We start from the raw sequence: 115343 nt of genomic DNA, 5'->3' as shown, positions 1-115343 counted from the left end.
CCGTCGATCAGGCGCCGGCCTTCGTCATAGGGGCGGGCGGGGGAGGGCCGCAGCCAGGCGAACAGCGCCACCAGCGCGAGCAGCACGCCCAGTGTCAGCGCGACCAGTGTCGCCTGCTTCGGATCTACGATCGCCGGTATCTCGCGGAAGAGCAGTGCACCGGCGAGCGCGGTCGCCGGAATGATCAACGCAGGCAGGAACAGCCTGTTGCCGCGCCGCTCCGCCTCGATCCGGCGTTCATCGACGCTGGTGGTGGCAGGAGCACCCCGACCCATCAGGCCGGTGCCGGCGATGGCGACCAGCGCGAGAACCAACACGCCGTTCCCGAGATTGCCGAGATGGTCGCCGGCAAGGAAGCTCAGCGCGATCAGCCCGTGGAAGGCTGCATTGCCGAAGCGCTTCGGGTTGCTGCGGTCGCGCAGGCCGAGCAGCGCATACGCAAGGAAGGTCAGCCCCGCGACCGCATAGACGAAGTTCAGCCCGATCATCGGCGGCGGCCGATCCCGCGGTCCATCAGCCACAGCCGCGCGCCATGGATCAGGAAGGCGGCGATCGCCGTCGGGATCGCCCACATCGACAGGTGCAGCGGCTCGATGAAGATCCCATAGCCTTCGAGCACGCCCTTCATCAGCAGAATCGATCCGATCGCGATGAAGATGTCTTCACCAAAGAACAGGCCGATATTGTCGGTGGCGGCCGCCATCGCCGGCACGCGCTCATCATCGCGGTCGCGATCGGGCGCCTGCGCGTCGGCGGCGGCCTCCGCCATCGGCGCGACCAGCGGCCGCACGGTCTGCGCGGGGCCTGCGATCGAATGCAAGCCGAGTGCCGCCGTGATCTGGCGGAACAGCAGATAGGCGATCAGCAGACGGCCGACGGTGGCGCCGCGCAGCCGCGCGATCAGCGTTCGTGCGCGTTCCTGGAGACCATGGCGTTCGAGCAGCCCGATCACCGGCAATACGATATAGATCGCAGTGACATAGCGGCTGTCATAGAAGGCTTTTCCGAACGCCGCGATCAGCGCCAGCGGATCGATGCCGGCTGCTAATCCGGTGACGAACGCCGCCGTCATCACGACGAGCAGGGGATTGAAGCGCAGCAGGAAGCCGGCGACGATCACGCCGATGCCAGCCAGCACCAGCATCAGTGGATCAGACCGGAAGTGCCGCCCGCAAGCGTCGGGATCGGGTGGAGCATCGCCCGATCCTTAGAGGCGGCATGGCGACAGAATCAAGCGGATGAGGCGCGATGCCCCTCAGTTTGCCGAAGGGGATTGCGACCGCGGCGTGGGCGGCTGCTGGCGGCGCGCGATCTCATCGATCAGGGCGCGGATCAACTGGTCGAGCGCGCGCATTCGCGTCTCTCCCGCCGCGAGCATCGCCTGCAACGCGCCATCGTCCTGCTGGCGGAGCAGCTCCCTGAACGTCGCGATCGTCGCATGATCCATGGGCAGTTCTCCCCCGCGTCATCATAGCAGGCGGGATCGGTCGCCGCGCCGGAAAGGTCCACGATGGAGCAATCTGTCGGATGTACGCGGATCAGCCGATTGTTACGGAACGTTCATGTTGGCACCCAATGCGGGTGACGAGATTGGCTCGGCCATGATCAAAGCCGCGGCTTCTGTGGGGCAGTCGAATGGCGGAACGCGTATACTGGATCAGTTTCCGATTGGCGGATGATGGCGAGGCGAGCGAGCGTGAACAGGCGCTGGTTGGCGTCGTGCGCAAACTGGCTGCGACCAGCGGACCATGCTGGCAGAGCAATCCGTCATTCCTGATGTTTCGTTCGGCCTATCCCCTCGGCACCGTGGCATCGCGGGTGGCCGGATCGATCAATACCGCGCGGGATACGGCGGTGGTCGGCATCGTGGACCAGCGTGGCGGTTGGGCGATCGGCGTACTGGAGGATCGCGACATCCTGGAACTCGTGCCGGGCATGAAACGCGCGTCGAGCGTCATAAACTGATCTTTACGGCGAACTGGCGGATCGACGGGAATTGCTTCCCGGTGCCGCCACTGCGTGCCACTAGCGGGGCATGCAGTATCTGACCTACTTCGCCGCAGCCTTGGCCGAGATCGGCGGCTGCTTCGCGTTCTGGGCATGGCTGCGGCTCGATCGATCGATACTGTGGGTTCTGCCCGCTATGGTTTGCCTGGCGCTGTTCGCCTGGCTGCTAACCTTGGTGGATACGCCGGCGGCAGGGCGTGCCTACGCGGCCTATGGCGGGATTTATGTGTGCACCGCCCTGCTCTGGATGTGGGGCGTCGAACGGATCATACCCGATCGCTGGGACCTGGCCGGCGGCCTGCTGTGTATCGCAGGCATGTCGATGATCCTGTTCGGCCCGCGATCTGCGGCCGCCTGAAAAAAGTCGTCCGATTTCAGTGGCGGTGATCTGCAGCACAGCGGTGTGCCATCGCCCGGCCTAACAAGGCGCTGCGACCCGACGGTGGCTTAGCCACCATCCACTGGCGGCCGGAGCTCCCCCGCTCCGGCCGCCATCTTTTTAACAATCGCAACTTGTTGGACGACGCCTGCAACATCGATGATTGTGGACGACGCCCAAGCGCCCGACTACTCGGTGCAGCATTTTTATAAACCGCGTTTTCATGGACATACCACGGAAACAATCATGGTTTCGTGCATTGGTTCTGTGCTGATTCAGGAAAGGGCGAATGTCGGCAAATCGGCGCTGGTCACAGCGGCTGCTCCAAGGCTCTGTCGCGATCGATTCTCACCCTTTGGATACGGTATATTCATCCAATGCTGACCCGAAAAAGGGCATTGTAAGATGCTTTATTGATTTCTATCAGGGCATTTGGCATTTGGATGTCAAAATGGATCTACTTATTGGAGGAATTGCGTGTCCGACACCTCGACCCTAACCCAACTCACAGCCGACATCGCGGCGGCTTTCGTTTCAAATAACCGGGTTGCGGTGGGCGAGATCGGCGGCCTCATCGGCTCGGTCCACGATGCTCTCGCCAAGCTCGGCGGCGAATCGGTACCGGCGGAACCGGAGTATGTTCCGGCCGTCACCGCCCGCAAATCACTGGCTGATCCCACCCGCATCATCAGCATGATCGACGGCAAGCCCTATAGCTCGCTCAAGCGCCATCTGAGCAGCCATGGCCTGACACCGGAGCAGTATCGCCAGCGTTATGCGCTGCCGCCGACCTATCCGATGGTTGCTCCGGCCTATTCGGAACTGCGCAAGACGCTCGCCAAGAAGCTTGGCCTCGGCCGCAAGCCCAAGGCAGTGGAAGCGGCGCCGGTCGAGGTCGCAGCGCCCGCTCCGAAGCGTGCGCGCAAGCCCCGCGCTGCTGCAGCCGAAGCGCCCGCCGCGCCGGTGGTTGAGGCCGCCGCTGCGCCGAAGCCGGCCCGCAAGCCGCGTGCGAAGAAGGCTGACTAAGTTCGACATGGCGTAAATAGCGCCTAAGGAAAGTGCCGATCCTCTTCCAGTTTTCCCAGAAAAACTGGAAGAGGATCGGCCTTTTCTATTTGTGCCCGTAGAAAGGATGTTTATCCGCTGAGCAGACCGGCCAGCGCGCGGGTCAATGTTTCCCGGCTATAAGGCTTGGCAACGATGACGAATCCGTCGGCATTGCCGCCGGCGATCTCCGCGCTATAGCCGGTCGCGAGGAGGATCGGCAGGTCTGGCCAGCGTTCGAGGGCCATGCGCGCCAGCGCGATGCCACCGCATCCGGGCATGACGATATCCGAAAACAGCACATCCGGCTGTTCTTCCTGTAGCTTCGCCCAGCCATCTTCGGCGCTGTTTGCGCTGGTGACGCGAAAGCCCATCTGTTCGAGCAGATCGCCGGCAAAGTCGCGGACATTGTCATTATCTTCGACCAGCAGGATGCTGCGGCCTGCGGGCATCAGGCATAATTCGCTGCCAGAAGCGGTGGCGATGTCGGCCGGTTCGGTGGAGCGCGGCAGGATGAGGCGGACGGTGGTGCCGACCCCGGCTTCCGATTCGATCTCAGCACGCCCGCCCGATTGCGCAGCGAAGCCGTGGATCTGCGAAAGCCCGAGGCCGGTGCCCTTGCCGATCGGCTTGGTGGTGAAGAAAGGCTCGAACACGCGGGAGAGGATCTCCGGCGGCATGCCCGATCCTGTATCGCTTACCGACAAGCTGACGCTGTCACCCGCGCCCTCCGCGGCCGGCCGGTTGGCGGTGGCGAGCGTCAATACGCCGCCGTCCGGCATCGCATCGCGCGCGTTGAACGCGGCGTTGAGCAGCGCCGTTTCAAGCTGCGCATCGTCAGCATCGACCGGCCAGAGATCGTCGGCGAGATCGAGTCGGACGGCGATCCGGGCATCGAGCGTGCGCGACAGCACCTCTCCAAGCGCGTCGAGCCGGAGGTTGAGATCGATGCGGCGCGGGTTGAGTGACTGGCGGCGGCCGAAAGCAAGCAGATGTCCGGTCAGGTCGGACGCACGATCGACCGTTTCCATGATCGCATCGAGATAACGCTGCCGTTTGGTTGAGGATAGATTCTCGGTCGAAAGCAGTTCGGCGGATCCGCGAATGACCGTCATCAGATTGTTGAAGTCATGCGCGATGCCGCCGGTCAGTTCGCCCAGAGCCTGAAGCTTCTGCGCTTGAAACAGGCTGATGCGCGCCTGCTCCAATGCTTGCTGCGCCTGCCGACGTTCCGTGATGTCACGCGTGATCTTCGCGAAGCCAGCGAAGCCACCCTCGTCATCGAGGATCGGATCGATGATCACGTGCGCGAAGAAGCGGGTGCCATCCTTTCGAACGCGCCATGCCTCGGTTTCGAATTTGCCCTCCGCGAGGGCGGTCGCCAGCGTGCGCGCGGGTTCGCCGGCGGCGCGATCCTCTTCGGTGTAGAAGCGCGAGAAGTGGCTGCCGACGACCTCCTCAGCGCGATAACCCTTGATCGCTTCGGCGCCTGCATTCCAGTTGGTGATGCGGCCTTCGGCATCGAGCATGTAGATCGCATAGTCGCGCACGCCCTGCACGAGCAGGCGGAAGCGCTGTTCGCTGTCGTATAACGCGCGCTCGGCAGCGCGGCGTTCGGTGATGTCGCGGGTGACTTTGGCGAAGCCGAGCAAGGTGCCATCCGCCGCGCGGATGGCGTCGAGCACGGCATTGGCCCAGAAGCGCGTGCCATCCTTGCGCAGCCGCCAGCCTTCGGCCTCGAACCGCCCCTCGGCGGCCGCGGTGGCGAGGGCGCGGGCGGGGGCGCCAGCGGTACGATCCTCTTCAGTGAAGAAAATCTCAAAGTGGCGGCCGAGAACCTCGTCCGCTTCATATCCCTTGAAGCGCTGCGCGCCCGGGTTCCAACTGGCGATGATGCCACCCGGATCGAGCATGTAGATCGCATAATCGGTGATCGCGTTGACGAGCAGTCCGAAACGGTGCTCGGTCAGGTTCGTCTGCGGTTGCGCGCCGTCCGGCATTCCCACCCTGTCAATATCGCGTCCCCACGCCGTGATCGCCGGTTCTAGCGCCGCTTGGGGCGGGCGCAAGGCTGGTTTGATCCCGCGCGGGTGTATCGCGGCCCGCAGGGGAGCCGATCGAGTGATCACTATCACACTGGAAGAAGAGAAAAATTTTCGTCCGTGACGTTCGACACACCTGTTGATGAGTCGTGCGGCTAATCGGGCTTCGCGACCCGAGGGTGGCTTCGGCCACCGTCCACCTGGGCGGCCGGAGCTTGCTCCGGCCGCCGCTTTTTCACAGGATCGCGGCGGTCCGGGCGAGCATCCATATACCCAGGATGAGAAAAGTCGCCGCCGCAACGACGCGGATCGCCGTCATCGGCACGCGGCGAAGCACCGCTTCGCCGAGCAGGACGGCAGGGATGTTCGCGATCATCATGCCGATCGTCGTGCCGAGCGTGACCCACAGCAGGGTGCGGAACTGCGCCGCGAGCGCTACCGTGGCGATCTGGGTCTTGTCCCCCATCTCGACGATGAAAAAGGCGATAATGGTCGTGACGAATGCGCCTGCGCTGCGGCCCGGCCGATCAAGCCCTTCGTCGCTGTCCGGCACGAGCGTCCAGACGGCCATGACGATGAAAGAGATCGCGACTGCGTAGCGGAACCAGCGCGCATCTATCAGTGCCGCAACCTCGCTGCCCACCAGCGCAGCGAGCGCATGATTGGCGAGCGTCGCGGCGAGGATGCCTGCGATGATCGGCCATGGGCGCTTGAAACGCGTGGCGAGCAGGATGGCCAGCAGTTGGGTCTTGTCGCCGATTTCGGCAAGCGCCACGACCAGCATGGATGTGAGCAGGGCTTCCAACAACAGTCTCCGGGCCAGGCGACAGCGAATCCAACGACATCGCAAATCCCGCCCGGCCCGAGCGAAGATGCGACGTCATTGGTCTCGCCCGAACGGTGCCCCGTTCCCGCCGCGCCACGGCCTCTCGGCCGAGTATGTTGACGCGGTAGCCCGGCACGATGTGCCGGTCGGCTACTCCCCAGATGACGACGCCCGGGTAGGGAAGGCGCTGCCGGATGGCAAGCGCCTTATGGCTGCGCAGCCACCTCTTCAGGGCCGCGATCAGTGACGGTCAGGAGCGCGTCGCCGCCGAGCGCGCGGTAGAGCGCGACGCGGTTGCTGGCGCTGGTCAGCCGCACGTTCGCCAATGCCTGCCGTGTCGAGTAGAGCGTCCGCTGCGCATCGAGGCTCTGCAGAAAGGAGTCGATGCCGCCGCGATAGCGGGCGTCGGCCAAAGTGTAGGTGTCCGATGCCGCCGTCACCTGGCGTTCGCTGGCGGTGACCTGCGCCTCGATCGTGCCGCGCCGCGCCAGCGCGTCCGAAACTTCGCGGAACGCGGTCTGGATGGCGCGTTCATAGGTGGCGAGCGCGGCGTCGCGCTGCGCCTCGCTGAGCGCGACGCCGGCGCGGCCGGCACCCGCGCGGAAGATCGGGTAGTTCGCATCGGCACCCGCCGACCAGGCGAAGGAGCCGCTGTCGAACAGCGAAGAGAGCGCATTGCTCGCGAAACCGAGTAAACCCGTCAACGAGATCGTCGGGAACAGTGCGGCACGCGCGGCGCCGATCTCGGCATTGGCGGCGCGCAATTCATATTCAGCCTGAACCACGTCGGGCCGGCGCAGCAGGATGTGGGAATCGAGCCCGGCCGGCAGCACGCCGATGGTCGTCGCAGCTTCCTCGATCGACTTGGGCAGCAACGCCGGATCGATCGGCGCGCCGACAAGCAATTGCAGCGCATTGGCGTCCTGCGCGAGCGCGGTGGTCTGCTGTGCGATGTCGGCGCGGGCGGTTTCGAGGATCTGCTCGGCCTGGCGCAGGTCCGATCGCGGTGCGATGCCGCCCTGCAGCCGCGCGCGGGTGAGGCCGACGCTGCGCTCAGCATTGGCGGCGGTATCCATCGCGATGGCGAGCAGGCTGGCATCGGCACCATAGGCCAGCCACGCGTCGGCGATGTCGCCGACCAGGGTCAGCCGCGTAGCGCGCGCGGCGGCTTCGGTGGCGAAATAGCGGTTTTGCTCAGCGCGGCTCAGCGAAGCGAGGCGGCCGAACAGGTCGATCTCGAACGCGTTGATGCCGGCGTTCGCCGAATAGCTGCTGCGCGGCCCGTTGTTGACGACATTGTTGTTGCCGCCATTGTCGCTGCGGGTCACGCCGCCGCCGACATCGACCTGCGGGAAACGCGCGGCGCGCTGGATGCGATATTGTGCGCGTGCCGCCGCGATGTTGGCGGCCGCGATCCGCAGGTCACGATTGTTGACCAGCGCCTGTTCGACCAGCCCCTGCAGCCGCGTATCCGTAAAGATCTGGCGATAGCTGACCGCCGGCAACGCCGCCTCGCTCTCGCGCAGATAGGCATCGCCCGCGGGCCAGGACGGCGGAACCGGTGCCTCGGGCGTCACATAACGAGGCGCCATCGAGCAGCCGGCGGAAAGCAGCGCGGTGGCAAGGACGAACGAACGGCGGATCATGCCGGTGCTCCCTCGGCAGGCTTTTTGCGCCAGCGCTTGAACGCATCGCGCGCGGTGCGGCGCACGATCACGAAGAAGAGCGGAATATAGAAGATGGCGAGGACGGTCGCGGTCAGCATGCCCCCGATCACTGCGGTCCCGATCGCGACGCGGCTGTTGGCGCCGGCACCCGTCGAAAGCGCCAGCGGCAGCACGCCGAAGATGAAGGCGAGGCTGGTCATCAGGATCGGGCGCAGTCGGATGCGCGCCGCCTCAATCGCAGCCTCGATCACGCGCTTGCCCTTGCGTTCCTCCTGCTCGGCGAACTCGATCATCAGGATCGCATTCTTGGCAGCGAGACCCATCGTCGTCAGCAGGCCGATCTGCAGATAGACGTCATTCTCCAGCCCGCGCAGCGTGACCGCGAAGATTGCGCCGACAAGCCCAAGCGGAATGATCAGCAGCACTGCGATCGGGATGCTCCAGCTTTCGTAGAGCGCGGCGAGACACAGGAAGACGACGAGGATCGACAGGCCGTAAAGCAGGGGCGCCTGCCCCGAGGACAGCCGCTCCTGATAGGAGAGCCCCGACCAGGCGACGCTGGTGCCGGGAATTTCGGCGGCAAGCTCCGCGATCCGGTTCATCGCGTCACCGGAACTGTAGCCGTCTGCCGCCTGGCCCTGGAATTCGAATGAGGGAAGCCCCTGGAAGCGCGAAAGCGTGCTCGGCGCGGTCGACCAGGAGGTGCGCGCGAAGGCGGAAAAGGGCGTCATTCCGCCGCTGTCGTTGCGCACGAACCATTGATTGATGTCCGAGGGTTCGTTGCGATAGGGCGCATCGCCCTGCACGAACACGCGCTTCACGCGGCCGCGATCGACGAAATCGTTGACGTAGCGGCCGCCCCACGCGGTCGAAAGTGTGGAGTTGACGTCGCCTTGGGCGAGGCCCAGCACCGCCAGCTTCTGATGATCGACATCGACCTTCAGGGTCGGATTGTCGGGCAATTCGCCAAGGCGGACGTTGCTGAGCAGCGGATCGCGGGAGGCGGCGGCGAGCAGCTTGTCGCGCGCGGCGATGAAGTCCTCGCTGGACATGCCGCTGGCGTTCTGGAGCTGCATCGAGAAGCCGTTGGACTGGCCGAGGCCGCGGATCGCGGGCGGAACCAGCGCGAACACCTGGGCATCGCGAAAGCCGCGGAACGCCGCCGAAGCGCGCGCCACGATCGCGTCAGCACCGTTTTCCGCGCCCTTGCGCTCGGCCCAGTCGGTGAAGTTGATGAAGCCCTGGCCAGTATTCTGGCCCGCCGCGGCACCACCGCCGCCGCCCGAAACGGTGAACAAAGTCTGGATATTGTGCGCTTCATTCTCGGCGAAATATTTTTCGACCTGGCGTGCGACATCATTGGTGCGGCCAAGGGTCGAGCCCGGCGGCAGACGGACCTGCAACGACGCGGCGCCCTGATCCTCGGTCGGCAGGAAGCCGGTGGGCAGGCGCAGGAACAGCACGACGAGCAGCGCAACGATCGCCGCGTAGACGAGCAGGAAGATCCATTTGCGCTCGACGGTGACCGCAACTGCGCGGGTGTAGTGCGCAACGCCCTGGTCAAAGCGATGGTTGAAGCCGTCGCGCAGCCGGGTGGTCAACTGGCCCACGCGCGGGAAGCGGCGCTCGATCCAGCCGTCTCCGGGCTGCCCCTCCTTGGTGCGGCGCTTGAGCATCGTCGCAGTCAGCGCCGGGCTGAGGATCAGCGCGACGAACACTGACAGCACCATTGCCGCGACGATCGTCAGCGAGAACTGCTTGTAGATGACGCCGGTCGAGCCACCGAAGAAGGCCATCGGCATGAAAACGGCGGAGAGCACCAGCGCGATCGCGACCAGCGCGACCTGGATTTCCTTCATCGACTCGATGGTCGCCTCGCGCGGCGTCATCCCCGGATTTTCGTCGAGCAGCCGCTCGACATTCTCGACGACGACGATCGCATCGTCGACGAGAAGGCCGATCGCCAGCACCAACCCGAACAGGGTCAGCGTGTTGATCGAGAAACCGACCAGATAGAACACCGCGAAGGTGCCGAGCAGCACCACCGGCACCGCGATCGCCGGGATCAAGGTCGCGCGCCAGCTCTGCAGGAACACGAACATCACGATCACGACGAGGATGATCGCCTCGACCAGCGTGTGCACCACCTCGTCGATTGAGAGGCGGATGAAAGCGGTGGTGTCGTTGGCGTAGCCATGCTTGAGGCCGGCCGGGAAATTCTTGGAGAAGCGATCGATCTCAGCCTTCACCAATTCGGACGTGGCGAGCGCGTCCGCACCGGGCGCGGTCGAGATGGCAATGCCGGCGCCGGGGTGGCGGTTGAAGCGGGTGAAGGTCGAGTAATTCTCCGCGCCCAGTTCGACATGCGCGACATCCTTGAGCTTCACGATGCCGCCATCAGTCTGCGTCTTCAGCACGATGTTGGCGAACTGCTCGGGGGTCTGAAGGCGGGACTGCGCGGTCACCGTTGCGTTGAGCATTTGTTCCAGCGGCTGCGGCTGACCGCCGACTTCGCCCGCCGCAACTTCGGTGTTCTGGTTCTGGATCGCGGTGATGACGTCCGACGGCATCAGCGCATAGCTCGTGAGCCGGTCGGGGTTCAGCCAGATGCGCATCGCATAGGGCGCGCCGAACACATTGGTGTCACCCACACCCGGAATACGCGCGAGCGAATCCTGCAGGTTGGACGAGAGATAATCGGACACGTCCCGGTTGGTCATCGTGTCGGTCTCGTCATAGACCGAGACGATCATCAGGAAGTCCGGATTGGACTTGGTGACGCGCAGGCCCTGCTGCTGCACCTGCTGCGGCAGACGGGTGAGCGACTGTTGCACCTGGTTCTGCACCTGCACCTGCGCGATATCGGGATCGGTACCCTTTTCGAAGGTGGCGCTGATCGTCACCTGGCCGCGCGAGCTGGACGTCGAGCTGAAGTAGAGCAGGCCATCGATGCCGGTCAGCGTCTGTTCGATGACCTGCGTAACGCTGTTCTGGATGGTTTCGGCGGACGCGCCCGGATAGGTCGCCCGGATGTTGACCTGCGGCGGTGCGACATCGGGATATTGCGCCTTGGGCAGCAACGTAAGCGCGCCGATCCCGGCGAGCATCACGATGATCGCAAGCACCCAGGCAAAGATCGGCCGATCGATGAAAATGCGTGACATCGATCCGTCAGCCGCCCTGGGCCTGGCCGCCGCCGCCCTTCGCGCCGCCGCCCTTCGCGCCACCGCCCTTCGGCGGGACGATGCGCTGCGGTGCCGATGCAGGCACCGGTTTGATCTGCGCGTTCGGCCGCAGCTTGTTGATCCCCTGCGTGATCACCTTGTCGCCGGGGTTGAGGCCGCTGGTCACCACCCAGTCGGTGCCCTGCGTCTGCACCGCGGTCACCGAGCGTTGCGTCGCGACATTGTTGGGGCCGACCACATAGACGGTCGCCTGCCCCTTGGCATCACGCGCGAGCGCCTGCTGGGGCACGAGGAAGGCGCGTGTATTGACCGACTGCGCGAAGCGCGCGCGCACGAACATGCCGGGCAGCAGCAGGCCATCCGGATTGGGAAAGCGCGCCCGCAAGGTGACCGTACCGGTATCAGGATCGACCATCACCTCGGTGAATTCGACCGTGCCGGGGCGGGGATATAGGCTGCCATCCTCCAGCGTGATCGTTACCTGCGCGCTGCCCGGCGCGGCACCGCCCTCGGCAAGCGAACGGCGCAGCGTCACGAGTTCGGCGCTCGACTGCTGGATATCGACGAAGATCGGATCGAGCTGCTGGATCACCGCGAGCGGATCCGCCTGGTTGGCGGTAACGAGCGCGCCGACGGTGAACAGCGAGCGCCCGATGCGGCCGGTGATCGGAGCGGGGACGGTGGTGAAGCCGAGATTGACGTTGGCCGTGGCGAGCTGTGCCGAGGTCTGCGCGACCGACGCCTGCGCCTGCCGCGCGGCAGCGGCGGCATCGGTATAATCCTGCGCGGCAACGGCCTCCATCTCGGCCAGCGGCTTCAGCCGCTCGGCGCGCAGCCGCGTCGCGTCCGCATTGGCGCGCGCGCTCTGCACATTGGCGCGCGCCTCGTCCGCCGCGGCGCGATAGAGACGCTGGTCGATCTGGTAGAGCGTCTGCCCGGCGTGCACGATCGTGCCTTCGGTAAACAGGCGGCGCTGCAGCACGCCCGAGACCTGCGGGCGGACCTGCGAGACCTGGAAGGGGTTGACGCGACCGGCCAGCTCCGTGGTGATCGGCACGCTGGTAGGCTGCACGGCGACGAAGCCGACTTCGACCGGGCCGCCGGCGCCGCGCCGCTGATCCTGCTGCTCGCCACCGCCGGAGCAGGCGGAAAGGCAAAGCGCGGCGATGAGAATCCGCCAACGGACACGACGGCTGCACGGCAGACAGCGATGATTCATCAATTCCCTACGACCGGTCTAGGAGCCGGTCGAATGCGCCGGCGGTTGGATTTGATCGCTGCCATGATACGCCGTGCCCCCAGCGTCGATCCATGGTGCGCTGCAACGGCTTAGACCAGATTTTCCTGCAAGCCAATCGCAGCGTGCATCCAAGGGATATGGAAATGTCGGCGATGCAATAAGCCATCCTGCAGATGCGAAATAGCCGACTGGTTCCGATCGCATCACCGATGCGCTACGCGCGGTTTATGCTCGACGGCTATCGCGACATCATAATCTGGATCAAACATGATAATCTGGATCAAACATGGATCGGGGCTGAGCGATCCGGTGCTGCATTTTCATGCCGGGATGCTGGTTCTGGTCGCGGCGCGCCTCTTCTGGCGACGGCCGTTGGCAAGTTTCGTGCCGCTGGCGGTGACGCTCGCGGCGGCGCTGGCCAATGAAGTGCTGGATCGCATTATCCTGGGATCATGGCGCTGGCCGGACACGCGCAGCGATCTGTTTCATACCCTGGTCTGGCCGGTGCTGCTGAGCCTTGGCGCGTGGTTGCGGTCACGCTGGTCCGCGCTCGGCCGGTCGCGCCGCGGGCGACGCTGACCGGCCGGGTGCTCGTGCCGCCGCGCTCAGCGCGACGGCGGATCGCTGGCCGGAAAGGATTCGTCGGAGGCTTCGTCTGCGGCGTCCCAATTGCCGACATCGCCGTCGCGCATCGCGGCGGGGCCAGCGTTGCGCGTCTGATCGAGATTTTCGGCGTCGGTCTCGCCCTCGGCAAACGCCGCGCCATGGGCGCCCGGCTTCGGCGTGCGACGCAGCAGGTCCCTGGCCGCGCCGAAGATGCGGCCGCCATACCAGGCCAGTGCGATGCCAGCGCCGATCCCCGCCGCGATGCCGGCGGCGGTGCCGATGCCGATCTGCGTCCTGGCTTCCGCGGCGTCGGTGGTCTGCTTCTTCGCCATGTCCGATGTGCCTCCCGTTGACGGTGTCTGTTGAGATGGAGCGCCTCCTCTGCCGCACCCGCACCGAATCAGCCAGCCCCGAGGTTGCCCGCGACGTCAGCGCTGCGCTAGGGGAGGGCATGGCTTTTCCGATGTACGCCGGCCGCCGCCGGGCATGACCCTGCTTCTCATCGGAACCGCGCTGATCGCCTTCATCGTCGGCACCGTCGCGGCGCTGCTGTCCCTGTCCGATCGGCAGCGCGGGCGCACCTGGATGTGGTTCATCCCGCTCTGGGCGGCGCCGATCGTGCTGACATTGGTGATCGTGCTGCGCGCGGTGGCGGGCGACGCGCCATCGGGTGAGGATGCGCGCGTCACCTTCGCCTTTCTACTGAGCATCGTCTGGGTGCCGGCGGCGCTGGTCGGCTGGACGTTCGGTCGCGGCGTCTGGCGGCGGCGTTGACCGCCTTCAGCGCGCGAGCAGATCCGCCAGCCGGAGCATGAAGGCGGCGCCGCGCTCGATCTGGGCGATGTCGACATATTCGTTGGGCTGGTGCGCCTGCTCGATCGATCCCGGGCCGCATAGGATGGTGGGAAAGCCCGCTTGCTGGAACTGCCCGGCCTCCGCCGCGTAGGAGACCGCGCGCAGCGGACCATTGTCGCCTGCCAGCCCGCGCGCGAGGCGCTCGGCGGCGCCGTCCGGATCGGGCGCCATCGCCGGCGTTCCCGACAGCCGCTCGACCTTGATGCCGGTTCCCGGGAAGCGGGCGCGCAACGCGCCGTCGGCCGCATCCGCCTCGGCGAGGAAGGTCGCGAGCAACGCGGCCGGATCCTGACCGGGCAAGGTGCGCAGGTCGAAGGTGAAGCTGCAGCGGCGCGCGAGGATGTTGACTGCGGTGCCGCCCTCGATCAGCCCCACCGTCAGTGTTGCGTGCGGCGGCGTGAAGGGGGATGCCGGATCGCCGCCGGCCTGCAATTCGGCGGCGAGATCGGCGAGTTGCGCCATCAGTGCGATCGCAACCATGTTGGCCGACACGCCGAGATGGGTGAGGCTGGAATGCGCCTCATGCCCGGTCACCGTCACCCGCCAGGCCGAAATCCCCTTGTGCGCGCCGACCACCTGCATGCTCGTCGGTTCGCCGACGATCGCGGCGGCGGGCCGGGGCAGCGTCCGGACGATCTGATCGATCATCGCCGGCGCGCCGAGGCAGCCGACCTCCTCGTCATAGGAAAAGGCGAAGATGGCGGGGCGCTTCAGCCGTCCGGGTTCGGCGAAAATCGGCGCCGCGGCGAGCGCGAGTGCAAGGAAGCCCTTCATGTCGCAGGTGCCGCGACCGTACAGCCGCTCGCCCCGGCGGGTGAGCACGAACGGATCGCTCGACCAGTCCTGCCCGTCTACCGGCACCACGTCGGTATGGCCGGAAAGCACGACACCGCCTTCCTCGGCGGGGCCGACCAGCGCGAACAGATTGGCCTTGGCGCCGGTCGCATCGACGACGCGAGTCGAGGCGATGCCGAGAGCTGCGAGCTTTGCCTCGACATAGTCGATCAGCGCGAGGTTGGAGTGGCGCGACGTCGTGTCGAAGCCGACCAGGTCGGCGAGCAGTGCAGTGGCGTCGGCGGCGAGACGGTGGGCGTCGGGGAGGGCGGTGGTCATGGGGCCGACCCTAGGAGCGAAGCGTGACGGAACCAAGCGGCGCGCGCCGATCAACCCGCCAGCGCCCGCAATCCCTCCCGATCGACGAGCTGCACCGCGCGCCCGCCGGGAAGGCCGATCAGACCGGCGCGTTCCAGCGCGGTCATCTGCCGGCTGACGGTCTCGATCGTCAGCCCCAGCAACTCGCCGATCTCGCTGCGGCCCATCGGCAGCATCAGCATGTCGTCCCCCCCGAGGGTGGTGCGTCCGGCCATGTCGAGCAGGAAGCCGGCGACCTTTTCGCGGGCGTCGCGCCGGGCCAACATCAGCATGAAGCGGCGCGCATCGTTGAGCGTGTCCAGCGCGCGGCGCAGCAACTGGCGCACCGCGGCGGGATGATCGTCGAGCAGGGTGGCGAGCGCATCGTGCGGATAGACGCACAGCTCCGCGTCGGAGAGGACGATGATCGTGTCGCGCGCGCCCGCCTCGAACGGCTCGCCGACCAGATCGCCGGGAAACAGAAGGCCGGCGATGTGCGATCGTCCCGCCGCATCGTCCCGCACGATCTTGAGCACGCCGCTGACCACGGTGGCGCAGATCGAGGCGGGGTCACCCGCCCATGTCAGGATCTGGCCGGCGCGCGCCCAGCGCTGGCGCGCGATGGCGTGCAGCGGAGCGATCTCATCGTCCGGCAAGGCAGCACACATCCCAATGTCGCGCACCACGCACGCCGTGCAGCGTGCCGGCGCGCAGGGCGCCTGGCCCTCACACCGCGGTGCTGAATCGTCCTGCATCGGTCTGCCGATAGCGATCGAAGGAGGCGGCGATGGTGCGGGCATAGGGACGGGCGTCGTCGGCCAGGATCAGGCGCGATCCCCGCCAGCGCACCAGCCCTGCGGCCTCAAAGGCGTGCAGCCGCTTCCGCGCGACGGCGGGCGCCTCGATGTCGGCGATGTCGGCCGCGCCATGGGCGAGGATCGCTGCGATCGCGCGACCCTCGCGCTGCTCGGCGGCGGTGCGGTGCAAGCCGCGCGCGATCGGCAGGCGGCCGGCTGCGATATGCGCGCGGTAGAGGCCGCTGTTCTTTTCGTTCTGCAGCAGCCGGTCGGGGAAGGCGCTGATCGCGCTCGCTCCCATGCCAATCAGCACCTCCGCCCCATCCTCGGTGAAGCCCTGGAAATTGCGGCCCAACGTGCCGGCCGCGGCAGCGCGCGCGAGCGCATCGTCCGGTCGCGCGAAATGATCGAAGCCAACCGCGACATAGCCCGCGTCGACGAGCATCGCGTGCGCGAGTTCGGCCTGGCGGAAGCGGGCGCGGGCATCAGGCAGCGCGGCGGCGTCGATCCGGCGCTGGCGCGGCACCATGCGGGGGACATGCGCGTAGCCGAACACCGCGAGCCGTTCGGGGGCGAGCACGAGGGCGGTCTCCAGCGTTTCGCTCAGGCTGGCGTCGGTCTGGCCGGGCAGGCCGTACATCAGGTCGACATTGATCGACCCGACGCCGGCATCGCGCAGCATCCGTACCGCCTCGGTCACCAAGACGGTCGGCTGGACGCGGCCGATCGCCGCCTGGATCGCGGGATCGAAGGTCTGCACGCCAAGGCTGGCGCGGGAAACGCCGGCGGTCGCCAGCGCAGCGGCAAACGCCGCGTCGAAGCCGCGTGGGTCGATCTCGACCGACAGCACCGGCTCATCGCAGTTGAAGGACGCCCGCAGCTTGTCGACAAGCGCGATGAAGGTCACCGCGGGCACGACATCAGGACTGCCGCCGCCAAACGCGATCCGCCTCACCCGGCCGCGCTCGCCGAGCCGTTCTGCGATCAGGTCGATCTCGCCTGCGAGCGCATCAAGATAGGCGGTGAGGCGTGCAGTGCGGTTGGCGGCGCCGGTGTTGCAGCCGCAATACCAGCAGATCTCGCGGCAGTAGGGCACATGAAGGTAGAGCGAGATCGCCTCGTCGGGAGCGATCGCATCGAGTGCGCCGGCCATGTCGGCGGGGCCGATGCGATCGTGAAATTCCACCGCGGTCGGGTAGCTGGTGTAGCGCGGCACCGGGCGTGCCAGTAGATCTTCATGATAGGTCCACATGCAACGTGGCGTGCCTGCTTATGCCACGGGATACCTTGACCGGCGTCAAATCCGCGGCCGGCATCGGTCAATGCCGGGGGGCGGGCCGGCTCCTATCGCCACATCTGTTCTGACGAAGAAGGGAAGAGAACAGATGAAACATGCAGCCGCAGCCGCCATCACCGGGGCCATGCTGACGGCCATCGCCGCGTCGCCCGCCGCCGCGCAGACGGAAGAACGCACCGGCATCCAGGCTGGCGACGTGCTGCTGCGGGCGCGCGCGATCATCGTCGCCCCCAATGAGAAGTCGGGCAGCGTGCTGCCGGGCTTCCCCGGTGAGAAGGTGAGCGTCGACAACAGCGTGATGCCCGAGGTGGACATCACCTGGATGGCGACCGACTGGATTGGTTTCGAGCTGATCGCCTCCACCACCAAGCACAGCGCCAGCGGCCGCACCGGCACCACCGGCTCGATTGGCAAGCTCGCCTCCACCTGGGTGCTGCCGCCGACTTTGACCGCGCAATATCACTTCAACCCCAAGGGCCATGTGCGGCCCTATGTGGGCGCCGGCGTGAACTACACGATCTTCTGGAACGAGAAGGCGTCGAGCGGGCTCGAGGCGGCGGTGGGCGAGACGCGCGTTCGTATGAAGGACAGCTTCGGCTGGGCGGCCCAGGCGGGCATCGATATCGATCTGACGCCGCGCGTGTTCGTGAACGCCGACGTCAAATATATCGATATCGACACCAGTGCGCGGCTCGATACGACCGCGGCGGGCACGCAGCGGGTGAAGCTGCACCTCGATCCGCTGGTGTTCGGCATCGGCGTCGGCATCCGGCTTTAAGGCCGATTGGCATCGCTCTGCACAATCGCTAGGAGCCGCACCAGCCGCGTCCCAACAGGTGGGATGCGGCTGATGTGGTCATTCTGGGGAGAGGGGTGTCATGGGCTTGACCGGAGGATGCCAATGCGGCGCGATCCGCTATGAGGTCGAAGGCGATCCGCTGACCCACGCTCTGTGCCACTGCATCGACTGCCGCCGGTCGGCAGGCGCGCCGATGGTGGCATGGACGATGTTCCCGACCGAGGCGATCCGCATCACCGGCGCGCCCACTGCCTATGCGTCGTCCGCGCATGGCCGCCGCATGTTCTGCGGCATCTGCGGCACCGGCCTGTTCTACATCAACGACGAGAACCTGCCCGGCATCACCGATATCCAGAGCGCGACCTTCGACGACCCGGATGCGATCCCCGCGCAGGCGCATGTGCAGGTCGCCGACCGGATCGGCTGGATGGAAAAGGCGCACGAACTGCCCAGCTTCGAGCGTTACCCGCCTCAGGACTGAGCGGCGGGCACAGGCGCTTCGGCGGGCAACAATCCTTCGGCTATCAGCGCGGCCCAGAAGGTCTGCGGAATCGCTTCTTCCAGCATCGCTAGCGCGTCGGCGACTTGCGAGGGCCGGGCCATGCCGGGGATGACGCTGTCGACCACCGGATGCGCCAGCGGGAATTGCAGCGCGGCGGCGCGCAGCGATACGCCGAAGCGCGCGCAGAGATCCTCGATGCGGCCGACGTGCTCGACGATCTCGGCGGGCGGCGGGCCATAGTCGAAATTGGCGACGCGGCCGGAACGGACGCCGGTGGCGAGGATGCCCGAATTATAGGCGCCGCCGATAACCAGCCGCACCCCACGCGCCTCGCACAGTGGGAACAGGCTGGCGAGCGGCGACTGATCGAGCAGCGAATAGCGGCCGGCGAGCAGGATGATGTCGAGATCGCCATGCTCCAGCATTTCCTCGCACACCGCGACCTCGTTGACGCCGAGGCCGATCGCCGAGACCGCGCCGCCATCGCGCAGTTCGCGCATCGCACGATAGCCGCCGTCGAGGAAGGTGCGGAACAGGCTGGCATGCTGATCGCCATGCGCGAAGCTGCCGATGTCATGCGCATAGAGGATGTCGATCCGCGAGCGCTGGAGCCGCTTGAGGCTGCTCTCATAGGATCGCATCACCGCGTCATAGCTGTAATCGAACACGCTCTCATAGGGCTCGGGCGAGACGAACGCCTGGCGCGGTTCCGACAGGTCGGTGCCGGGCGCGACCGGATCGAGGCGACGGCCGATCTTGGTGGAGATCATCGCGCTCTGCTGCGGATCGAGCTTCGCCAGAGCCGCGCCGAGGCGCTTCTCGCTATGGCCGAAGCCATAGTGCGGCGCGGTGTCGAAATAGCGGATGCCGGCATCCCATGCCGCGGTCACCACCGCTTCGGCGTCGGCATCGGAAACGGCGCGATAGAGATTGCCGATGCCGCCGGCACCGAAGCCGAGGCGGCTGAGAGGAAGTGTCACGCGGTCTGCTCCAATCCGTAGAAATCATTGGCGGCGCCGAAGAACAGGCGCTCGGTAGCGGTGCTATCGAGGGCGGCGAGGGCATGGACGGTGGTGATCCAGTCGGCATAGCTGTCCCCGGCGTGGAGCAGCACCGGCCAGTCGCTGCCGAACATCAGCTTGCTGCCGAAGCTCTCGATCAGGTGCGCGACATAGGGGGCGAGTTCGGCGGCGGGCTGGCCGGGCGCCTGTTCGGTGCGCAGGCCGGAAAGCTTGCACCAGACATTCGGCCGCGCGGCGAGCGCGGCGATGCCCTCCGCCCAGGGTTCGAGTTGATCGTCGCGCGCGGCCGGCTTGGCGCCATGGTCGACGACGATCGGCAGGTTGGGCCAGCGATCGGCGAAGGTCGCGATCGCCGGCAGATGGCGCGGCTGGATCAGCGCATCGAAGCGTAGCCCACCCGCGATCATCGCCTCGATGGCGGGATCGAGCGCGGGATTCAGGATCCAGTCGGTATCGTCGATGCCCTGCAGCATCGGCCGGAGCCCGACCAGCTTGGGCCGCGTGGCGAGGGTGGCGACGCGCTGCGCCGCGTCCGCCGCGTCGAGCGGCGCCCAGCCGACGATGCCGAGTACCAGACCATCCTCGGCGGCGGTCGCCTGCATCCAGTCCGTATCGCGATCGTCGGGCTGCGACTGGACCAGCACCGCGCCGGCAAGCGCGGTGTCGGTGGCGGCGGCGCGCAGATCCGCGGGCAGGAAATCGCGGTAGATCGCCGGCCAGTCTGCATCCGGCCAGCTATGGCCGGGGCCGCCGATCGTCCAGAAATGGACGTGCGAGTCGATAATCCGCAATGTCATACCGCGCTGGCTCCCTTGGTGTCGGTGGTGACGAGGCTGCCGATGGTTACGTCCTTGCTCGCGCGTGAGTCGACGGTTCGGTTGCGCGGGGAGGGCGATGCGATGCCGTCGACGATCGCGCCATCGACATTCCGTAGCGCGATTGCCGGCCGCGCGTCGGGCGTGTCGGTGCGGAAGCTGCAATCGTCCAGCCGCAGCCGGCGGGCGTGGCGCGCGTAGATGCCATAGGCCGGCAACGTGCCGAGATAGCTGACCTCGAGGCTGGTCTCGCGGCGATACTCGGGCTCGCGCGCCGCGTCCGCCGCGGTGCCGCCGCCCTCGGCGACGACCTCGACGCCGGTGAAGCTGACATCCTCGATCGGCCCGTCCGTCACGCCCTCGACACCGCAGGGGAAACGCTTGTCAGCGCCGGTGACCAGCACATCGTCGAAGCGGACGCCGCGGATGCGGCCGAGCGCCGTGCCCTTGGGTGCGCGCATCCGGGCGCCGTGGTGGACGAACAAGGGATGGTTGACCGGCCGGCGCATGACGATGCCCGAGACCGACACATTCTCCAGCGTGCCGCCATCGACCACGCCCATCAATATGCCGCGCGTATGGGTGCACACGCAGTCGCTGATCCTGATGTTGCGGAAACCGCCATTGCTCTCCGTGCCCAGCTTGATCCGACCGAGCGGCCCGAGCTTGTCGGGGGCGGGATAGTCGGAGGGGCGATAGGTGCCGTCGAGCAGCGAGCCCATCAGGAAGCCGCTGGTGCGGCAACCCTGAACGATGATGTCCTGGCATGGCACGGCGCGGCCGAGCGCATAGCTGCTCTTGAGCACGATCGCGTCATCCTTGGGCGCATTGACCGTGCAGTTGACGACGCGCACGTCGCGGCAGGCGTCGATATCGATGCCGTCGCGATCGGTGTCGATCACCACGCCCTCAATCTGCATGTTGGTGCAGCCATGCGCGATGATGCCGAAATGGCCGGCCTGCAAGATGGTGAAGCCGGTCAGCCGGATGTTGCGGCAGTTCATCAGCCCGATCGTCTTGTTGGCGCGGCCGACCTGCGCCTGTTCCTTGGCGTCGCGCAGCGCCAGTTCACGCGGGGAAATGCCGGCCGCCGCCGCGGACTGCCAGCCGGCGCGGGCATGCCAGCGATCTCCCGGCCCCTCGCGGTCTAGCCCCAGCCCGTGGAACATGCCGGGGCCGGTGATGCTGGCATTCTTCACGCCATCGCCGCTGATCAGGCTGTTGCGGACGTGGGTGATGCCGAAATCCTGGAACTGCTCCTCCAGGTAATTTTCGGGCGGATCATAGTTGGCGCCATACGTGTCGGGATCGGCGGCGACGATCACTGTGCCCGCGGACAGTATCAGTTCGATATCGTCGCGCAGGCGGATCGAGAAGCAGAGGTAGCGGCCGGGCGGCACCAGCACGGTGCCGCCGCCGCGCTTCGCGGCGGCCTCGATCGCGCGGTTGATTGCCGGGCTGTCGATCGCCTTGCCGTCGCCGCGCGCGCCATGTTTGCGGACATCCTCGAAGCTGCCGGGGGGCAGGGCGGCAAGCGCTGGGCCGGCTGCCAGCAGCGACACCGCACCGGCCATTGCCGTTCGCCGTGTGCAGGCAAAACCGCCCTCATGATCAATTGTCAACGCGACCCTCTCCCTCGATACCGTTCGACAAAGCGCCTTGCACATGGGCAAGACGTAATACATAATATGTTTGACCGATGCGGCTGTCTACCGCTGGACGAACGTTGAGGGAGGGAAGATCGTGCGACTATGCCGTTATGGCGAAGCCGGGCAAGAGCGTCCGGGCCTGATCGATGCCGAAGGCAGGATTCGTGCGCTTTCCGATCATGTAAACGATATCGATGCCGCTGCGATCGGTGTCGAGGGGCTGGCGAAGCTCGCCGCCCTCGATCCCGAGACGCTGCCGCTGGTCGAAGGCCCGGTGCGCTATGGCCCGCCGGTGGCTGGCAGCCGCCATTTCGTCGCGGTCGGCCTGAACTATGCCGATCATGCCGCCGAATCGAACCTGCCGATCCCCGAGGAACCGGTGGTGTTCAACAAGTGGGTGAGCTGCATCCAGGGCCCGAACGACGATGTTGTCGTACCGACGGGCTCGCGCAAGACCGACTGGGAAGTCGAGCTCGGAGTGATCATCGGCACCCGCGCTTGGCGCGTGTCGCAGGAAAATGCGCTTGGCCATGTCGCGGGCTTCTGCGTGGTCAACGACGTCTCCGAGCGCGAATGGCAGGCCGAGCGCGGCGCGACGTGGGACAAGGGCAAGGGCTTCCCGACCTTCGGGCCGGTCGGGCCGTGGCTGGTCACCACCGATGAGGTCGGCGATCCGCAGGCATTGTCGATGTGGCTCGACGTCAATGGCCGCCGCATGCAGGACGGCAGCACCGCGACGATGATCTTCCCGGTCGCCGAACTGGTCGCCTATATCAGCAACTTCATGACCCTGCTGCCGGGTGACATCATCACCACGGGCACGCCGCCGGGCGTCGGCCTCGGCCAGAAGCCGGAGCCCTGGTATCTCAAGGTGGGCGACGAGGTTGTGCTGGGCATCGCCGGGCTTGGCGAGCAGCGCCAGAAATTCATCGCGGAAGATGCGGCCTGAGCGCCGCCGGTTCGATCAGCAAAGAGGATTGCATGGGACGTTTGGAGGGGAAGACCGCGCTGGTGACGGCGGCGGGGCAGGGCATCGGTCGCGCGACGGTGGAGGCGTTTCTGCGCGAGGGCGCGCAGGTGATCGCGACCGACATCCGCGCCGAGGCGATGGACGGGCTGGAGGGCGCGACCTGCCGCCAGCTCGACGTGACCGATCCGGCCGCGGTGGCGGCGATCGCCGCGGAATTCCCCGATCTGAACGTGCTCTACAACTGCGCCGGCTATGTCCACGCCGGCACCATCCTCGACTGCGACGAGGCGGCGTGGGACTTTTCCAACGCGCTCAACGTCACCGCGCAATATCGCATGATCCGCGCGGTGCTGCCGGGGATGATCGCGCGCGGCGGCGGATCGATCATCAACATGTCGTCGGTCTGCTCCAGCATCAAGGCGGTCACCAACCGCTTCGCCTATGGCGCGACCAAGGCGGCGGTGATCGGCCTCACCAAGTCGGTCGCGATCGACTTCGTCACCAGCGGCATCCGCTGCAACGCGATCTGCCCGGGCACGGTGGAGACGCCGTCGCTGATCCAGCGGCTGCATGACACCGGCGATTTCGAGAAGGCCTATGCCGAGTTCACCGCCCGCCAGGCGATGGGCCGCTTCGGCCGCCCGACCGAACTGGCAGCCCTCGCGGTGTATCTGGCTTCGGACGAGTCCGCCTTCACCACCGGCACGATCAATGTGATCGACGGCGGCTGGGTGAACTGAACGATGACACCTCTGCCGTTCGTCCTGAGTAGCGGCTGAGCGAAGTCGAAGACGCGTATCGAAGGATCGCTCCGAGCCAGACCCTTCGATACGCCATTTCGACTTCGTTCAATGGCTAATCAGGGCGAGCGGGTTTGAAGAACAATATTACAAACGGAGAGTATCCGATGATCGGCAAGCTTCGAACCGCCCGCTTGATGGCCGCGGCGCTGATGGCGGGCGCCAGCGTTCAGGCGCTCGCCGAACCGGTGACGATCCACGTCGCGCCCGCCGGCGATGATCGCGCACCGGGCACCGCCCAGCGCCCGGTCCGCTCGCTGGAGCGCGCGCAGGCGCTTGTCCGGGCAGCGAATGTCCGGGACGATGTCGCGGTCGAACTTGCCGATGGCACCTACACATTGGTTAAGCCGCTAGTGTTCCGCGCGGTGGACGGCGGCCAGATGGGCCACAAGGTCGAATGGCGCGCCGCCGAGGGTGCGATGCCGATGCTGTCGGGCGGGCTCGCCATTTCCGGCTTCACCCTGTTCGACGAGGAACGGCGGATCTATGTCGCGGATACGCCCAAGGGGCTCGATGCGCGCCAGCTCTGGGTGAACGACACGCTCGCCGAACGGCCGTGGATCGAAGTGAAGCGCGCGGACGTGAAATTCAGCGCCACCGGCTTCGAGATCGTTAACCCTGACCTTGGCTATATCGGCACGCTCAAGCGCCCCGATCGACTGGAGGTGGAAGCGACCGGCTTCTTCACCGATCGGTTCTCGCCGGTAAAGTCGATCAGCGGCACCACCGTGACGATGCAGCAGCCGGCCTGGGACAATAACAGCTGGGGCTATGACACGATCAGCAAGCCGATCTTCCCGGAAGACAGCCGGATGTTCCTGGTCAATGCGCTTGAGTTCGTCGGCAGGACCAATGACTGGCATTCCAAACCCTATCAGTGGGTACTCGATCCGGAAGCCGGCAAGCTCTACCTCCGCATCGCTCAAGACGATGACATCAAGGATCTGAAGGTCGTCCTGCCGACGCTGGAGACCCTGGTCTCGATCAGTGGCACGCCGTCCGCGCCGGTCGAGAAGCTTAGCTTCAAGGGGCTGCGGTTCTCCTACAGCTCGTGGCTCGGGCCGTCGAAGCCGACCGGCTATGCCAACCAGCAGAGCGGTGCCTTCCTCTATGAGACCTCGCCGATCCGCCCGAAGGACGCCTGGGAGAAATGCGGCTGGGGCTGTGTGGAGTTCGAGTCTATGCGCCAGCGCTGGCACCAGATGCCGGCTGCCGTACAGGTGTCCGCGGCGCGTGATGTGATTTTCGAGCGCAACCATTTCACCCAGCTCGGGCAGATCGGCCTTGGCATCGGCAACGATGCCAATGCGCATCTCACCGGCGTCGGCCTCGCCACGCAGGGTATCCGCGTGACGCGCAACCATTTCGCGGTTCTCTCGGGCAGCGCGATCATGGCGGGCGGCATCCGGGTGGAGGCGCATCATCCCAAGGACCAGGCACTGGTCAATCGCGACCTTGCGATCGAGGACAATGTCGTCGCGACGGTCTCGCAGGAATATCGGGACAATGCCGCGATCCTGACCACCTACATCGCCGGCACGAAGATCGCGCACAACGACATCAGCGATGCGCCTTACGACGCGATCGCGGTCGGCTGGGGCTGGGGCTATAATGATGTCGGCGGCAACCCGAACTATGACGAGAAGCAGCAGGGCTACGTCCACAATATCAAATATACGACGCCGACGGTGCTCAGGGACACGTTGATCGAAGGCAACCGCATCCATGGCGTGAAGACGTGGTTCATGGATGGCGGTGCGATCTACAACCTCTCCGCCAACCCGAATTCGGTAATCCGCGGCAATCACATCTTCGACATCGGCGGCAAGATCGCGCTCTACCTCGATGAGGGGAGCAAGCATTTCCAGGTTACCGGGAATGTGATCGACACACGCGGAAAATGGTTGAACATCAACACCGCGGGCAAGATGTTCCGCCGCCGCATCTCGACGGACAATCTCGCCACCGGCAACTGGCACAATTCGATGACCACCGGCGGGCGCTGGCTCGACGAGATCGGCAATGTCGAGAAGGATAATTTCCTGGTGCCCGACCGCGACTGGCCGGCCGCGGCACAGGCTGTGATCGCCAACGCAGGCGTGCGCAAATGAACGGCATTTCGCGCCGCGGCCTGTTGCAGGGCGCCAGCGTCGCCGGCGCGCTCGCAGCGACGCCCGGGCCGGCGCGGGCCGCGACCGGTGACTTGAAGATCGTCGATCTCCGCGCGGAGTCGCTGGTCGATCCGATCGGGCTGGAGGCGCAGGGCGTCCGCTTGTCGTGGCGGATCGAGGCGATAGCCCGTGGCGTGATGCAGGCGCGTTACGAGGTGCAGGCTGCATCCAGCCCGGCGCTGCTGGAAGCCGGCTCGGCCGATTTGTGGCGGGCGGGCGAGGTGCTGACCGACAAGACGGTTGATATCGTGTGGGGCGGCCGCGCGCTGCGATCGCGGGATATCGTTTTCTGGCGCGTTATCGTGCGAGACAGCCGCGGCGAAATCGCGACCAGCGCGATCGCCCGGTTCGAGATGGGGCTGATCGATCCTGCGGACTGGACGGCAAGATGGGTCGCGGCAGAGAGCGAGCAGGACGCGGCAGATCGGGCCGCGGGGCTCCGCTGGATGCGCGGCGATCGGACGAAGGACGGCACCCCACGCGCGTTCCGGCTGGCGTTCGACGTACCGATGGCGGGCCCGGCGACGCTGTTCAGTATCGCCAACTTCGATTCCAAGCTGTGGCTCGACGGCCAGCTGGTCGATCGCGGCCCCAGGTCGCAGCACCGCTTCGGCACCGAGCCGATCGCGGTAACGACGCATCAGCTTGACGCCGGCCGCCACGTGCTTGCCGTCGAGGTGAACGACGCGACCGGCTTCAACTCGCCCAAGATCCACGAGATCGCCTGCGCGGCGATGGTGCGGCTGGAAGGCGGCGGCAAGGTCGTCCGCATCACGTCTGAGAAGATGCGCACCGCGGTGAAGCCGGGCACTGGCTGGCAGCAACCGAATTTCAACGACGATCGCTGGGCGGCGGCGACGCTCTCCACCAATCAGCAGCAAGCGTGGCCGCGCGACGGTGCGCACCTGCTCCGCCGTGAGTTCAGCATCGACAAGCCGGTCGTGCGCGCGCGCCTCTATGCCACCGCGCTCGGTGCCTATGTCGCAGAGATCAACGGCAAGCGCGTCGGCGATGCGCTGATGTCGCCCGAGAGCAGCGATTTCCGGGAGGCGGTGCTCTACCAGACGCATGACGTGACCGCGCATCTGCGCAAGGGCGCCAATGCGATCGGCGCGATGCTGGGGGAAGGCTGGTATGGCAGCTATCATGCGCCCGCGGGCCGCTATGCCTTCGGCGATCCGCCGCTGCGGTTCCTCGCACAACTCGAGGTCGAGCATTCCGACGGCAGCCGCACCACGATCACGACCGACGGCAAGTGGCATCAGGCGCTGTCGCCGGTGCGGCAAGCCGAGATCTATTATGGCGAGGATTATGATGCGCGGTGGGAGCAGCCGGGCTGGTCCTCGCCTGGCCTCACTGCAAACGAATGGCGCCCCGCCGCCATCGGCAAGACGCCGCCTTGCCGGCTGCGCGCGCAGGTCTCGCCGCCGTTGCGCGCGGTCGAGCGGCTGAAGGCGAAAACGATCCGCAGCTTTCCCGGCGATCGCCATGTCGTCGATTTTGGCCAGAACTTCGCGGGCTGGGTCCATCTGCAAGCGAAGGCGGAGGCCGGGCGCACCGCCACCCTGCGTTTCGCCGAGATCCTGACACCCGAGGGCATGATCGACCAGGCGAATTTACGCGCCGCGCGGTCCGCCTGTACCTATGTGTTCCGCGGCGATCCAGCAGGCGAAAGCTACGAACCGCATTTCAGCTATTTCGGCTTCCGCTATATCGAAGTCAGCGGCCTGGGCCGCGCCCCGACGCCGGAGGAAGTCGAGGGCGTGGTCGTCACCAGCGATCTGCCGCGCACCGGCTGGCTGCTCGTCGAGAACCCGATCGTCCAGGGGCTGTGGCACAACGGCTTCTGGAGCCAGCGCTCCAACTTCTTCGGCGTGCCGACCGACTGCCCGCAGCGGGACGAGCGGCTGGGCTGGACTGGTGACGCCAATGTGTTCTGGGATGCGGCCGCGTTCAACATGGATGTCGGCGCGTTCACCCGCCGCTTCATGGGCGACATGCGCGATGGGCAGGGGCCGCGCGGTGAGTTTCCGGATTATGCGCCGGCCGGCTGGCGCGATCTGCTACTCGGCGCCTCGCCGGGCTGGGCGGATGCCGGCATCATCCTGCCGTGGACGGTATGGCAGCGCTACGGTGACACCGCGGTGGTCGACCGCAACTGGCCGGAGATGAAGCGCTATCTGGACTTCATCCTCGCGCAGAACCCCGATCTCGTGTGGCGCAAAGGCCGCGGCTATGACTATGGCGACTGGGTGGCGCTCGACGCCAACGAGCCGGGCGACGAGACCACGCCCAAGGCGCTGATCGCGACTGCGATGTGGAAGCGCTCGGTCGATGCGATGGCGGACATGGCCAAGGGATCGGGCCGCCAGCCCGAGGCGGAGCGCTACCGCGCACTCTCCGCCGATATTAGCCGCGCCTTTGCCGCCGCCTTCGTCAAGCCGGACGGCAGTGTCGGCAACGGATCGCAATGCGGCTATATATTGGCGCTCCGCTTCGGGCTGGTGCCCGAACCCCAGCGCGCAGCGGCGACGCGGCTGCTGGTGGCGGATATCAAGCGACGCGGCGGCCTGCTTTCCACCGGCTTCCTCGGCACGCCTTTCAGCCTCGATGCGCTCGCCGACCAGGGCGAGACCAAGATGGTCTACGACCTGCTGCTGCGCACCGCCTTCCCGTCATGGGGCTATATGATCGCCAAGGGTGCGACGACGATCTGGGAGCGGTGGAACGCCGACATGGTCGACGCGGCGATGAACAGCTACAACCATTATGCGCTGGGCGCGGTCAGCGGCTTCGTCTATCGCCGCATCGCCGGCATCGATCCGCTTGCGCCCGGTTTCCAGCGCTTCCGCTTCGCGCCCGTGCTCGACGGCCGGGTAACGCGCGGCGGTGCGCGCTACGAAAGCGTGCTCGGCCGGATCGAAACCAGATGGCAGCAGACGCCGGGCGGGTTCGAAGCCGAACTGACGGTGCCACCCAATGCGCGTGCCGAACTGCTGCTGCCGGCGGCGACGCCGGATCGCATCACCGAAGGCGGCCAGCCGCTGGCGAAGGCCACCGGCGTCAAGCTGCTGGGGCAGGCGGGGGACCGCGTGACGCTGGAGATCGGATCGGGCCGCTATCGCTTCCAGACGCGAAGCTGAGCCGCAAAGACCCTCCCTATTCGGCCGTCAGCGGTGCGGGCGGCCTTTTCTTTGTCAGGCCAGGATTGCGGAAGCCGGCCGTGCGTCGCTGCAGGCTATCACGAACTGGCTCTTTGCCGGCGGCGCGGAGAGCGTCATCGCCAGTGCAAGCAAGAGGCCGGCGATCGTCACCAGGATCGGGGCCGTTCGCATCATCATCACTTGCTGTCATAGGCACCGCAGGGGCATCTTCCGTACATGGAAACGCGATGCCGCCCGCGGCTGATGGGCCAATAGCCATTGGCGACCCACATGGATTGCACGGAAACGACACTACAATCGTAACATCTGGAATCAGGCGATCAGCGCCGCCTCGATCGCGTCGATGACGCGCGCAGCGTCGGTGGGCGCCAAACGCACCTGCAGCCCGCGCTGGCCGCCATTGATATAAACCTGCGCATGCGCCAGCGCCTCGACCTCGATCGCGGTCGGCACCTTGCGCATCTGGCCGAACGGGCTGATGCCACCGACCTTGTAGCCCGAGATGCGTTCCGCCTGCGGCACCTTCATCATTTCGGCATGTTTGCCGCCGAACGCGGCCGCCAGCTTCTTCATCGCGACTTCCTTGTCAGACGGCACGATCGCGCAGACCGGCTTGCCGTCGACGAGCGCCATCAGCGTCTTCAGCACGCGCGCCGGATCCTCGCCCAGCGCCTCCGCCGCCTGCAGGCCGACATGCTGAGCGTTCGCGTCATAAGCATATTCGTGCACGGTGAAGACGATCTTCGCACCTTCCAGGAGCTTCGTCGCCCGCGTCGTCTTCGCCATTTGCCTATACTCCCTTCACCATGCCGATGCCAATGCCGCACCATTTGTCGCGGTGGGTAGCGGTACCAGCTGCGATGCGACAGGGGTTGTGCTGCGCGGCAGCGTGAAGCCGTACATTCGTCGACAGAGTGGGCCGCTTCGTCGGATTGTCGCAGTCTGCGGACAGGTCTGCTTTTTGCAATCGATTGTATCAGATCTCGTTAAAGGCGCGGTGAGCCGAAGGCGCGCGGCGACAAACACCCTAAACAACCCCGAAACTGCAATGATCCGCGGCGCGTGCAGGAAGTGCATCGTCACAGCCAAGGCGCGCCGCGCAAAACAAGATCCGGAACCAACCATTTTCGTAGGAGTCTTGTCTTTACGCAGGTGCGAATTCGTTCCGCATCTTCATGTGGTGACGCAGGGTTGTGGGATCCTGGGTTGCCGGTCTCTCTGGCGTCAAGACGGCCGGGGGACAGCGTGAAGAGCGGCACGCACGCCTGTAGCGCCACGTTGTGGGGAATTTTCTCGAGGAGAAAATGCATGGCTATGATATCTGAGACCAGATCTACCGTATGGACCATCCCGGCCGCCGACCGGCCGATCGATCGCCCCGACGCCTAGCTGACCGCGCGTCAGCACCGTCGGTGAGGCGGACGTGCGCGCCGTATGCGCGCGCCTTCACTCCCGGATAACCAGGCGCCGCCTTCACCGCATAGGCCGACAGGCTGCGTGGCAATATGGGCGCCCGTCCGGATTGCCGATGCCCGGAACAGCCATCGCCTCGCTCGATCGTGCGCTGCTGCGCCCGGTCGATCCAGGCGCGGACCGTGGTTCGCGTAGACGGCTTTCCACACCCTTCATGGCCGATCGCCACCGCAACATGCGCCGCATGTCGCGGGCCGGGGAGGCCGTATTTTTTGGACCGTGCTGCGCCGGGCCTCCGGCGGAGCTATGCGTGGAGACCAATGAATGCCGATTTATGACGGAACGCCCAACGCGGACATCATCAATGGTGATCAGGCGGGGCCGGATGCCGACACGATCAACGGGCTGGGCGGCAATGACGTGCTGCGCGGCGGCGAGCTTGACGACATGCTGCGCGGCGGCACCGAGAATGACCAGCTCTTCGGCCAGAATGGCGATGACATGCTGCTCGGCGAGGCCGGCGACGATCTTCTCAACGGCGGCGCGGGCAATGACACGCTGAATGGCGGCGCGGGCACGGATACCGCGACCTATTCGGATGCTGCCGGCGCGGTGACGGTATCGCTCGATTTGACCACGGCGCAGGATACCGGCGGCGCCGGTTCCGATACGCTGCTGGCCATCGAGAATGTCATCGGATCGGCATTTGACGACAGGCTGACGGGCAACGTCCAGGCCAATGTCCTGACCGGTGGCAATGGCGATGATGTGCTGGATGGCGCCGCGGGCAACGACGCGCTCGATGGCGGCGCCGGGACCGACACGCTCATCGGCGGCATCGGTGACGACACGCTCGTCGGCGGCGCCGGAAATGATACGCTGGACGGCGGCGACGGCATCGATCGCGCGTCCTTCGCCGGCGCGACCAGCGCCGTCAACATCAACTTCGCCACCGGCACGCGCAGCGGCGGCGCGGGCGCCGGCACTGACACCTGGATCTCGATCGAAGGTGCTGTCGGCACCGATTTCGACGACACGCTGATCGGTGACGAAGGCGCGAACTCGTTCAACGGCGGTCTCGGCTCCGACGTCATCGACGGCGGCGCCGGCGACGACCTGATCAACGGCGGCAGCGGGACGACCACCGATCGCCTGACCGGCGGTGCGGGCGTCGACACGCTGTCCTATGCCGGCGTCACGTCGCGCGTTATCGTCAATCTCGGCCTGCAGGCGACCTCGCCGGCGCAATTCACCGGCGGTGGCGGCCGCGATTTCATCAGCGGTTTCGAGAATGTCTCCGGATCGACCTTCAACGATATCCTGACGGGCGACACGGGCAACAATACGCTGTTCGGTCGCGCCGGCAATGACACGCTCTCGGGCGGGTTGGGCAATGATATTCTCGATGGCGGCAGCGGCATCGACGTGGCGACCTATGCCGATGCGGCATCCGCGGTCAGCATCAATCTCAACACCGGGGTCGCGACCGGCGGCGCCGGCACGGATCAGCTGATCGCGATCGAGAGCCTGATCGGCAGCGCGTTCGACGATACGCTGATCGGCAGCGCAGGCGACAACACGATCTCCGGCGGCCTGGGCAACGACCTTATCTCCGGCGATCTCGGCAACGACACGATCGACGGCGGTTCGGGCAACGACACGATCGACTATAGCGCGGTCGGCTTCGGCGTGACGGTGAACCTGCGGGCCAACGGGTCGCAGCAGAACACCGGTGGCGCGGGCCTCGACCGCATCCGCAATGTCGAGAATGTCATCGGTACGGCGCATGCCGATACGCTGACGGGCAATGAGTATGCCAATGTGCTGACCGGCGGCGATGGCAACGATACGCTTTCGGGCGGTCTTGGCAACGACACGTTGATCGGTGGCAACGGCATCGATACTGCGAACTATGCCGCTGCCGATACCGGAATCACCGTCGACCTGACGCGCACCGGCCCGCAGACCACCGGCATCGGTGCCGATACGCTGATCGGCATCGAGAATCTCAACGGCTCGGCGTATGACGATGTCTTCACCGGTGACGCCGGGAACAACGTCCTGACCGGCAACGCCGGCGATGATACGCTGATCGGCGGCGCGGGTGACGACATCCTGAGCGGCGGCGCCGGCAGCGACACGGCCGGCTATACCACCGCGACCTCTGGCGTCACGGTGAGCCTGCTCGCAACCGGCGCCCAGAACACCGGTGGCGCCGGTACCGACACGCTGTCGTTCATCGAGAACCTGCTCGGTTCCAGCTATGACGACGTGCTGACCGGCAACGCCCAGGCGAACACGCTGATCGGCGGTGCGGGCAAAGACGTGCTCGACGGTGGCAGCGGCAACGACCTGCTGAACGGCGGCAGCGGTGCCGACCGGATCTCCGGCGGCGTCGGCAACGACCGGATCATCGGCGGAACCGGCAGTGACACGCTGACCGGCGGCGCGGGCGGTGATCATTTCATATACGAAACGGTATTCGATAGCGGCGCCAATGCCAATGCGGATCGGATCACCGACTTCTCGCTCGGCGACGTGCTGGATCTGTCGGCGATCGACGCGAACGCCAACACCGCCGGCACGAACGAGGCCTTCAGCCAGGTCGACGCGTTCAGCGGCGCCGCGGGTGAACTGATGGTGGCATTCGACGTCGGCAGCAACACGACGACGGTGAGTGCCGACACGACCGGCGACGGCATTGCCGATTTTTCGGTGCTGTTCACCGGCGATGCGACCGCCGCGCTGACCCAGAACTGGGTGCTGTGAGGATGTGCGCGGGGGAGGGGCAGCATTCGCTTCATCCTCCCCCGCGCCAAAGCGAGCCGGTGGTGGAGGAAGGCACTCATCGATGACCAGCGATGATGCCGAACAAAGGGTTAAGGATGTTGTGGGGATTGGCTTATGATCATGGAACGACGTTATTCGCGGATCCGGCTCTGCCGTGAAGACCGCGCCTGGTTCGACGCGCGCTATGCCGAGGGCAGCGCGCTGAACGGCGGCAAGCCGCCGCACTATGTCGAAACGGTGCAACGCTGGCGCATCGAGATTTATGAGAAGCTGGCGCAATACGACCGCGGCGCGGACGAGGCGATCTCGGCATCGAGCGCAAGCCGCTGGGCGCGCGCCGGCTGGGTGGATGGCAATCAGCCCGAAGGCGCCGACGACCATGAAATCGTGCTGCGGCAGAGCCTGACCATCCTGCGCGGCATTATCGAGGATGATTGCGTGCAGATGTGCGCGGAGACCGCACGGGTCGATGCCGCACCGAGGATGGCGCCTTCCTCCAAGGTGTTCATCGCGCACAGCAGCGACGATGACGCGAAAAACGCATCGGTTTCCTTCGTCCAGCAGCTCGGCTTCCAGCCGGTGACCGTGGATGAGCGGCTCCCCAAATGGTCCCGCGCGGTTGCCGCGGCCTCGGGACAGGGTGATGTCGATTTCTCGCTGGTGCTGCTCTCCGGCGATGAGGAATTCGAAGGGCCTGCGGGCGAAAGCCTGGTGCGGCCCTGCCAGACGGTGATGCTGGGGCTCGGCTATCTCGCCGGCTGCCTGGGACGTGGCAAGGTCTACGCGCTGAAGCGCGAGCATGTCTCGATCCCCTACGACCTGCCGGGCATCGGCTGCCTGCCGATGGACAATCGCGGCGGCTGGAAATGGGCACTCGCCCGTGAGCTGCAGGCCGGTGGGCATCACATCGATTGGACGGCGCTGGCCAAGACAGCCTGACGCCTGAACGAAATTTGTCACCACCGTGAACGCCCCCCCCTCGGTGGATGACAAATCTGGCTGGCCAAACCGGGACCTCCACCCCCGCAATCGGCTGGCCGGGCGCTCGCTTCGTCGTCACGTGTGGGGCGTGACGGCGAAGCGACTGCGTTCCATCCGGGTGTTGCGAACTTATCGCTAGAGTGGGCCTAAAGCCGATCGGAAGGAATTGATCCGATGGCCGACGGGCAGCCGGCGCATGCCGGCTGCCTTTGCTTTGCTTGCCGCGGCGGCGCCGTCGATCGGCTCCGCCGGCGTACTGCCCACCAACTCGCAGGTCGAGGCGGAGAAGTCGGGATCGCGCTATGTGCAGTGCGACGGCTATCCCAACAACATGACCGCGGGCGAAAGCGCGGCGCGACTGCTGGGCGCGGTGACGTTGCTCGCCTTGTTCGCGCCGCCGCCCGAATCCGCGGACACCAGCAAGCGCAAGTTCGGCGTGGATGGCGTGGCGGTGTGCACCGGCCTGCTCGAAGGAGAAACCGGGGAAGGCCATCGTGCTCGCCGGATGGGGCTCATCCTCGCGCGCGCCGCGCACCATATCGAGGCGAAGAATTATGATGCCGGGCTCGCCGACGTTGCGATGGCGCGGCGAGGCGGAGGCCGCCGGGTTGATGGCGGATCATTACTGGGCGCGGTCGCGCGGCCGCAGCTTCGGTCAGATCGAGGCGGCGGCGCTGTTCCCCAAGGGCAAGGCCGCCGAAGCACAGGCGATCCTGCTACGGCAGGTACCGACGCTGAAGCATTCGGCGTGGGAGTTCGCGACCACCCGTGATTTCGCCTTCGCGTTGCCGGAAGCACCGGAAGCGGAGCTGCAGTCGCTCGGATGGGCGGTCAGTATCGCCATCCGCTTAGCTTCCCCGCCGGATCGGTGCAGTAAAAGCGCAAAATCCCGTGCTGCCAAAGGCCTATCTTCTCTGCATTGGAGCCAATCGCCCTAAATGCCACGAACGGTGAAGGTGCCGGACCGGCTATGCTTCTTGCGGGCTGACCGGTTGCTCGATCAACTCGACCACCTCGAAGTCATAACGCTTCCAGCCGCGCTGGCGGGCGGCGTCGGCGGTGGCAGCCTTTTTGCCGGTCGCCTCGCGCAGCGATTTGGTGTGGCCCCAGAACACTTCCGTGCCTCCGTCGTCGAGATGCGCGACGATCCGCCAGTAATGGGTGAAGGGCGCGTCGGTGGGGCCGATGCGCTTGACATAGCCATCGGGCATCGTCGCGATGAGATAGCGTCGTCGCTTTGCCATGACGATGGCTGTTAGCGAAATTTCCGTTCATGTGCAGCGTGGTCTGCATATGGACGCAGGCGACCTGCATCCCCACATGGGCGCGCGAGAATGGAGATGCGCATGACCGAATATCGCAAGACCGAAGCCGCCATCGCTGCCCTCAGCCCAGAGGAGCACTGGGTGACGCAGGAAAGCGGCACCGAGCGGCCCGGCACCGGCAAATATCTCTATAACAAGGAACCCGGCATCTATGTCGACATCGTGTCGGGCGAGCCGCTGTTCGCCTCGGCCGACAAATATGAATCCGGCTGCGGCTGGCCGAGTTTCACCAAGCCGATCGAGCCCGCCAATGTTGCCGAACTGCGCGACGTGAGCCATGGCATGGTTCGCACCGAGGTGCGCTCGACGCATGGCGACAGCCATCTCGGCCATGTCTTCCCCGATGGTCCGCGTGACCGCGGCGGGCTGCGCTACTGCATCAACTCGGCCTCGCTGCGCTTCGTTCATCGCGACGACATGGCGGACGAGGGCTATGGCGCCTATCTCGACCAAGTGGAGGATGTGGCATGAGCCAGGAGATCGCGATCCTCGCCGGCGGCTGCTTCTGGGGCATGCAGGATCTGATCCGCCGCATGCCCGGCGTGCTTTCGACGCGCGTCGGCTATTCGGGCGGTGACGTGCCCAACGCCACCTATCGCAACCACGGCACTCATGCGGAGGCGATCGAGATCGTCTTCGATCCGGAAGTGACCAGCTATCGCGCCTTGCTGGAATTCTTCTTCCAGATCCACGATCCAAGCACGAAGAACCGTCAGGGCAATGACCGCGGCACCAGCTATCGCTCGGCGATCTATTACACCAGCGAGGAGCAGCGTCGCATGGCGGAAGATACGATCGCCGATGTCGACGCATCCGGGCTGTGGCCGGGCAAGGTGGTGACTGAAGTCGAGCCCGCCGGCGACTTCTGGGAAGCGGAGCCGGAGCACCAGGATTATCTGGAGCGGATCCCGAACGGCTATACCTGCCACTTCGTGCGGCCCGGCTGGAAGCTGCCAAAGCGGGCGGCCTGACGACATGATCGGGAAAGGAGGGCATCGTCCCTCCTTGACCCGATCGGGTGGCGCCGCGACACGGTCCGCAATAACCGCGCGATAAATAAGGATAATCGATCCGTTTTGGAGCTTAACCGCCAAGATCGATGCATCCTGCTTGTCAACGCAATGGCGCTCGGGCAAGCGCGGGGCGGGGGCAGATCGATATAGGGCGGGGCGATGTATCGGCTTGCCTTGCGCTGCGCCCGGTGGGGCAAACAGGCAAGGCGGGGGTGCTGATGCGCGGCGCGACTTCTTCGATAATTCTGGCGGCACTTCTGCTCGGCGGTTGCGGCGGCGATGATGGAAGCGGTTCTCCCAGCCCGGCGCCGAGCCCCACGCCGACTCCCACACCGACGCCGACCCCCAGCGTCGCCGTCTCGATCAGTCCGGCCAGCCAAACGGCTTCGGCGTCGGAAGACGACAGCGAAGCGACGTTCAGCTTCGAGGCAACAGCTACGGGGACGGTCTCGGGAACGATCGTGCCCGACGTTCAGTACGACCGTCAGATCCTGACACTTCAAGGCGGCGTGACACAGAGCGGCAATACATATCGTGCCACGTTCAAGACGGGAAAGAATCTCGGCGGCGGTGTTCTGACGGGAAAGATCACGTTTCGGCTGTGTCAGCAGGCGAGTTGCGCAAATGTTTATCCGGGCAGCAGCCAGGAGTTCACTTATACGCTCAATTCGCCGTTGAAGGACTGGGAAACCCAGCAGCGCAACGCATCGCACAACGGCTATGTGCATGCCAGGTTGAACGCCGCTGCTTTCAAGAAGGTTTGGGAGTGGGCGCCCGCTTTCACCGAGAACATCTCGGTTGCCGCGTCGAAGGGCGGCGATATTTTCGTAACGCGTCGGCACACGGATCGTACGACAAGCGTACAGGCGCTCGTTGCCGCCGACGGCACGAGCCGATGGGCCCGGACCTTGGGACAAGTCCATGACGGTGCGAGCCCGCCTGCTGTGAGCGGCAACCAACTTTACGTCGCATCGATGGTCACGTCCTCCGACAACAATTCGATCCATGTGATCGATACTGCGACCGGGCAATTCATACGGCGGATGCGGTTTGCTTCCCAATGGTCGACTTTCGCTGCGCCCACGCCCTTTGGGGGCGACGTTTATTTCGCTGCCGGCTACTACGGGGGTGTCATCTATAGCTTTGATGGGGCAACCGGCGCACTGCGCTGGACGGGTGAAGGTGGCGGAGGCGATGTTTGGGATGGCCTGACACCCGCTGTCGATCAGAACTACGTCTATTATTATAGCGGGCAAACGGTTGACGTGTTCAATCGTCTCAATGGCACGAGAGTGAAAAGCATACCAAATCCCTTTTTTACTTGGGGTGGCTACAGCTATGTCGGTGGACCGATCCTGGGAGCGCGACGTAATCTGATCGTCTATTCGGGTTCGTTCACCGGCGGAAACCAATATCCTCGGCCGCTCGCCAGCTTTTCGACGACAGGAAACGCCTCCGTCTGGCAAAGTCAGGATGTCTATGTGACCACGCCAGCGCTTGCCAAGGGCGTGCTTTACGTCGCCCGTAACAGCCCAGCGCGTCTGGATGCGTTGAACGAAGAAACAGGTGCCGTGCTTTGGTCATGGTCACCTCCCAGCGGTTCCGAAACCTTCTCCGGCAATATCGTGGTTACGGATAATCTCGTCTTCGTTAGTACGACGCAGAAAATCTATGCAATATCGCTCACCGATCAAGCTCATCCTGTGGCTTGGTCGGCAGACACGCCGGGGTTGATGTCGATCTCGAGTGACTCCATGCTGATCGTCGCCGTACGGGAGGGCAATAGCACCATCGGAAACCGCTTGGTCGGCTATAAGCTCTATTGAGATAGCGATGCGATAGAGGTCACCGCGGCACGATCGTCTCAGCGGTTGCGGTGACCCAGGATCTCATAGGGCGACCGAGATCTGCATATCGGGTCATCGATCCGCCGGTCTCTATCACATCGCCTGTTGCGCACTCTTCATTGCGCGCCGGCAGATGCGGGCCGGTGGAAAAGTGATGCCGCGGGGCGCCCCAGTGGATCTCAGCCAGCCGGATCGAGGGGGAAGACCAGGAGCGTCGAGGTGGCCGACGCGCACAGCCGCCCCCGCGCGTCGATCAGCTTGGCCTCGGCGAACGCCGTGCGACGCCCCATCGTGAGAACCTTGCCCTCGGCGCGGACGGGGCCGCTCTCATGGCTCAGTGCGCGGTGATAGGCGACCTTGAGTTCGAGTGTCGTATAGCCCTGATCAGGGCCGAGTTGAGAATGGACCGCGCAGCCGCACGCGCTGTCGAGCAGGGTCGCGGCATAACCGCCATGGACGGTGCCGATCGGGTTGTAGACGCGGGTGCCCGGCGTGCCTTCGAACACCGCCCGGCCGCGCTCGATCTCGACCAGCACGAAGTCCATCGTCTCGCCGATCGGTGGCCGCCGCCCCGCATCCATCAGAGCCTGCAACTGGCCGAGGCCGTCACGCCGTCCGGGATTGTCGGTCAACGCGTTGAGGGGCGGGGTGGCGGCATCGGTCATGGCGGCGGCTCTCCGATTCAGGCGGGGACGGGTTCGGTCGCGGGCGCAGCATAGCGCGGTGCCGGTCGGCTCTTCGAGAGGTTCGGCACCATCGCCAGTCGCGCCGCCTGCATCGCGGTCCACTGCGCGTCGTCGGGCAGCGGTGGGATGGTGACGGTTTCGTGCCGGTCGAACCCGACGAGCGCGGCATCGACCAGATCGTCGACCTCCATCACGAAATCGGGCGGGAACGCGTTGACATCCTTGCCACCCTTCGCCCAGATCTCCGTGCGGGTAGCGCCGGGGAGCACGGCCTGCGTGTAGACGCCCTTGTCCGCGAGTTGCGCCGCCATCGCCTGGCTGAGATTGAGCAGGAACGCCTTGGTGCCGCTGTAGATGCCGTCGAACATTTCCGGCGCCAGCGCGAGTACGGAGGCGATGTTGACGATCGCACCGCCGCCGCGTGCGACGAACGCCTGTGCGGCAGCGGCGGCGAGGCGGGCCGGGGTGGCGATATTAAGTGTAACGATGTCGCTGATCTCGCCAGCGCCATTGTCGAGGATGCTGCCGTTGAGCGAGCGGCCGGCATTGTTGACGAGCAGGCTGACGTCCGTTGCGGCGATCCGCGCCTCGACGCGCGTGACATCCTCGTCTCGTGTCAGGTCAGCTGGCAGGATCTCGATCGCGACGCCGATTTCGGCGCGCAGCCGTTCGGCGAGCGCCGCCATGCGGGCGGCATCGCGCGCGACGAGAACCAAATCAAAGCCGCGCCGTGCCAGCCGATCGGCATAGACCGCGCCGATACCGCCCGATGCACCCGTGACGAGGGCGGTGCCCTGCTTGCTGCTCATTGAACATGTCCTTCAATCCGTGACCCGCTGTCACTTGCAAAAGAATAGTGAGTCGCTATTCTTTTGCAATGGACATTGAAAAATATGGTTTGGGGCCTTGCCCGGTAGGGCGGGCGCTGCTGCGAATTGGGGACTCTTGGAGCATGCTGATCCTGCGGGACGCGGGCTATGGCGCGACGCGGTTTGAGCAGTTCCGCGCCAGCCTCGGCATCGCGCCGAACATCCTGACGCGCCGGCTGACCGCGCTGGTCGGGGATGGGTTGCTGGAAAAAGGCCGCTACAGCGAACATCCCCCGCGCGAGGAATACCGGCTCACGAACAAAGGCCGCGATGTGTTGCCGATCCTCGCCGCTATCGGCGCTTGGGGGCGCAAATATCATGGCGAGGGTGGCACGAGCTATCTTGTGGACGACGAAACCGGCGCCCGGATCGAGCCGGTGGTGGTGGATGGGGCGACCGGCAAGCCGTTACCCGAACTCCGCACCCGGCTGGTTCGGCCAGAAGTGCAGGTGGCTGACCCTGCTACACCCGCTGCCGGCACAAGGCCTGATAGCGACTAAGTTCATTCACGATGGATATGTTGAGCCGTTGTCCGCGCGGTGACTTTTGAGGTCGCGGCTCGCTTCAAACGGCAACAGTCAATAAAACATGTGCCACCGTCATTCGTCCGTGACGATATGCTCAAAAACAGCTTGCTCCGACCGGGCCAATTCCTCCTGTCGCTCGGTCACCTGCCGCAGCGCCTCGGCTAATTCTGCCAGACCAAACGGCTTGTTGAGCCGCGGCATGTCGGCGATGGGGTCTGCAGCGCCAGTGTAGCCGGAGATCAACAGCAATGGCATGTCCGGACGGTCGGCGCGGATGCGATCGGCGAGTTCGGCGCCGTCCATCCGCGGCATCTTGTAGTCGGTTATGACGAGGTCAATGTCGGACGTCGTCATCAGCGTGCGGAGCGCCTCGGCGCCACCGCCGGCTTCGATAACCTGGTGGCCGAGGCTGCGCAGCATCTCCGCTGTGCCGTTACGTACCAGTTCCTCATCATCGACGATTAGGATGGACAGCGGCATATCGGATCTTGCCTGCGGCGGACGGGCGACCTGCGCGTCGGGGCTGCCGCCACTGGTGGTGACCGGCATATAAAGCGTCGCGCAGGTGCCGCGGCCGAGTTCGCTTTCGAGCGTGAAGGCGCCGCCGAGCTGCGCCATCAGGCCGTGCACCATCGACAGGCCCAGGCCGGTGCCGCGTCCTACCTCCTTGGTAGAGAAGAAGGGTTCGACGGCGCGGGTCAATGTCTCGACATCCATGCCCGTGCCATTGTCGCGCAGCGCAAGCCGGATATACGTGCCGGGCGCAAGATCGATACCGGACGCTTCGTCGACCTCTGCCCTGTCCGATTTGATCGTGAGCAGGCCGCCGCCGGGCATTGCGTCCCGCGCGTTGACGCTAAGGTTGAGGATGGCGAGCTCCAGCTGGTTGGGATCGGCCATCGCGGGCGGCAGATCCGCAGTGCAGTCCAGCCGCAGCTCGATCGTCGATCCGAGCGAACTGATGATGAGATCCCGCATGCCGTCGATGAGTCCGCAGATGTCGACGGGGCGGTTCTGCAGTTCCTGACGGCGGGCGAAACCGAGCAGCCGCTGGACCAGGGTTTTCGCCCGATCGCCCGACTGCAGCGCGTTGGCGATCCATCGCTGGACGCGTGCATCCTCCCCGTCGAACCGCCGCTGCAGCAGATCAAGCGCGCCGATGATCGGGGTCAGCAGATTGTTGAAATCGTGCGCGACGCCGCCAGTAAGCTGGCCGAGCGTTTCGAGCTTCTGCGCTTCGTGAAGTTGTTTCAGCGCGATCTGGCGTTCGGCGGTGCGCTGCTCTACGCGCTGCTCCAGCTCGGCGGTCAGACCGTGAAGTTCCTCCAGCCGTGATCGCGCATCATATTGCCGCCGCCGTGCACGGCGTGCCGACTGCGCGAGGCTGACCAAGGTGGTCGGGTGGAAGGGGCGCTCGAGAAAGGTGACGCTGCCCAGCATATCGAGATAGCGGCCGGCCGCCGGATTGCGCTCAAGCCCGCCGCCGCGCAGCGTCAGCAGGATGAAGGGGAAGTCCGACCATTCCGGCTGTGCCTGGATCCACCGTGACAGCGCATGGAGATCGGCGGTGCGCAATTGCTCTTCCGTCACCAGCGCGAAACCGGCGCCCAGCCCCATCTCGCCGACGAGATGGGGGATCGAGGTACAGGCGACGCTGGCGAAGCCGGCTTCGCTGAGAATCGCAGCCGCCACCTCGGCATCGCGGCCTTGCGGCGCGAGGATCAGCGCACGTTCTGATATATGAGGTGTCAATCCTCCAGATCCAGCAATGGCGCTTCGCCTTGGCCCGCCAACGTCGGCACCCCACGCAACACGCCGTGGAAACTCCGCAACGGCTCACCCAGCGTAATGCCGCGGCCGTCTATCACATATTCCCGGATGGTATTCTCGTGCGTGCCCGTCCGCTTCTTGATGACCGAAATCGCGCGGCGCACCTCGCCCAGCGCTTCGAAATAGCGCAGCAGGATGACGGTATCGGAAAGGTAGGTGATGTCCACCGGAGACTTCATGTTACCCACCAGGCCATGTTGCGCTACCGTCAAGAAGGTCGATGCACCCTTACGATTCAAATACTGCAGCAGCTCGTGCATGTGCAGGATCAATGCCTGTTCTTCGGGCATTGCCGCGCGGTATCCGTTGAGACTGTCGATCACGACGGTCGTCACCCCGTTCTGTTCGACGCACATGCGGACGCGTTCGGTGAACTCGCCGGGGCTGAGTTCGGCCGCATCGACTTGTTCGATCACCAACGCCCCGGCGTCGATCATCGCTTTGAGGTCCATCCCCAAGCTGAGCGCACGCTTGAAGAGGAGGTTGCGTTCCTCGTCGAAGATGAACATCGCCGCGCGTTCGCCCCGCGCGGCAGCGGTTGCGACGAATTTAAGCGCGAGCAGCGTCTTGCCCGTGCCGGCGGGCCCCAGGATCAGCGTGCTCGATCCCTGTTCGATGCCTCCACCCAGCAGCGCGTCGAGCTCCGCCGATCCTGTGACCATGATCTGCCGATCGAAGCCGGTATGATGTTCCAGGGAAACGAGCCGCGGAAACACGCGCGCGCCGCCGGATCCGATGACGAAGTCGTGGAAACCGCCGCGATATTTCTGCCCACGATATTTGATGATCCGGGTGCGGCGGCGCTCTGCGCCATATTCCGGCGACAGTTCGTCGAGATGGATCACGCCGTGGGCGATGCTGTGCATCGTCTTGTCGTTCTGTTCGGCGGTGAGATCATCAAGCATCAGCACCGTCGCGCCGTGGCGGACGAAATAATGTTTCAGCGCAAGGATCTGGCGGCGATAGCGCAGCGGACTTTGCGCCAGCAGCATGATTTCCGACAGGCTGTCGACGACCACGCGATGCGGCTTTACCCGCTCGAACGCCTCGAAAATGCGCTTGGTGGTTTCACCCAGTTCGAGATCGGACGAATAGAGCAGGCTTTGTTGCTGCTGCTCATCGAGCAGGTCCGCCGCGGGCAGCAGTTCGAAGATATCGATGCCGCCGAGATCCCAGCCGTGCGATTCCGCGCTGATACGATACTCGTCTTCGGTCTCGGAAAGGGTGATGTACAGGCAGCGCTCACCCTCTGCCGCGCCCGCGATCAGGAACTGCGTGGCGATCGTGGTCTTGCCGGTACCGGGGCTGCCCTCGAGCAGATAGAGCCGCCCCGGAGCGAGCCCACCGGAAAGGATATCGTCCAGACCGGGAATCCCAAACCGTGCCTTGTCGCCTGCCGCCATCGCTCTCTCACTTTCGCCTGCTGCTTAAACAGCCCGATGGCAGCTTTCTATCCATTCCTTCATCAAAGCGAGGAGCGGGAGCAGGGGAGTGCGGCGCATCACGGCCGTGCCGTGAACCCCCACGTCACCCGATCGGCCAGCACCTTCCCGTCCGGTGCCGTTGCGGATGCTTCCACCACATTCGCGCCCCTCGCCAGCGTGATCGGCCAAACCGCGATATGATCCTCCACCTTCAACTCGGTCCACGCGCCGCCATTCAGGCGCAGGCGCACGGTGGGGAGGTTGGAATAGACGCGGACCTTCGCGGTGGGAATGCGCTTGCTGACGTCGCGGCGGCTGGTGATGTGCAGCATCGGCGCTTCGGACCAGTTGGCCTGATACCAGTACCACGCATCCTTCCGCGTCTTGCGGTCCTCGGTCACCAGCCCCTTGTCGTTGATCGCCGGGCGGTCACCCTCGTTGCGTTTGAACGAGGTGAAGTCGATGCCCACCCACACGAAGGTGGACCACAGGAAGGGCCGCTTGGCGATCTCACGCCAGTGCTTCTCGTGGAAGTCGGTCTGATATTGTTCGGGGTGCCAGTAGCCGTTGGATTCGGGGCGCTTCAGCACCGGATCCTCCTGGTGGAGGATGCTGGCGCCGGCGCCATATTCGCTGATGCCGATCGGCCGGCCGGGCAGCTTGGCGTGGAGCGTGTCCGCCCACGGGCCGATGTCTTCTGACTTGTCCCAATACCAGCCGAAATAGCGGTTGTAGGAGACGGTGTCGCTATGCTGCGCGATCGGATCGGTGTCCTCCAGGCAGCAATGCGCATAGGTGGTCGGCCGCAGCGGATCGAGCGTCTTCGCGGTCGATTGCAGCTCCGCCAGGATGCGGTTTGAATATTGATCCGACTTGCGGATCTCGTTGCCGATGCCCCACAAGGCCACCGAGGGATGGCTGATGTTCTGCGCGATCAGTTCGCGCATCTGCTGGACGAGGTTCTCGCGGAACGCGTCAGATGGATCATGATCGTCGATCAGCGGCACTTCGGTCAGCAGCAGCAGGCCGATCTCGTCGGCGCGCTCATAGACGCGCGGCGGATGCTGCATGTGGGCGAGGCGGATGCCGGTGGATCCCATGTCGAACATGAGCTGCAGATCCTCGTCGATCTCGGCGTCGGTCACGATCGGGCCGCGGCCGAAGCGCACGGGATGCTGCAGATTGGCGCCGCGCAGCGGATAGGGCTTGCCGTTCAGTTCGAAGCGACCGTCCTTGGTGATCCCCACAGTACGCACGCCCAGCGGCACGGTAACGCTGTCGATCGCCTTGCCGCGCTCCACCACTTCGGAGACGGCGCGGTAGAGATAAGGTGCGCTGCGGCCCTGCCACAGCTTCGGGTCGGTCAGCCGGAGCTGCTGCTCGACGCGGTCATGCGCGCCCGCCGCCACGTTGACGGGCTTGCGAACGGTGGCAACGGTCTTGCCGTTCGCATCGATCACGCGGGTGGCGACGGTAAGCGTCGCGGCGCCGGCGCGATCGTTGGCGATCAAGGTGGTGACGCCGATCGTCGCGCTGCCCTTGGCAAGGCTCAGCGTGCGCGCGGCGACGCCGGGGCCTGCATGGTCGAGCCGGTCGATATGAAGGTCCGGCGTCGCGATCAGCTTCACCGCGCGATAGAGGCCGCCGAAGACGTTGAAGTCGCCGTTGAGCGGCGAGATGCTGGTGTTGCGGGCATTGTCCACGCGCACAGCGAGCAGGTTGGCGCCCGGCTTTAGCGCGCTGGTCGCATCGAAGCGGAACGCCGCATAGCCGCCGGCATGGCGGCCGAGAAGCTGCCCGTTGAGATAGACATCCGCCTTCAAGGTCACGCCGCCGAAGTGCAGCAGATAGCGCGTGTTCGCCTCGGGCTTGTGATCGATGGTCAGCCGGTACCAGGCCGGGCCGCGATAATAGGCCCCCTCGGGCTCACCCCGCGCCTTCGAGCCGCCGATGCCCGAATCCTCGGCATTATAGGTGTGGGGGACGGTGACCCTGGTCCAGCCCTGATCGTTGAAGTCCGGCCGCTCGGCGCCGGGTGCGTCCTGCTTCACGAAGCGCCAGCCGGTGGCGAGCGGGATGTCCCTCGCGACAGCGAGGCCAGGGAGGAGGCTGAAGAGCAGGGCGAATGCGGCGAGGAGGCGGGTCATGCCTGCGCCCCCGGCACCAGCGTGTGGACTTCGCCCACGGCGATCCCCGTGCTCCGCGCCGTCACCACCGCTTGCGCCGCACTGGCTTGCGGGCTGCGCAGCCCATCGATCGTCGCGCCGCGGACGTCGTCCAGCAGCACTGCCGGGCGGCCATCCGGCTTGTCGACCGCGAAGCTCACATCGTTGAGCGCAATGTTGCGGGCGTGGCGGACATAGAGGCCGTGCGCGGGGAAAACGCCCATGAAGCTGGGCTCAAGGCTGGAATTCACCCGTTCCGGGATCTCGCGCGCGGCGTCCGCTGCGGTGCCGCCGCCCGCGGAGCGGACATGAACGTCGGAGAAGCTGACATCCTCGATAATGCCTTCGGGGATGCCGACCACGCCGCAACTATAGGCGCTGGGCGCGCCGGAGACATTGATCCCCTCGAAGCGCAGCCGGCGCACGGTGCTGGTGCCGGAGTCCTTCGGCGCACGGTTGCGGACCGACAGGCGCACGAAGATCGGGTGGTTCACCGGGTTGCGCAGGTTGATGTCGCGGAAGGTGACGTCTTCCAAGGTGCCACCGTCGATGCCGCCCATCTGCAGCCCGCGCGTATTCTCGCAGGTGCAGCCCGAAACCAGCACGTTGCGGAAACCACCGGCGGAATCCGTGCCCAGCTTGATCCGTCCGAGCACGCCGACATTGTCGGTTGAGCGATAAGGGGAGGGGCGGTAGCTGCCATCGACCACCGATCCGAGGATGTAGCCGCTGGTCTTGCAGCCGATCACGCTCACATCCTCGCAGACGATCTTTTCCTGCAGCGCCATGCTGCTCTTCAGCACGATCGCATCGTCCTTCGGCGCGTTGACCACGCAGTTGGAGACGCGCACGTCGCGGCAGCAATCGATGTCGATGCCGTCGCGATCGGTATCCACCGTGATGTTGTCGATCGTGACGTTGCGCGATCCCAGCACATAGCAGGCGAAATGCCCGCCCTGCAGGATGGTGAAGTCACGCAGCAGCACGTTCCGGCATTTGGTAAGGCCGATCGCCTTGTTGCCACGGCCCTCATAGGCCATTTCGCGCGGATCGGAGCGGCGGGCGGCGTCGGGGCTCAGCCCCAGTTCGGCCGGACTGCGCCAGCCTTTTACGCCATGCCAGCGCGGGGACGGGCCCTCACGGTCGAGCCCCAACCCGTGGATCAGCCCTCGGCCGACGATCGCAATATTGTCCGCGCCGTCACCGTAGAACAGGCTGTTGTGGAAATGGGCGAGGCCGTAATCGACGAACTGCTCCTCGAACACGCCTTCGGGCAGGTCATATTGCCCCTTATGGCGGCGCGGATCGGCGGCTTCGATTACGGAGCCAGGCATCAGCATGATCGTGACGTGGCTCAACAGCCGCATCGAGAAGCACAGATAGTGGCCAGGCGGCACCACCACCGTGCCGCCGCCAGACTTGTAGGCTGCCTGGATCGCGCGGTTGATGGCGGGGGAGTCGATCGCGATGCCGTCGCCCTTGGCGCCGTAGGTGCGCACGTCGTGGAATCCGGTCAGCGATCCGGTCGCGCCCAGCGCCGAGGGCGCCAGCGCGAAGGCCGCGCCAAAGCCAAGCGTTACCGCGCGGCGACTGAACGCCGCGCGTTCCAGCAACAAGGTCATCCGTTTCTCTCCATGATCAGGCTGTCGCGGCTCAGATCGGCGATCGACCGCGCGCCATTGAGTGCCATCGCGACGCGCATGCCTTCAGCGATCAGTCGCAGCAGATTTTCCACGCCGGCCTCGCCGCCGGTGGCGAGCGCATAGACATAGGCGCGGCCGAGCAGCACGCCGCGCGCACCGAGGGCCAGCATCCGCACCACATCCAGCCCGGTGCGGACGCCGCCATCGACCAGCAAGGTAAGATCTTCGCGCACCGCATCGGCGATCGCGGGCAGGGCACGCGCGGTCGATTGCGCCCCATCGAGTTGGCGGCCGCCATGGTTGGAAACGACGATGCCGTCGGCACCGAAACGCACCGCATCCCGCGCATCATCCGGATCGAGAATGCCCTTCACGATCATCTCGCCACGCCACGTGTCGCGGATCCATTCCAGATCCCGCCAGCTTATCGAGGGATCGAAATTCGCCCCCAGCCAGCCGATATAGTCCTCAAGGCTGGTGGGCTGGCCGCGATAGGCGGAGATATTGCCAAGATCGTGCGGGCGGCCGTGCAGTCCGACATCCCATGCCCAGGCGGGCCGGCCCACAGCCTGCAGCATCCGGCGGAACGCGGCGTTGGGCCCGCTCATGCCCGAATGGCGATCGCGATAGCGCGCCCCGGGCAGCGGCATGTCGACGGTGAAGACCAGCTTGGTCGCGCCCAGCGCCATCGCGCGCTCCAGCGCGTCGCGCATGAAGCCGCGATCCTTCAGCACATAGAGCTGGAACCAGATCGGCTTGCCGCAGCCCTCGACCACCTCCGCCGCCGAGCAGACGCTGACAGTGGAGAGAATATAGGGGATGTTCGCCGCGCATGCCGCGCGGGCCGCCTGCACCTCGCCGCGCCGGCGCGTCATCCCCGCAATCCCGATCGGTGCGAGCGCGATCGGCATCGCCATTTTCTCGCCGAACAGCTCGGCTTCGAGGCTGAGCGCGGAGACATCGCGCAGCACGCGCTGGCGCAACTGCACGTCGGCAAGGTCGCTGCGATTGCGCGCCAATGTCTCCTCACCGAAGGCGCCGCCGTCGATATAGTCGAACAGGAAGCGCGGCAGGCGCCGGCGGGCCGCCTCGCGATAGTCGGTGGGGGAGGAGATGATCATCGGGCGTCCTGCGGTCGGCGTTCGGCATCGAGCCGGATGGTCAGGTCGGCGCGCGCGGGCATCTCGGTGAGGATCGCGCGCGTCAGCCGCTCATAATGCTGGATGAAGCGGTCGATGCCGGCCGCGTCCATCAGCCCGGTGGTGTCGCCGCCCTCGGCGGTGCGGCGGCGGCGCAGCGCCTCTTCCTGTTCCAGCCGCCAGCCATGGACGACCTCGAAGCCGGGTGCCGCGAGCAGCACCAGCCGGTCGATGCGGCCGAGCAGATCGGCATAGGGCCCGGCGAGTGCGGCGTTGACCGCATGGCGCCAGACGCCATCGCCATCCTCGTCGCGCTCCAGCGCATTCACCGGTGTCGCCAGCGCGGCCTCATCCTCGGGCCGCGCGCCGACGCACCAACCCTCGAACAGGATCAGATCGACGGGCGCTGCGATGCTCTCCCACGCCGCCTCCGGCACCGGCTCGTCCACCGCCTTGTCGAAGCGCGGCATGCGAACGGGGCGGCCGGCGCGGAGGTCGTCGATCAGGCGGATGCCCAGCGCCACATCATGCGTCAGCGGCACGCCGCGCGTGCGGAACAGCGGGTGGATGTCGCGCGCCAGTGCCGCGCGCGCGCCGCCGGGCAGATAGAGATCGTCGAGCGAGAGGATCGCCGTCCGCCGCCCCATCGCCGCCAGCCGCTCGGCGAGGCCGGTGGCGAGCGTCGACTTGCCGGAGCCCTGCGATCCGCACAGTCCGAGCACCAGCGGCACGCCGCCCGCTTCGTCCAGCCACCGCAGGGTGGCCGTGGTCACGCGGTCAAGCGATGCGGTCAATGGGCGGCTCGCCGTCGAAGAAGCGATCCAGATTGTCCGCCACCTTCATGCCCATCGCAGTGCGCGTCTCGATCGTGGCACTGCCGAGGTGGGGAAGGAGGACCACATTGGGCAGCGCGATCAGGGTGCTGGGCACGTTGGGCTCGCGCTCGAACACGTCGAGGCCGGCGGCGGCGATCGTCCCCGCCGTCAGTGCCTCGGCCAGCGCCTGCTCGTCGATCAAGGTGCCGCGCCCCGTGTTGACCAGCACCGCGTGCGGCTTCATCCGCTTGAGCAGGGTGGCGTCGACCATATGCTTCGTCTCGGCACCGCCCGGCGCGTGGAGCGAGAGGATGTCCGCCACCTCGGCCAGCCCTGCCAATGTCGGGTAATAGGCATCCTCCGGCATGTCGGTCGCCGGCTTGCGGCTGTGATAGGCGATGGTCATGCCGAACGCCTTCGCCCGCTCCGCCATGGCACGGGCGATGCGACCATAGCCGACCAGCCCCAGAACCTTGCCCGCCAGCGACTGACCGAGCATGTGCGTCGGCCGCCAGCCGGTCCAGCGGCCGCCCCGCAATTCGCGCTCGCCCTCGCCGGCGCGGCGCGTCGCCATCAGCATCAGCAGCATCGCGATGTCGGCGGTAGCGTCGGTCAGCACGTCGGGCGTGTTGGTCACGACGATCCCGGCGGTGCGCGCCGCATCGAGGTCGATATGCTCGAAGCCGGCGCCATAATTGCCGATGATCCGCACCCGCGCGTGCGGAGTGGCGATCACCGATGCCGGTACCTTGTCCGTCACCGTTGGGCAGAGCGCGTCATAGTCGCGCATCGCGGCCGCCAGCGCGTCGAGGCTCAGCGGCTGGTCACCCTCGTTCAACGTCACGTCATAGCGTTCGGCGAGCCGCGCCTCGACCGCCTCGGGCCACCGGCGGGTCAGCAAAATGCGGGGACGGCTCACAGCAGGCCCCGTGCCGCCAGGTTGCGCATCAGCGCCGCGGCGCCGAACTGCCACGGCGGGCAGGCGTCGGTCGTGGTGACGCGGTTGACGAGCGCGCCCAGCGGGGCGCAGGCGATGCGGACGATATCGCCGGGCTGGTGGGTGAACCCCATGCCCGGCGCGCCGCGATCCTTGGTCGGTGCGAACATGGTGCCCAGATACAGCGCCAGCCCGTCCGGATAGCAATGGTGCGTGTTGATCGCCTGCGCGGCGAGGTCCGCTGGCGGCCGGCTGATCGCTGCCATCGGTGACCGGCCATCGAGCACGAAACCGTCGGTGCCGCTGATCGTCAGCGCCACCTCGATCGTCTCGACATCGGTCAGGCTGAAGTCGGCATCGAACAGCCGCACGAACGGGCCGACCGCGGCGGCGCCATTATTGTCCTTGGCCTTGCCGAGCAGCAGCGCAGAGCGGCCCTCGACATCGCGCAAATTGACGTCATTGCCGAGCGTGGCGCCGACGATCGTGCCGGTGGAGGCGACCACCAGCACCACCTCCGGCTCCGGATTGTTCCAGTGCGAGGCGGGGTGGACGCCGATCTCGCCGCCGGTGCCGACCGTCGAGAGCGGCTGCCCCTTGGTAAAGATCTCCGCATCGGGGCCGATGCCGACTTCCAGATACTGGCTCCATGCGCCGGCATCGATCAGCGCCTGCTTGAGCGCCAGTGCTTCGGGCGAACCGGGGCGAAGCTGGCGGAGATCGTCGCCGACCAGCGCGCGCACCTGCTCGCGAATGCCCGACGCCGCCGAGGCGTTGCCGCGCGCGCGCTCCTCTATGACGCGTTCGAGCATCGAGGCGGCGAAGGTGACGCCGGCGGCCTTCACCGCCTGCAGGTCGATCGGGCTCAGCAGCCAGGGCCGCGCCGGATCGCGCGTGGCGGGATCGGTGTTGGCGAGCAGATCGGCGACCGCGCCGACATCCTCACCCCCCGCCGCGCGCAGTGCCGCCGCCGGATCGGCGGCCTCGCACAGGTCGCGCGCGGTGGGGAAGGCGCGGGTGACGTCGATCAATCGGTCTCCATCGACGCGGACGACCGCGGGACCGTTGACGTCGGGGCGCCAGACGCGGCCCAGCAGGCAGGCGCGCGGATCGGCGGGCAGAATATCTTCGGGGGACTGGATCATCGGTCAGCGCCTGCGAAACACGGGCGCGCGCTTCTCGGCGAACGCCGCGCGGCCTTCCCTGGCATCGTCGGTCGCGAAGCAGATCGCCTGCAGGTCGCGCTCATATTCGATCGCCTTGTCATAGGGCATGCTGTGCGCGGCGCGCAGGTTGAGCTTGCCGGTTTCCGCCGCGATCGGCGCGCGTGAGGCGATGGTCTTCGCGATCTCCTGAGCACGCGGCAGCAGCGCCTCGGGCGCATGCACCTCGCTGACGAGGCCCCAGGCGAGCGCCAGCTGGGCGTCGATCATGTCGCCGGTCAGCAGCATCATCGCCGCGTTGGAGGCGCCGATCGAATGGGCGAGACCCACCGCCATGCCGCCGCCGCCGATCCAGCCCAGCTTGATCTCGGGCGCGGCGAAGCGGGCGTTGGTGGAAGCGATGCGGATGTCGCATGCCATCGCCGTCTCCAGCCCGCCGCCCAGCGCATAGCCGTTGACCGCAGCGATCACCGGCTTGCGGCAGGCGCGCAGCGCATCGCAATAATCGGCGCGATTGCGGAAGTCCCACGGCGTTTCATAGCCGTCGAGCGTGCTGATGTCCGATCCCGCCGAGAACGCCTTCTCGCCCGCGCCCGTCACGACCACCGCGCGGACATCGTTGGACTGGTTGCAGGTGGCGACCGCGGCGACCAGCGCATCGGCCATTGCCGGCGTCATCGCGTTGAGCTTCTGGGCGCGGTTGATCAGGATGGTGGCGACGCCATCCACGATCGTGAAGCGCAAATCCTCGGTCATGTCTCGATTCCTGCGGGGTGATGGTGGCGATAGGCCGCCTCGATCGCGTCGAGTGTCGGGTCGGCATCGGCGTCGGTAAGCAAGGCTTCGCGCAGCAGCTTCGAAGCGTCGGCCTGGAACGGGATCGCGCCGTCGTGGCGCGGGCGCAGCAGCGCCTGTTCCACCGTCTCCTGAGTCGCGCGATAGAAGCCATTGGCGGCGGCGTTGACGGCGTCATCCTGCCAGGCGGCACGCAGCGAGGGCTGGCCGTCATGCTCGGGAATGAAGCCGCGCTGCACCTCGTCCGACATCAGCCAGCGCAGATGGTCGAGCAGTTCCGGCGTCACCGTCGCGCGGCGCGACACGCCGATGCCGGTGCCGCCCAGTGTCGATCCGATCCGCCCGCCGGGGCCCATCGGCGCATTGGCATAGGCGACCGAACCGGCGGCGGCATAGTTCACATAGCCATAGATCAGCGGGCACAGCACGGGCCCGTCGCCCGCCGCCATCGCCTCCAGCATCGCGATCGGGTTGTGCGCGGCGAAGCGGCGGGTGACCTCGCCGGTCAGGCGCGCCATGATCGCGAACGCCTCACGCGCGATCGCGCGGTCCATGAAATCGTCGCGCGGGCTGGCCGGCTGGAAACCCAGCGCGCGGCAGATCGACTGGAAGCTCAGGATCGCGTGCGGACCCGCCAGCGACAGCGATACCTCGGCGGTTTCGGCGAGTGCGATCACGCCTGCCCAGTCACGCGGCGGCGTCACCAGCCGAGCCGGCTGATAGGCCATCACCTGCGTCGCGGCGTCGAGTGGCAGCGCCCAATGCTGGCCGGCATAGCGATAGCTCACGAAGGAGGGGCCGGCGGTGCCGGCCTGCCACGCCGCAATGTCCTCCGCGTCGAACAGATCCTCGATCGGCACCAGCGCCTCGTCGGTCACCGCCTCGCCGACATGGGGATGATCGATCACCACCAGATCGAACCGCGCGCATTGATCGGCGATCGAATGGGATTCGAAGCCTTCCAGCGGATGGCGGTGCCAGTCGATGGCAAGGCCATCGAGCGTTTCGGCGGCGGCGGCGAGCGCGTTGTAGCCGCGCGGATGGTCCCAGGTGAGCCCCCGATACTGCACCGTCATGCGTGCTGCCGCACCACGCCGGATTCGATGAACTGTTCGATCGCTTCGGCGTCGAACCCGGCTTCGGCCAGCAGTTCGCGGCTATGCTCGCCGACCAGCGGCGCGCCGCGGGTGACGGCGGATGGGGTGCGCGAGAAGCGGATCGGAAAGCCCGGCGTCTTCACATGGCCTTCGGTGGGGTGATCATATTCGACGAAGGTCTGGTTGTGCTTGATCTGGGGGTCTTCGACCAGATCGGCATAGCCATAGACCGGGCCGCTCCAGATATCGACGGCGCGGAACCGCTCAAGCCATTCGGCGCTGGTCGCGCCGAGCAGTTTCGCCTTCACCGTCGTGAAGATCGCGTCGCGCTGCGTCCAGCCGTCGCGCTCCTCGTCCAATCCGGCGAGGAACTCGTCCTCCAGCACCGCGCCCAAAGTCGCGAGCTTGGCCATGGCCAATGTGATATAGCCGTCGCTGGTCTGGAACACGCCATAGGGCGCGCGGATATAGCTGTGCGCATGCGCTTCGGCGGAGCGCGCCTGCGGCTTGTTGCCGACGGTGAACACCGACAGTTCCTGCATCTGGATCGTGGTGATCGCATCGAGCATGTTGACCTGCACCAACTGCCCCTCACCGGTCCGTTCACGGTGGAACAAGGCAGCCAGCGCGCCCTCGAACGCGCTGTAGGCGGTGACCGCATCGACCAGATATTGGCCGGCGGGGGAGGGTGGGGCATCCGCCGAGCCCGCCGAAAGCATTGCGCCGGACATGCCCTGCAGCAGCAGATCCTGCCCAGGATACATGCGATAGGGGCCATCCTCGCCATAGCCGGACATCGAGACGTAGATCAGCCGCGGATTGATCGCGGAAAGCGTCGCATAGTCCACGCCCAGCCGCTCGGCGACACCGGGGCGGTAGTTCTGCAGGAACACATCGGTATTCTTGACCAGTTCGATCAGGATCGCCTTGCCCTCGGGTGCCTTGAGGTCGACCGCCAGCGACCGCTTGTTGCGGTTGAGCGAGAGGAAGGAGACGTTGATTTTGTTGCCGGTGGCGCCGCCGGCAGAGGCGTGGCGCTGCCACTCGCCGCTGGTCGGCTCCACCTTGATCACGTCGGCGCCCATGTCGCCCAGCCGCTGCGCCGCGAAGGGGCCCGCCATCGCGATCGAACAGTCGAGCACGCGGATGCCGTTTAATATGCTCATTCTCGTCTCGTCCTCAGGCCATGACCCAGCCGCCGTTGACGTGCAGCGTCTGGCCGGTGATGAATCCCGCCTCCTCGGCGGTGAAGAAGGCGATCGCGTGCGCGATGTCGCCGGCGTTGCCACGGCGCTTGATCGACTGCGCGTCGAGCACCATGCGGTTATAGCCTTCCGGATCCGGGTGGATCTTCTCGGCGTCGGTCGGGAAGGCGCCCGGCGCGATCGCGTTGACGGTGATCCCCCAGCCGCCGAACTCGCGCGCCCAGGCACGAGTGAGGCCGATCAGCGCCGCCTTGGAGGCGACATAGGGCGAAAGATCAGCCCAGCCGCCCGAGATGGTGATGCTGGAGATGTTGACGATCCGCCCGAAGTCGCGCGCACGCATTCCCGGCAGTGCTGCCTGTACCGCGACGATCCCGGCATCGACATTGACGCGCTGGACGTGCTGATGCTCCTCGATCGAGAATTGCTCGAACGGCTTGGCAGGGTAGATCGCGGCGTTGTTGATGATCACGTCGATGCCGCCGGTCCCGGCGATCAGCCGCTCCAGTTCTGCGCGATAGGCGGTAAGGTCCGACAGGTCGGCGGTCGAGACGATCAGCTTGCCCGGACCAACCCCGGCAGCAGCGCTTTCCAGCGCCGCGACCTTGGCGGGGTCGTTGTCGACCGCGATCACCGTCGCGCCGCGCTCGATCAGCAGCACGCTCGTTTCCAGGCCCAGCCCGCCCGCGGCGCCGGTGTAGAGAACATTGCGGCCGTTCATGCCGTGGCCCCGTTGATCGGCGGATAATTGCCCGAGGGTGCGGGATAATCCTCTCCCGGCTGACGCGCGACGCCTTCGATGCGGCGCACCGCGTCCGCCACCGCCACACCGTCGGGCAGGATGCGGAAGACGCTGTCGTAGCGGCGCTCCTCGCCATGTTCGAGCCAGATCAGCTCGCCGCGCTCGCGCGCGAAATCCTTGCCAAGCACATGGTTGGTCGAGGGCTCGATCGCGAGGGCATAATGGCCGGCGTGGAGGTTCTGCCACTCGTACATCGCCGGGAACTGGCTCTTGAGCGTTTCCACCTCGAAGCCGAAGCCGAGCGCCTCGTTGACGACGGCGACGTTGACGCGGCCCTCGGCGTCCGGCGTCATGTCGTGCTGCCAGACCTGCTCGTGGAAATTGACAATGGGGGCGGGGATATTGCGATAGCCGGTGCCCTGCGCCTCATAGGTCTCGGCATGCGCCGCCCACAGCACGTCGCGGATCGGCGCCACGTAGCGCGCGCCTTCGTCGACCACCGGATAGCCGACATTGATGTGGTAGCAGTACATGTGCGGCGTGCGATAGAAGCCGTGGTTGACGACGCGGTCGTGCAACCGGATCTCGTCGCCGCCCACCGTCGCCTCGATCCGCCGGATCAGGTGAAGATCTTCGCCGAACACCGTCGCCTGCTGGACCACGCCCTCGGCCCACAGGATGCATTCGTCGCCGACCCAGGTCTCGCCATAGCCCGTCAGCCGCGCCGGGATGGTGCCGACGCGGCCGTGCAGCGAGGAGGACACCGCCTTGCGGGGCCCATAGAAATAACGCTCTGCCGGATCGTCATGCATGAACAGCGTGTGGTCGAGCCCGCAGGTGACGACGAGGCCCGAGAGCGAGCGCAGCCAGGCAAGGCCCCCTTCGCCCTCATATTCGTGCAGACCCGGATGGCGAAACCCCGCCGGCGAATGCCAAGCGACGGCGCGGCCGGCATGTTCGCATTCGGCGATGTCCATCGCGCGATCGACAAGTATGGTGAAGCGCAGCCCGGTACCGGTGCGGAATTCGAGCTGGCGCACGCCGCGCTCAAGCCCGTCGCCCAATGTCGAGAGCCTGACGCCGGCAAATTGGGAGAGTGCCCCGGTTCGTTCGGCTAGGCTTCGCCGGGTGAGCGACTGCGCATAGAGGGAAACCAATACCCACTCCTGATTATCACTTGTAAGACGTATGATGTCTAAGCAGAGTGAATCAGCCAGTCAACCGCTGGGATGCTAGAATGACGCTCGTTCGCCGTTGTTTCGCCGTGGATCTCCACGACGACCCCAACCAGATCGCCCGCTACCGCGCGTGGCACGCGGCAGGCGCCGTGCCCGCCGCCGTGTCGGCCGCGATCCGTGGCGACGGTGTGGCGTCGCTGGAGATCTGGCTGACCGGAGACCGCATGTTCATGATCATGGAGCAGGACGCCGAAGCCGCCCTTGACGAAGCGGCCAAGCAGGCCCGCGACGCCGCCAACCCCGACGTGCAGGCGTGGGATGCGCTGATGCGCACCTTCCAGAAACCGCTGGCCTTCGCGCCGGAGCAGACGTGGGTCGAGATGGAGCGGATCTACGCGCTGTCGGAACAGGCGTGATCGTTCATAGAGAGGGAACCTAGGCCTGCGGCCCCTGCGCGCGGCGGCGGGCCCAGCTTCCCTCGATATGCTCACGCATCGCCTTCGCCGCGGCGTCTGCATCTCCGCTGACGATCGCGTCGCAGATGCGGCGGTGCGCCTCATGGGTCTCACGGACATGCTCGACATTGAGCTTGCCGCTATAGCCGTGCGTCCGCAGCGCTTCCGACTGGACGCCGTCGATCACCGCCTTGCTCAGCTTGTCGCCCGAGATGCGCATGATGATGTCGTGAAAGGCTACATCCTCATGCACGTAGGCGGCGGGCATCTGGATCAGCGCTTCGAGCTTTTCGATCTGCGCCTTCAGTTCGGCGATGGTTGCCGGCGTGCGGCGCTGCGCTGCCTTGGCGGCCATCGCGCCTTCCAGCAGCGATCGAATCTCGGAAAGATTGTCGAGATAGGCAAGCCCGTCCTCGCGGCGGAACAGCGCGGCAAGGATCATCGGGTCGAGCATGTCCCACGCGCTTGCCTCGCGCACGATCGTGCCGCGCCCCTGCTGCGAGACGACGAGCCCCTTCTCTGTCAGCGCCATCGTCGCCTCGCGCACTACGGTGCGGCTGACTTCGTACATGTCACCCAGGATCCCCTCCGGCGGTAGCGCCGATCCGGCCGGATAAGTCTCGGTCACGATGGCGTTGACGAGATCCTCGACCACCGCTTCGGCGAGGCGGGGGCGGCGGCGGACGCGCTGGGGTGATGGCGGGATGGGGCTGGTCATCGATCGTTCTTGCCTGAAAACGGGTCGGACTGGATGCCGACCGTACCAAATCGTGAAACCGTAATCGTCTGACGTCGTCAAGGCTTGCCAACTCGCAAAGATAATACATAATATGTCTTATAGGGTCGTCGCCGTGCGATCATGAGCCAGGGGCGTGTGAATGAAAGTTACCGGTTATCGCAGCCTCGTCACCTCGCATGACTGGGGACGTCCGGTGGGCGACGCAAACGGGGTGGTAGAGAGCGGCGTCACCGATGTGCCGATCCTGATCCTCGAAACCGATGGCGGCCTTGAAGGCGTCGGCCTCGGCCAGCACGCCGATATCGCGCGGATCTTCCCGGCGGTCGAGGGGCAAGATCCGCGCGCCACCACGGCGCTTTATGATTCGATGCTTTCGCACGTGTTCAAGAGCGGCCATGCCGGCGCCACCTATGGCGCGATCGCCGCGGTCGACATGGCGCTGTGGGATCTCAAGGCCAAGATGGCCGATGAGCCGCTCTGGCGCACGTTGGGGGCGGCGGATCGCTTTGTGCCCGGCTATGCCTCCGGGTTGTGCTATGGGCTGAATGACGAGGCGTTCGCCGGGCTCTACCGGCGCTTCGCCGAGCGCGGCTTCAGCTCCGCCAAGGTGAAGGGCGGCAGGGATATCCGCCGCGATATCGCCCGGCTGAAGCTGGCGCGCGATATCCTGTCGGTGAACAGCATCCGCCCGGCGCTGATGCTCGACGTCAACGAAAGCTGGAACCGCAAGCAGGCGATCCGCCATCTTGCGGAGATCGAGACGGCGGGCATCGACCTGACCTGGATCGAGGAACCCGTGCGTCGCTGGGATGCCCCGGGCCATGCCGCGATCACGCGGGCTGCACGATGCGCAGTCGCCACCGGCGAAAATCTCACCGGGCTCGATCAATATTCGCCGCTACTCGATGCCGGCGCGGTCGATGTCGTGCAGGCCGGCAGCGTGTGGGGCATCACCCATTTCATGCGCGTGGCGCTCGCCGCGCACGCCCGCGACTTGCCGGCCTCGCCGGTCGGCTATGATGCCAACCCCGTCGCCCATGCCGCGGCCGCGATCCCCAACATGATCGGCATCGAGGTGCAGGATCTCGATTGGCCGACCGGGCTCGACGTCGACCAGCAGATCGCCGATGGCGGCATCGTCCTGGGCGATCGGCCCGGCCTCGGCATCATCGTCGACGAGGCGGCGATTGCGCGGGATCGCAAGGACGGGGCATGGGGCGCCAATGGCGGCGGGCCGCACCGCCGGCCGAGGGAGGCCGGCCTTAGCCTGGTTCCCGACCGGCGCGTCGCCGGCAGATAAGAAAAGAAACGTGGGAGAGGACAGGATGCACGGAATGACCAGCCCGGCCTTCGTTACCGGCCGGCAGCGAACGGTGCTGCAGCTCTCGCTGATGGTCAATTTCTTCCTCCTGATGGCGCTGTACAGTGGCGTGCTTGGCGTGCTGCTGCCCAACCAGATCGCCGCGCTAGATCCCGCCAACAAGGCGAACAACCTCGCCCTCATGTTCGCGATCACCTCGATCTTTTCCACGCTCGCTACGCCGATCGCGGGCGCGCTTTCCGATCGCACGCGAGGGCATTGGGGGCGTCGCGCGCCGTGGATCGCGATCGGATCGCTGATCGGGTCGATCAGCCTGTTCGGTGTTTCCTGGATGACCAGTTTCTGGTCGATGATGGTGCTGTGGGTGATGGCAGCCATCGCCTACAACTCGATGCAGCCGGCGATGACGACGTTGATCGCGGATCGCTTCGCGCCGGAAACGCGGGGTTCGGTTTCTGGCATCGTCGGCGCGGGCATGACGGCGGGGCTGACCGCTGGCACCTTCGTCGCCGGCTATCTCGCCGGCCAGCAGGTGCTGGCCTATGGGCTGTTCGCGGCTGCGATCGCGGTTTCCTGCCTGGCCTTCGTGCTGGTCAACCGCGAGCCCTCGAGCGCGGCGATGCCGACGCGGCGGTTCGACTGGCGTGATTTTGCGCGTGGCTTCTGGATCTCGCCGCGCAAACATCCTGATTTCGCCTGGGCGTTCCTCAGCCGCTTCACGATCTATATGGGGTATCAGGCGGTCGCAGCCTACCTGCTGTACATCCTGCGTGACTATATCCGCCTGAGCGACGCGGCGTCCAACGTCGCTATCGCCAATATGGCAATGGTCACCTTCGTCTGCCTCGTCGTCACCTCGCTCGCGTCCGGCTGGGCATCGGATCGCATGCAACGCCGCAAGCCGTTCGTCATTGCCGGCAGCCTGATCATGGGCTGCGCGATGGTCGCTCCGCTGGTGGCGCCCAACATGGAAGGCATGTGGGTCTACGCTGCGGTGATCGGCGTCGGCTACGGCATGTTCATGTCGATCGACATGGCGTTGATGACCCAGGTGTTGCCCAAGAGTGAGCTGGGCGAGGAGGGCAAGGACCTCGGCGTGCTCACCACCGCCGTCAACATCCCGCAGATCATAAGCCCGGTGATGGCGGCGGTGCTCCTATCGCTGAGCGGCGGCGATTACCGCACGATCTTCTGGGCCGCGGTGCTTTTCGTATTCGGGTCCGCGCTGTGCGTGTTGCCGATAAAGTCAGTACGCTGAAACATATTACGTATTATGATCAGTTGACATATCTTTCGGAAATCTTCAGATTGAACCCCACAAGACCGGAGGGGATAAAGATGAAGTGCATGGGAGATGTTCGTACGGCATTGCTGGCCGCCACCGCGATCGTGGCGTGGAGCAGCAGCGCAACCGCGTTCGCACAGACCGCTGAGCCAACCGACGCCGCTTCGGCAGAACAGCCGCTGAGCGACGACGACGCGCAGGAAATCATCGTAACCGGTATTCGCGCCAGCCAGGCGGCGTCGATCGACATCAAGCGCGAGGCCATCGGCGTCGTCGACTCGATCGTCTCCGAGGATCTCGGCAAGCTGCCCGACCAGAACGTAGCGGAATCGCTGCAGCGCATTACGGGTGTCACCATCGAGCGGAACCGTGGCGAGGGCCGCTTCATCACCGTTCGCGGCTTCGGCCCCAAGTTCAACGCGGTGACGGTCAACGGCCGCACGCTGGCCACGGACAATAACGGCCGCGAATTCTCGTTCGACGTGCTGCCTGCCGAGATCATCAGCGGCGCCGACGTCTACAAGTCGCCGCAGGCCAGCCTCAACGGCTCATCGATCGGCGCCACCGTCGACGTCCGCACCCTGCGCCCGCTCGACCAGAAGAAGGCGTTCGTCGCGACCGGTTCGGGCACGATGCAGTGGGCCGAGCTTGCCGACTCCTTTAACCCCGAGGTCTCGGGCGTGGTCAGCTGGCGCAATGACGAGCGCACCTTCGGCGTCGCGGTCTCTGCGGTCTATTTCGATCAGGATCTGCGCAACGACGAATTCACGATCGGTGCCGGCCATGTTCGCCGTTCGAGCACCGACAGCTATTATAACCGGTCAGGTGTGCCGGGCGGCCGGATCGGTCCCAACGTGGCGCCGTTCAGCCGCGTATCGATGCCGTCAAACCTCTCGCCCTTCTTCTTCGAGCGTCAGCTCAAGCGGCTGGGCCTGAACGGCTCGATCCAGTATCGTCCGGTCGACCGGCTTACCCTCACACTCGATGGGCTCTACTCGAAGGCGGATTTCACCGAGCAGCAGACCGGCCTCGCCTATGACTTCGCCGGCGGCACGCTGGTCGAGCAGGTCGTGGAGGGCGGCGAGGCGCTTTATCAGCGCTATCAGGGCGGCTTCGTCGACGAGATCATCCAGTATGACGAGCGCAACGTCACGACCTATCAGTTCGGCGGCAATCTCAAGTGGGAGGCCACGGATCGCCTCACGGTCAGTCTCGACGCCTCGCGATCGAAGGCGGAGCGGCGCGGCAAGGAGAACAATCTGTTCACCACCATCCGCCGCAAGAATGTCGACCTGTGGTTCGATCGTCGGACCGAAAGCCCGATCTACAGCTATGGCTTCAGCAGCCCCAACTATGCCAACGCGGCGACCAACCCGCAGGGCCTGACTGCCCATTATTACATCTGGGGCGGTGGCACCGACGTTGACGACAAGATCGAGGAATATCGCGGCGACGTGAGTTGGAAGGCCACGGACACGATCACGCTGTTCGCCGGTGGCCTGATCGCCAATCGAACCAAGACGCTGACCGGCGACGAAATGCCTTTCGGCGAGCAGTGCGCCTATTGCGATTCCAACCGCGTGCTGCCGACCTCGTTGTTCAGTTCCACCAACCGCAACTTCTTCCAGGGCGGTGGCGGTGACATCCTGCATGACTGGATCATCTACAGCCCGCAGGATCTGGTTCGCCTGATCGACCAATATGCGACGGCGGACGGCAAGGCGTTCAACCCGGCGGTGTTCTCGCCATCCGCCTCGTCGGTCGTCGATGAGAAGGTGAAGTCCGCCTACATTATGGGCACGCTGGATACCGAGGTTGGCGGCATGCCGCTGGCGGTCAATGTCGGCCTGCGTTTCGAAGATACCGACTATACCTCGACCGGTGCCTCGCGCACCGTGATCAGCGCGCGCCCCACCGGCGGCGGCCAGAACGAGATCATCGTCTCGCCAGTCGTACCGGTCGGCTTTGCCGGGCATTATCAGGATTGGTTGCCGTCGTTAAACGCGCGCCTTTCCGCCACCGACAACCTGATCTTCCGCCTCGCGGCGTCGAAGGTTCTGACGCGTCCGACATTGTCTGACCTGTCGCCGCGCCAGTCCATCCAGACCAACCCGGGCAACGAGACGATCCGCCGCGGCAACCCCGATCTGCAGCCGTTCCGTGCGACGCAATATGAAGCGGGCATCGAATGGTATTTCGCCCCGTCCTCGCTGATATCAGCCGCGGCCTTCTACAAGGACATCAAGTCGTTCGTGACCCTGGTGACGACGCCGCAGCTCGTCGATCAGGTGACCTTCCAGGTGACCGTGCCCGACAATGGTGAGGGCGCCACGGTCAAGGGCGTTGAAATCGGCTATCGCCAGGCCTTCACCAGCCTGGCGGCGCCTTTCGACGGCCTCGGCGTGCAGACGAGCTTCAACTATACCGAATCCAACGCGGAATATCGCAACGCCGTTGCGAATGTGAGCTTCGGTCTCGAAGGTCTTTCCAAATATTCGTACAGCCTCGTGGGATTCTATGAGAAATATGGCATCCAGGCACGTATCGCCTATACGTGGCGCGATGACTTCCTCGTGGTGGCTTCGGGCCGCAATGGCGAGCCGGAATTCTTCTCATCCTACGGTCAGCTCGATACTGGCCTCTCCTACGACGTGAACTCGCAATTCACCGTGTTCGCCGACGTCACCAACCTGAACAACGCCAAGGAGTTCATCTACTCGGTGAGCCCCGATCGGACGAAGGAGTATCGCAAGGTCGGCCGGCGTATCGCCGCGGGTGTGCGCTTCCGCTTCTGATCCGCCAGGCACGTTGAACAGGCCCCCTTCGTTCGGTGCGAACGGAGGGGGCTTTTCTTTATGGCGTGTGGCTGTTCAGCGTCACATCGGGCCCAACTTCGGCCGCACAGCGGACCTCAATCGTCTGCGGCCTTCCTGCCCGCCGCGCGTTCGTCGGGCGTGATCGAACCGTCGCCATCGGCATCGATCCGCTGGAAGCGGCGCGCGAGCAGGGCGTCGAGCTCGCTTGCTTCCAACTGACCGTCACCATTGGCATCGAGCCGGGTGAACATGCGGGAGGGGTCGCGCTTCGCATTCTTGCGGCCCGCGGCCCATTCTTCCTTGCTGATCCTGCCGTCGCCATCGGCGTCGGCGCGCAGCAGCCGCTGTCGGCCAGCCACCTGGAAATCGGCAAGCGTTGTGCCTTCGTCCGCGGCAAACCCGGGGATGGGCATTGCTAGCAGGGCGGCGGCCGTCGCGATCGGGCTTATCTTGCTTTGCATCATCATCCGTACTCCAGCAGACGTCGTTTTCCTGGTTCCGAGGGGAGATGGCCTTCCTGCCACCATCCTGGGCGATTATGCTGATTGGCGTAGATGCTGACGCTCGCCCGATCCTGCTGCGCGTGCAGGTGGGCACGTTTGCAATAGCTGGAAATCGCCCGTCGCCACTCTTTCGGGCGCCGAAATCAGATGGGGCCGCCGGATCGCTCCGGCGGCCCCATCCAATCAGATCGATTGTGATCGGATTACTTGGTGTGGCAGCTCTGCGCGCCCTTGCCGGGCAGCGTGATCGTGACTTCCTCGCCATTGCCGGCCAGCTTGACGCCATCGGCCTCGAAAACCTCGCCCGCTGCCGCCGCCTTCAGCACATTGGCCTTGCCGTCCTTTTCGGTACGAAGATTGGCCGTCATATCGTCGGTCATGAAGTCGACATAAGCGACGCTGTTGTCCTTGCAGCGATAGATCTTCTGCGCCTTGATCATCAGCGGCATCGGCGTCGCGACGTTTGCCGTGTTCAGCTCGGCGCTCTCTGCGTCATTCGCCGTGTCAACGGTGGTGGAGGTTTCGCCGCCGCAGCCGGCAAGCGCGAGGAGGGCCGCCATTGCGGCAAGCGGAAGGGAATGCTTCATGGTCATAGCACCCATGGAATGAAGTGCGCGTCGCAGTGCGTCAACTGTAACAATGTTACAACTTGATGGCACCACCCTGCCACACCCGGATTCGACCTGCTGTGATCAAGAGCCTCACGGGCAAAATATAAATAGAGTGCGCGCATGCGCGCGCGGCGAAATATGAGTGTCAAGTTGAAACGCTTTATGCCGCTATGCAGCGACTGTTTGGTGAGAAATCGCCGGAGTGCCGCCGCGTGCCTTGTTTCACTGCGCGGCCAAGGAGCAGCTTGAAACCACTGGCAGAACGCCGGCTCACGACATGAGCAATAGTCGGGCTGCCGTGTTCGGGCATGATCTCGACTGCCGCGTCGTGCGGTGAAAAATTTTTTGCGGTGCACAAGTTTTACTCATGAAATTCCGCCATTTCTGGAATCCTGCCGAATGCGATCTTCGTGCCGACCGAATCGACCCGGCCGCCGGTTAATGGCCCGAGTGTTACCGCGTTACGGCCGAAGCGCTCATTGATCCTGTCCATGGCGCGGCTGAGCGACAAGGTGCGCGTTTCGCGCGCGAGAGGATCGTTTGGCGCGAGCAGCGCGAACAGCGAATCCTGTTCACCCGCCACAGGCTCGATCTCAGCCAGCGTCACGCCGACCATTCGCAGACGGAAGCCGCCGGGGCGAGCGCGACCGGTGGCGACGAGTTGCGGCCAGAGATGCTCAAGCGCGGCGAGCATCGCGAAGCTGTCCTGCGTCGAGGGAAGGCGGCGGCTGATCCGCCATGCGCTCTTGTCATCCTCGAAGCGGACGTGGAGCACGAGCAACCGCGCGCGATAGCCCTCGCGGCGCAGCCGGCTCGCCGCCTTCAGCGCGAGGCGGCGGGCGGTGAGCCGCGCCGGTTCCGGTCCCCGGTTGCGCGGCGACAGCACGTGGCTGTGGCCGACGGTGCGATGCTGTGTCGGTTTCTCGGGCAACTCGACCCCGTGCAGCAGCCACCACAGCCGGTCGCCGTTGACGCCACCCCACGCCGACCCGGCATCGCGCGGGCGGCGCGCGCAGAGTTCGGCGATATCGTTGATTCCCTCGCGCGCCAGCCGGCGCTCCATTTTCGCGCCGATGCCGGCGATATCGGTGAGCTTCAGATCGAACAGGCGATCGGGAAGCATGTCGGCGGACAGCACCACGAGACCGTCCGGCTTCATCATGTCGGATGCCAGCTTGGCGAGCAGCCGGTTGGGCGCGATGCCGATCGATGAGGTCAGGCGTTCGCCCACATTGATGCAAATGCCGGCCTTGATCCGGGCTGCGAGCGCGCGGGCTTCGGCCTCACTATTCTCATTGTCGAGCAGGCGGCAGGCGACCTCGTCGATCGAACAGACGCGTGTGATGGGAATGTGCTTCCACACCTCCGCGATAATCGCGTCATGGAACTCGACGTAGCGGCTGTGCTGTGCGGGCACGACGATGATGTCGCGGCAACGCTGCCTGGCCTCCCACACCGGCGTGCCGGTGCCGATGCCGAAGCGCTTCGCCTCCACCGATGCTGCGATGGCAACGGTTGTGTCCGTATCCACGGGCGCGACGATGATAGGTCGGCCGCGCAGGCCGACATCGAGCTGCTGTTCGACGCTGGCGAAATAGCTGTTCAGGTCGAGGAACAGCCAGCGCAGCGGTCGCGGCGGCAGGTCGGGCGCGGCGCGACTCGTTGCCATGCCTAGAACATTACAGGAACATTGAACTGGCGGCTAGTCGGTGCTGACAAAGAGACGGAGCCGCAGCCAATCCGCGTGGCGCACGGCGGTGGTGACGGCGCATGCCCCACTACTGGACAGCAGCCGGATGATTTCATAGCTCTCCGCCGCCGGTCCGAGCTGGAGCAGCCCCAGCCGCGCCGCGGTACCACCGTTGAACGCGATTGCGCGGAGCGTGGGCAAGGATTGTGCGACCGCGGTGAGGTCTCGCACGCGGGGATCGCGGATTGCACTATCGAGGCTGCCGGCGCGGGTTGCGTCGGCGATCACATCCCACAATCCGATGCCTCGACGAAGCAGGGCAGCCAGGCGATCGTCATAGGGTAGCGCCGGCAAGTCCTCGCCCGTCACCAGTGCCATCAGCCGCCAAAAATGATTGCCGCGATTGGCGTAATATTCACCCGCTGCCAGCGACTTCTCGCCCGGCAGGCTGCCGAGAACCAGCAGTCGCGTATCGGCATCGGCGACGAGAGGGAAGGAGGCTTTGCGGAGCGATTGCGTCATGCCCCTTCAGATCGGACTGAGCCGGCAGGCGTACAAGCCTTGGCTGTATCAAGGAGATCGTTGATCACGCCTCCACGCGTCTCGACCAGCAGGCTGATCGCATGGTCCATCGCCGCATCGAAGCGGCGGCGACGGTCTTCGTTCACGGCGTCGCGATAGAAATGGCAGAGGTTGGCGGCAGCGAGCGGCGATCCGAACGCCGTCATATAGCGGCGGCACAGGTCTGAGCCGGCGGCGGCGATCTCGGTGATCATCGCGGGCGTCAGAAGCCCGACATGGTCGATCGCGACGAAGGGATGGCGGGTTGCCATGCGGGTGAGCAGACGCGGGCCCGCGATCGTGCGGGGGATCGGGCCGTCCGTGTGACGGCGAACGACCTCCTCGACCGCCCAGCGATAGGTGGCGAAGCGCGGGTTGTCGGGTGTGCTGCCGAGGATCGCGCCGTTGACATTCTCGGGGCCGATCGTCGGACGCCGATCATTGTCGAGCAGCAGCGCGCGTTCACGGATGCCGAAGAAACCCAATGTCGGGTCGATCGTCAGCGCGTCGGGATCGAAGATCAGCACATCGGCATCGATCCAAACGACGAAACCGGCGCCGCGATCGAACAGCCGCTGCATCAGCACCAGCCGCGCGATGTCGGTCATCGGGCCGGTCTCGGGTCCGCAGATCGTGCGGAACCAGTGCGGCACCGCCGCGAAGAAGCGATCGGTGAAGCTATAGCCATAGCCGTGCGCGTCGGCCCAGCGCCTGACTGAGTCGAGGCAGCGCGCGATCCAGACGGGGGTCGACGGCGCTTCATAGGACTGGAGGATCGTGATCGGCGGCACGCGCGGTTGCTCCCCTCACAGCGGGCTGGCGGCTGCCGCCCGGAGCGCCTAAATCGGCCTCGTGTCCGAGAAGCCCCAAAGCCCCGATCGTTTCAACGAGGAAAAAGCCACCTACGCCATCCGCGGATCTGACGCGCCCGATATCGAGGCGGGCGTCGCGGCGATCCGGGAGGTGGTGAAGACCTTGCCGCAGCGCCCTGGCGTCTATCGCATGCAGGATGCGCGCGGCGACGTGCTCTACGTTGGCAAGGCGCGCAGCCTGAAGAACCGGGTGACCAACTATACCCAGGTCGCGCGGCTGCCAAAGCGGCTGAGCCGGATGGTCGCGCAGACCCGGTCGATGACGATCGTCACCACCAACAACGAGGCGGAGGCGTTGCTGCTGGAAGCGCAGCTCATCAAGCGTTTCCGCCCCGCCTACAACGTGCTGCTGCGCGACGACAAAAGCTTCCCGTTCATATTGCTGCGGTCAGACCACGAATTCCCGCGCATCCAGAAGCATCGCGGTGCGCGGCGCTTCAAGGGAGACTATTTCGGGCCCTTCGCCAGCGCGGGGGAGGTTGGGCGCACGCTCAACGCGTTGCAGAAATTGTTCCTGCTCAGAAGCTGTACCGACAGCTTCTTCAACAATCGCGATCGCCCCTGCCTGCTCTACCAGATCAAGCGCTGCTCCGCGCCGTGCACCGGGCGGATCGACGAGGCCGGCTATCGCGAACTGGTGGGCGACGCGCGGGATTTCCTCTCGGGACGATCGACCAAGGTTCAGGCCAAGCTGGCGGAATCCATGCAGAAGGCCAGCGAGAATCTCGACTTCGAACAGGCGGCGGTACTGCGCGACCGGCTGCGCGCGATGACCTTCATCCAGGGCAGCCAGGCGGTGAATGCCGAGGGTGTCGGCGATGCCGACGTGTTTGCGCTGGCGCACAAGGGCGGCACGATGTGCGTGCAGGCCTTCTTCATCCGCGGCGGCCAGAATTGGGGCCATCGCGCTTTCTTCCCCGCGCACACCGCCGAGGTGGAGGAGGATGAGGTGCTCGCGAGCACCCTGATGCAATTCTATGAGGAAGTGCCGCCGCCGCGCACCATCCTCACCGACCGCGCGCTGCCTGAGGCCGAACTGCTCGGCGAGGCGCTGTGCGAGCGCGCCGGCCACAAGGTGACCGTCTCGGTGCCCCAGCGCGGCGACCGCCGCCGGCTGATGGATCAGGCCAGCCGCAACGCGGTGGAAGCGCTCGACCGCCGGCTGGCCGAATCGACCACTCAGGCACGCATCTTCCGCGAGATCGGAGAACTGCTGGAACTGGAAGGCCCGCCCGACCGCATCGAGATCTACGACAACAGCCATATCCAGGGCACCAATGCGCTGGGCGGCATGGTCGTCGCCGGGCCCGAGGGCTTCCGCAAAGGCAGCTATCGCAAGTTCAATATCCGCAGGAAAGAAACCGTGCCGGGCGACGACTTCGCGATGATGCGCGAGGTGATGGAGCGCCGATTTGGCCGTGCGCTGGACGAGGATCCCGATCGGGAGAGCGGCGAGTGGCCGGACCTGCTGCTGATCGACGGCGGCAAGGGGCAGGTGAGTGCGGTGAAGGGCGTGCTCGATGCGCTGGGCATCGAGGATGTGCCCTTTGTCGGCGTTTCGAAGGGGCCGGACCGCAACGCCGGGCGCGAGATCTTCCATTTCCCCGATGGCCGCGAACTGACCCTGCCGGTCAACTCACCGGTGCTGTTCCATCTCCAGCGTCTGCGCGACGAGGCGCACCGCTTCGCGATCGGCGCGCACCGCCAGAAGCGTGCCAAGGCGATCACCGCGAGTCCGCTGGACGAAGTCCCCGGCATCGGCCCCGCGCGCAAGAAGGCGCTGCTGCTCCACTTCGGCTCCGCCAAGGCTGTGCGCGGCGCCGCGCTCGAAGATCTGAAGAAGGCGCCGGGCGTCTCGGCGGCCATGGCGCAGGCGGTGTATGACTTCTTCCATGCGGGCGGGTAAGGGGGCGGCCTGCCGCCACCCCGCCGCGTCGATCGGCCGAGTGTTCTAGCCGCCGCGGAACGTCGACGCCAAAGCCGGCGGGTTGAGCCGCGCGACCGAGGCATTCTCGATCGCGTCGGCGTCGTCGCTGTCGGATACGCTTGCGAACAATATGACCTGGCCCAGCGCATCCGCGCGCTCGGCACGAAGATGGGCGAGGGCGTCGGTCATCGCGGCAATCGTACGGTCGAAATGGTCGGGTGAAGCGGTGCCGCCGATCACCTCGGCGAACAGTTTCTTGCTGACGCCGCGCATGAAACCGTCGCCATGCGCATCCTCGCTCCATTCCTCTGGCGTCCAGCGCAGATAGGCTTCATAATCCGGCGTCATTTCCTCCGCCTGTGCCTCTGCGGCCAGCCGGCGTCGGAAATCATCCTCCGTTGCCGCCCAGAAGCCTACGCTGCCGCCATCGCCATCGGTCAGCAGGCAGATTGCATAAGGCCGCTGCCGACCGATCGAGGCCAGAAGGTCGTCGGTCACGGCGATCACCGCTGCCCCGAGCTCGCGGGTGATCCTGTCCCAGTCGATCGCCATGTCAGTTCCTTCCCTGTTCACTCGGATATGCTCGATCCTTATGCACGAGCGCTCGGGGGAAACTCCACTTCGGACTGAATCAGACGGCCGCTCAGCCTTGTGAAATCAACAGATTGACGGCTTCATCGAACATCCCGGTATGGGAGTCTTCGCGCATGCTGCTTCTGCCGGCAGCAGCATAGGCGTTCGGCAGGGCAAGCCGGGCCTCTACACGATCGATCTGACACCAAAAGCGGACCAGGTTCGATGAGAGTATGTGGCAGATTATGGCCCCGAGAGCACCACGTTCCAAATTCCAGGGCATGATACTGAGCGCGGACATGTGGCAGTTCGGCTGGCGCTGCCGCAGGAACCGGTTAGACGGATGGTGCGCTTTGGCGCGGAGGCATCGTCGCCGATGTCCGCACATTTCGTCGCTCAAACCCCATTGACCCCCGGCCGCGTCGCCCTAACCCGGCTCAATGCACATCCGCGCTGCCGTCATTATCTGCTCTATCCGCCTCCATGGCGAGCATGGTGCGATCGTGCGGGCGCTGACGCCGAATGACGGGCTGCTGGCGGGCTATGTCCGCGGCGGGCGATCGCGGCGGCTGCGGCCGGTGCTGATCCCGGGCAACTTGGTGGAAGCGGAATTCCGGGCGCGATCCGAGGCGCAGTTGGCCGGGCTCACCATCGAACTGCTGCAAAGCCGCGCTCCGCTGCTGTCGGAGCCGCTTGCCGCCGTCGCGATCGATTGGGTTACTGCGCTCTCCGCCGCAACCCTGCCCGAAGGACTGCCGGTGCCAGCGCTCTATGCCGCGCTGGATGGCGTGTTGGCGGCGATCGAGGCGGCGCCGACGGCGCGGGGCTGGGCGGCCTCGCTCGCGCATTATGAGCAACTGCTGCTGCGCGAGCTCGGCTATGGCGCCGAGGCGGGCGCCGAACGGCTGGTGCAGGAGGATTGGCCGGGCATCTTCGCCGCGCTGGAGCGCACCGGCATGCGGCTGGACGACCTCCTCACCGGCCGCCGCGCCGAGGTGCTGGCGGCGCGCGAACGGCTTGTCATGCGGTTGAAGCGCGCGGCGGGTTGAGCGCCCCTTGCGCCTCCTCCGCTGTGCGGGCATGGGGTCGCGCGATCAGGAATTAGGGAGATCCACATGCTCGTCGCACTGCTGCCCGGAGACGGTATCGGGCCGGAAGTCATCGCCGAGGCGGTGCGCGTGCTCGACGCGGCGGGCGTTGCCGATCTCAGCTATGAAACCGCCCCGGTCGGTGGCGCCGCCTACAAGGCCGAAGGCCATCCGCTGCCCGAGGCGACGCTGGCGCTCGCGAAACGTGCCGACGCGCTGCTGTTCGGTGCGGTCGGCGATCCCGACTGCGACCGGCTCGAACGGCGGCTGCGGCCCGAGCAGGCGATCCTCGGCCTGCGCGCCGCGCTGGGGCTGTTCGCCAACCTCCGCCCTGCCAAGCTCTTCCCCGAACTTGCGGACGCTTCGGCGCTTCGCCCCGAAGTGGCCAGCGCGATCGACATGGTGATCGTGCGCGAACTGAATGGGGACGTTTATTTCGGGGAGAAGGGCATGCGCACCACGCCCGAGGGGCTGCGCCAGGGCTATGACCTGATGTCCTACGACGAGTCCGAAGTGGCGCGCATCGCCCGCGTCGGCTTCGAGACCGCCCGTGCCCGTCGCGGCAAACTGACCTCGGTCGACAAGGCCAATGTGCTCGAAACCTCGCAGCTCTGGCGCGACGTCGTCACCGAAATCGCCGCCGAATATCCCGAAGTCGAGCTCAGCCATCTCTATGTCGACAATGCGGCGATGCAGCTTGTGCGCAATCCCGGCCAGTTCGACGTGATCGTCACCGGCAATCTGTTCGGCGACATCCTTTCGGACCAAGCGAGCATGTGCGCCGGCTCGATCGGCATGCTGCCCTCTGCCGCGCTCGATGGCGCGGGCAAGGGGCTGTATGAACCCATCCACGGTTCTGCACCCGACATCGCCGGACAGGGCAAGGCCAATCCGCTGGCGACGATCCTGTCTTCGGCGATGATGCTGCGCTACTCGCTGGGCAAGCCCGAAGATGCCGATCGCATCGAGGCCGCGGTGGCGGCGGCGCTGGCGGCCGGCGCGCGCAGCCCGGATCTCGGCGGGTCGATGACGACCACCGAGATGGGCGACGCTGTGATCCGCGCGCTCCGGTAAGCGGCGCTCCCAGGTGGCCGGCGATCCGCCGCTCGCGCTAGCCGTCGTCGTCCCGACCTTCAACGAGGCGGGCAATGTCGCGACGTTGATCGCGCGGCTGGACGTGGTGCTGGCGGGCATCGCCTGGGAAGCGATCATCGTCGACGATGCCAGCCCGGACGGCACGGCAGAGGTGGCGCGCCGGCTGGCACTGACCGACCGGCGGGTGCGGGTGATCGAACGGATCGGGCGCCGCGGGCTCTCCTCGGCCTGCATCGAAGGCATGCTTTCGACCGCAGCACCCTATGTCGCGGTGATCGACGGCGACCTCCAGCATGACGAGAGCCTGTTGCCGCGGATGCTCGCGCGCTTGCGGGAGGGGAGCGTCGATCTCGTCGTCGGCACCCGCTTTGCAGAAGGCGGAGGCACCGGCGAATGGGACCGCGACCGGCTGGCCAAGTCGCGCTTCGCCGCAGGGTTGAGCACGATGGTGCTCAAGGCAGAGCTGTCCGATCCAATGAGCGGCTTCTTCATGATCGAGGCGGAGGCGTTTCGCGCGCTGGCGCCGCGGCTGTCGGGGATCGGCTTCAAGATCCTGCTCGATATCCTCACCGCCGCATCGCAGCCGCTACGTGTCGCCGAACTCGGCTATGTCTTTCGCGAGCGTATCGAGGGGGAGAGCAAGCTCGACCATGTCGTTGCGCTCGAATATCTGATCGCGCTCTACGAAAAGCTGCTCGGCCGCATCGTGCCGGTGCGTTTTGCGCTATTCGCCAGCGTGGGGGCGGCCGGCATCCTCGTCCATTTCGCGGCGCTGACCGCGATGTTCGAGGGGCTGACGATGTCGTTCGCCGCTGCGCAGGCGGTGGCGACACTGGTCGCGATGACGTTCAACTTCTGGCTCAACAACCTCTTCACCTACCGCGACCGCCGTTTGCGCGGCGCGCGGGCGCTGCTGCGCGGCTGGATATCCTTCTGTCTCGTCTGCGGGCTGGGGGCGCTGGCCAATGTCGGCGTGGCGGCCTTCCTCTTCGAATATCGCCACGTGCTGTGGGGTGTATCGGCGCTGGCCGGCGTGCTGGTCGGCGCGGTGTGGAATTTTGCGCTGTCGAGCCGCTTCACCTGGGGACGCTACTGACGCGTCGTGCGGCTACGGCCAGGTCGGAAACCACATCCAGAAGTGGAAGGCCTGATCGTTCGGCAACGGCACAGCGGCGATGATCGGATAGAAATAGACGAACAGCCCGCCCGCCAGCGCGGTGAAGAGGAAGGGCGAATAAGGATTCCCGCCGTCCTTGATCTCCTGCCGGAAGGCGCCCGCCAAGGTGATGCACAGGAACAACGCCGGCAGATAGTAATAATAATAGAAGCCGATTTTCTTCGGGATGATGATCCACAGCGCCATCGAGAAAACCCAGAGCAGCCCTGCGAAGAGCTGTGCGCGGTTGCGGTGGAGAATGCCGGTCCACAGCGCGAAGCCGACCGCGAGCAGCCCGCCATACATGATCGCCGGATTTCCGACGAGAAACACACCCCGCTGGACACCCTCCACCGGCTCGTAGAAATACCAGATCGGCCGGCGGATCAGCGGCCATTCCCACCATTCGCTTTGGTAAGTGTGGTGTGCCAGCGGCATCGTCTGCTGGCGGTACATATCGAGCTGGAACGGCAGCAGGGTCGCCAGCGTCAGCGGCTGCGAATGATAGAAGAAGGCGGGGATGAACGTGGCGAAATAGGCGATCGCCATGGCACCGGCCATCAGCAGCGCGCCGGGGATCAGCCCGATGCCGCGCCATGATCGTGCGCCGGCGAACAGCTTCATGCCGACGAAGGCGAGCCCGGCGACCGCCGCATAAGGCAGCGCCGCCCATTTGGCGCCGATCGCCAGGCCGAAGCAGAGCCCAGCTCCGACCAGCGAGGTGTAACGCCGTTCGCCCAGCGCGGCGCCCAACGCCAGCGCGATACCCCACAGCAGGAATGCGCCCATCACGCCGTCGAGCATGGCGATCCGCGCCTGGATGAAGACCAGTTGGTTGAGCATGGCAAAAATGCCGGCGAGCAGCCCAGCGCGCACGCTGCCGAACAGCAGCCAGGTAATGCGGAACATTGCCAGCACCGTCGCGACGCCGGCCAACAGGCTGGGCAGCCGCCAAGCAACCGGTTGATCGCCGAACAGCGCGATGCTGAGCGCAATCAGTTCCTTGGCGAGCAGCGGATGCTCGATGTTGACCGGCGCCTCAAGCGCGAGCAGCACGCGCGCGGCACGAACATAATGAACCTCGTCGAAGACGATCACATCGGGCTGATCGATCCGCAGCCCGAACAGCAGCAGCGATGCGAAGAGAAGAAACACCGCAGCGCGGCTCGCGCTGAGTCCGTTCAGCCATGCTACGCGGCGAACCGCAGAAGGAGCGGTGCGCCCGCCAGCAGCACGAGACACGAATTCTCCCACCTCTGTTCCCCCGAGCGCGGACGATTCGGCGATCGTCTCCATCTTCATCACTGCATTGATATGCGCGACGCCGATGATCAATACCGCGACCAGGTGGCGCAGGGTTCAGCCGCCCGGATTCCAGACGTTGAAACTGCGGCTGCGGATCCAGCGGGTGGCCGCCCATTTCACACCCTGACGGATCGGGGCGCCGGCGTGACGGCTCCGCGGATCGCTCGCGCCATCCTCAAGCACGTTGCGGAAGGCGATCATCTCGCCGGCCCGCCCCACAACAGACAGGCGCTGACTGGGGAACAGCGTCTCGCCGCCGACATAGCCGGTATTCAGGTACATCAGCGCCGTGACGATGCGCTGGTTCGGCTGGTGGGGGAGGACGTCCATGTGCTCCCGATATTCCTGTCCTGGCGCATAATGCAGAATGCTCAGCGGCTCGCCCTGGTCCACCGCCGTTCCAGTTGCGGCTGCAATGCGGCGGAGTATCGCCTGTATCGGCAACGACTCACGTGTCGGCCCGACGACTGCGGCGGACGAGGTGCGGATGGGATGCGCCATGGATCGACCCGTGCGCGGATCCGCCACGACCGACGGACCGAGTATGTCCCTCACCGATGTAGCGATATGCGCGCATTCCTGAGGCGTGACGAAGTTGCGCCAGCGCAGCACGTGATAGTCTTTGCCGACGACCTCCGTCTCCGGCAGCGCGAGCGGAGCCCCCTGCGCGTCGATCGCCATTGCGGAGAGCAGCGCCAGGTCTTGTGCCGCCACGCCGCCGTGGCGCGCGGCGGCGTCGCGCAACAGGGCGAGCGCGGCCGGCCAATCCGCAGGTGCCCCAGTGCCGTTGGCGGTCAACGCCGCTTCCATCAGCGCGGCATCTTCATGTCCCGCGCGTGTCGCTGCGCGCAAGAGGCGGCGCGCCTCCGGCAGATCGCGATCCAGCGGCTGTCCGATCAGGCGCCATTGCGCCACCAGCGCCAGCGCGTCCGCATCACCCTGCGCCGCGCCCTCCTGCGCGATCGAGATCGCGTCGCGCACCTGTCCGCGGTCGAGAGCGACGAGCGCTCTTTCGGTGTCGCTGCTCATGTCGCCGTACTTGCCCTGCCCACTGCCCAAAGAAAAGGGCCGGTGGATCGCTCCACCGGCCCCAAAGCCTTGATCTGTCAGTTCGATCAGAACTTGGCGACCACGCCCGCATACATATAGCGGCCGCGCACATCGTAGATGCCTGCGCCGCCGTTGGCAGCGGTGTTGAGGCCGTTGCCGACGCCGGTCAGGCCGAACGGGGGCATCTTGTTGGCGACGTTGTCGACGCCCAGATAGATGTTGAACCGATCGGTCGCTTCCACGTCGAGACGAAGATCGTGGTAGAACACATCCGGATAGTGCGAAACCGGCGCGAAGTCGGTGTTCTGCGGCGGAAGGCCGTTCAGCTCGTTGTAATCCTCGTAGGTGTTGAGGTACATCTTGTCGATCCAGCGCATCTGATAGCCGAACGTGACTTTGCCGACCTTGAGGCTGCTGTTCAGATTGACCTCATTCTTCGGATCGCCGAGTTCCGTCAGGATCCGGTCCCGGAAGGTGGGATCGTCCGGATTAGTGAACTCGTCATTCTGGAGCGTGCGGGTCCAGATCACGCCGAGGTTCAGCAAGCCCCAGCCGAAGTCACGACGATAGTTGACCGCCGTGTCGACACCACGAACCTTCAGCTTCGCGAAGTTGGCCGCGGATTCGAGCAGCGTGCCTTCGATGATCTGGAAGGCCTGTTCGCCGTTGGGACCACCGCCGGCGCCAGCGCGCTGGAACAGCGCGCAGAACTGGTTGTTCAACGACGCAGAGTCATAGCAGAGGTTGGCAACCTGCTGCGCATTCACCGACGAGATCACGTTGTTCACGGTGATGTCGAAATAGTCGACCGAGATCGAAAGCCCCGGCACGAACTTGGGCTGGAACACCACACCGCCGGTGTAGGAATCGGACTTCTCGGCCTCCAGCAGCGGGTTGCCACCCGACAGCGTCTCAAGCGACGACGAATAGACATAGTCGTAGCCTGCCGGAGCCCCGGCTGCGGCGCAGTTCGCGGCGCGGTTGGCGGAGCCGGTGCCGATATTGCGGGCCGAGCAGGGATCGACGAAGTTCGGAGCGAAATTCTGCCCCTGCGCGGAGTAGAGTTCCGAGAGGTTCGGCGCACGCACCGATCGCGAATAAGTCCCGCGAAAGCGAAGGTCGTCGATCGGACGCCAGTCGATACCGCCGCCATAGGCATAAACGGTGCCGGTCGCGCCCTTGTAGTCGGCGATCCGCCCTGAACCGGTAAGCGTCAATTCCTGGATGAACGGGATGTCCTTGAGCAGCGGCACGCGCAACTCGCCATAGACTTCCTTCACCTCGAAGGACGGCGCAGTGAAGGAGGGAATCGCGTTGTAGAACGCGTAACCCGCCTGCGTCAGGTCATCGAGATCGTAGCGGTTGGTCTCGCGGCGATATTCAGCGCCCACCGAGAAGCCGACGGCGCCACCGGGGAGTTCGAACCACTTGCTCGAATCGCCGGCCAGGAAGGCGGATGCCACGAACTGCGTGATCTTGCCGGTCGCGATGGAAGGCACCAGCAGATAGTTGCGCGCGGCATCGCTGACCGAACCCTGCCCGAACGGGTTGAGCGGAACGCAGGCGGCGATGTCGGCAGCCAGCACCGAGGGATCGCCGCCGATGTCGTCACCGGCATAGCGCGGGTCGATCTGGGCACGGCAGCGGATCTGGCCCGTCGCAGGATCGACGGCCGCATCCTGGGCAAGCAGGAAACGCTGCGTGTTGACGTTGCCCTGGATGAGGTTGCGTTCCTTGAACTCGCCGTAATTGGCCGAGATTTCGTAGTTCCAGGTGTCGTTGAAGTCGCCGCGAACGCCGACCACCGCGCGATAGGTTTCACGCCGGATCTGCTCGTCACGAATGCCGAGATCGACCCAGTTGCGACGCAGGCCGAACCGATAGGTGCCTGCGCCAACCTGCGCGAGCGCGGCGGCCTGGTTGGCTGCCGCCTGTTCGGCGGTGTTGGTCGCCGTCCGGAAAGCCGCACCGGTGTTGGGGTTCACGCCCGAGTTGATCGCGGCTATCAACTGCGCTGAAAGGTTGGCGCGGGCGGCGGCCGACAGGTATGGGTTGTCCAGCCGGATACCTTCACGGTTCACCGCGCCGCCGCCATTGGAGAATGAGCGATCGGCGAAGCCGTCGATGACCACACCGTCCTGCAGCGTCTGACCCTGCGAGAAGAAGGGACCGCTCACCGATCCGCTCGCTTCGGTGCGGACATATTTGGCTTCGAAAAACGGCACGAACGCCGGGCTGACTTCGAAATGACCGATGAGATTGGCCGAGTACCGCTTGAGGTCCGGAGACAGCGTCAGCAATTCGCCTTCGCGGCTGGTGGTGCCGTTGCCGCCGACGAAGCTGCCGTTGGGACCGATGCCGACGCGCGTGCCGGTCTGGGCAACGAGCGAACCACCAGGCTGGAAAAGCGATGTGCAGGTGAAGGCCGAGCCGCCGGCGCCACCGCAAGGCCCGTTCGCGCCGCCATAACGGAACGCGGTCAGACCGCCGAGCGAGATGGTCGCGGAGCGGATGTCACGATAGAATGTGCGATCGGCGATGCCGTCGCTCGGTGCGCTCGCCGGATCGGTGTCGGTGACGACAAAGCCGTCGTTCCGCGCCAGCGGTCGACCGGTCGCATCATATTGCGACTGGTGCGAATATTCGAGATTGACGGCGATATTGCCACGCCCGTCGGCGAAGTTGGTGCCGGCCAGGACGGAAATATACTGGTTGCCCGCATCCTTATACTTGGAAATACCGGTCTGGCCGCGAACCTGAACGCCCTCATAGTCGTTCTTGAGCTTGAAGTTGACCACGCCCGCGATCGCGTCCGAACCGTAGATCGAAGATGCGCCGCCGGTCAGCACCTCGACGCTCTCGATGAGGTCGGTCGGGATCGTATTGGTGTCGACCGAGACGCCGGTCGACAGGATGTCGCCGGCCACGTGGCGGCGGCCGTTCACCAGGACGAGGGTGCGCACCGATCCGAGGCCACGAAGGTCGACCAGGTTGAGGCCGCGCGTACCGAGGAAGCGGGTCGAGTTCTGCTGGCTGAACGTGTTGCGCAGTTGCGGCAACTCGTTGAGGATGTCGCCGACGGAAACCTGGCCGGTTTGGAAGAACTGCTCACCCGTGACCACCGTGACGGGATTGGTCGACTCGAGGTTCGCCGAACGGATGCGCGAACCGGTGACGATGATCGCCTGCGGATCATTGCTTTCGTCAGCGGGCGTTGTCGCGGTTTGTGGATCGGTGCTTTGCGCATGCGCGGTGCCGAACGACAGTGCGAAGGCGGTCAGGCAGGTTGCGCCGCTGAGGGCGCCCTTCAGGAACGATGTTCTCACGCTACTTTACCCCTACTAGTCGGATTCCCTGAAATCCGACGACCCTCACCATAAGCGTGGGATCGATGGCTCATCCTGCCAAAAGGGCGGGGCCGTGCCTAATAGCCGCGTGAGTCTGCCGCCGCTTTTCCGCCGCCCGTTGCAATATTACAACAATACGTCAAAAATGTTGCGCAAGCGTAACGCCTGTAACGTGTCGCCCGCATCGACCGTGTGCGCAGTGCTCATGATCCCGGATTGACGGCCGCCGCCTGCCCGGCGCAAAGCGGCCCGCATGAAGAGGCATACCGGACAGGACCGCAGCGTCACCAACACTTGGCGCCCCGCCACCCAGGCCGTGCGGGGTGGCACGATGCGCTCCGAATGGGGCGAGACCTCCGAGGCGATCTTCATGACCTCGGGCTATGCCTATGACTGCGCTGCGGACGCCGCGGCGCGGTTCGCGGGCGAGCAGCAGGGCATGACCTACAGCCGGTTGCAGAACCCGACGGTGGAGATGCTCGAGCATCGCATCGCGCTGTTGGAAGGTGCAGAGGCAGCACGTTGCACCGCATCAGGCATGGCGGCGATGACCGCCGCTCTTCTGTGTCAGCTCAAGTCCGGCGATCATGTCGTCGCAGCCCGCGCCGCGTTCGGTTCGTGCCGCTGGCTGGTCGACACGCTGCTGCCACGCTTCGGTGTCGAGACGACGGTGATCGATGCGCGCGAAACCGAACTATGGAAGGCGTCGATCCGCCCCAACACGAAAGTCTTCTTCTTCGAGACGCCGGCCAACCCGACGATGGACATCGTCGATCTCGCCGCGGTGTGCGCGATCGCAAAGGATGCCGGCATCGCCACGGTGGTCGACAATGCCTTCGCCACGCCGGCTCTGCAAAAGCCGATGGAGTTCGGTGCGGACGTCGTCGCCTATTCTGCGACCAAGATGATGGATGGGCAGGGCCGCGTGCTCGCCGGCGCGATCTGCGGCACCGAGGACTTCATTACCAACACGCTGCTGCCCTTCCACCGCAACACCGGGCCGACGCTCAGCGCGTTCAACGCCTGGGTGGTGCTGAAGGGGCTTGAGACGCTCGACCTGCGCATCCGGCGCCAGAGCGAGAATGCGCTGGCGGTCGGCCGCTTCCTCGAAGGCCGTGTGCCGACAATCTTGCATCCCGGCCTGCCCAGTCATCCGCAGCACGAACTGGCGATGCGGCAGATGTCCGCCTGCGGACCGATCTTCGCGATCGTTCTCGATGGCGGCCGCACCCAGGCGCACGGCCTGCTCGATGCGCTGCAACTGATCGACATTTCCAACAATATCGGCGACTCTCGCTCGCTGATGACGCACCCCTCGTCCACCACGCACAGCGGCGTGGCGCCGGAGGCGCGCGAGGAGATGGGCGTGGGTGAGGGCATGTTGCGGCTGAACGTAGGGCTGGAGGATCCGGAGGACCTGATCGCTGATCTGGACCAGGCGCTGAGCGCCGTCGGGCTGTGAAGGCGTTCTTCCCCCACGCCGAAACGACGCGGGGGATCACCGTGCGCGTTTCGGTGAGCTTCCTGCCCGAGCAGTCGGAGCCGGCGCGCGGGCGCTGGTTCTGGGCCTATCATATCCGCATCGAAAATGAGGGAGATATGGCGGTACAGCTCATGACCCGTCGTTGGCGGATCACCGACGGCCGCGGCGCGCAGCATGAGGTTGAAGGTGAGGGCGTGGTTGGCGAACAGCCGCTGATCGTGCCCGGCGGCGCATTCGACTATGTGTCCGGCTGTCCACTCACGACGCCGACCGGTTATATGAAGGGCAGCTATCACATGATCGGTGAGGATGGATCGACCTTCGACGTCGCCATCCCGCGCTTTCCGCTGACCGCACCAGCGGTCGCGAACTGAACGAGATAACAGGACCAGCCGGGAATGAAGCGTACCCATCTTCCGCTCAACGGCCTGCGCGTGCTCGACGCCGCCGCGCGCCATCTGAGCTTTACGCGCGCTGCCGACGAATTGGCGGTGACGCCGGCGGCGGTCGGCCAGCAGATCCGCGCGCTGGAGGACACGCTGGGGGTTGTGCTGTTCCGTCGCACGCCCAAAGGTCTGGAACTGACGCCCGAGGCGGAGGCGGGGCTCGACAATCTGCGTGCCGGCTTCCTCCAGTTCGAGGAATCAGTGCGGGCGATGCAGGCGGGCCAATCGTCCAAGGCACTGACCATCGCCGCACCGCGCGACTTCACCGCCAAATGGCTCGCGCCGCGCCTCGCCGCCTATGGCCGCACCGATCCCGAACTGCGCTTCGTGCTGATCGCGGCGGACAGTGACCTCGATTTCACCGAGGCCAATCTCGACCTTGCCATTCGTCTGGTCGACGGACCGGGGGAGCATGAGGGAGTGAAGCTGGCGGACGGTGCCTTTGTCACCGTCGGGGCGGCCGACGCCGGCGAGATGCCGATCCACTGGCCGGGCTGCCCTGGAGAGGATGGCGCCGCGGCGCTGCGCGTCGCCGACGCCGGCCTCGCCATCGATGCCGCCGCTGCCGGCTTCGGCCGTGCCAATGTGCCCGCGCTGCTCGCCGAGGGCGATCTTGCCACCGGCCGCATCGTCTCGCTGGGGGAACCCCGCCCGACTGCCAAGGCCTTCTGGCTGATCGCGCCGCTGCCGCAATGGCGCCAGAAGAAGGTCAAGGCACTCGTCGCCGCGCTGACGGCATGAGCCGCTTTCCCTCGATCGACACGGCGCGCCTCCGCCTCCGTCCGATCGAGTTGGCCGATGCCGAGGCGCTGCACGCGGCGCTGTCGGACCCGGTGACGATGCATTGGTGGTCGAGCGGCCCACGCACCTCGCTCGCTGAGACCGAGGCTTATGTGCGCGTCAATGTCGAGGAGAAGGTGTGGCGATGCTGGGCGATCACCGAGCATGGTGACGATCGCGCGCTCGGCTGGGTCAACCTCTCCGAACGGCGGGCTGCGGTGTTCGAGATCGGCTACATCCTCGTGCCGCGGGCGCGGGGCAGGGGGATCGCCGCGGAGGCGGTATCGGGCGTGATCGACCGGACCTTCGCGGAGGGCGCGCGGCGGATCTTCGCCGATGTCGATCCCGACAATGCCGGGTCGGTCGGGTTGCTGGAGCGGCTGGGATTCCGCCTCGAGGGCCGGCTGCGCGAGGAATGGGAAACGCATATCGGCGTGCGCGACACCCTGCTCTACGGGTTGCTGCGCCCCGAATGGCGTTCCTGACAAGGGGCGGGCTACACCTTCGTGTGACTGACGCACGCGCGATTTCGTGACACGGCGGGGCAGGCGCGCAGAATAACGGAGATCGCGGTGGAGCAGCGGAAGAACGAACTCGCGGCCACCCTGCTCGGGAGAGCCTTCAAGGATCTCGAGCATGATGAGCAGACGGTGCTGTCCGGCATCGCTGCTGGCGTGCCAATCGCACAGGATGCGAGCGATCTCGATGACGCCAATGCCGACTTCGCCGACCGGTTGGCCGACCGCGTGGCGGCAATCGGCGGATCCTGGTCTTTCATCATCGGCTTCGCGCTGGTGCTGTTCGGCTGGATGCTGCTCAACAGCGATGTGCTCGCCCGCTTCGGGATGGCGTTCGATCCCTATCCCTACATCTTCCTCAACCTGATGCTCTCGACGCTCGCGGCGATCCAGGCACCGGTGATCATGATGAGCCAGAACCGGCAGGCGGCGAAGGATCGGATGACGGCGAAGCTCGACTATCAGGTCAATCTGCGCGCCGAACTGGAAATCCTGCGCATCCACGCCAAGATCGATGAAGAGATCATCGCGCGGCTGGACCGGCTGTCCGAACGGCTGGACCGGGTAGGGTAAACGAAAAGGGCCGACGCAGCGCGCCGGCCCTTTCGATGTTCGGTCGTGTACCGATCGGCTGGTCTATCAGCCCTCGATCACGCGGTCCGCGAGGACGGTCAGGCCCTTTTCGCTGACCTCGGCAAAGCCGCCTTCCACCTGCAGGATCTCGGGCGCTGCGCCCTCGGTGCGGTAGATCTTGAGCGCGCCGTCCTTCACGGTCGACATGAACGGTGCGTGGCCCTGGAGCACGCCGAACTGACCTTCGGTGCCGGGGACGACGACCATGTAGACCTCTTCCGAGCGGACGAGCTTTTCAGGGGTCACCAGTTCGAAATGCAGTGCCATTTTATCTTCCTTAGCCCCTCCCCTTCAGGGAGGGGTTGGGGTGGGGGACGCTGGAGCAGGCACATCAGCTTGCGAGCAAGCGACAGGCTCCGCCCTAACCCCTCCCCCTGAGGGGGAGGGGCTTGTCCTTCATTACGCCGCTTCGGCGGCCAGCTTCTGCGCCTTGGCGACGGCTTCGTCGATGCCGCCGACCATGTAGAAGGCCGCTTCCGGCAGATGGTCATATTCGCCGTCGACCACCGCCTTGAACGACTTGATGGTGTCTTCGATCTGCACGAACTTGCCCGGGATGTTGGTGAACACCTCGGCGACGTGGAACGGCTGGCTGAGGAAGCGCTGGATCTTGCGGGCGCGCTGCACGGTCAGCTTATCCTCTTCGGAAAGCTCGTCCATTCCCAGGATCGCGATAATGTCCTGCAGCGACTTGTACTTCTGCAGCAGCGACTGGACGGCGCGGGCGGTTTCGTAATGCTCCTGGCCGACAACGCGCGGCTCAAGAACGCGGCTGGTCGAGTCGAGCGGATCCACGGCCGGGTAGATGCCCAGCTCCGAAATCGCGCGGCTGAGCACGGTCGTCGCGTCGAGGTGGGCGAAGGAGGTAGCCGGCGCCGGGTCGGTCAAGTCGTCGGCGGGCACGTAGACGGCCTGCACCGAGGTAATCGAACCCTTGTTGGTCGACGTGATGCGCTCCTGCAGCGCCCCCATGTCGGTCGACAAGGTCGGCTGATAGCCCACGGCCGAAGGAATACGGCCGAGCAGAGCGGACACTTCTGCGCCCGCCTGGGTGAAGCGGAATATGTTGTCGACGAAGAACAGCACGTCCTGGCCTTCCTGGTCGCGGAAATATTCCGCGATGGTCAGGCCCGACAGCGCGACGCGCGCACGGGCGCCCGGCGGCTCGTTCATCTGGCCGAACACCAGCGCCACCTTCGAACCCTCTGTGATCGGGTTGCCGTCGGCATCCTTGGCGATGACGCCCGCGTCGAGGAACTCGTGATAAAGATCGTTGCCCTCGCGGGTACGCTCACCGACGCCGGCGAACACGGAGGTGCCGCCATGGCCCTTCGCGATGTTGTTGATCAGTTCCTGGATGAGCACGGTCTTGCCCACACCGGCGCCGCCGAACAGGCCGATCTTGCCGCCCTTCGCATAAGGCGCGAGGAGGTCGATCACCTTGATGCCGGTGACGAGAATGGAGTTATCGGTCGACTGGTCGACGAATTCCGGCGCCTTCGCGTGGATCGGCGCGCGCAGTTCGGTGGCCACCGGGCCGCGCTCGTCGATCGGTTCACCGACGACGTTGAGGATGCGACCGAGCGTGGCCGGGCCGACCGGTACCGAGATCTGCGCGCCGGTGTCGGTCACGGACTGGCCGCGGGTCAGGCCCTCGGTCGAGTCCATCGCGATCGTGCGGACGGTGTTCTCGCCGAGGTGCTGCGCGACCTCGAGGACGAGACGGTTCCCGTTGTTGCTCGTCTCGAGCGCCGAAAGGATCGCCGGCAGGTGACCATCGAAGCTCACGTCGACGACGGCGCCGATGATCTGGCTGATACGGCCAGTGGAGGTGGGGGCGGTTGCCATGGGTCTCAGTCCTTGCCTTCTTGTGCCGTTAGAGCGCTTCGGCGCCCGAAATGATTTCGACCAGTTCGGTGGTGATCGCCGCCTGACGGGTCCGGTTGTACTGGATGCTCAGGCGATTGATCATGTCGCCCGCGTTGCGCGTGGCGTTGTCCATCGCGTTCATCCGGCTGCCCTGTTCCGACGCGGCGTTCTCCAGCAGTGCGCGGAAGATCTGGATCGCGACATTCTTGGGCAGCAGATCCGCCAGGATCGATTCCTCGTCCGGCTCATATTCGACCGCACCGGTCGCGCCCGTTGCCTTGTCGCCCGCGGGTAACGGCACCGGGATGATCTGCTGGCCGGTCGGCTCCTGCACCAGCGCGGAGACGAACTTCGCGTAGAACAGGTGGGCGACGTCGAACTCACCGGCCTCGTAGCGCGCGATCACGTCGTCGGCGACGATCTTCGCATCGGCGAAAGCGACGTTCTTGATGTGACCCATTTCCTGGTCGTGCAGGATCTGCTTGGCGTGGAAGCGCTTGAGCACCGCACGGCCCTTCTTGCCGGCGATGTAGAACTTCACCGTCTTGCCGGCAGCGACCAGTTCGTCCGCCTTGCGGCGCGCCGCGCGGACGATGTTGGTGTTGAACGCGCCGGCAAGGCCACGCTCGGAGGTGGCGACGATGATCAGATGTACATCGTCGCGGCCGGTGCCGGCGAGCAGCTTGGGGCTCTGGGGGCCGACGACGATCTTGGAGGCGAGGCTGGCCATCACCTTTTCCAGCCGCTCCGCGTAGGGGCGGCCAGCGACGGCGGCTTCCTGCGCGCGGCGCAGCTTGGCCGCGGCGACCATCTTCATCGCCTTGGTGATCTTCTGCGTCGACTTCACCGAGTTGATGCGAAGCTTGAGCGCTTTGAGCGAGGCCATTCCTGGTCGTCTCTTCTTTCTTACTCCCTCTCCCTCTGCGGAGAGAGGGCGGGGGAGAGGGGCCTTCCATCAGGAGAGCGGCACTAGGCCGCTCTCCATACCCTCTCCCCGGCGGGGAGAGGGTCGTTTCCGGTTACGCGAAGGTCTTCACGAACTGGTCGAGCGCAGCCTTCAGCTTGCCCTTGACCTCGTCGCCCAGATCCTTGGTGGTGCGGATCGTGGTCAGCACCTCAGGATGATTGGCCTTGAGGTCGGCGATCAACGCGGCCTCGAAACGGGTCACCGCTTCCACTGGCAGGTTGTCCAGATAACCTTGGGTGCCGGCAAAAATCGAAGCGACCTGCTCCTCGAACGGCATCGGGTTGAACTGGGGCTGCTTGAGCAGCTCGGTCAGGCGCGCGCCGCGGTTGAGCAGCTTCTGCGTCGAGGCGTCGAGGTCCGAACCGAACTGGGCGAAGGCGGCCATTTCGCGATACTGCGCCAGCTCCAGCTTGATCGAGCCCGCGACCTTCTTCATCGCCTTGGTCTGCGCCGAAGAACCGACGCGCGACACGGAAAGGCCGACGTTGATCGCCGGGCGGATGCCCGCGAAGAACAGGTCGGTTTCGAGGAAGATCTGGCCGTCGGTGATCGAGATCACGTTGGTCGGAATGTAGGCGGACACGTCGCCGGCTTGGGTCTCGATGATCGGCAGCGCGGTCAGCGAGCCGTTGCCATTGGCATCGTTCAGCTTGGCAGCGCGCTCCAGCAAGCGGCTGTGCAGGTAGAACACGTCGCCCGGATAGGCTTCACGGCCCGGCGGACGGCGCAGCAGCAGCGACATCTGGCGATAGGCGACGGCCTGCTTGGAAAGGTCGTCATACACGATCACGGCATGCATGCCGTTGTCGCGGAAATATTCACCCATCGCGACGCCGGTGTAGGGCGCGAGATACTGCAGTGGGGCGGGCTCCGACGCGGTCGCGGCGACCACGATCGAATATTCCATCGCACCATTCTCTTCGAGCTGGCGGACGATCTGCGCGACGGTCGAGCGCTTCTGGCCGACGGCGACGTAGATGCAATAGAGCTTCGCATTCTCGTCGTCGCCCGCATTCGCGGTCTTCTGGTTGATGAAGGTGTCGATCGCGACGGCGGTCTTGCCGGTCTGGCGGTCACCGATGATCAGCTCGCGCTGGCCGCGGCCGACGGGCACCAGCGCGTCGAGCGCCTTGAGGCCGGTCTGCACGGGCTCGTGCACCGACTTGCGCGGGATGATGCCAGGCGCCTTCACTTCGACGCGGCTGCGCTTCTCGTAGAAGATCGGGCCCTTGCCGTCGATCGGATTGCCGAGGCCATCGACCACGCGGCCGAGCAGGCCCTTGCCGACCGGCACGTCCACGATGGTGCCGGTGCGCTTCACGGTATCGCCCTCGCGGATCTCGGCGTCCGAGCCGAAGATCACGACGCCGACATTGTCGGCTTCGAGGTTGAGCGCCATGCCCTGGATGCCGTTGGCGAACTCGACCATCTCACCGGCCTGGACATTGTCCAGCCCGTGGACGCGCGCGATGCCGTCACCGACCGAAAGCACCTGGCCGACTTCCGAGACCTGCGCCTCGGAGCCGAAATTGGCGATCTGGTCCTTGATGACCTTCGAGATTTCTGCGGCGCGGATATCCATGTTCAGCCTTTCATCGCGTGCGCGAGGGTGTTCAGACGGGTGCGGATCGAGGAATCGATCATCTGCGAGCCGATCCTGACGATGAGCCCGCCGAGGATTGCGGGATCGACGGTAAGGTCGACGGAAACGTCACGACCGACGCGAGCCTTCAACTGCGCCTTGAGCGCGTCGACCTGGTCGTCGGTCAGCGGGTGGGCGGAGGTGACCTGCGCGCTCGCCTCGCCGCGATAGGCGGCGGCAAGCTGGCCAAAGGCGCGCGAGATGTCGCCAAGCGCCGAGAGGCGCCGGTTGGAGGCGAGCACGCCGAGGAAGTTCACCGTCAACGCATCGATGCCCATCTCGCGGGCCGCGGCGGTCACCGCCCGGCCGGCCGCGCTGCGCGAGACGAGCGGGCTGGTGGTCAGCTGGCGAAAGTCGTCGGACTGGGCCAGCGCCGCGCGCAGCGTCGCCAGGCTCCCCTCGACGACGGCGATCTGATTCTGGTCGCGCGCAAGATCGAAAAGCGCGGTGGCATAACGCCCCGCCAAGCTAGCCTGAATGCCGCCGGAATTCTCCACGCGTCCGTTGCCCCTCTTCGAACCGGAAATGTCGACCTACGCCGAAAGGGGGCCGCAAGCGCGCCCCCGATCTCGGTCGCGGGGCGGTTAGCATCGGCGTTCGCTCGATGCAAGTCGAGCGGGCAAGGGAGGACGCCGCCCTTAGGACAACTATCACGATTTGGTCACCGTGGTGCGCCGTTGGTAGCGGTAGCAACCGTTGGCTGCTATGAATCAATGTCGGTGTCGGGGGTACAGAGCCCCGGCGATGAACCGTTGCTGTACGTCATTAGCGATTCGCTCGCCTGGTCAGCGGCGTCAGCGCACAATACAGGATGGACTCGTTCGCTCGACCGCGAATGAACGCTTGCCGGCAACAACGCGCCGGGTTTCTTCGGAGAGCCAGCGGAACGCGGTGATGATCGTCCAGGCGGTCGATCGCCGGCCCCTGGCCAACGCGATCGAATCGCGCTTCCTGCTGCCGATCGGGCTTTGCGGCACAATCGCGCTACGGCCCGGCGTATCGCGACCGGAAGTTGCGGCGCCGACGAGCGCACGGATGCTGGCGAGTGCGATGACCCAGCCCTGGGATGCAGGCGCGGGCGGGCCGATCGCCGCGAGCCCGGTTGACATGCTGCGCCTGTGGCGCGCGCTGCTGGGCGGAAGGCTGCTTCGGCCGGAAACCGTCGATACGATGTTCGCGACGCTCTATCCGATGTTCAATGCCGGAACCTTCTATGGCCTTGACGTCATGGTGCAGGATTTCTGCGATGCTGGCCGCAGCGGCATGTGGATAGGCCATGCCGGGGGCTCTCCCGGCGCAAGCGCGATAATCGCATATGCGCCCGCTGATCGCGTGATCGTCGCGGTGGCGCTTACCGGTGACGCCCCGGCGGCCGCGGTCGCCAATGCTGTGCTCAAGGCTTTGCGGCCGTTGGCTGCCAACTAGGTCTCCGTCCTTCGCCGCTCCTCCAGGAACCGGTGGATCGATTGCACGACCACCGATCCCTCGCCAACGCCAGAGGCGACGCGCTTCACCGATCCGCTGCGGACGTCGCCTACCGCGAACAGGCCAGCGCTCTTGGTCTCATAGGGTGAACGCCCGGTGCCGGTCGGGATGAAGCCGTATTCGTCGAAATCGAGGCAGCCGGTGAGCCAGCCGGTGTTGGGGGCGGCGCCGATCATCACGAACAGCGCGGCGGCTTCCTGCCGGATCTCTTTACCCGTCTGGCGATCGCGCCAGCGGATCGCGGAGAGGTGCGCATCGCCTTCGAGCGCGGTGAGCTCGCAATAGGGATGGAGGGTGATCTGGCGCGACGCGTCGATGCGCTCGATCAGATAGTTGGACATCGTCTCGGCAAGCCCGGGGCCGCGCACTAGCATGTGGACGTGCGACACGCTGCGCGACAGGAACATCGCCGCTTGTCCCGCCGAATTGCCGCCGCCCACCACCACCACCGGGCGGTTCGCGCAGAGGGCCGCTTCCATCGCGGTGGCGGCGTAGTGGATGCCCGATCCCTCGAACCGGTCATAATCGGGCAGGTCGAGCTTGCGGTAGCGTGCGCCGGTCGCGACGACGACGGCACGGGACTGGATGGTGGCGCCATCCGCCAAGGTCAGCTTGTAGATCTCGGTGCTGCAATCGAGCGACACGACCTCCCGCGACACGGCGATGCGCGCGCCGAATTTCTGCGCCTGCATTTGGGCACGGCCCGCGAGCGCCTCGCCGGAAATGCCGGTGGGAAAGCCGAGATAATTCTCGATCTTGGAACTGGTGCCGGCCTGCCCGCCGGGCGCGGTGCCCTCGACGATCAAGGTCGAAAGTCCTTCGGACGCGGCATAGACCGCCGCGGCCAGCCCTGCTGGGCCGGCGCCGACCACCGTCACGTCATGGATAAAATCGGGATCGATCTCGATCGACAGGCCAAGGCAATCGGCGAGTTCGTGATTGGCGGGGTTCCGCAGCACATGGCCGTCGCACAGCACCACCGGCAGATCGGCGGCGCCGATGCCGAAATAGCCGAGAAAACCCTCGCCGGTCTCATCCGTCTCGGTGTCGATCACGCGATGGGGATAGTTGTTGCGTGTCAGGAAGGCGTTCAGCCGCACCATCGCCGCGCCGTGGGCCGGGCCGATCAAGGTGACGCCGCCGTGCTGGCGGCGGATCAATCCGACGCGCCGCAGGATGAAGGCACGCATGAGGATTTCGCCGATATCGGGTTCGGCCGCGATCATCCGGCTGAAATCGGCAGGGCCGATGCGCGCGACGCGGGTGTCGCCGGTGGCGCGTCCGCTGACCAGCGTCTTGCGGTCGTTGAACAGATTGACCTCGCCCGTGAACTGGCCGGCATGGTGGGAATGGAGCAACTGGCTGCGGCCGCAATCGTCGAAGGTGAGGATGTCTATCGCGCCTTCGATCACCAGGAAGAAATCGCTGCGCCGCTGGCCGCGCTCGAACACATAGGTGCCGTCGGCAACCGATTCCTCGCGGCCGTAGGCGGAAATCCGCGCGACCATCTCGCGCGGCAGCACGGGAAAGGTCTGTGCCTCCCGGAAATAGGGATCGGACGGATCGAGCGGAGGCGATTCTGCATCGGCCATGTGCAGAACCTATGCCGAAGTCGTGTTGCAATCACCTGCTTGTTGCGCAACTTTCCTGTGCATGAGCGGATGCAGCCACCTCGATCAGTTCGCCGACGTCAGCCCCAGTGCAGACGGCTGCGAGGAATGCCTCGCGAGCGGCGGCCGCTGGGTGCATCTGCGGATATGTCGCGTCTGCGGCCATGTCGGCTGCTGCGACGATTCTCCCAACCGCCATGCGACCAAGCATTTCCACGCGACCGGACATCCGGTGATGGAAAGCTATGATCCGCCCGACCCTTGGGGCTGGTGCTATGTCGACGAGGTGATGATCGATCTCGGGAACAATGTGACTGAGCATCCGCGGGGCTGGCGATACTGAACGCATGCGGCGGATCGAACCGGCGCGACGAGGCACATGAAGACGATCGGGCTTATCGGCGGCATGAGTTGGGAAAGCTCGGCCGAATATTATCGTATCATCAACCAGGGCGTGCGTGACCGGATCGGCCCCACAGCCTCGGCGCGCTGCATCCTCTGGTCCTTCGATTTCTCGGAGATCGAGCGGTTGCAGCATGCGGGGGACTGGACGGCGCTGACCGCGCTGATGATCGACGCCGCCCGGCGATTGGCGGTAGCCGGTGCCGACCTGCTGCTGATCTGTACCAACACGATGCATCTGATGGCGGGGGCGATCGAGGATGCTGTCACCGTGCCGCTGCTCCATATCGCCGATCCCACCGCTGCGCGGATCGGGGCGGCGGGGCTGAAGCGCGTCGGCCTGCTGGGTACGGCCTTCACGATGGAGCAGGATTTCTACCGTGGGCGCCTTGCCCGGCATCATGGACTGGATGTGCTCGTGCCCGACGATGGCGATCGGGCGACCGTCCATCGCATCATTTATGAGGAGCTGGTCGCCGGCATTGTCCGGCCGGAATCGCGTGATGCCTATCGCGCCGTGATCGCCCGGCTCGTCGCGCGTGGCGCGGAGGCGGTGATTCTGGGATGTACGGAGATCATGCTGCTGGTGAAGCCTGAGGACAGCTTTGTGCCGCTGTTCGATACCACCACGATCCACGCCGAAGCGGCGGTCGAAATGGCGTTGCTCTGATCTGACGCCCACATATTGATTTGACGTACCAATTTAAGGGATGCTCCCGCACATCAAGATGATCGTGCGGGGAGGGAGAGGGTGTTGGGGATTGCGCGCAATCGCATGAGGGGGCTGCCCTTACTCATTTTGGCTGCGCTGGCGACGGTGCCGGCGCAGGCTCGCCAGCAGGGCGGCTCACCCGACGATCCGCTCTGGCACGACTTCCAGAACCCGCCCGCCGAGGCGCGGCCGATGATGCGCTGGTGGTGGTTCGGGCCGGCGGTGACCGACGCGGAAATCGATCGCGAGATCCGCGCGATGAAGGCCGGTGGCATCGGCGGGTTCGAGGTGCAGGCCGTCTATCCGATGGCGCCCGATGGCGGCGTGCCGGGGCTGGTCAACCGGCCTTTCCTCTCGGACGCGTTCATCGCCGCGCTGCGCCACGCCGGCGAGACCGCGCGCGCCGAGGGCATGCGCATCGACGTGACCGGTGGCAGCGGCTGGCCCTTCGGCGGGCCGCATATCCCGGTGACCCAGGCGGCCGCCGCCATCCGCATGCAGCGCGTGCCGGTGCCGGCTGGCGCGACGATGGTGATGTTGCCGGCGGTGGGGCCGGGCGAGACTGTGCTCAGCGCGGCGATCGGGCCGGCCGGCGCGGCGCGGACGGCGGATCGCCCGCTCGTGCCGCTCGCGATCGACGCGCCGCGGGTGCCCGTTGCCGCCAGTGCCGAACCGCGCGAGGCGCTGGTCTTCGTCGCTGGTCGCACCGGCCAGCAGGTCAAGCGCGCCGCGCTGGGCGCGGAGGGCTATGTGCTCGATCATGTCGATCCCGCCGCCGTGGCCAACCATCTGGAGACGGTGGGCGATCGGCTGATGCAGGCTTTCGCCGGCGCGCCGCCGCCCGACGCCTTCTTTTCCGACAGCCTCGAAGCCTATGGATCGAGCTGGACCGGGGATCTGCCCGCCGAATTCCGCCGTCGCCGCGGCTATGACCTGATGGCGCATCTGTCATCGCTGTTCCTCGCCACCCCCGAGAGCGAAAGCGTGCGATTCGACTGGGCGCTCACCCTCTCCGAACTGGTCGACGAGCGCTATCTGCGCCGCATCGACGCATGGGCGAAGGCGCGCGGCATGCGCTTTCGCGCGCAGGTCTACGGCTTTCCGCCGCCGACCCTGTCGAGCAACGCGCTGGTCGCGCTGCCGGAGGGGGAGGGGGCCGACTGGCGCAGCTTCACCTCCACGCGCTGGGCGACGTCGGGTGCGCATCTCTATGGCAAGCCGGTGGCCTCGTCAGAGGTGTGGACTTGGCTGCATTCGCCTTCGTGGGCGGCGACGCCGCTCGATATGAAGGTGGAGGCCGATCGCCATTTCCTGCAGGGGGTGACGCAGTTGATCGGCCATGGCTGGCCCTACACGCCGCCTGGTGTATCCGAGCCGGGCTGGGCGTTCTACGCCGCCGCCGCGCTCAACGATCACAATCCCTGGTATGCGGTGATGCATGACGTGTCGCGCTATCTGCAGCGCGTGTCGCACCTGCTGCGGCAAGGGGAAGCGGCCAACCAGGTCGCGATCTATCTGCCGATCGAGGATGCGTTCGCGGCGATGACGCCGGACAAGGCCTCGGCGAACGAGACGATGCACGAACGCGTGTCGGATACTCTGGTGGGGCAGGTGCTCGATGCCGGGCAGGGTTTCGACTTCGTCGATGCCGGCGCGTTGCGCACGCTGGGCATGCGGCACAAGCTGCTGGTGCTGCCGCGCATGACGCGGATCGATCCCGACGCCTATGCCGTGATCGCCGCCTGGGTGGCGCGGGGAGGCAAGCTGGTCGTGGTGGATGCGCTGCCCGGCAGTGCCGGCGGATTGCGCGATGCGGCGCAGCGGGCGGCGGTGCAGCGGCTGACCCGGCGGCTGGCTTCGTCGCGAGACGTTCGGACGGTGCCGGTCGATGGCACCCGCAATGCAATCGGAGCGGCGATCGGAGCCGACATGCGGCTCGTGGCGCCCGATGCCGCGATCGGCTTCGTTCATCGCCGGCTGGCGACGGGCGATGTCTATTTCATCGCCAATACCGGCAATCGTCCGGTCAGCACCCGCGCCCGCTTCGCCGGCGATCATGGCGCCGGCGAATGGTGGGATCCGATGACCGGCGCGCGCCGTCCGGCCGGCAGCGGCGAAATCGCGCTGGATCTCGCGCCCTATCAATCGCGCCTGCTCGTCTTCGCCAATGCGCCCAGGCCGGCCATCGCGGCGTCGCCTCCGCCGGCCGAAACGCGGCGCGTTCTCGCCGATGGCTGGACCTTCGCAATCGGTGGCGGCGCCGAGCGTCCGCTCGCCCGCTTCGCTTCATGGGCGGACGATCCCGCGCAGCGCTACACCTCCGGAACGGCCATTTATCGCCGCACCATTCGGGTCGATGGACCGTTGGCCGGACGCTGCGTCGCGCTTGATCTCGGCGCCGTCCGGTCGGTGGCCGAAGGGGCACGTGCATCGCGTCCGGTAGCCGCGATCGATGCGCCGGTGCGCGACGCCGCGATCATTATCGTCAATGGCGAAAGGATCGGCAGCCTGTGGGCACCGCCCTATCGGCTGGATATCAGCCGGGCGCTGAAGTCGGGCAACAATCGCATCGAGGTGCGGGTGGCCAACACGGCGCTCAACGCGCTGGCGGGCCGCCCGCGCGCCGATTTGCGGTTGCTCCACGCACGCTATGGAGAGCGCTTCACGCCGCAGGATCAGGACAAGATCGTGCCGCACCCTTCAGGGCTCATTGAACCGGCGGCGCTGATCGAGGCGCCGGTGGGGCCGGGAGGCTGTCAACTGTAACTGCACGTTGATGCGATTGACTCGCATTAGATGAGACCCTAATTCCATCGCGCCGGGCATCACGGCATCTCGCTGCTCGCCAACAATTTGTTCGCGACCGCCATGATCGACACGACGATGGCGCACGCGGCTTAGCGTTTTTGGGTGGCCCGAAACCGGTAGGGGCGCTGCTGGAGGGACGGTTCTGATTACGGGCTCGTCCTTGCTTGCCTCGGCGGCGGTGATGATCGCGGGCGGCGCCGCGGGTGCGTGGCTGCTGCGGCAGGCGTGGCGCGCGCCGGTTGATGCCGGCGGCCCCGAGCGGCTGGCGGGCTGGTCGATAATCGCCATCAGCCTCGTATGGCCGAGCTTCTTGATCGGCGAAGCGCGCGGCCCGTTTATTTCGCTCGCGCTCGTCTCGGTCGGCGCGCTGATCGTCGTGGCGACAGGGGCCGAGATGCGGCAGGCGCGGGCCGGGCGGGGCGGGCGGGATAGTCTGGCGCCCGAACCCAGCGAACGTCCATCGACCGCCTGGCGCGGCTTGCTGCGCTGGCTGCTTGCCGGGCCGATCGGCATGATCGCGGCAATGGCGCTCGGCATCGCCTGGGCCGTCTGGGTGCCTGGCGAGCCGCAGACCCGGTTGCTGATCGGTGCCCTGCTGGTCCCAGTGCTATGGGGCGGGGCGATGGCGTGGACCTTGGCAGACGACCGTATCCTGCGCGCAACCGCGGTGCTGGTCGGCACCCCGCTGCTTGGCTTCGGGCTCTCCGTGCTCAGAGGATTTGCATGACGGATCGTTCGGCATCGCGCACCGCTGCGGCGCCCGCGCCGCAACCCACTGCGAAGCGCAAGCCCTTGCTCTCGCGCGTTCCGGCAGGCTTCGTTCGTGCGGTGCTCAAGGGCCATAGTTCGCTCGGGCTGGCCTTTGCCGCCGCGATCTATCTGGTCTGCCTCAGCGGCACGGTCGCGGTGTTCAAGCATGAGTTCGAGCGGTGGGAGAATCCGCTGGCTCCGCTGGTGTCGATCCCTGCGCCGGCCGCGGTGCAGGCAGCGGCCGCGGAGGCTGTGGCGCGCGCGGGGCCGGAACTCGAACATGTCTATATCTGGCCCGGACTCCCCGATCAGCCCTGGCTGCTGATCAATGTGGATGCAGGCGACGATGATCGCAAATGGGTGGCAGACGGCATGGGCCGGCTCGTCGCCGAGGCTCCGTCTCCCTGGACGGAATTCCTGCTCGCGCTCCATATCCAGCTTCATCTGCCACGCACCTGGGGCGCCTTCCTGGTCGGGCTGACCGGCGTTGCCCTGCTCTCCTCGCTTATTTCGGGCGTACTCGCGCATCCGCGTGTCTTCCGCGATGCCTTCCACCTGCGGCTCGGCGGATCGCGGCGGCTGGAGCAGGCCGATCTGCACAATCGCATCGGCATCTGGGCGTTGCCCTTCCACCTGATCGTCTCGACCACCGGCGCGCTGCTTGGCCTGACGACCCTGATCGTCGGCGTCCTCGGCCTCGCCTTGTTTCAGGGCGATATCAACAAGGTCTATGGCCTGTTCATCGCCCCCGAACCCAGGGACAATCCGGCCCCCGCGCCGATGCTCGACCTACGGCCGATGTTCGCGGAGGTCGCGAGCCGCGTGCCGGGCGGCCGGGTGACATTCGTCGCCCTCGAACATCCGACCGAGATAGGCGGTGCCGCGCTGTTCAACGTGCAGACGACGAGCAGCCGGCTATCGAACACGGACAGCTATGGCTTCGACCGGACGGGTAACCTGTATCATGCAGCACGCGCGAGCGAGAATAATCTCGGCGAGCGGATATTGGGGGCAATCGGCCAGTTGCATTTCGGCTGGTTCGGTGGCGGCATCGTCAAGATCGCCTATGGCCTGCTGGGCCTCGGCATGACCATGCTCGCCGCGAGCGGGTGTGGATCTGGCTCGCTCGCAGGCGCGACAAGGGGCGTCCGGCACCCGCCTGGGAACGGATCTGGTCGGCCTCCGTCTGGGGGCAGGTGCCCGCGCTGGCGGCCGCCGCGCTCGTCGGCGTGGCGATGCCGATGGTGCCAGAGGTCGCGTTGCTCGCGCTCTGGGGCGCCATGACCCTCGCCTTCCTTGGCGCGGCGCTGACAAAGGTCTCCGCAGCGTCATTGTCACGGGCCGGGCGGATCGGCGGCGCGGTGCTGCTGGTGGCAGCGGTGCTCGTCCAGCTCAGCGTGCGCGGCGGGGTAGGGGGTGACGGCATCGGCCTGATCGTCGACTTGGCGTTGACGTTGACTGCAGGCTGCCTTGTCGCGCCCCAGATCATTGCCATGGGGCGGGGCGCTGCGGCATAGGCAGACGTCTTTCTGAAGGCGTGCCCGTGACCACCGAGCCTGACGTTTTCGATGGATATGCCCGTGATGCCATCGGCCGGCTCGTGCGGGAAATTCCTTCGCATCTGAAAGGGCCCATCCTGCTCTCGGCAGGCTGGATCGAGACGCCGATCGGAGCGATGCTGGCGGTGGCGGATGAGGCGCGGCTCCATATGCTCGAATTTCTCGAGCGCAAGGTGCTGCCCGCCGAACTCGCCCGGCTGCGTCAAACGATGCGCTCGGCGATCGAATTCGGTGCGGCGCCACCGATCGCGAAAGTCGCCGCTGAGCTCGACGCCTATTTCGCCGGACGTTCCGCCGTGTTCGAAACGCCGCTGGCACCGATCGGCTCCGTTTTCACCGAAGCAGTCTGGGCCGAACTGCGCCGAATCTCGCCCGGGGAGACACGATCCTATGGTGCGCTAGCCCGGCAAATGGGCCGGCCGGAGGCGATGCGCGCCGTGGGCCGTGCCAATGGTGCCAACCCGATCGCAATTGTCATCCCCTGCCACCGCCTTGTCGGCGCCAATGGTGCGCTTACCGGCTATGGCGGCGGGCTGTGGCGCAAGGAATGGCTGCTGCGGCACGAACGCGGCAGCAGCTTCTCATCTACTCCTCAGCCGATCACCGCGACCTGATAGAGGAAGTCGGCGAAGGCGGCGGAGGCGTCGTCCATTCCCATCACCTTGGGGTTGCTGCTCTCGATCACCAGATACTCGTCAGGCGCGTGCGCGCCGCTGCCATGGCCGAAGCCGAACTGGCCGGCGGGCAGCGAAACGGGCGCCGAGGTGAAGACATAGCCTGGCCATGAGCCGGCGAGGCGGGGGTAGATCGAGGTCTTGATGCCAGCGCGCTGATAGGCGGCGAGTTCCGCCTTGATGAGCTTCGAGTCCTCGGCGGTCTCGGTCGGGTCGTAGCCGCCCGAGACATTAACGGCAATGTCGTCGAACCCGCGCTTGGCGAGGTGCGCCTTGATCTTGGCGACGCAGTCTTCATAGGTCTGGTTGGGCACCAGCCGCATGTCGAGCTTGGCGACCGCGCGTGCGGGCAGGATCGTCTTGCCGCCGGGGCCGGTATAGCCCGAAACCAGACCTTCAATATTGACGGTCGGCATTGCAGCGAGCCGTTCCAGCGCCTGCTGCCAAGGCAGATCGTCGACGAAATGACTGACGCCCATCTGCTTCATCTCATGCGCCTGATCCCGCTTCGCGGCGGAATCGGCGATTAGCGCCTTTTCACGCGGCGTCAGCGGGCGGACCTTGTCGAACCAGCCGTCGATCGCGGGCGTGTTACCGTCGGCGCTGACCAATGTCTGCAGCGCTTGCACCAGGCGCCACGCGGGGCTGTCGACGATCGCCTTATTGCTCGAATGCAGGTCCTTTGCCGGGCCGCGGCCCCAGGCTTCGCCGGTGACGACCAGTTCCAACTCGATCACGCCCTTGGCACCGAGATTGACCGAGACCCCGCCATCGACTGGCGATTGCCAACTCGCCGGGATGATGATGCCGCTGCACTTCTTCAGCGCGGCGAGCACGCGCGGGCTGCGCACGATCTCGGCGAAATTGGGGGAGCCAATCTCCTCCTCGCCCTCGGCCACGAGCACAAGGTTGACCGGCGGCTTGACGCCCGCCTTGTGAAAGCCGTGGAGCGCGGCGAGCACCAGCGATTCCGGGCCCTTCTGATTGACCGCGCCACGGCCTATCAGCACCTTGCCCATGCCCGGCCGGTCGACGATCTTGCTTTCCAGCGGCGGGGAACTCCATTCGGCCGGGTCGAACTGCTTCACATCATACATGAAGTAGAGGCCGAGCGTGGTCTTCGCGCCATTGTCCATGGTCGCGAACACGCCTGGGATACCTTTGCTCGGCACGCGCTCGACCTGCTGGAAGCCCGCCTCGCGTGCGAGCTGCATCATATGGTTGCAGCCCTCCTCGATGTTGCGGCTCTCGGCGGCGATGGTGGGGAGGGCAATCCAGTCTCGCAGGCGCTTGAGATTGGCGTCGTGATCGCCGCGGATCGCGGCCTGCACCTTGGCGAGATCGCCGTCGCGGGCGGCGTGCGCGGCGGCGGGCGCGAGCATCATTGCGCCGGCGGCTGCGCCGCGCAGCAGATCACGGCGGCTGGCGTGCGGCGAAGAGGCTTCATCCATCTTGCTGATTCCCCCTGAATTTTCGTGGGGGCAGTTGAATGGAGAAGGCGGGCGCGGGTCAAGCCTCGATCGCGCTGCCGCGCGCGGCACGGCGGATCGTCTGCGGGGGCTGGCCGAACGAGCGGACGAAGGCGCGGCGCATCCGCTCGGGATCGGCGAACCCGGTCTCGCGGGCGACGATGTCGACAGGATGGCGCGTCGTTTCCATCATCACCCGCGCCGCTTCCAGCCGCATCGCCTCAACTGCCTTGGCGGGCGACTGGCCGGTTTCGGCGCGGAAGGCGCGGCTGAACTGGCGCGGGCTGAGACGCGCCGCCTCCGCCAGCTCTTCGACCGAAAGCGTCGCGGCGAGGTTCCCCCCTGGCATAGGCGATCGCGCTCTCGATCCGGTCGGACTGGGGCTGCAGTTCGAGCAGCGCCGAGTGCTGCGACTGGCCGCCGCCGCGGCGGTGATACATCACCAGCTTCTGCGACACCCATCGGGCGAGTTCGGCGCCCATATCTTTTTCAACCATCGCCAGCGCCAGATCGACACCCGCAGTCATACCCGCCGAGGTCCAGACCGACCCATCGACGATGAAGATGCAATCCTCTTCCAGCTTGATCGCGGGTAAGCGCGCCTGAAGATCGCGCGCGATCAGCCAGTGCGTCGTGGCACGCCGCCCTTCGAGCACACCGGCCTTGGGGAGGATGAGCGCGCCAGTGCAGATCGACCCCAGTCGCCGCGTATCCGCCAGCCGCCTTCACACAAAATCAAGCATGGCCGGGGCCGGGATCGGCTCATCGACGCCGCCCGTGATCAGCACCGTGTCGAAGACCTGCCCGTTCAGTCCTCGGTCATCACGGCGATGCCGGTCGAACTCGGCACCGGTCCACCCTGCTCCGAGACGATATGCACATCGTAGAGCGAGTCGCCGGCGCTAAAATTGGCGAATTCGGCATCCGCGTGCAGGCGGTGCTGCCGGGCGGCACGGCAATCGATTTCTGGTCGATCGCGGGCACGCCGGTGGAACATCTGCCGGGCGAGATCGTGATGAGCGTGGACGACATGGTCGACGCGGCGCTGAGCGGGCTCGATCAGGGCGAACTGGTGACCTTGCCGGCCCTGCCCGACGTCGCAGATTGGGAGGCCTATGAGGGCGCTCGCCAGCGGTTGCTGTCCAACCTCTCTCGATCCAGCCCGGCGGCACGATACGCCCGCGCAGCCTGAGCAAGACGGCAGGGCGATCCGCAAGGATCGCCCGCGGCGACATGGTCCGATTGCAGGTTACAGGGATGAGCCCGCCGGGTGCGAACGCCGGCTCGCTTCACGTCCGGCAGTTCAGGTCAGCGCGACGAAAGCGAGGCCGAACAGGGCAAGCGCCGCGGCACTGGCGGAACAGAGCAAGCCAAAGCCGCACTGGCAAATACCTGCGTCGAGTCGTTCCATGACGTCTCTCCCAACCTGCCGTCACCATTATTAAAGCGATCAGCAATGTGCATTTTAACATGCGGAGGTTGGATGCGGAAGTTTTGCTGCATCGCGAGGGCGATTCCGTAGCGGCACTTCAGGGCTGATCAAGCGCGCCGATCAGCTTGACGAGCAGGCCATCGAATTGCGCGCGTTCATCCTCGTCCAGCACTCGGAAGAAATCCTCGACGAACTTGCGCCGGATGGGCTCTGCGGCGGAGACCGCGGCGGCACCGGCCTCTGTAATGGCGAGCCGTTTCACGCGCCGGTCATCCGCGTCGGGCGTGCGCTGAATTAGGCCGTCACGCTCCAGCCCGTCGAGGGCTTCGGTGACCGTGCGGGGCGCTTGGCCGAAGAGGTCGGCGATGTCGGCAGCGCGCGCCGCGCCGCATTCGCCGGCGATGTACATCAGCAGCTTGACCCGCGCGAGCGAGGCGCTCTGGCCCGCCAGGAGCTGGTCCATATGCCGCCGCATCCGCTGATACAGCACGGATAAATGGCGCAGAAGATCTTCATCGGCCTGATTCATGAGGGCCCTCATTATATGGCGTTGCGTTATGCTGCAACGGCGTGCATTGCGGCGCACCACAGGGACTCACGAGGTCTAGGGAATGGTCGCGGACACTTCTGGTAAGCCCGAGTCGGGCGAAAATGGCGGGCAGACCGGGCGGGTATCGCCGTTGAAGCGCCCGGTGGTGCGCATCGTTCTGCTGCTGATCGTCGTCGCGATATTGCTGGGCGGGGTTCTCTGGTTCATCCGCTACCAGAGCTACGGCAAGTATCAGGAATCAACCAACGACGCCTATCTGCAGGCCGACGGTGTGACGGTGTCGCCCAAGGTCGGCGGCTATGTGGAACAGGTGCTGGTTGCCGACAACCAGATCGTGAAGGCGGGGCAGCCGCTCGTGCGCATCGATGCGCGCGACTATCGGGCGCAGGCCGCACAGTCGCAGGCACAGATCGATGTCGCGCGCGCCAACGCTGCGGGGATCGAGGCGCAGATCGATGAGCAGCAGGCGACGATCGCACAGGCGCGCGCCGAACTTTCCTCCGCGCAGGCAGATGCCGCCTTTGCGGCAGGCGAGGTTACCCGCTACACGCCGCTCGCAGAGAGTGGCGCGGAAACGCGCGAGCGGCTTTCGACGCTGCGCAACCAGTCAAAGCAGGCGAACAGCCGCGTCGCCGCCGCGCGCGCCGCCCTGACCAGCGCCGAACGCCGCGTCGGCACGCTGCGCGCGCAGGTTCGCCAGGCCTTGGCTCAGGGCGAGGGCGCCCGGGCGCAGCTCGACGCCGCCAACACCGATCTCGGCGCGACGATCATCCGCGCGTCGGTCGATGGCCGCGTCGGCGACAAGACGGTGCGGCTTGGCCAGTTCGTCCAGCCCGCGACGCGGATGATGACGATCGTGCCGGTCGACAAGATCTACATCACGGCCAACTTCAAGGAGACCCAGGTCGGGCTGATGCGGGCCGGTCAGCCGGTGATCGTCGAGGTCGATGCGCTGCCCGGCGTCGAGATTCCCGGTAAGGTCGATAGCATCTCGCCGGGTACCGGAGCGGAATTCTCAGTGCTGCCGCCGCAGAATGCCACGGGCAATTTCACCAAGATCGTCCAGCGTGTGCCGGTGCGCATCGCGATCAATGCCGGGCCGCAGACGCGCGCGCTGCTGGTGCCGGGGATGTCGGTGGAGGTCAGCGTCGACACCCGTTCCGCGCGCGAGGCGGCGGAGCGCATCCGCGAGGAGCAGGAGAAGCATAACGAGCGGGCGGGGCGATGAGCGCCGCGGCCGCTGATGCCGGCCGCGTGACCGCCGCGCAGCCCGCACCCGAACGCGCCGATGCGGCCGCCTGGATGGCGGTGGCGGCGGGTAGCCTTGGCGCGATGATGGCGACGCTCGACATCTCGATCGTCAATTCAGCGCTGCCCACGATCCAGGGCGAGATCGGCGCCAGCGGCACCGAGGGCACCTGGATCGCCACTTCCTATCTGGTTGCCGAGATCGTCATCATCCCGCTCGCCGCCTGGCTCGAACGGGTGCTCGGGCTCAGGACGTTCCTGCTGATCGCGGCGACCTTGTTCACCGGCTTCTCGATGGTGTGCGGCATCGCCACCAATCTGACGGTGATGATCATCGGCCGGGTGGGGCAGGGCTTCACCGGTGGCGCGCTGATCCCCACCGCGATGACGATCATCGCCACGCGCTTGCCCAGATCGCAGCAACCGATCGGGACCGCGCTTTTCGGCGTCACCGCGATTCTGGGGCCCGTGCTCGGTCCATTGATCGGCGGTTGGCTAACCGAGAATGTCAGCTGGCATTATGCCTTTTTCCTCAACCTACCGGTGGGCATGGTGCTGGTCACATTGCTGCTGGTCGGCCTGCCGCACCAGAAATCGCACCTCTCGGAGCTGTTGCGTGCGGACTGGTTGGGCATCGCCGGCCTTGCGCTCGGGCTGGGGGGGCTCACCGTAGTGCTGGAGGAAGGCCAGCGCGAGCAATGGTTCCAGAGCCGCGAGATCATCGAACTGTCGATCGTTGCCGCGATCGGCTTCGTTCTGCTGTTCGCGGGCCAGTTCGTTTCGGAACGGCCGGTGATCCGGTTGAAGCTGCTGCTCGATCGTCAGTTCGGATCGGTGGTGCTGATGGGCATCGTGCTGGGCATGGTGCTCTATGGCACGGCCTTTGTGATCCCCCAGTTCCTAGCCTCGATCGCCAATTACAATGCGCTGCAATCTGGCCAGATCGTGCTCGTTTCAGGCATACCCAGCCTGTTGCTGATGCCCTTCACGCCCTTCCTGATCCGCCGGGTAGATATTCGTATCGCCGTCACCTGCGGCATGCTGATCATGGCTGGCAGCTGCTGGGTCGACACCGCGCTCAACGCCACCGCAACCGGCAGCGACTTCATCGAATCTCAGCTTATGCGCGGAGTCGGCTCGATCCTGACCTTCCTGTTCCTCAACCAGGCGGCGATCGCTGCGGTGAGCCGGGAGGAAGCGGGCGATGCCGCCGGGCTGTTCAACTCCGCGCGCAACCTCGGTGGTTCACTGGCCTTGGCGGGGATTGCGACAGTGCAGGATCAACGGGTGTGGTTCCACAGCCGCCGCATGGAGGAGTCGCTGAACGCCAATTCGCAGCGCGTTCAGGATTATATCTCCGGCCTCGGCGATGCGCTGGGCGGGCCGGCCGCTGCACTACGGTCGCTGGCCGGCACGATCGAGCGCGACGCGCTGGTGATGACTTACAACGATATTTTCTGGCTGCTGGCGATGGGCATCCTCATCGTCCTGCCGCTCGTCCTGTTCCTGCGTCCGCTGCCCAAGGGGCTGTCGGTCTCGATGCACTGAGGCATTGGCTGATGCATAGATATGTTTCGCTCCTTGCACTGGCCGCGCTTGCCGGCTGCACTGTGGGGCCGGAGTACAAGGGCCCCGAGACCGCCGGAGCGGTGCCGCCGCTGGCGGGATTTGCGCGCGCCGATGCCGCCGTGCAGCCAGCGGCACCGGGTGCCGCCAACTGGTGGATGGGCTTCGCCGACCCCACCCTCGACGAGCTGGAGCGGCGCGCGCTGGCGGCGAACCCCAATCTCGGCGTCGCACAGGCGCGGCTGCGGCAGGCGCGTGCGGCGCTTCGGCTTGAGCGTGCCGATGGTCTACCCAACGCCAATGCCCAGGCGATGGGCGTGTTCGCCAAGCTCCCCGGCGTCGATCTCGGCAGTGGGAGCGGTGGCGAATCCGCCGAGATCGACAGCGACGTCCAGTTCTACAACCTCGGCTTCGACGCGAGCTGGGAGGTCGACCTGTTCGGTGGCCATCGCCGCCAGCTCGAAGCGGCACGCGCCTCGATCGGAGCGGCCGAAGCCAATCTTGCCGATGCGCAGGTCAGCCTCACCGCCGAGGTCGCGCAGGCCTATGTGAACCTGCGTGATCGCCAGCACCGCATCGTCCTCGCGCGGCAGTCTGCGGATATGCAGCGCAAGATGCTGGCGCTGACCGAGCAGCGACAAGCCGCCGGTACCGCCTCCGAACTGCAGGTGGAGCAACTGCGCGGGCAGGTTGAGCAAAGCGACGCCGCGGTGCTGCCGCTCAATGCCGAACGCGATGCCTATCTCAACGCGCTGGCGGTGCTGGTCGGAGAGGCGCCGGGCGCGCTCGACGCGCTGTTGATCGCACCAGCGGCGGTGCCACTGCCGCCAGACGCGGTACCGGTGGGCGATCCCGCCGCGCTGATCGCGCGCCGGCCGGACGTGCGCGCCGCCGAGCGCCAGCTCGCCCAGAGCACCGCGCAGATCGGCACCGCCAAGGCGGCGGCGCTGCCGCGGATCAGCTTCATGGGGCTGATCGGCATCGGCGGCACGGATCCCGGCGACACGCTCGACCCCGACAATCTCGCGGCGCTCGCGATACCGCAACTCTCGTGGAACATCCTCGATTTCGGCCGCAACGCCGCCAAGATCGGCCAGGCGGAGGGCGTGCGTGACGAGGCGGCCGCACAGTATCGCGGCGCGGTGCTCACCGCGCTGCAGGATGCCGAGGATGCGCTGTCGCGCTTCGGCGCGCGCCGCCAGACCGTCGCCAGCGCGGCGCGCAGCAAGGCGACGGCCGAACGCACCGCCGCGCTGATGCGCAAGCGTTATGCCGGGGGCACCGTGACATTGATCGACGCGCTCGATGCGGAGCGGCAGGCCATGGCGGCCGATCAGTCGCTGATCCAGGCGACCGCGGCGATGACGGCGGATTATGTCGCGCTCCAGAAGGCGCTGGGGCTCGGCTGGGCGCCGGTCGATGAAAAGGCGGAGGCGAGCCGCTAAGGCTGCTCGGCGTTAACGCTTTGCGGTGCCCGATGCGCTATGAGGACGCATGCGGCTCGCGACGATCACCAACCTCGCTTATGGTGCTACCCTGCTGCTCACGCTCGCGTCGGGCACGACGATGCTGCTGGCCTCGAACGCGCAGGACCACGAACGCACCGTGGTCGCGCAGCGTGAGCGGCTCGATCAGGCGAGCGCTGATCTGGCCAAGGAAGCCTTCGCGCTCAGCGAACATGCCCGCCAATATGTCATCACCGGCCACGCTGCCGATCTTGAGACCTATAATCGCGAATTCGCTCGACTGCGCGCGGACGAGGCCCGCATCCGCAGGCTGGGCGATGCCGGCGCGCGAGTTGACGAGATCGAGGCGGTGCGTGGTGCAATGCGCCTTGCCGAGACCTTGCATGGCGAGCAGCGGGCGGCGATCGACGCCCACCGATCGGGCGACGAGGTGCGGGCGCGCGCAATCCTTTTCGGCGCGCCCTATGAACGGCAGCTCGATCGGGTCGAGGTGCTGGTCGATCGTTTCCAGGACCGGTTGAACCGCCGGATCGATGCCGATGTCGCCCAGGCCACAGGTTTTGCGCGGCTGTGGCGGACGACCTCGGAAATCGTGCTCGTCGTCACCGGCCTGCTGTTCATCTTCGTGCTCGCCTTCATCATTCGCTTGCGCGTGCTCCGGCCGGTGGTGCGGTTGAGCGATGTCGTCACCCGTCTCGCCGCCCAGGATTATGCCGCCGAAATGCCCGTGACGGAACAGATCGACGAGATCGGCGACATGCACCAGGCGATCCGCATCTTCCGCGAGAACGGCCTGGAACGGCAGCGGCTGGAGGAGGAAGCAAAGGGCGATCGGGTAACGCGCGACCTGTTGTCGCGGATGATGCAGCGGCTGCAGGGGGCCGACACGATGCGCGACCTGACCGAGGTCGTGCAGCGCTTCGTGCCCGAGATCGTGCCGGGCATGTCCGGCATCCTCTATCTCCACGATCGTCAACGCAACGCGATGGTCGAGCGCTGCCGCTGGAAGTTGCCGCAGCACTCACGCTCCGAATTCACGCCTATGGCCTGCTGGGCGCTGCGTCGCGGAGCGAGCCATCGGCCCGAAGGCGCGATGATCGACGTGCCCTGCGATCATCTCGACCGGATCGAGGGCATGGTCATAGACAGCCTTTGCCTGCCGCTGATCGCGCAGCGCGAGGCGCTGGGGCTGCTCTATTTCGAGCCTGTAGCCGATGCCCCGGCCGAAGGACCCGCGACCCCGGAAACCTATATGCAGATGCTTGCGGAGAATATCAGCCTCGCGGTCGCCAGCCTCAGGCTGCGCGATGCGCTGCGCGAAATGGCGATGGCCGATCCGCTCACGGGGCTCGCCAACCGACGCCAGCTGGATACGATGCTCGATCTGCTGCTGGCCGAGTCCGAACGCAGCGACCAGACGGTGAGCGCGGTGATGCTCGACGTCGATCATTTCAAGCGTTTCAACGACATGTTCGGGCATGACGCCGGCGACCTGGTGCTGCGGGAGGTGGGGGCAGTGCTGCGCGATGCCGTCCATGATGGCGGGCTGGCCTTCCGTTACGGCGGCGAGGAGTTCCTGCTGGTACTGCCTGCGGTCGGCACGGCCGGCGCGGTCGATCTCGCCGAGCAGGTTCGGCAGCGCATCGCCGCGCTGCATCTCGCTTATGACGGCCGTGCCCTGGGCGCCATCACTGCCTCGATCGGCGTCGCCAATACGCCCACTCATGTTGCCGGCGGCCGGCTCGTCCGCGCAGCGGATGCGGCACTGCTGCAGGCCAAGCAGAGCGGCCGCGATCGCGTGATCGTCGCCGCCCGTGAAGGCGAGGCAGAGGCCGCCGCCTGACCATGCGTCCCGTTCCCATGCGGCGATGCATCCTTGGCACTGGACGCGGACGGCGCCTTCGCCTTTGATGCACCTCAACTGGCCTGACCGATGGCCGGGGCACAGAGGAGAGATGCGTGGCAACTGCCGACGAAAGCCTGACGGACAAGGATGGCCTGCCGCGCCATCATTCGGCGACGCAGAACGAAAAACTGGTCATCGCCGCCTCGTCGCTGGGCACGGTGTTCGAATGGTATGATTTCTACCTCTACGGCCTGCTCGCCACTCATATTTCAGCGCAGTTCTTCTCCGGCGTCGATGAGACCACCGGCTTCATCTTCGCGCTTGCCGCCTTTGCTGCGGGCTTCGCGGTGCGGCCGTTCGGCGCGCTGGTGTTCGGACGGATCGGCGACCTGGTCGGGCGCAAGAACACCTTCCTCGTCACGATGGCGATCATGGGCCTCTCCACCTTCGCGGTCGGCCTGTTGCCCGCTTATGGAACTATCGGTGTTGCCGCGCCGATCATCTTGCTGATCATGCGGCTGGCGCAGGGGCTTGCGCTGGGCGGGGAATATGGCGGTGCGGCCACCTACGTCGCCGAGCATGCGCCCAACGACAAGCGCGGGCTCTATACGAGCTGGATCCAGACCACCGCCACCTTTGGGCTGTTCGCAGCGCTGCTGGTGGTGATCGGCTTCCGCGTCGCAGTGGGGGAAGAAGCGTTCGCGGCCTGGGGCTGGCGTCTGCCGTTCCTCGTATCGATCCTCCTGCTCGGCGTCTCGATGTGGATCCGGCTGCAGCTCAACGAGAGCCCCGTGTTCCAGAAGATGAAGGAAGAGGGGACGACCTCGAAGGCGCCGCTCACAGAGGCGTTCGGCCAGTGGCGCAACCTGCGCTGGGTGCTGATCGCGCTGTTCGGCGCGGTCGCGGGGCAGGCGGTGGTCTGGTATGCGGGCCAGTTCTACGCGCTGTTCTTCCTCGAGAAGACGCTGCGCGTGGATGGCGCCACTGCCAACATCCTCATCGCCATCGCGCTGGCGCTGGCCACGCCCTTTTTCGTGTTCTTCGGTTGGCTTTCGGACAAGATCGGCCGCAAGCCGATCATCCTCGCCGGCTGCGCGCTGGCCGCGCTCGCTTATTTTCCGCTGTTCCATGCGCTGACCGACGCGGTCAATCCGGCGCTGGCGCGCGCGCAGGCAGTGGCGCCGGTCACCATCATCGCCAATCCGGAGGATTGCTCGTTCCAGTTCGATCCGGTCGGCAAGAACAAGTTCGACGGATCCGGCTGTGACATCGCCAAGGCCTATATGGCGAAAACGGGTATCAGCTATGACAACCAGCCAATACCCGCAGGTCAGCCGGCGGTGGTGCGGGTCGGGGATGTCAGCTTCGCCGTGCCCGCACCGGGCGGTCTTTCCGCTGACGACCGCAAGGCGGCGATCGCCGATTTCCAGACACGGTTGGGCGAGGGGCTCGCCGCGGTCGGCTATCCGCCGGCCGCCGATCCGGAGCAGATCGATCGGGTCAAGGCGATAGCGGTGCTCTGGGCGCTCGCGATGCTGGTGACGATGGTCTACGGGCCGATCGCGGCGATGCTCGTCGAACTCTTCCCCAGCCGCATCCGCTACACCGCGATGTCGCTGCCCTATCATATCGGCAATGGCTGGTTCGGCGGCTTTCTGCCGACCACCGCCTTTGCGATGGTGGCGGCGACCGGCAATATCTATTACGGTCTCTGGTACCCAGTGGTGATCGCCGCGGCGACGGTGGTGATCGGGCTGATCTTCCTGCCCGAGACCTTCAAGCGGAACATCGATCAGTAGGAAACGCGCCCCTCCCGCTTGCGGGAGGGGCACTCGCTACCCTCTCAGCATCGCCGTGCCGACCGAATTCATCAGCAGCCGTCCCGCTGCGAAATCGCTGATATTCTCCAGTGTCGTCGCCGCAATCGCCTGCAGGGCCTCCTCTGTGAGGAAGGCCTGATGTCCGGTGATCAGCACGTTGGGAAAGGTCAGCAGGCGTTGGAACACATCGTCCTGCACGATCTCGTTCGAGAGATCCTCGAAGAACAGGTCGGCTTCCTGCTCGTAGACATCAAGCGCGACGCCGCCGATCCGGCCGTTTTTCAATCCATCGATCAGCGCCATCGTGTCGATCAGCGCGCCGCGGCTGGTGTTGACGATGATCAGGCCGGGGCGCGCCAGCGCTATCGCGTCGGCATCGACGATATGGCGCGTCTCCGGGGTCAGTGGACAGTGCAATGTCAGGATATCGGCATCGGCGATGACCTCCGCCGGCGGACGATATTCGACGCCGATCGCGAGCAGCTCCGGATCCTCGGCCACGTCCGCGGCGAGCACGCGGCAGCCGAAGCCGAGCCGCAGCGCGCGGGCGACGAGCGCACCGATCCGACCGGTGCCGATCACGCCAGCGGTACGGCCATGGAGGTTGCGACCGATCAGGCCATCCAGCGCGAAATTATTCTCGCGCACGCGCGCCCAGGCGCGGTGAATGCGGCGGTCGAGCGCGAGCAGCAGCGCGAGAGTGAATTCGGAAACCGCGTGCGGTGAATAGGCCGGCACGCGCGCGACCGCGATGCCGAGCCGTTCGGCGGCGCGCAGGTCGACATTGTTGAACCCCGCGCAACGCAACGCGACCAGCCGGGTGCCGCCTTCCGCCAGTCTTTCGAGCACCGACGCATCGAGCCGATCGTTGACGAACGCACAGACCGCCGGAAATCCGTCCGCGAGTGTAGCGGTGACGGGGTCCAGCCGCGGTTCGAAGAATGTCAGGTCATGGCCGTGCGCAGCATTGGCCGCAGTCAGGAAATGACGATCGTAGGGCTTCGTGCCAAAGATAGCGACGTGCATGATGATCAATCCTCACGAGCGCCGGGAGTTTCCGAAGGCGGATCGGGAACCGGCTGACGCGCGCGCAGCGCCTCGATCATTCGCGCCGCATCCTCGGCGGCGTCGCCGCCGTGCGGGTTGTTCGCGAGCGGCTGGAGCAACGTGATCGCGGCGTCCTGCTTGCCCTCCCGCGCCAGCAGCCGCGCATAGGTGAAGCGCACGCCGACATGCTGCGGCAGCAGTTGATAGGCGCGCGCGAGACCCTGCTTGGCAGTCGCCGACGGCTCCATGCCGAGGCGCGTGTAGATCCGGAAATTCTCGTAGAGCGGCAGAGGATCGTTGGGCACAGCGCGGTTGGCGCGGATGATGTCGCCGCGCGCGGCTTTCCACGCCTCGGTGTCGCGGTTGCCGGCCTTCTGCAGCCGCGCCGCCTCGGCCAGCGCACGCCACAGTGCGGCGCGGCCCAGATTGGGATCGAGCGCCAGCGCCTTGTCCGCGGCGGACTTGGCTGCATCATGCTCGCCGAGCAACAGCCGCGCCTGCGCCAGCATCGCGAAGGTCTCGGCATTGCCGGGAAATTGCGCCGCTGCCTGTTCAAGCTCGGTCGCCAGCGCCAGCCGCCGCTCGCGCGGCACGCCGCGCATCAACGCAATGCGTTCGCGAATCGTCGCCTGGCCGGCGGCGTCGAGCGGGGTTACCGTCGCGGCGCCGCTATAGACGAACGGCCTGGCGATGTGGAAATAGTTGAGCCGCGATTGCTGGCGATAGCGATCATAATCGCGTTGCAACTGGTCCAGCGGCCCGAACGCTTCGATGGCGGCATCGCGATTGGCGCGGCCGCCGGCGAGCAGGTCCAGATAGCGCGACAACTGGCCGGGACGCTCGCCACTAACCGAAAGATAATGCGTCAGCATCCAGCCTTCGGCGTACAGCGCACTGGTCTGCGGCCCCTTCAAGGTCCCGCGATTGGCCGTCAGCAGGCGCTCGACCGGCATTTGCGGGCCGTTGCGCGCCGCCATCCAACGCGCGGCGGGGGGCGTGCCCAGGCTGGCGAAATCCTGCTTGTCGAAGCTGGCGGTGGAGAGGAAGTCGGCGAAGCCCTCGACGTACCAGATCGGGTAGGTCGAGGGGAAATATTGCATCATCAGATGGTGCGCATATTCGTGGCGCAGCACGATATCGCCGGTCTGGATCGATCCGGTGGCGCGGGGCACCACCGCCAGCGCGCCGCCCGCGGCCGGCACATAGAAGCCGCCGACATTGCCGGAATTGTCGCCGAACACTGCGCGAACCTGGCCATCAGTGTCGAGCGCGAACACCGTCAGCTTCATGCCCGGTTCGCGGTCTCCCAGCGCGAACACGTGGCGCGCCAGCATGTCGAAGCGCTCAAGCTCCAGCGCATAGTCCCGCGCCTTGTCCGGGCGGGTGTCGGCATAGACGGTGAAATGCTCGGTGTTGACGCGCTGCCATTCGGCATGAACCGGCGCGCCCGCGGCACCCAACAGGGCAAATATAAGCCGAATCAAACGCATGGCTTCGCTCCCGACCGGGCGCAGGGCTATCGCTCGTCACCCCGCCCGGCAAGGCCGCATGTCAGGGGGCGACAAGCTTCCCGCATTGATAGATAAGGCTTTCGTTGGTCTGCGGCGGCAGCGAGGTACGGATCGCCGCCTGCATTTCCGCAACCGTGCGCAGCACCTCGGGATCGGCGCTGCAGCCGGTCTGGTCATAGCGGCGACGGATCTCGCGCACGGCTTCCATGTCGGTGGCGTTCAGCAGATAGCGATCCGAGCGGAACCGGCCTTTCGTCGGTTCGAAGCTCTGTACCGTGACGGTGGCATCATTCTCGGGAACGAGCGCGCGGCTCCAGATCCCACTGGCGATCTCGCCATATTGGGTCTTGCCGTTGACGCAGCCGGTGGCGGTCCACTCGAAGGGCAGATCGTCGGTGGAGGATACGGTGATGCGGCTGCGATCGCTGACCACGCGGCAGATATTCTTGCCGATCGCGTCATAACCCTCGGCCACCACCTTCTTCTCCGGCGGCATGCGATCGTCGACCTCGTCGAACTTGGGACGGTTGAGGAAGATCAGCAGCGCACCCGCGAGGAGCAGCATGCTGACGATGATCGCGCCGATGCCCAGGTTGCGCCGTTGCTGGTTGAGCGCGAGGCCGCCGCCGGCCATCGCCAGCACACCGAGCGCGAGCAGCACCGCGGCGATCGCGATCGCATTTTCACGCTCGGTTGCGATTTCGCGCTCGATGCGTTCGCGTTCGGCGGCGCGTGCGTTCCTGGCCTCGTCGGCCATGCGGCGCAGCGCCTCGGCATCGCTCGCATCGCTTGCGGCGGCGCGGCGTTCGAGTTCGGCCTGCTCCGCGGCGGACAGGCAGCGCACCGGCGTGGTCCGCGCCTCCACCTTGGCGCCTTTAAGGAACGCGGTCAGTTCGCGGCCACTGGCGGCGAAACCGAACTCCGCATCGACGCCGTCGGAAGCGCTCAGATAGGAGTTGACGCCGACGATGCGGCCGCACTCGTCGAGCAGCGGACCGCCGCTGCTGCCGCGTGCGATCGCCGCGGTGTGCAGAATGGTATCATAATCCTTGCTGCTGCGGCCCAGCGAGATCAGTCCCTGCGTGCGCACCGGCGCAGTCGGACGGATCAGATCGTCGGCGTTGCGCCCCTCGGCACGATCGACATTGCTGGGATAGCCGATCGCATAGACCGGTTCCGACCCTTCGGGCGGCAATGTCGCGATCGTGCCGGGCGCAAGCTGCCCACCATCGAGATCGACAAGCGCGAGATCGACGCGCTGCGAATAGGTGGCGACCTTGCCGACAAAACCTTCCTTGCCGTCATAGGGGACAACGAAAATCAGCATTTCGGGATCGTCGAGTGCCTGTTCGACGACATGGAGGTTGGTGACGATCTGCCGAGGCCCGACCGCAAAGCCACTGCCATGGCCGCGATAGAAATAGTCGTTGCCGTCGGTCGCGACCACGACGACGCGCACCACGCTGCGCTCTGCAGCGCTGATATCGCGGCTTTGCGCATGCACGGCCCCCGCCAGCAGCGCGATGATCACCATCAGCCCGGCGATGAGCGCGTGCTTCACCTTCATTCCCCATGTGCGACCCATGGAGAGCCCCATATCGTGGTGTGGCGCCTTAGGAAATATCTGGATGCAAGCGTTTGCCGCGAAGCGTCTTTTCGCCTTCCGCCGGAGCGGCCGCCGCGGCGTCCGGAGTACGATCCATTGCCGCGAGCGCCGCCTTGCCGTCCTTTGCATCGAGCGCAGTCAGTATTGACATTGCCCAGTCGCGCTGCGCGACACCCTGTTCCGCACTGTAGGCGATCGGGGCCATCGCGATGCGCGCAGCCGGCAGCTTGTCTTGCTCGATTAGCAACCGCGCCGCCTGGATCCGAAGCCCCCCATCGAAGGGAGCCAGTGCATGCGCATAGAGCAGGGCGTCTTGAGCATTCTTCGTTGCCGGCTCACCGGCCGCGTCGAAGCTCTGATAGTAAAGGATTAGCGGCCAGGCATATTCAGGATCGACGCTATTGGCCGCGCGATACCAGCGACGAACTTCCCGCCAGTCCGCGCCCTTGGCATCGCTCTTTGCCTGCAGCCGCGCCTGCATCGCCAAGCCCTTGTAGATCATTGCATGGATCGATTTCGGGTCGGCCCGCAGCGCTCGGTCCGCCGCGGCTTCTGCGGCCGCGAAATTGCCCGCATCATATTCGGCTTCGGCCAGCACATTCTGAGCGCCGGCATCGTCCGGATGGGGAGCCGCGGCCTTGCGGGCATCGGCCGCAACCTGCGGCGCCGTTTTCTGGGTCACCCCGCGCGTCGATCTGATGCTGACGTCCATCGTTGCGGCTTCACCGGCGGTCAGCGGCCGGACAACGACGGCGCCCGGATTAAGCCCTGATTTGATGCCCAATGCTGGCAGGGTGCGCTGCTTGATGTAGCGGTTCAGCGCCTGATCGAACGCGCGCGGGTCGCCGAAAACCGCGCTGGCCGCGTCGGCATCGGTTCCACTGTTGATCGCGTTCAGATACGCCCGCAGCAATTTCGCACGCTCCGGCTCCATCACCAGATAATGCATCGCCAACCAGCCGCGGGCGTAGAGCGCGGCCATCTGCTCGTCGTTCAGGCGGCCGGGATTGAGCTTCAGCATCGTCCTCGCAGGCATGACAGAGGCGTCGAGCATGCCCCAGGCGCGATAGCGTGGCGCCGTACCGAGGACGAGCTTGCCGTCATCCTCGAACGTCGCCGTCGCGTAAAACTCGGCGAACCCTTCCGAAAACCAGAGCGGGACGACGGTGCTGCCCCAGCTCTGATACATGAAATGATGCGCATATTCGTGGAGCAGAACCGTTTGAGCGGTCAGCGAATATTTGCCGGTGTCCGCACGGCGGGGGACGAAGGCGACGCTCCCCGAGGCACGGTTTTCCATGAAACCCGCAACACCGCGCATACCCGCCAGTCGCCGGATATCGCCCATATCATCGACGACATAGATGGTGACGCGGCTTGAGGCGCTGGCCGGAATTTGTGGTGCGGACGTGACCAGCCTCATCGCGCTGTCGAATTGTTCGAGCCGTGCGGCGAAGTTGCGAATGTTTTCCGGTTTATCGTTCGAATAGATGGTGAAATGATCGCTGCGTGCCTCATGCCATGCGGCGGATACGGCTTGCGGCAGGAACAGAAGCACCAGAAAAGACAGGAAACGCAGCACGACGAAACACCCCCATTTCGTAGATGGGGAAAGCCTATCCGGGCCGCGATGCGGGATCAAACGAAACTATAGGGATCCACATCCACCGAAACACGCACGCTGCGTGGCCATTCGAGCCCGCCCAGCCAATCGCGGATCGCGGATTGCACGTCTAGCGCGCGGACGGCGTGGACGAGCAGGCGTTGGCGATGGCGGCCGCGCAGCATCGCCATAGGCGCGGGGGCGGGGCCATAGACCGCCATGCCCTCGATCCGCGGCGCGGTGCGGCCGATCAGGGTCGCGGTTTCTGCCGCCTGGCGCTGGTCCTCGGCGGAGATGATGATGGCGGCATAGCGGCCGAAGGGCGGGGCATTGGCATCGCGCCGCGCCTCGGTTTCCGCGGCGTAGAACGCAGCGGCATCGCCCGAGACCAGCGCCTTGATCACCGGATGACCGGGGCCGTGGGTCTGGATCATGACATGGCCCGGCTTCTCGCCGCGGCCGGCACGGCCCGCCACCTGCATGATCTGCTGGAACGTCCGCTCCGCCGCGCGCAGGTCGCCGCCGGCAAGGCCCAGATCGGCGTCGATCACGCCCACCATCGTTAGTTCAGGGAAATGATAGCCCTTGGTGATGAGTTGAGTGCCGATGACGATATCGATCTCGCGCGCCTCCATCCGCCCGACGAACTCTGCTGCCTTCGCAGGCGACCACATCGTATCCGAGGTGACCAGCGCGGTGCGCGCGTCGGGGAACAGTTCCGCGACCTCGTCAGCGATGCGCTCCACGCCGGGGCCGCAAGCAACGAGGCTGTCCGCCTCATGGCATTCCGGGCATTCCGCGGGTGGCGGCATCACATGGCCGCAATGATGGCATTGCAGCCGGCGGATCAGCCGGTGCTCGACCATCCATGCGGTGCAATTGGGGCATTGGAAGC

General features: G+C 65.8%; 103 protein-coding genes, 1 pseudogene and 1 riboswitch (2 of these 105 running past the window's edge). Of the genes and pseudogenes, 45 read left to right on the top strand and 59 right to left on the bottom strand.

Going from position 1 to position 115343, the window contains the following annotated elements; translation table 11 throughout:
• The 3 genes from FHS96_RS08325 to FHS96_RS08315 form a co-directional block, all read right to left on the bottom strand.
• Positions 1-488: the 5' portion of a DUF979 domain-containing protein gene (locus FHS96_RS08325; RefSeq protein WP_429589702.1), read on the bottom strand. 457 nt of this gene lie to the left of the window's left edge; 488 of the gene's 945 nt are visible here — the first part of the coding sequence; the start codon lies at positions 486-488; the stop codon falls past the left edge of the window.
• Positions 485-1144, bottom strand: a complete 660-nt coding sequence (locus FHS96_RS08320) for a DUF969 domain-containing protein (RefSeq protein WP_429589123.1) — start codon at positions 1142-1144, stop codon at positions 485-487. Before FHS96_RS08320 ends, FHS96_RS08325 begins: the two co-directional genes overlap by 4 nt.
• Before the next feature lie 111 nt (positions 1145-1255).
• Complete coding sequence (locus FHS96_RS08315; protein ID WP_429589120.1) at positions 1256-1447, bottom strand: hypothetical protein; 192 nt, start codon at positions 1445-1447, stop codon at positions 1256-1258.
• Positions 1448-1635: 188 nt separating this feature from the next.
• Here FHS96_RS08315 and FHS96_RS08310 point away from each other — a divergent pair, with 188 nt between their 5' ends.
• The 3 genes from FHS96_RS08310 to FHS96_RS08300 all read left to right on the top strand — a co-directional run bounded on the left by FHS96_RS08310 (position 1636) and on the right by FHS96_RS08300 (position 3412).
• On the top strand, positions 1636-1965 hold the full coding sequence (locus FHS96_RS08310) for a hypothetical protein (RefSeq protein WP_429589118.1): 330 nt from the start codon (positions 1636-1638) through the stop codon (positions 1963-1965).
• Positions 1966-2035: 70 nt separating this feature from the next.
• A complete protein-coding gene (locus FHS96_RS08305; RefSeq protein WP_429589115.1) occupies positions 2036-2365 on the top strand; it encodes a YnfA family protein in 330 nt (109 codons plus the stop codon).
• A 498-nt stretch (positions 2366-2863) separates the two neighbouring features.
• Positions 2864-3412: a Ros/MucR family transcriptional regulator gene (locus FHS96_RS08300; RefSeq protein ID WP_429589112.1), complete on the top strand. Its 549-nt coding sequence runs from the start codon at positions 2864-2866 to the stop codon at positions 3410-3412.
• A gap of 110 nt (positions 3413-3522) precedes the next feature.
• Here the strand turns inward: FHS96_RS08300 and FHS96_RS08295 are convergent, their stop codons facing one another.
• The 5 genes from FHS96_RS08295 to FHS96_RS08275 all read right to left on the bottom strand — a co-directional run bounded on the left by FHS96_RS08295 (position 3523) and on the right by FHS96_RS08275 (position 12369).
• Complete coding sequence (locus FHS96_RS08295) at positions 3523-5430, bottom strand: hybrid sensor histidine kinase/response regulator (RefSeq protein ID WP_429589109.1); 1908 nt, start codon at positions 5428-5430, stop codon at positions 3523-3525.
• A 277-nt stretch (positions 5431-5707) separates the two neighbouring features.
• Entirely contained in the window at positions 5708-6277 is a 570-nt protein-coding gene (locus tag FHS96_RS08290) for a TMEM165/GDT1 family protein (protein WP_429589106.1), read from the bottom strand.
• Between the two features lie 90 nt (positions 6278-6367).
• Positions 6368-6478: riboswitch (yybP-ykoY riboswitch) on the bottom strand.
• 26 nt (positions 6479-6504) lie between these two features.
• Positions 6505-7944, bottom strand: coding sequence for an efflux transporter outer membrane subunit (locus FHS96_RS08285; RefSeq protein WP_429589103.1), 1440 nt, complete (start codon positions 7942-7944; stop codon positions 6505-6507).
• On the bottom strand, positions 7941-11129 hold the full coding sequence (locus FHS96_RS08280; RefSeq protein ID WP_429589100.1) for an efflux RND transporter permease subunit: 3189 nt from the start codon (positions 11127-11129) through the stop codon (positions 7941-7943). Before FHS96_RS08280 ends, FHS96_RS08285 begins: the two co-directional genes overlap by 4 nt.
• A gap of 7 nt (positions 11130-11136) precedes the next feature.
• Positions 11137-12369 carry an efflux RND transporter periplasmic adaptor subunit gene (locus tag FHS96_RS08275; RefSeq protein WP_429589098.1) on the bottom strand — a complete coding sequence of 411 codons (1233 nt, stop codon included), beginning with the start codon at positions 12367-12369 and terminating at the stop codon, positions 11137-11139.
• A gap of 288 nt (positions 12370-12657) precedes the next feature.
• Between FHS96_RS08275 and FHS96_RS08270 the strand changes: the two genes are divergently transcribed.
• Complete coding sequence (locus tag FHS96_RS08270; RefSeq protein ID WP_429589095.1) at positions 12658-12969, top strand: hypothetical protein; 312 nt, start codon at positions 12658-12660, stop codon at positions 12967-12969.
• A gap of 26 nt (positions 12970-12995) precedes the next feature.
• Here FHS96_RS08270 and FHS96_RS08265 read toward each other — a convergent pair whose 3' ends face one another.
• Positions 12996-13328 (bottom strand): hypothetical protein, encoded by a 333-nt coding sequence (locus FHS96_RS08265; RefSeq protein ID WP_429589092.1) that lies wholly within the window; start codon positions 13326-13328, stop codon positions 12996-12998.
• Positions 13329-13482: 154 nt separating this feature from the next.
• Between FHS96_RS08265 and FHS96_RS08260 the strand changes: the two genes are divergently transcribed.
• On the top strand, positions 13483-13770 hold the full coding sequence (locus FHS96_RS08260) for a hypothetical protein (RefSeq protein ID WP_429589089.1): 288 nt from the start codon (positions 13483-13485) through the stop codon (positions 13768-13770).
• 6 nt (positions 13771-13776) lie between these two features.
• Here FHS96_RS08260 and argE read toward each other — a convergent pair whose 3' ends face one another.
• From argE to hemN, 3 genes are all read right to left on the bottom strand, one after another.
• Positions 13777-14964, bottom strand: coding sequence for an acetylornithine deacetylase (argE, locus tag FHS96_RS08255; RefSeq protein ID WP_429589087.1), 1188 nt, complete (start codon positions 14962-14964; stop codon positions 13777-13779).
• A gap of 50 nt (positions 14965-15014) precedes the next feature.
• Positions 15015-15638: a Crp/Fnr family transcriptional regulator gene (locus FHS96_RS08250; protein ID WP_429589084.1), complete on the bottom strand. Its 624-nt coding sequence runs from the start codon at positions 15636-15638 to the stop codon at positions 15015-15017.
• Between the two features lie 70 nt (positions 15639-15708).
• The gene (gene hemN / locus FHS96_RS08245) at positions 15709-17031 is read right to left on the bottom strand and encodes an oxygen-independent coproporphyrinogen III oxidase (RefSeq protein WP_429589081.1); all 1323 of its coding nucleotides are present in this window, start codon (positions 17029-17031) and stop codon (positions 15709-15711) included.
• 133 nt (positions 17032-17164) lie between these two features.
• On the opposite strand from hemN, the gene FHS96_RS08240 reads away from it, so the two are divergent.
• Complete coding sequence (locus FHS96_RS08240) at positions 17165-17854, top strand: OmpW/AlkL family protein (protein WP_429589078.1); 690 nt, start codon at positions 17165-17167, stop codon at positions 17852-17854.
• Between the two features lie 100 nt (positions 17855-17954).
• On the top strand, positions 17955-18356 hold the full coding sequence (locus tag FHS96_RS08235; protein WP_429589075.1) for a GFA family protein: 402 nt from the start codon (positions 17955-17957) through the stop codon (positions 18354-18356).
• Here the strand turns inward: FHS96_RS08235 and FHS96_RS08230 are convergent.
• Genes FHS96_RS08230 through FHS96_RS08220 form a run of 3 tightly spaced genes read right to left on the bottom strand, consistent with a single transcriptional unit; the run spans position 18347 to position 21836 of the window.
• On the bottom strand, positions 18347-19357 hold the full coding sequence (locus FHS96_RS08230) for an aldo/keto reductase (protein ID WP_429589072.1): 1011 nt from the start codon (positions 19355-19357) through the stop codon (positions 18347-18349). The two genes, FHS96_RS08235 and FHS96_RS08230, sit on opposite strands and share 10 nt — an antisense overlap.
• Complete coding sequence (locus FHS96_RS08225) at positions 19354-20196, bottom strand: amidohydrolase family protein (protein ID WP_429589069.1); 843 nt, start codon at positions 20194-20196, stop codon at positions 19354-19356. The genes FHS96_RS08230 and FHS96_RS08225 overlap by 4 nt, the downstream gene beginning before the upstream one ends.
• Entirely contained in the window at positions 20193-21836 is a 1644-nt protein-coding gene (locus tag FHS96_RS08220; protein WP_429589066.1) for a rhamnogalacturonidase, read from the bottom strand. The genes FHS96_RS08225 and FHS96_RS08220 overlap by 4 nt, the downstream gene beginning before the upstream one ends.
• Positions 21837-21957: 121 nt before the next feature.
• On the opposite strand from FHS96_RS08220, the gene FHS96_RS08215 reads away from it, so the two are divergent.
• From FHS96_RS08215 to FHS96_RS08200, 4 genes are all read left to right on the top strand, one after another.
• Positions 21958-22812 (top strand): fumarylacetoacetate hydrolase family protein, encoded by an 855-nt coding sequence (locus tag FHS96_RS08215; RefSeq protein WP_429589063.1) that lies wholly within the window; start codon positions 21958-21960, stop codon positions 22810-22812.
• Between the two features lie 32 nt (positions 22813-22844).
• On the top strand, positions 22845-23573 hold the full coding sequence (locus tag FHS96_RS08210; protein ID WP_429589060.1) for an SDR family oxidoreductase: 729 nt from the start codon (positions 22845-22847) through the stop codon (positions 23571-23573).
• A gap of 167 nt (positions 23574-23740) precedes the next feature.
• Positions 23741-25744, top strand: coding sequence for a right-handed parallel beta-helix repeat-containing protein (locus tag FHS96_RS08205; RefSeq protein WP_429589057.1), 2004 nt, complete (start codon positions 23741-23743; stop codon positions 25742-25744).
• Positions 25741-28947: an alpha-L-rhamnosidase gene (locus tag FHS96_RS08200; protein ID WP_429589054.1), complete on the top strand. Its 3207-nt coding sequence runs from the start codon at positions 25741-25743 to the stop codon at positions 28945-28947. The genes FHS96_RS08205 and FHS96_RS08200 overlap by 4 nt, the downstream gene beginning before the upstream one ends.
• 54 nt (positions 28948-29001) lie before the next feature.
• Here the strand turns inward: FHS96_RS08200 and FHS96_RS08195 are convergent, their stop codons facing one another.
• A complete protein-coding gene (locus FHS96_RS08195) occupies positions 29002-29142 on the bottom strand; it encodes a hypothetical protein (protein WP_429589052.1) in 141 nt (46 codons plus the stop codon).
• A gap of 138 nt (positions 29143-29280) precedes the next feature.
• Positions 29281-29754: a Cys-tRNA(Pro) deacylase gene (ybaK, locus tag FHS96_RS08190; RefSeq protein ID WP_429589050.1), complete on the bottom strand. Its 474-nt coding sequence runs from the start codon at positions 29752-29754 to the stop codon at positions 29281-29283.
• 951 nt (positions 29755-30705) lie between these two features.
• On the opposite strand from ybaK, the gene FHS96_RS08185 reads away from it, so the two are divergent.
• The 3 genes from FHS96_RS08185 (at position 30706) to FHS96_RS08175 (ending at position 34924) form a co-directional block, all read left to right on the top strand.
• Complete coding sequence (locus FHS96_RS08185; RefSeq protein ID WP_429589048.1) at positions 30706-33150, top strand: beta strand repeat-containing protein; 2445 nt, start codon at positions 30706-30708, stop codon at positions 33148-33150.
• Positions 33151-33291: 141 nt separating this feature from the next.
• Complete coding sequence (locus FHS96_RS08180) at positions 33292-34110, top strand: TIR domain-containing protein (RefSeq protein ID WP_429589046.1); 819 nt, start codon at positions 33292-33294, stop codon at positions 34108-34110.
• A gap of 238 nt (positions 34111-34348) precedes the next feature.
• Positions 34349-34924 (top strand): hypothetical protein, encoded by a 576-nt coding sequence (locus tag FHS96_RS08175; RefSeq protein WP_429589044.1) that lies wholly within the window; start codon positions 34349-34351, stop codon positions 34922-34924.
• A gap of 196 nt (positions 34925-35120) precedes the next feature.
• Here the strand turns inward: FHS96_RS08175 and FHS96_RS08170 are convergent, their stop codons facing one another.
• Complete coding sequence (locus FHS96_RS08170; protein WP_429589042.1) at positions 35121-35396, bottom strand: hypothetical protein; 276 nt, start codon at positions 35394-35396, stop codon at positions 35121-35123.
• 102 nt (positions 35397-35498) lie between these two features.
• On the opposite strand from FHS96_RS08170, the gene msrB reads away from it, so the two are divergent.
• From msrB to FHS96_RS08155, 3 genes are all read left to right on the top strand, one after another.
• Positions 35499-35948: a peptide-methionine (R)-S-oxide reductase MsrB gene (gene msrB, locus FHS96_RS08165; protein WP_429589040.1), complete on the top strand. Its 450-nt coding sequence runs from the start codon at positions 35499-35501 to the stop codon at positions 35946-35948.
• Complete coding sequence (gene msrA / locus FHS96_RS08160) at positions 35945-36448, top strand: peptide-methionine (S)-S-oxide reductase MsrA (RefSeq protein WP_429589038.1); 504 nt, start codon at positions 35945-35947, stop codon at positions 36446-36448. The genes msrB and msrA overlap by 4 nt, the downstream gene beginning before the upstream one ends.
• A 260-nt stretch (positions 36449-36708) precedes the next feature.
• Complete coding sequence (locus FHS96_RS08155) at positions 36709-38316, top strand: outer membrane protein assembly factor BamB family protein (RefSeq protein WP_429589036.1); 1608 nt, start codon at positions 36709-36711, stop codon at positions 38314-38316.
• 200 nt (positions 38317-38516) lie between these two features.
• On the opposite strand, the gene FHS96_RS08150 is transcribed toward FHS96_RS08155, so the two are convergent.
• Both FHS96_RS08150 and FHS96_RS08145 read right to left on the bottom strand, forming a co-directional pair.
• A complete protein-coding gene (locus FHS96_RS08150; RefSeq protein ID WP_429589034.1) occupies positions 38517-39002 on the bottom strand; it encodes a PaaI family thioesterase in 486 nt (161 codons plus the stop codon).
• Between the two features lie 17 nt (positions 39003-39019).
• Positions 39020-39832 carry an SDR family NAD(P)-dependent oxidoreductase gene (locus FHS96_RS08145; protein WP_429589032.1) on the bottom strand — a complete coding sequence of 271 codons (813 nt, stop codon included), beginning with the start codon at positions 39830-39832 and terminating at the stop codon, positions 39020-39022.
• A gap of 68 nt (positions 39833-39900) precedes the next feature.
• Here FHS96_RS08145 and FHS96_RS08140 point away from each other — a divergent pair, with 68 nt between their 5' ends.
• Positions 39901-40392, top strand: a complete 492-nt coding sequence (locus FHS96_RS08140; RefSeq protein ID WP_429589699.1) for a winged helix-turn-helix transcriptional regulator — start codon at positions 39901-39903, stop codon at positions 40390-40392.
• A gap of 99 nt (positions 40393-40491) precedes the next feature.
• Here FHS96_RS08140 and FHS96_RS08135 read toward each other — a convergent pair whose 3' ends face one another.
• From FHS96_RS08135 to FHS96_RS08075, 13 genes are all read right to left on the bottom strand, one after another.
• On the bottom strand, positions 40492-42171 hold the full coding sequence (locus FHS96_RS08135; RefSeq protein WP_429589030.1) for a response regulator: 1680 nt from the start codon (positions 42169-42171) through the stop codon (positions 40492-40494).
• A complete protein-coding gene (locus tag FHS96_RS08130) occupies positions 42168-43652 on the bottom strand; it encodes an ATPase domain-containing protein (protein WP_429589028.1) in 1485 nt (494 codons plus the stop codon). The genes FHS96_RS08135 and FHS96_RS08130 overlap by 4 nt, the downstream gene beginning before the upstream one ends.
• Positions 43653-43750: 98 nt before the next feature.
• Complete coding sequence (locus tag FHS96_RS08125; protein WP_429589026.1) at positions 43751-45820, bottom strand: glycoside hydrolase family 2 protein; 2070 nt, start codon at positions 45818-45820, stop codon at positions 43751-43753.
• Positions 45817-47460 (bottom strand): rhamnogalacturonidase, encoded by a 1644-nt coding sequence (locus FHS96_RS08120; RefSeq protein ID WP_429589024.1) that lies wholly within the window; start codon positions 47458-47460, stop codon positions 45817-45819. Before FHS96_RS08120 ends, FHS96_RS08125 begins: the two co-directional genes overlap by 4 nt.
• Positions 47457-48602, bottom strand: coding sequence for an FMN-dependent L-lactate dehydrogenase LldD (lldD, locus tag FHS96_RS08115; protein ID WP_429589022.1), 1146 nt, complete (start codon positions 48600-48602; stop codon positions 47457-47459). The genes FHS96_RS08120 and lldD overlap by 4 nt, the downstream gene beginning before the upstream one ends.
• Positions 48599-49393, bottom strand: a complete 795-nt coding sequence (locus FHS96_RS08110; protein WP_429589020.1) for a kinase — start codon at positions 49391-49393, stop codon at positions 48599-48601. Before FHS96_RS08110 ends, lldD begins: the two co-directional genes overlap by 4 nt.
• A 4-nt stretch (positions 49394-49397) precedes the next feature.
• Positions 49398-50354 carry a 2-hydroxyacid dehydrogenase gene (locus FHS96_RS08105; RefSeq protein WP_429589018.1) on the bottom strand — a complete coding sequence of 319 codons (957 nt, stop codon included), beginning with the start codon at positions 50352-50354 and terminating at the stop codon, positions 49398-49400.
• The gene (locus FHS96_RS08100; RefSeq protein WP_429589016.1) at positions 50351-51517 is read right to left on the bottom strand and encodes a fumarylacetoacetate hydrolase family protein; all 1167 of its coding nucleotides are present in this window, start codon (positions 51515-51517) and stop codon (positions 50351-50353) included. Before FHS96_RS08100 ends, FHS96_RS08105 begins: the two co-directional genes overlap by 4 nt.
• 3 nt (positions 51518-51520) lie before the next feature.
• A complete protein-coding gene (locus tag FHS96_RS08095) occupies positions 51521-52291 on the bottom strand; it encodes an enoyl-CoA hydratase/isomerase family protein (RefSeq protein ID WP_429589014.1) in 771 nt (256 codons plus the stop codon).
• A complete protein-coding gene (locus FHS96_RS08090) occupies positions 52288-53406 on the bottom strand; it encodes an extracellular solute-binding protein (protein ID WP_429589012.1) in 1119 nt (372 codons plus the stop codon). The genes FHS96_RS08095 and FHS96_RS08090 overlap by 4 nt, the downstream gene beginning before the upstream one ends.
• Positions 53403-54593 (bottom strand): CaiB/BaiF CoA transferase family protein, encoded by a 1191-nt coding sequence (locus FHS96_RS08085; protein ID WP_429589010.1) that lies wholly within the window; start codon positions 54591-54593, stop codon positions 53403-53405. Before FHS96_RS08085 ends, FHS96_RS08090 begins: the two co-directional genes overlap by 4 nt.
• 13 nt (positions 54594-54606) lie before the next feature.
• A complete protein-coding gene (locus FHS96_RS08080; RefSeq protein ID WP_429589008.1) occupies positions 54607-55353 on the bottom strand; it encodes an SDR family NAD(P)-dependent oxidoreductase in 747 nt (248 codons plus the stop codon).
• The gene (locus FHS96_RS08075) at positions 55350-56531 is read right to left on the bottom strand and encodes an aldose 1-epimerase family protein (RefSeq protein WP_429589007.1); all 1182 of its coding nucleotides are present in this window, start codon (positions 56529-56531) and stop codon (positions 55350-55352) included. Before FHS96_RS08075 ends, FHS96_RS08080 begins: the two co-directional genes overlap by 4 nt.
• Positions 56532-56611: 80 nt before the next feature.
• Here FHS96_RS08075 and FHS96_RS08070 point away from each other — a divergent pair, with 80 nt between their 5' ends.
• Complete coding sequence (locus tag FHS96_RS08070; RefSeq protein WP_429589005.1) at positions 56612-56968, top strand: L-rhamnose mutarotase; 357 nt, start codon at positions 56612-56614, stop codon at positions 56966-56968.
• Positions 56969-56987: 19 nt separating this feature from the next.
• Here the strand turns inward: FHS96_RS08070 and FHS96_RS08065 are convergent, their stop codons facing one another.
• Positions 56988-57725: a FadR/GntR family transcriptional regulator gene (locus tag FHS96_RS08065; RefSeq protein WP_429589003.1), complete on the bottom strand. Its 738-nt coding sequence runs from the start codon at positions 57723-57725 to the stop codon at positions 56988-56990.
• Between the two features lie 160 nt (positions 57726-57885).
• Here FHS96_RS08065 and FHS96_RS08060 point away from each other — a divergent pair, with 160 nt between their 5' ends.
• The 3 genes from FHS96_RS08060 (at position 57886) to FHS96_RS08050 (ending at position 63147) form a co-directional block, all read left to right on the top strand.
• On the top strand, positions 57886-59046 hold the full coding sequence (locus FHS96_RS08060; RefSeq protein ID WP_429589001.1) for a mandelate racemase/muconate lactonizing enzyme family protein: 1161 nt from the start codon (positions 57886-57888) through the stop codon (positions 59044-59046).
• 34 nt (positions 59047-59080) lie between these two features.
• Positions 59081-60325: an MFS transporter gene (locus tag FHS96_RS08055; RefSeq protein WP_429588999.1), complete on the top strand. Its 1245-nt coding sequence runs from the start codon at positions 59081-59083 to the stop codon at positions 60323-60325.
• A gap of 89 nt (positions 60326-60414) precedes the next feature.
• Complete coding sequence (locus FHS96_RS08050; RefSeq protein WP_429588997.1) at positions 60415-63147, top strand: TonB-dependent receptor; 2733 nt, start codon at positions 60415-60417, stop codon at positions 63145-63147.
• A gap of 116 nt (positions 63148-63263) precedes the next feature.
• Here FHS96_RS08050 and FHS96_RS08045 read toward each other — a convergent pair whose 3' ends face one another.
• From FHS96_RS08045 to FHS96_RS08025, 5 genes are all read right to left on the bottom strand, one after another.
• Entirely contained in the window at positions 63264-63629 is a 366-nt protein-coding gene (locus FHS96_RS08045; protein ID WP_429588995.1) for an EF-hand domain-containing protein, read from the bottom strand.
• A gap of 245 nt (positions 63630-63874) precedes the next feature.
• Positions 63875-64258: a hypothetical protein gene (locus tag FHS96_RS08040; protein ID WP_429588993.1), complete on the bottom strand. Its 384-nt coding sequence runs from the start codon at positions 64256-64258 to the stop codon at positions 63875-63877.
• A gap of 385 nt (positions 64259-64643) precedes the next feature.
• On the bottom strand, positions 64644-65951 hold the full coding sequence (locus FHS96_RS08035) for a Y-family DNA polymerase (protein WP_429588991.1): 1308 nt from the start codon (positions 65949-65951) through the stop codon (positions 64644-64646).
• A 33-nt stretch (positions 65952-65984) separates the two neighbouring features.
• Positions 65985-66494, bottom strand: coding sequence for a DNA-deoxyinosine glycosylase (locus tag FHS96_RS08030; RefSeq protein WP_429588989.1), 510 nt, complete (start codon positions 66492-66494; stop codon positions 65985-65987).
• Positions 66491-67324, bottom strand: coding sequence for a hypothetical protein (locus FHS96_RS08025; protein WP_429588987.1), 834 nt, complete (start codon positions 67322-67324; stop codon positions 66491-66493). Before FHS96_RS08025 ends, FHS96_RS08030 begins: the two co-directional genes overlap by 4 nt.
• 61 nt (positions 67325-67385) lie before the next feature.
• Here FHS96_RS08025 and uvrC point away from each other — a divergent pair, with 61 nt between their 5' ends.
• Positions 67386-69311 carry an excinuclease ABC subunit UvrC gene (gene uvrC / locus FHS96_RS08020; protein ID WP_429588986.1) on the top strand — a complete coding sequence of 642 codons (1926 nt, stop codon included), beginning with the start codon at positions 67386-67388 and terminating at the stop codon, positions 69309-69311.
• Positions 69312-69356: 45 nt separating this feature from the next.
• On the opposite strand, the gene FHS96_RS08015 is transcribed toward uvrC, so the two are convergent.
• Both FHS96_RS08015 and FHS96_RS08010 read right to left on the bottom strand, forming a co-directional pair.
• Positions 69357-69884: a DUF4303 domain-containing protein gene (locus FHS96_RS08015; protein WP_429588984.1), complete on the bottom strand. Its 528-nt coding sequence runs from the start codon at positions 69882-69884 to the stop codon at positions 69357-69359.
• 91 nt (positions 69885-69975) lie between these two features.
• On the bottom strand, positions 69976-70206 hold the full coding sequence (locus FHS96_RS08010; RefSeq protein ID WP_429588983.1) for a hypothetical protein: 231 nt from the start codon (positions 70204-70206) through the stop codon (positions 69976-69978).
• Between the two features lie 139 nt (positions 70207-70345).
• Between FHS96_RS08010 and recO the strand changes: the two genes are divergently transcribed.
• From recO to FHS96_RS07995, 3 genes are all read left to right on the top strand, one after another.
• The gene (gene recO / locus FHS96_RS08005) at positions 70346-70954 is read left to right on the top strand and encodes a DNA repair protein RecO (protein WP_429588981.1); all 609 of its coding nucleotides are present in this window, start codon (positions 70346-70348) and stop codon (positions 70952-70954) included.
• 66 nt (positions 70955-71020) lie between these two features.
• A complete protein-coding gene (leuB, locus tag FHS96_RS08000) occupies positions 71021-72067 on the top strand; it encodes a 3-isopropylmalate dehydrogenase (protein ID WP_429588980.1) in 1047 nt (348 codons plus the stop codon).
• 13 nt (positions 72068-72080) lie between these two features.
• Positions 72081-73184: a glycosyltransferase family 2 protein gene (locus FHS96_RS07995; RefSeq protein ID WP_429588979.1), complete on the top strand. Its 1104-nt coding sequence runs from the start codon at positions 72081-72083 to the stop codon at positions 73182-73184.
• 12 nt (positions 73185-73196) lie between these two features.
• Here the strand turns inward: FHS96_RS07995 and FHS96_RS07990 are convergent, their stop codons facing one another.
• The 3 genes from FHS96_RS07990 to FHS96_RS07980 all read right to left on the bottom strand — a co-directional run bounded on the left by FHS96_RS07990 (position 73197) and on the right by FHS96_RS07980 (position 78925).
• The gene (locus FHS96_RS07990; protein WP_429588977.1) at positions 73197-74399 is read right to left on the bottom strand and encodes a glycosyltransferase family 39 protein; all 1203 of its coding nucleotides are present in this window, start codon (positions 74397-74399) and stop codon (positions 73197-73199) included.
• A gap of 204 nt (positions 74400-74603) precedes the next feature.
• The gene (locus FHS96_RS07985) at positions 74604-75578 is read right to left on the bottom strand and encodes a 2OG-Fe(II) oxygenase (protein ID WP_429588976.1); all 975 of its coding nucleotides are present in this window, start codon (positions 75576-75578) and stop codon (positions 74604-74606) included.
• 86 nt (positions 75579-75664) lie between these two features.
• The gene (locus tag FHS96_RS07980; protein WP_429588974.1) at positions 75665-78925 is read right to left on the bottom strand and encodes a TonB-dependent receptor domain-containing protein; all 3261 of its coding nucleotides are present in this window, start codon (positions 78923-78925) and stop codon (positions 75665-75667) included.
• Positions 78926-79199: 274 nt separating this feature from the next.
• Between FHS96_RS07980 and FHS96_RS07975 the strand changes: the two genes are divergently transcribed.
• From FHS96_RS07975 to FHS96_RS07955, 5 genes are all read left to right on the top strand, one after another.
• Positions 79200-80408, top strand: a complete 1209-nt coding sequence (locus FHS96_RS07975; protein WP_429588972.1) for a trans-sulfuration enzyme family protein — start codon at positions 79200-79202, stop codon at positions 80406-80408.
• Positions 80405-80803 carry a Co2+/Mg2+ efflux protein ApaG gene (gene apaG / locus FHS96_RS07970; RefSeq protein WP_429588970.1) on the top strand — a complete coding sequence of 133 codons (399 nt, stop codon included), beginning with the start codon at positions 80405-80407 and terminating at the stop codon, positions 80801-80803. The genes FHS96_RS07975 and apaG overlap by 4 nt, the downstream gene beginning before the upstream one ends.
• A 24-nt stretch (positions 80804-80827) precedes the next feature.
• A complete protein-coding gene (locus FHS96_RS07965) occupies positions 80828-81616 on the top strand; it encodes a LysR family transcriptional regulator (RefSeq protein ID WP_429588968.1) in 789 nt (262 codons plus the stop codon).
• Positions 81613-82140: a GNAT family N-acetyltransferase gene (locus tag FHS96_RS07960; RefSeq protein WP_429588966.1), complete on the top strand. Its 528-nt coding sequence runs from the start codon at positions 81613-81615 to the stop codon at positions 82138-82140. The genes FHS96_RS07965 and FHS96_RS07960 overlap by 4 nt, the downstream gene beginning before the upstream one ends.
• Positions 82141-82227: 87 nt before the next feature.
• Positions 82228-82746, top strand: a complete 519-nt coding sequence (locus FHS96_RS07955; protein WP_429588964.1) for a DUF1003 domain-containing protein — start codon at positions 82228-82230, stop codon at positions 82744-82746.
• Between the two features lie 66 nt (positions 82747-82812).
• On the opposite strand, the gene FHS96_RS07950 is transcribed toward FHS96_RS07955, so the two are convergent.
• The 5 genes from FHS96_RS07950 to FHS96_RS07930 form a co-directional block, all read right to left on the bottom strand.
• The gene (locus FHS96_RS07950; protein WP_429588962.1) at positions 82813-83073 is read right to left on the bottom strand and encodes an ATP synthase F1 subunit epsilon; all 261 of its coding nucleotides are present in this window, start codon (positions 83071-83073) and stop codon (positions 82813-82815) included.
• A 132-nt stretch (positions 83074-83205) separates the two neighbouring features.
• On the bottom strand, positions 83206-84654 hold the full coding sequence (atpD, locus tag FHS96_RS07945) for a F0F1 ATP synthase subunit beta (RefSeq protein WP_429588960.1): 1449 nt from the start codon (positions 84652-84654) through the stop codon (positions 83206-83208).
• Positions 84655-84682: 28 nt separating this feature from the next.
• Positions 84683-85561, bottom strand: a complete 879-nt coding sequence (locus tag FHS96_RS07940; RefSeq protein ID WP_429588958.1) for a F0F1 ATP synthase subunit gamma — start codon at positions 85559-85561, stop codon at positions 84683-84685.
• A gap of 133 nt (positions 85562-85694) precedes the next feature.
• Positions 85695-87224, bottom strand: a complete 1530-nt coding sequence (gene atpA, locus FHS96_RS07935; protein WP_429588956.1) for a F0F1 ATP synthase subunit alpha — start codon at positions 87222-87224, stop codon at positions 85695-85697.
• A gap of 2 nt (positions 87225-87226) precedes the next feature.
• Positions 87227-87781 (bottom strand): F0F1 ATP synthase subunit delta, encoded by a 555-nt coding sequence (locus FHS96_RS07930; RefSeq protein WP_429588954.1) that lies wholly within the window; start codon positions 87779-87781, stop codon positions 87227-87229.
• Between the two features lie 397 nt (positions 87782-88178).
• Between FHS96_RS07930 and FHS96_RS07925 the strand changes: the two genes are divergently transcribed.
• Positions 88179-88709 (top strand): serine hydrolase, encoded by a 531-nt coding sequence (locus tag FHS96_RS07925; protein WP_429588953.1) that lies wholly within the window; start codon positions 88179-88181, stop codon positions 88707-88709.
• Here FHS96_RS07925 and FHS96_RS07920 read toward each other — a convergent pair.
• Positions 88706-90361 carry an FAD-dependent oxidoreductase gene (locus FHS96_RS07920; RefSeq protein WP_429588951.1) on the bottom strand — a complete coding sequence of 552 codons (1656 nt, stop codon included), beginning with the start codon at positions 90359-90361 and terminating at the stop codon, positions 88706-88708. The two genes, FHS96_RS07925 and FHS96_RS07920, sit on opposite strands and share 4 nt — an antisense overlap.
• A gap of 61 nt (positions 90362-90422) precedes the next feature.
• On the opposite strand from FHS96_RS07920, the gene FHS96_RS07915 reads away from it, so the two are divergent.
• The 7 genes from FHS96_RS07915 (at position 90423) to FHS96_RS07885 (ending at position 97224) form a co-directional block, all read left to right on the top strand.
• Positions 90423-90722 (top strand): UBP-type zinc finger domain-containing protein, encoded by a 300-nt coding sequence (locus FHS96_RS07915; RefSeq protein ID WP_429588949.1) that lies wholly within the window; start codon positions 90423-90425, stop codon positions 90720-90722.
• A 36-nt stretch (positions 90723-90758) separates the two neighbouring features.
• Positions 90759-91451, top strand: coding sequence for an aspartate/glutamate racemase family protein (locus FHS96_RS07910; RefSeq protein ID WP_429588947.1), 693 nt, complete (start codon positions 90759-90761; stop codon positions 91449-91451).
• Between the two features lie 84 nt (positions 91452-91535).
• Positions 91536-94259, top strand: a complete 2724-nt coding sequence (locus FHS96_RS07905; RefSeq protein WP_429588946.1) for a glycosyl hydrolase — start codon at positions 91536-91538, stop codon at positions 94257-94259.
• A 223-nt stretch (positions 94260-94482) separates the two neighbouring features.
• Positions 94483-95028 (top strand): hypothetical protein, encoded by a 546-nt coding sequence (locus FHS96_RS07900; protein WP_429588944.1) that lies wholly within the window; start codon positions 94483-94485, stop codon positions 95026-95028.
• Entirely contained in the window at positions 95025-96335 is a 1311-nt protein-coding gene (locus FHS96_RS07895) for a PepSY-associated TM helix domain-containing protein (protein WP_429588942.1), read from the top strand. Before FHS96_RS07900 ends, FHS96_RS07895 begins: the two co-directional genes overlap by 4 nt.
• A complete protein-coding gene (locus FHS96_RS07890) occupies positions 96332-96568 on the top strand; it encodes a hypothetical protein (protein WP_429588940.1) in 237 nt (78 codons plus the stop codon). The genes FHS96_RS07895 and FHS96_RS07890 overlap by 4 nt, the downstream gene beginning before the upstream one ends.
• A gap of 26 nt (positions 96569-96594) precedes the next feature.
• Positions 96595-97224 carry a methylated-DNA--[protein]-cysteine S-methyltransferase gene (locus tag FHS96_RS07885; RefSeq protein WP_429588938.1) on the top strand — a complete coding sequence of 210 codons (630 nt, stop codon included), beginning with the start codon at positions 96595-96597 and terminating at the stop codon, positions 97222-97224.
• Here FHS96_RS07885 and FHS96_RS07880 read toward each other — a convergent pair.
• The 3 genes and pseudogenes from FHS96_RS07880 to FHS96_RS07870 form a co-directional block, all read right to left on the bottom strand.
• Positions 97203-98735, bottom strand: a complete 1533-nt coding sequence (locus tag FHS96_RS07880) for a M20/M25/M40 family metallo-hydrolase (RefSeq protein ID WP_429588936.1) — start codon at positions 98733-98735, stop codon at positions 97203-97205. The two genes, FHS96_RS07885 and FHS96_RS07880, sit on opposite strands and share 22 nt — an antisense overlap.
• Before the next feature lie 58 nt (positions 98736-98793).
• Positions 98794-99102, bottom strand: a complete 309-nt coding sequence (locus tag FHS96_RS07875) for a helix-turn-helix domain-containing protein (protein ID WP_429588934.1) — start codon at positions 99100-99102, stop codon at positions 98794-98796.
• Between the two features lie 199 nt (positions 99103-99301).
• Positions 99302-99409, bottom strand: a pseudogene (locus FHS96_RS07870) (GlxA family transcriptional regulator); the annotation flags it as partial.
• A 218-nt stretch (positions 99410-99627) separates the two neighbouring features.
• On the opposite strand from FHS96_RS07870, the gene FHS96_RS07865 reads away from it, so the two are divergent.
• Positions 99628-99945, top strand: a complete 318-nt coding sequence (locus tag FHS96_RS07865; protein WP_429588933.1) for a hypothetical protein — start codon at positions 99628-99630, stop codon at positions 99943-99945.
• 337 nt (positions 99946-100282) lie between these two features.
• On the opposite strand, the gene FHS96_RS07860 is transcribed toward FHS96_RS07865, so the two are convergent.
• Positions 100283-100714, bottom strand: a complete 432-nt coding sequence (locus FHS96_RS07860) for a MarR family winged helix-turn-helix transcriptional regulator (RefSeq protein WP_429588931.1) — start codon at positions 100712-100714, stop codon at positions 100283-100285.
• A gap of 82 nt (positions 100715-100796) precedes the next feature.
• On the opposite strand from FHS96_RS07860, the gene FHS96_RS07855 reads away from it, so the two are divergent.
• The 5 genes from FHS96_RS07855 to FHS96_RS07835 all read left to right on the top strand — a co-directional run bounded on the left by FHS96_RS07855 (position 100797) and on the right by FHS96_RS07835 (position 108660).
• The gene (locus FHS96_RS07855) at positions 100797-101963 is read left to right on the top strand and encodes an HlyD family secretion protein (protein ID WP_429588929.1); all 1167 of its coding nucleotides are present in this window, start codon (positions 100797-100799) and stop codon (positions 101961-101963) included.
• Entirely contained in the window at positions 101960-103531 is a 1572-nt protein-coding gene (locus FHS96_RS07850) for an MDR family MFS transporter (RefSeq protein ID WP_429588927.1), read from the top strand. Before FHS96_RS07855 ends, FHS96_RS07850 begins: the two co-directional genes overlap by 4 nt.
• An 11-nt stretch (positions 103532-103542) precedes the next feature.
• A complete protein-coding gene (locus tag FHS96_RS07845; RefSeq protein ID WP_429588926.1) occupies positions 103543-104994 on the top strand; it encodes an efflux transporter outer membrane subunit in 1452 nt (483 codons plus the stop codon).
• 49 nt (positions 104995-105043) lie between these two features.
• Complete coding sequence (locus tag FHS96_RS07840; RefSeq protein ID WP_429588924.1) at positions 105044-106858, top strand: diguanylate cyclase; 1815 nt, start codon at positions 105044-105046, stop codon at positions 106856-106858.
• Between the two features lie 137 nt (positions 106859-106995).
• Positions 106996-108660, top strand: coding sequence for an MFS transporter (locus tag FHS96_RS07835; RefSeq protein ID WP_429589696.1), 1665 nt, complete (start codon positions 106996-106998; stop codon positions 108658-108660).
• Positions 108661-108696: 36 nt separating this feature from the next.
• On the opposite strand, the gene FHS96_RS07830 is transcribed toward FHS96_RS07835, so the two are convergent.
• From FHS96_RS07830 to FHS96_RS07810, 5 genes are all read right to left on the bottom strand, one after another.
• Complete coding sequence (locus FHS96_RS07830; RefSeq protein ID WP_429588922.1) at positions 108697-109707, bottom strand: 2-hydroxyacid dehydrogenase; 1011 nt, start codon at positions 109705-109707, stop codon at positions 108697-108699.
• A gap of 5 nt (positions 109708-109712) precedes the next feature.
• A complete protein-coding gene (locus FHS96_RS07825; protein WP_429588921.1) occupies positions 109713-111218 on the bottom strand; it encodes a hypothetical protein in 1506 nt (501 codons plus the stop codon).
• A 61-nt stretch (positions 111219-111279) separates the two neighbouring features.
• A complete protein-coding gene (locus tag FHS96_RS07820) occupies positions 111280-112800 on the bottom strand; it encodes a S1 family peptidase (protein WP_429588919.1) in 1521 nt (506 codons plus the stop codon).
• Between the two features lie 52 nt (positions 112801-112852).
• Positions 112853-114427 carry a M1 aminopeptidase family protein gene (locus FHS96_RS07815; protein ID WP_429588917.1) on the bottom strand — a complete coding sequence of 525 codons (1575 nt, stop codon included), beginning with the start codon at positions 114425-114427 and terminating at the stop codon, positions 112853-112855.
• 56 nt (positions 114428-114483) lie between these two features.
• Positions 114484-115343: the end of a primosomal protein N' gene (locus FHS96_RS07810; RefSeq protein ID WP_429588915.1), read on the bottom strand. 1309 nt of this gene lie beyond the right edge of the window; only the last 860 of its 2169 coding nucleotides appear in the window; its start codon lies off the right edge, out of view; its stop codon occupies positions 114484-114486.

The organism is Sphingomonas zeicaulis (genome assembly GCF_050433225.1).
GTDB classification, from domain to species: domain Bacteria; phylum Pseudomonadota; class Alphaproteobacteria; order Sphingomonadales; family Sphingomonadaceae; genus Sphingomonas_D; species Sphingomonas_D zeicaulis.
The sequence above is the reverse complement of the archived record's forward strand: the minus strand, read 5'-3'. Positions and strand labels throughout refer to the sequence as shown.

Bases quoted from the DNA above. Each gene is read 5' to 3' on its own strand.
- FHS96_RS08320 (WP_429589123.1), bottom strand. From the start codon at position 1,144: ATGCTGGTGCTGGCTGGCATCGGCGTGATCGTCGCCGGCTTCCTGCTG.
- FHS96_RS08315 (WP_429589120.1), bottom strand. From the start codon at position 1,447: ATGGATCATGCGACGATCGCGACGTTCAGGGAGCTGCTCCGCCAGCAG.
- FHS96_RS08310 (WP_429589118.1), top strand. From the start codon at position 1,636: ATGGCGGAACGCGTATACTGGATCAGTTTCCGATTGGCGGATGATGGC.
- FHS96_RS08305 (WP_429589115.1), top strand. From the start codon at position 2,036: ATGCAGTATCTGACCTACTTCGCCGCAGCCTTGGCCGAGATCGGCGGC.
- FHS96_RS08295 (WP_429589109.1), bottom strand. From the start codon at position 5,430: ATGCCGGACGGCGCGCAACCGCAGACGAACCTGACCGAGCACCGTTTC.
- FHS96_RS08285 (WP_429589103.1), bottom strand. From the start codon at position 7,944: ATGATCCGCCGTTCGTTCGTCCTTGCCACCGCGCTGCTTTCCGCCGGC.
- FHS96_RS08280 (WP_429589100.1), bottom strand. From the start codon at position 11,129: ATGTCACGCATTTTCATCGATCGGCCGATCTTTGCCTGGGTGCTTGCG.
- FHS96_RS08275 (WP_429589098.1), bottom strand. From the start codon at position 12,369: ATGAATCATCGCTGTCTGCCGTGCAGCCGTCGTGTCCGTTGGCGGATT.
- FHS96_RS08270 (WP_429589095.1), top strand. From the start codon at position 12,658: ATGATAATCTGGATCAAACATGGATCGGGGCTGAGCGATCCGGTGCTG.
- FHS96_RS08265 (WP_429589092.1), bottom strand. From the start codon at position 13,328: ATGGCGAAGAAGCAGACCACCGACGCCGCGGAAGCCAGGACGCAGATC.
- FHS96_RS08260 (WP_429589089.1), top strand. From the start codon at position 13,483: ATGACCCTGCTTCTCATCGGAACCGCGCTGATCGCCTTCATCGTCGGC.
- argE (WP_429589087.1), bottom strand. From the start codon at position 14,964: ATGACCACCGCCCTCCCCGACGCCCACCGTCTCGCCGCCGACGCCACT.
- hemN (WP_429589081.1), bottom strand. From the start codon at position 17,031: ATGTGGACCTATCATGAAGATCTACTGGCACGCCCGGTGCCGCGCTAC.
- FHS96_RS08240 (WP_429589078.1), top strand. From the start codon at position 17,165: ATGAAACATGCAGCCGCAGCCGCCATCACCGGGGCCATGCTGACGGCC.
- FHS96_RS08235 (WP_429589075.1), top strand. From the start codon at position 17,955: ATGGGCTTGACCGGAGGATGCCAATGCGGCGCGATCCGCTATGAGGTC.
- FHS96_RS08225 (WP_429589069.1), bottom strand. From the start codon at position 20,196: ATGACATTGCGGATTATCGACTCGCACGTCCATTTCTGGACGATCGGC.
- FHS96_RS08210 (WP_429589060.1), top strand. From the start codon at position 22,845: ATGGGACGTTTGGAGGGGAAGACCGCGCTGGTGACGGCGGCGGGGCAG.
- FHS96_RS08205 (WP_429589057.1), top strand. From the start codon at position 23,741: ATGATCGGCAAGCTTCGAACCGCCCGCTTGATGGCCGCGGCGCTGATG.
- FHS96_RS08200 (WP_429589054.1), top strand. From the start codon at position 25,741: ATGAACGGCATTTCGCGCCGCGGCCTGTTGCAGGGCGCCAGCGTCGCC.
- FHS96_RS08195 (WP_429589052.1), bottom strand. From the start codon at position 29,142: ATGATGCGAACGGCCCCGATCCTGGTGACGATCGCCGGCCTCTTGCTT.
- ybaK (WP_429589050.1), bottom strand. From the start codon at position 29,754: ATGGCGAAGACGACGCGGGCGACGAAGCTCCTGGAAGGTGCGAAGATC.
- FHS96_RS08185 (WP_429589048.1), top strand. From the start codon at position 30,706: ATGCCGATTTATGACGGAACGCCCAACGCGGACATCATCAATGGTGAT.
- FHS96_RS08180 (WP_429589046.1), top strand. From the start codon at position 33,292: ATGGAACGACGTTATTCGCGGATCCGGCTCTGCCGTGAAGACCGCGCC.
- FHS96_RS08175 (WP_429589044.1), top strand. From the start codon at position 34,349: ATGCCGGCTGCCTTTGCTTTGCTTGCCGCGGCGGCGCCGTCGATCGGC.
- FHS96_RS08170 (WP_429589042.1), bottom strand. From the start codon at position 35,396: ATGGCAAAGCGACGACGCTATCTCATCGCGACGATGCCCGATGGCTAT.
- msrB (WP_429589040.1), top strand. From the start codon at position 35,499: ATGACCGAATATCGCAAGACCGAAGCCGCCATCGCTGCCCTCAGCCCA.
- msrA (WP_429589038.1), top strand. From the start codon at position 35,945: ATGAGCCAGGAGATCGCGATCCTCGCCGGCGGCTGCTTCTGGGGCATG.
- FHS96_RS08155 (WP_429589036.1), top strand. From the start codon at position 36,709: ATGCGCGGCGCGACTTCTTCGATAATTCTGGCGGCACTTCTGCTCGGC.
- FHS96_RS08150 (WP_429589034.1), bottom strand. From the start codon at position 39,002: ATGACCGATGCCGCCACCCCGCCCCTCAACGCGTTGACCGACAATCCC.
- FHS96_RS08145 (WP_429589032.1), bottom strand. From the start codon at position 39,832: ATGAGCAGCAAGCAGGGCACCGCCCTCGTCACGGGTGCATCGGGCGGT.
- FHS96_RS08140 (WP_429589699.1), top strand. From the start codon at position 39,901: ATGGACATTGAAAAATATGGTTTGGGGCCTTGCCCGGTAGGGCGGGCG.
- FHS96_RS08130 (WP_429589028.1), bottom strand. From the start codon at position 43,652: ATGGCGGCAGGCGACAAGGCACGGTTTGGGATTCCCGGTCTGGACGAT.
- FHS96_RS08125 (WP_429589026.1), bottom strand. From the start codon at position 45,820: ATGACCCGCCTCCTCGCCGCATTCGCCCTGCTCTTCAGCCTCCTCCCT.
- FHS96_RS08120 (WP_429589024.1), bottom strand. From the start codon at position 47,460: ATGACCTTGTTGCTGGAACGCGCGGCGTTCAGTCGCCGCGCGGTAACG.
- lldD (WP_429589022.1), bottom strand. From the start codon at position 48,602: ATGATCATCTCCTCCCCCACCGACTATCGCGAGGCGGCCCGCCGGCGC.
- FHS96_RS08100 (WP_429589016.1), bottom strand. From the start codon at position 51,517: ATGATCCAGTCCCCCGAAGATATTCTGCCCGCCGATCCGCGCGCCTGC.
- FHS96_RS08095 (WP_429589014.1), bottom strand. From the start codon at position 52,291: ATGACCGAGGATTTGCGCTTCACGATCGTGGATGGCGTCGCCACCATC.
- FHS96_RS08090 (WP_429589012.1), bottom strand. From the start codon at position 53,406: ATGACGGTGCAGTATCGGGGGCTCACCTGGGACCATCCGCGCGGCTAC.
- FHS96_RS08085 (WP_429589010.1), bottom strand. From the start codon at position 54,593: ATGAGCATATTAAACGGCATCCGCGTGCTCGACTGTTCGATCGCGATG.
- FHS96_RS08080 (WP_429589008.1), bottom strand. From the start codon at position 55,353: ATGAACGGCCGCAATGTTCTCTACACCGGCGCCGCGGGCGGGCTGGGC.
- FHS96_RS08070 (WP_429589005.1), top strand. From the start codon at position 56,612: ATGACGCTCGTTCGCCGTTGTTTCGCCGTGGATCTCCACGACGACCCC.
- FHS96_RS08065 (WP_429589003.1), bottom strand. From the start codon at position 57,725: ATGACCAGCCCCATCCCGCCATCACCCCAGCGCGTCCGCCGCCGCCCC.
- FHS96_RS08060 (WP_429589001.1), top strand. From the start codon at position 57,886: ATGAAAGTTACCGGTTATCGCAGCCTCGTCACCTCGCATGACTGGGGA.
- FHS96_RS08055 (WP_429588999.1), top strand. From the start codon at position 59,081: ATGACCAGCCCGGCCTTCGTTACCGGCCGGCAGCGAACGGTGCTGCAG.
- FHS96_RS08050 (WP_429588997.1), top strand. From the start codon at position 60,415: ATGGGAGATGTTCGTACGGCATTGCTGGCCGCCACCGCGATCGTGGCG.
- FHS96_RS08045 (WP_429588995.1), bottom strand. From the start codon at position 63,629: ATGCAAAGCAAGATAAGCCCGATCGCGACGGCCGCCGCCCTGCTAGCA.
- FHS96_RS08040 (WP_429588993.1), bottom strand. From the start codon at position 64,258: ATGAAGCATTCCCTTCCGCTTGCCGCAATGGCGGCCCTCCTCGCGCTT.
- FHS96_RS08035 (WP_429588991.1), bottom strand. From the start codon at position 65,951: ATGGCAACGAGTCGCGCCGCGCCCGACCTGCCGCCGCGACCGCTGCGC.
- FHS96_RS08030 (WP_429588989.1), bottom strand. From the start codon at position 66,494: ATGACGCAATCGCTCCGCAAAGCCTCCTTCCCTCTCGTCGCCGATGCC.
- FHS96_RS08015 (WP_429588984.1), bottom strand. From the start codon at position 69,884: ATGGCGATCGACTGGGACAGGATCACCCGCGAGCTCGGGGCAGCGGTG.
- FHS96_RS08010 (WP_429588983.1), bottom strand. From the start codon at position 70,206: ATGTCCGCGCTCAGTATCATGCCCTGGAATTTGGAACGTGGTGCTCTC.
- recO (WP_429588981.1), top strand. From the start codon at position 70,346: ATGCACATCCGCGCTGCCGTCATTATCTGCTCTATCCGCCTCCATGGC.
- leuB (WP_429588980.1), top strand. From the start codon at position 71,021: ATGCTCGTCGCACTGCTGCCCGGAGACGGTATCGGGCCGGAAGTCATC.
- FHS96_RS07985 (WP_429588976.1), bottom strand. From the start codon at position 75,578: ATGAGCAGCGACACCGAAAGAGCGCTCGTCGCTCTCGACCGCGGACAG.
- FHS96_RS07975 (WP_429588972.1), top strand. From the start codon at position 79,200: ATGAAGAGGCATACCGGACAGGACCGCAGCGTCACCAACACTTGGCGC.
- FHS96_RS07965 (WP_429588968.1), top strand. From the start codon at position 80,828: ATGAAGCGTACCCATCTTCCGCTCAACGGCCTGCGCGTGCTCGACGCC.
- FHS96_RS07960 (WP_429588966.1), top strand. From the start codon at position 81,613: ATGAGCCGCTTTCCCTCGATCGACACGGCGCGCCTCCGCCTCCGTCCG.
- FHS96_RS07950 (WP_429588962.1), bottom strand. From the start codon at position 83,073: ATGGCACTGCATTTCGAACTGGTGACCCCTGAAAAGCTCGTCCGCTCG.
- atpD (WP_429588960.1), bottom strand. From the start codon at position 84,654: ATGGCAACCGCCCCCACCTCCACTGGCCGTATCAGCCAGATCATCGGC.
- FHS96_RS07940 (WP_429588958.1), bottom strand. From the start codon at position 85,561: ATGGCCTCGCTCAAAGCGCTCAAGCTTCGCATCAACTCGGTGAAGTCG.
- atpA (WP_429588956.1), bottom strand. From the start codon at position 87,224: ATGGATATCCGCGCCGCAGAAATCTCGAAGGTCATCAAGGACCAGATC.
- FHS96_RS07925 (WP_429588953.1), top strand. From the start codon at position 88,179: ATGATCGTCCAGGCGGTCGATCGCCGGCCCCTGGCCAACGCGATCGAA.
- FHS96_RS07920 (WP_429588951.1), bottom strand. From the start codon at position 90,361: ATGGCCGATGCAGAATCGCCTCCGCTCGATCCGTCCGATCCCTATTTC.
- FHS96_RS07915 (WP_429588949.1), top strand. From the start codon at position 90,423: ATGAGCGGATGCAGCCACCTCGATCAGTTCGCCGACGTCAGCCCCAGT.
- FHS96_RS07910 (WP_429588947.1), top strand. From the start codon at position 90,759: ATGAAGACGATCGGGCTTATCGGCGGCATGAGTTGGGAAAGCTCGGCC.
- FHS96_RS07900 (WP_429588944.1), top strand. From the start codon at position 94,483: ATGATCGCGGGCGGCGCCGCGGGTGCGTGGCTGCTGCGGCAGGCGTGG.
- FHS96_RS07895 (WP_429588942.1), top strand. From the start codon at position 95,025: ATGACGGATCGTTCGGCATCGCGCACCGCTGCGGCGCCCGCGCCGCAA.
- FHS96_RS07890 (WP_429588940.1), top strand. From the start codon at position 96,332: ATGACCCTCGCCTTCCTTGGCGCGGCGCTGACAAAGGTCTCCGCAGCG.
- FHS96_RS07880 (WP_429588936.1), bottom strand. From the start codon at position 98,735: ATGGATGAAGCCTCTTCGCCGCACGCCAGCCGCCGTGATCTGCTGCGC.
- FHS96_RS07875 (WP_429588934.1), bottom strand. From the start codon at position 99,102: ATGCCAGGGGGGAACCTCGCCGCGACGCTTTCGGTCGAAGAGCTGGCG.
- FHS96_RS07865 (WP_429588933.1), top strand. From the start codon at position 99,628: ATGCACATCGTAGAGCGAGTCGCCGGCGCTAAAATTGGCGAATTCGGC.
- FHS96_RS07860 (WP_429588931.1), bottom strand. From the start codon at position 100,714: ATGAATCAGGCCGATGAAGATCTTCTGCGCCATTTATCCGTGCTGTAT.
- FHS96_RS07855 (WP_429588929.1), top strand. From the start codon at position 100,797: ATGGTCGCGGACACTTCTGGTAAGCCCGAGTCGGGCGAAAATGGCGGG.
- FHS96_RS07850 (WP_429588927.1), top strand. From the start codon at position 101,960: ATGAGCGCCGCGGCCGCTGATGCCGGCCGCGTGACCGCCGCGCAGCCC.
- FHS96_RS07845 (WP_429588926.1), top strand. From the start codon at position 103,543: ATGCATAGATATGTTTCGCTCCTTGCACTGGCCGCGCTTGCCGGCTGC.
- FHS96_RS07840 (WP_429588924.1), top strand. From the start codon at position 105,044: ATGCGGCTCGCGACGATCACCAACCTCGCTTATGGTGCTACCCTGCTG.
- FHS96_RS07830 (WP_429588922.1), bottom strand. From the start codon at position 109,707: ATGCACGTCGCTATCTTTGGCACGAAGCCCTACGATCGTCATTTCCTG.
- FHS96_RS07825 (WP_429588921.1), bottom strand. From the start codon at position 111,218: ATGCGTTTGATTCGGCTTATATTTGCCCTGTTGGGTGCCGCGGGCGCG.